Source organism: Mycobacterium sp. RTGN6 (assembly GCF_033804605.1).
Classification (GTDB): domain Bacteria; phylum Actinomycetota; class Actinomycetes; order Mycobacteriales; family Mycobacteriaceae; genus Mycobacterium.
Genome location: NZ_JAPZKZ010000004.1, coordinates 282,871 through 398,213 on the forward strand (window position 1 = coordinate 282,871; position 115,343 = coordinate 398,213).

At 66.8% G+C, this 115,343-nt stretch carries 98 protein-coding genes and 1 pseudogene (2 of these 99 only partly in view); 57 read left to right on the plus strand and 42 right to left on the minus strand.

Annotated elements, in window-relative coordinates:
* Window positions 1-462: the 3' end of a GGDEF domain-containing protein gene (locus SLQ33_RS12265; protein WP_319454106.1), read on the plus strand. It extends 600 nt beyond the left edge of the window; only the last 462 of its 1,062 coding nucleotides appear in the window; the start codon falls outside the window, past its left edge; it ends in the stop codon at window positions 460-462.
* 229 nt (window positions 463-691) lie between these two features.
* Window positions 692-958, plus strand: coding sequence for a hypothetical protein (locus SLQ33_RS12270; protein ID WP_319454107.1), 267 nt, complete (start codon window positions 692-694; stop codon window positions 956-958).
* A 177-nt stretch (window positions 959-1,135) separates the two neighbouring features.
* Here SLQ33_RS12270 and SLQ33_RS12275 read toward each other — a convergent pair whose 3' ends face one another.
* The 4 genes from SLQ33_RS12275 to SLQ33_RS12290 all read right to left on the minus strand — a co-directional run bounded on the left by SLQ33_RS12275 (window position 1,136) and on the right by SLQ33_RS12290 (window position 4,446).
* Window positions 1,136-1,606 carry a cupin domain-containing protein gene (locus tag SLQ33_RS12275; RefSeq protein ID WP_319454108.1) on the minus strand — a complete coding sequence of 157 codons (471 nt, stop codon included), beginning with the start codon at window positions 1,604-1,606 and terminating at the stop codon, window positions 1,136-1,138.
* A 20-nt stretch (window positions 1,607-1,626) separates the two neighbouring features.
* Complete coding sequence (locus SLQ33_RS12280; RefSeq protein ID WP_319454109.1) at window positions 1,627-2,490, minus strand: DUF2182 domain-containing protein; 864 nt, start codon at window positions 2,488-2,490, stop codon at window positions 1,627-1,629.
* Window positions 2,478-3,059 (minus strand): DUF1326 domain-containing protein, encoded by a 582-nt coding sequence (locus SLQ33_RS12285; RefSeq protein ID WP_319454110.1) that lies wholly within the window; start codon window positions 3,057-3,059, stop codon window positions 2,478-2,480. Before SLQ33_RS12285 ends, SLQ33_RS12280 begins: the two co-directional genes overlap by 13 nt.
* A gap of 223 nt (window positions 3,060-3,282) precedes the next feature.
* A complete protein-coding gene (locus tag SLQ33_RS12290; protein WP_319454362.1) occupies window positions 3,283-4,446 on the minus strand; it encodes an alpha/beta hydrolase family protein in 1,164 nt (387 codons plus the stop codon).
* A gap of 181 nt (window positions 4,447-4,627) precedes the next feature.
* Here SLQ33_RS12290 and ppc point away from each other — a divergent pair, with 181 nt between their 5' ends.
* From ppc to SLQ33_RS12315, 5 genes are all read left to right on the plus strand, one after another.
* Entirely contained in the window at window positions 4,628-7,423 is a 2,796-nt protein-coding gene (ppc, locus tag SLQ33_RS12295) for a phosphoenolpyruvate carboxylase (protein WP_319454111.1), read from the plus strand.
* Window positions 7,424-7,519: 96 nt separating this feature from the next.
* On the plus strand, window positions 7,520-8,743 hold the full coding sequence (locus tag SLQ33_RS12300) for a DUF1214 domain-containing protein (RefSeq protein WP_319454112.1): 1,224 nt from the start codon (window positions 7,520-7,522) through the stop codon (window positions 8,741-8,743).
* The gene (locus SLQ33_RS12305) at window positions 8,740-9,885 is read left to right on the plus strand and encodes a sulfotransferase (RefSeq protein ID WP_319454113.1); all 1,146 of its coding nucleotides are present in this window, start codon (window positions 8,740-8,742) and stop codon (window positions 9,883-9,885) included. Before SLQ33_RS12300 ends, SLQ33_RS12305 begins: the two co-directional genes overlap by 4 nt.
* The gene (locus SLQ33_RS12310) at window positions 9,885-10,562 is read left to right on the plus strand and encodes a TetR/AcrR family transcriptional regulator (protein WP_319454114.1); all 678 of its coding nucleotides are present in this window, start codon (window positions 9,885-9,887) and stop codon (window positions 10,560-10,562) included. The genes SLQ33_RS12305 and SLQ33_RS12310 overlap by 1 nt, the downstream gene beginning before the upstream one ends.
* Before the next feature lie 7 nt (window positions 10,563-10,569).
* Window positions 10,570-11,373, plus strand: coding sequence for an SDR family NAD(P)-dependent oxidoreductase (locus SLQ33_RS12315; protein WP_319454115.1), 804 nt, complete (start codon window positions 10,570-10,572; stop codon window positions 11,371-11,373).
* Window positions 11,374-11,391: 18 nt separating this feature from the next.
* On the opposite strand, the gene SLQ33_RS12320 is transcribed toward SLQ33_RS12315, so the two are convergent.
* The 9 genes from SLQ33_RS12320 to tkt form a co-directional block, all read right to left on the minus strand.
* Window positions 11,392-11,922 (minus strand): ester cyclase, encoded by a 531-nt coding sequence (locus SLQ33_RS12320; protein ID WP_319454116.1) that lies wholly within the window; start codon window positions 11,920-11,922, stop codon window positions 11,392-11,394.
* A gap of 82 nt (window positions 11,923-12,004) precedes the next feature.
* Window positions 12,005-12,682: an isochorismatase family cysteine hydrolase gene (locus SLQ33_RS12325; RefSeq protein ID WP_319454117.1), complete on the minus strand. Its 678-nt coding sequence runs from the start codon at window positions 12,680-12,682 to the stop codon at window positions 12,005-12,007.
* A gap of 20 nt (window positions 12,683-12,702) precedes the next feature.
* Window positions 12,703-13,983 (minus strand): cytochrome, encoded by a 1,281-nt coding sequence (locus tag SLQ33_RS12330; protein WP_319454118.1) that lies wholly within the window; start codon window positions 13,981-13,983, stop codon window positions 12,703-12,705.
* Entirely contained in the window at window positions 13,983-14,360 is a 378-nt protein-coding gene (locus tag SLQ33_RS12335) for an ATPase (RefSeq protein WP_319454119.1), read from the minus strand. The genes SLQ33_RS12330 and SLQ33_RS12335 overlap by 1 nt, the downstream gene beginning before the upstream one ends.
* A complete protein-coding gene (gene pgl / locus SLQ33_RS12340) occupies window positions 14,353-15,120 on the minus strand; it encodes a 6-phosphogluconolactonase (RefSeq protein WP_319454120.1) in 768 nt (255 codons plus the stop codon). The genes SLQ33_RS12335 and pgl overlap by 8 nt, the downstream gene beginning before the upstream one ends.
* Window positions 15,113-16,024, minus strand: a complete 912-nt coding sequence (opcA, locus tag SLQ33_RS12345; protein WP_319454121.1) for a glucose-6-phosphate dehydrogenase assembly protein OpcA — start codon at window positions 16,022-16,024, stop codon at window positions 15,113-15,115. The genes pgl and opcA overlap by 8 nt, the downstream gene beginning before the upstream one ends.
* Entirely contained in the window at window positions 16,021-17,568 is a 1,548-nt protein-coding gene (zwf, locus tag SLQ33_RS12350; RefSeq protein WP_319454122.1) for a glucose-6-phosphate dehydrogenase, read from the minus strand. Before zwf ends, opcA begins: the two co-directional genes overlap by 4 nt.
* A complete protein-coding gene (tal, locus tag SLQ33_RS12355) occupies window positions 17,565-18,686 on the minus strand; it encodes a transaldolase (RefSeq protein ID WP_319454123.1) in 1,122 nt (373 codons plus the stop codon). The genes zwf and tal overlap by 4 nt, the downstream gene beginning before the upstream one ends.
* Before the next feature lie 22 nt (window positions 18,687-18,708).
* On the minus strand, window positions 18,709-20,802 hold the full coding sequence (gene tkt / locus SLQ33_RS12360) for a transketolase (protein WP_319454124.1): 2,094 nt from the start codon (window positions 20,800-20,802) through the stop codon (window positions 18,709-18,711).
* A 204-nt stretch (window positions 20,803-21,006) separates the two neighbouring features.
* Between tkt and SLQ33_RS12365 the strand changes: the two genes are divergently transcribed.
* Window positions 21,007-21,924, plus strand: a complete 918-nt coding sequence (locus SLQ33_RS12365; RefSeq protein WP_319454125.1) for a heme o synthase — start codon at window positions 21,007-21,009, stop codon at window positions 21,922-21,924.
* Here SLQ33_RS12365 and arfB read toward each other — a convergent pair.
* Window positions 21,921-22,346 (minus strand): alternative ribosome rescue aminoacyl-tRNA hydrolase ArfB, encoded by a 426-nt coding sequence (arfB, locus tag SLQ33_RS12370; protein WP_319454126.1) that lies wholly within the window; start codon window positions 22,344-22,346, stop codon window positions 21,921-21,923. The genes SLQ33_RS12365 and arfB overlap by 4 nt on opposite strands.
* A gap of 6 nt (window positions 22,347-22,352) precedes the next feature.
* Window positions 22,353-23,327, minus strand: coding sequence for a quinone oxidoreductase (locus SLQ33_RS12375; protein ID WP_319454127.1), 975 nt, complete (start codon window positions 23,325-23,327; stop codon window positions 22,353-22,355).
* Window positions 23,328-23,345: 18 nt separating this feature from the next.
* Between SLQ33_RS12375 and SLQ33_RS12380 the strand changes: the two genes are divergently transcribed.
* Window positions 23,346-24,284: a hypothetical protein gene (locus SLQ33_RS12380; protein WP_319454128.1), complete on the plus strand. Its 939-nt coding sequence runs from the start codon at window positions 23,346-23,348 to the stop codon at window positions 24,282-24,284.
* On the opposite strand, the gene SLQ33_RS12385 is transcribed toward SLQ33_RS12380, so the two are convergent.
* From SLQ33_RS12385 to mptB, 4 genes are all read right to left on the minus strand, one after another.
* Complete coding sequence (locus SLQ33_RS12385) at window positions 24,234-25,190, minus strand: heme A synthase (protein ID WP_319454129.1); 957 nt, start codon at window positions 25,188-25,190, stop codon at window positions 24,234-24,236. The genes SLQ33_RS12380 and SLQ33_RS12385 overlap by 51 nt on opposite strands.
* A 65-nt stretch (window positions 25,191-25,255) precedes the next feature.
* Complete coding sequence (locus tag SLQ33_RS12390; RefSeq protein WP_319454130.1) at window positions 25,256-26,032, minus strand: ABC transporter permease; 777 nt, start codon at window positions 26,030-26,032, stop codon at window positions 25,256-25,258.
* Window positions 26,029-26,961, minus strand: a complete 933-nt coding sequence (locus SLQ33_RS12395) for an ABC transporter ATP-binding protein (RefSeq protein ID WP_319454131.1) — start codon at window positions 26,959-26,961, stop codon at window positions 26,029-26,031. The genes SLQ33_RS12390 and SLQ33_RS12395 overlap by 4 nt, the downstream gene beginning before the upstream one ends.
* On the minus strand, window positions 26,958-28,679 hold the full coding sequence (mptB, locus tag SLQ33_RS12400) for a polyprenol phosphomannose-dependent alpha 1,6 mannosyltransferase MptB (RefSeq protein WP_319454132.1): 1,722 nt from the start codon (window positions 28,677-28,679) through the stop codon (window positions 26,958-26,960). The genes SLQ33_RS12395 and mptB overlap by 4 nt, the downstream gene beginning before the upstream one ends.
* 40 nt (window positions 28,680-28,719) lie before the next feature.
* On the opposite strand from mptB, the gene SLQ33_RS12405 reads away from it, so the two are divergent.
* The 12 genes and pseudogenes from SLQ33_RS12405 (at window position 28,720) to SLQ33_RS12460 (ending at window position 40,308) form a co-directional block, all read left to right on the plus strand.
* Entirely contained in the window at window positions 28,720-29,544 is an 825-nt protein-coding gene (locus tag SLQ33_RS12405; RefSeq protein WP_319454363.1) for a metalloregulator ArsR/SmtB family transcription factor, read from the plus strand.
* Entirely contained in the window at window positions 29,541-30,971 is a 1,431-nt protein-coding gene (gene sufB / locus SLQ33_RS12410; RefSeq protein ID WP_319454133.1) for a Fe-S cluster assembly protein SufB, read from the plus strand. Before SLQ33_RS12405 ends, sufB begins: the two co-directional genes overlap by 4 nt.
* The gene (sufD, locus tag SLQ33_RS12415; protein WP_319454134.1) at window positions 30,968-32,149 is read left to right on the plus strand and encodes a Fe-S cluster assembly protein SufD; all 1,182 of its coding nucleotides are present in this window, start codon (window positions 30,968-30,970) and stop codon (window positions 32,147-32,149) included. The genes sufB and sufD overlap by 4 nt, the downstream gene beginning before the upstream one ends.
* Window position 32,150: 1 nt before the next feature.
* On the plus strand, window positions 32,151-32,924 hold the full coding sequence (gene sufC / locus SLQ33_RS12420; protein WP_319454135.1) for a Fe-S cluster assembly ATPase SufC: 774 nt from the start codon (window positions 32,151-32,153) through the stop codon (window positions 32,922-32,924).
* Window position 32,925: 1 nt separating this feature from the next.
* On the plus strand, window positions 32,926-34,188 hold the full coding sequence (locus tag SLQ33_RS12425) for a cysteine desulfurase (RefSeq protein ID WP_319454136.1): 1,263 nt from the start codon (window positions 32,926-32,928) through the stop codon (window positions 34,186-34,188).
* Window positions 34,189-34,202: 14 nt separating this feature from the next.
* Window positions 34,203-34,661, plus strand: coding sequence for a Fe-S cluster assembly sulfur transfer protein SufU (gene sufU / locus SLQ33_RS12430; protein WP_319454364.1), 459 nt, complete (start codon window positions 34,203-34,205; stop codon window positions 34,659-34,661).
* A complete protein-coding gene (locus SLQ33_RS12435; RefSeq protein ID WP_319454137.1) occupies window positions 34,636-34,983 on the plus strand; it encodes a metal-sulfur cluster assembly factor in 348 nt (115 codons plus the stop codon). The genes sufU and SLQ33_RS12435 overlap by 26 nt, the downstream gene beginning before the upstream one ends.
* A gap of 1,711 nt (window positions 34,984-36,694) precedes the next feature.
* Window positions 36,695-37,041 (plus strand): annotated as a pseudogene (locus SLQ33_RS12440) (12-oxophytodienoate reductase); the annotation flags it as partial.
* A 45-nt stretch (window positions 37,042-37,086) separates the two neighbouring features.
* Window positions 37,087-37,452: a thioredoxin gene (trxA, locus tag SLQ33_RS12445; protein ID WP_319454138.1), complete on the plus strand. Its 366-nt coding sequence runs from the start codon at window positions 37,087-37,089 to the stop codon at window positions 37,450-37,452.
* A gap of 38 nt (window positions 37,453-37,490) precedes the next feature.
* On the plus strand, window positions 37,491-38,312 hold the full coding sequence (locus tag SLQ33_RS12450; protein ID WP_319454139.1) for an enoyl-CoA hydratase: 822 nt from the start codon (window positions 37,491-37,493) through the stop codon (window positions 38,310-38,312).
* Between the two features lie 60 nt (window positions 38,313-38,372).
* Window positions 38,373-40,001: an ABC-F family ATP-binding cassette domain-containing protein gene (locus SLQ33_RS12455; protein WP_319454140.1), complete on the plus strand. Its 1,629-nt coding sequence runs from the start codon at window positions 38,373-38,375 to the stop codon at window positions 39,999-40,001.
* Between the two features lie 112 nt (window positions 40,002-40,113).
* Window positions 40,114-40,308 (plus strand): helix-turn-helix domain-containing protein, encoded by a 195-nt coding sequence (locus SLQ33_RS12460; protein WP_319454141.1) that lies wholly within the window; start codon window positions 40,114-40,116, stop codon window positions 40,306-40,308.
* Between the two features lie 42 nt (window positions 40,309-40,350).
* Here SLQ33_RS12460 and SLQ33_RS12465 read toward each other — a convergent pair whose 3' ends face one another.
* Together SLQ33_RS12465 and acnA are read right to left on the minus strand one after the other, a co-directional pair.
* Window positions 40,351-40,917 carry a helix-turn-helix domain-containing protein gene (locus tag SLQ33_RS12465; RefSeq protein ID WP_319454142.1) on the minus strand — a complete coding sequence of 189 codons (567 nt, stop codon included), beginning with the start codon at window positions 40,915-40,917 and terminating at the stop codon, window positions 40,351-40,353.
* 37 nt (window positions 40,918-40,954) lie between these two features.
* Entirely contained in the window at window positions 40,955-43,759 is a 2,805-nt protein-coding gene (gene acnA / locus SLQ33_RS12470; RefSeq protein ID WP_319454143.1) for an aconitate hydratase AcnA, read from the minus strand.
* Window positions 43,760-43,919: 160 nt separating this feature from the next.
* Between acnA and SLQ33_RS12475 the strand changes: the two genes are divergently transcribed.
* From SLQ33_RS12475 to SLQ33_RS12515, 9 genes are all read left to right on the plus strand, one after another.
* Entirely contained in the window at window positions 43,920-44,489 is a 570-nt protein-coding gene (locus SLQ33_RS12475) for a DUF6676 family protein (protein ID WP_319454144.1), read from the plus strand.
* A gap of 225 nt (window positions 44,490-44,714) precedes the next feature.
* Window positions 44,715-46,139 (plus strand): NlpC/P60 family peptidoglycan endopeptidase RipA, encoded by a 1,425-nt coding sequence (gene ripA, locus SLQ33_RS12480; protein WP_319454145.1) that lies wholly within the window; start codon window positions 44,715-44,717, stop codon window positions 46,137-46,139.
* Window positions 46,139-46,852 carry an NlpC/P60 family peptidoglycan endopeptidase RipB gene (ripB, locus tag SLQ33_RS12485; RefSeq protein ID WP_413467637.1) on the plus strand — a complete coding sequence of 238 codons (714 nt, stop codon included), beginning with the start codon at window positions 46,139-46,141 and terminating at the stop codon, window positions 46,850-46,852. Before ripA ends, ripB begins: the two co-directional genes overlap by 1 nt.
* A 146-nt stretch (window positions 46,853-46,998) precedes the next feature.
* Entirely contained in the window at window positions 46,999-48,138 is a 1,140-nt protein-coding gene (locus SLQ33_RS12490) for a MoxR family ATPase (protein ID WP_319454146.1), read from the plus strand.
* Complete coding sequence (locus SLQ33_RS12495) at window positions 48,135-49,076, plus strand: DUF58 domain-containing protein (RefSeq protein WP_319454147.1); 942 nt, start codon at window positions 48,135-48,137, stop codon at window positions 49,074-49,076. Before SLQ33_RS12490 ends, SLQ33_RS12495 begins: the two co-directional genes overlap by 4 nt.
* A 47-nt stretch (window positions 49,077-49,123) precedes the next feature.
* Window positions 49,124-50,131 (plus strand): VWA domain-containing protein, encoded by a 1,008-nt coding sequence (locus SLQ33_RS12500; protein ID WP_319454148.1) that lies wholly within the window; start codon window positions 49,124-49,126, stop codon window positions 50,129-50,131.
* An 83-nt stretch (window positions 50,132-50,214) separates the two neighbouring features.
* Window positions 50,215-50,931, plus strand: a complete 717-nt coding sequence (gene fabG1, locus SLQ33_RS12505; RefSeq protein ID WP_319454149.1) for a 3-oxoacyl-ACP reductase FabG1 — start codon at window positions 50,215-50,217, stop codon at window positions 50,929-50,931.
* 12 nt (window positions 50,932-50,943) lie between these two features.
* Window positions 50,944-51,753, plus strand: coding sequence for an NADH-dependent enoyl-ACP reductase InhA (inhA, locus tag SLQ33_RS12510; protein ID WP_319454150.1), 810 nt, complete (start codon window positions 50,944-50,946; stop codon window positions 51,751-51,753).
* Window positions 51,754-51,756: 3 nt separating this feature from the next.
* The gene (locus tag SLQ33_RS12515) at window positions 51,757-52,818 is read left to right on the plus strand and encodes a ferrochelatase (RefSeq protein ID WP_319454151.1); all 1,062 of its coding nucleotides are present in this window, start codon (window positions 51,757-51,759) and stop codon (window positions 52,816-52,818) included.
* Here the strand turns inward: SLQ33_RS12515 and SLQ33_RS12520 are convergent.
* Window positions 52,784-53,632, minus strand: a complete 849-nt coding sequence (locus SLQ33_RS12520; RefSeq protein ID WP_319454152.1) for a hypothetical protein — start codon at window positions 53,630-53,632, stop codon at window positions 52,784-52,786. The two genes, SLQ33_RS12515 and SLQ33_RS12520, sit on opposite strands and share 35 nt — an antisense overlap.
* Before the next feature lie 59 nt (window positions 53,633-53,691).
* On the opposite strand from SLQ33_RS12520, the gene SLQ33_RS12525 reads away from it, so the two are divergent.
* Genes SLQ33_RS12525 through SLQ33_RS12535 form a run of 3 tightly spaced genes read left to right on the plus strand, consistent with a single transcriptional unit; the run spans window position 53,692 to window position 55,763 of the window.
* Window positions 53,692-54,126, plus strand: a complete 435-nt coding sequence (locus SLQ33_RS12525; RefSeq protein WP_319454153.1) for an NfeD family protein — start codon at window positions 53,692-53,694, stop codon at window positions 54,124-54,126.
* A 36-nt stretch (window positions 54,127-54,162) separates the two neighbouring features.
* Complete coding sequence (locus SLQ33_RS12530) at window positions 54,163-55,386, plus strand: SPFH domain-containing protein (RefSeq protein WP_319454154.1); 1,224 nt, start codon at window positions 54,163-54,165, stop codon at window positions 55,384-55,386.
* The gene (locus tag SLQ33_RS12535) at window positions 55,383-55,763 is read left to right on the plus strand and encodes a DoxX family protein (RefSeq protein WP_319454155.1); all 381 of its coding nucleotides are present in this window, start codon (window positions 55,383-55,385) and stop codon (window positions 55,761-55,763) included. The genes SLQ33_RS12530 and SLQ33_RS12535 overlap by 4 nt, the downstream gene beginning before the upstream one ends.
* On the opposite strand, the gene SLQ33_RS12540 is transcribed toward SLQ33_RS12535, so the two are convergent.
* A complete protein-coding gene (locus SLQ33_RS12540) occupies window positions 55,700-56,464 on the minus strand; it encodes a TVP38/TMEM64 family protein (RefSeq protein WP_319454156.1) in 765 nt (254 codons plus the stop codon). The two genes, SLQ33_RS12535 and SLQ33_RS12540, sit on opposite strands and share 64 nt — an antisense overlap.
* A 138-nt stretch (window positions 56,465-56,602) precedes the next feature.
* Here SLQ33_RS12540 and mutA point away from each other — a divergent pair, with 138 nt between their 5' ends.
* The 9 genes from mutA (at window position 56,603) to SLQ33_RS12585 (ending at window position 74,469) form a co-directional block, all read left to right on the plus strand.
* Entirely contained in the window at window positions 56,603-58,471 is a 1,869-nt protein-coding gene (gene mutA, locus SLQ33_RS12545) for a methylmalonyl-CoA mutase small subunit (RefSeq protein WP_319454157.1), read from the plus strand.
* A 1-nt stretch (window position 58,472) separates the two neighbouring features.
* Complete coding sequence (scpA, locus tag SLQ33_RS12550; RefSeq protein WP_319454158.1) at window positions 58,473-60,722, plus strand: methylmalonyl-CoA mutase; 2,250 nt, start codon at window positions 58,473-58,475, stop codon at window positions 60,720-60,722.
* Between the two features lie 57 nt (window positions 60,723-60,779).
* A complete protein-coding gene (meaB, locus tag SLQ33_RS12555; protein WP_319454159.1) occupies window positions 60,780-61,760 on the plus strand; it encodes a methylmalonyl Co-A mutase-associated GTPase MeaB in 981 nt (326 codons plus the stop codon).
* 59 nt (window positions 61,761-61,819) lie between these two features.
* Window positions 61,820-63,088 (plus strand): serine hydrolase domain-containing protein, encoded by a 1,269-nt coding sequence (locus SLQ33_RS12560; protein WP_319454160.1) that lies wholly within the window; start codon window positions 61,820-61,822, stop codon window positions 63,086-63,088.
* A gap of 292 nt (window positions 63,089-63,380) precedes the next feature.
* Window positions 63,381-63,644, plus strand: coding sequence for a hypothetical protein (locus tag SLQ33_RS12565; protein WP_319454161.1), 264 nt, complete (start codon window positions 63,381-63,383; stop codon window positions 63,642-63,644).
* Between the two features lie 228 nt (window positions 63,645-63,872).
* A complete protein-coding gene (gene pks2 / locus SLQ33_RS12570) occupies window positions 63,873-70,166 on the plus strand; it encodes a sulfolipid-1 biosynthesis phthioceranic/hydroxyphthioceranic acid synthase (RefSeq protein WP_319454162.1) in 6,294 nt (2,097 codons plus the stop codon).
* A 59-nt stretch (window positions 70,167-70,225) separates the two neighbouring features.
* On the plus strand, window positions 70,226-71,743 hold the full coding sequence (locus tag SLQ33_RS12575; protein WP_319454163.1) for a condensation domain-containing protein: 1,518 nt from the start codon (window positions 70,226-70,228) through the stop codon (window positions 71,741-71,743).
* A 3-nt stretch (window positions 71,744-71,746) separates the two neighbouring features.
* Entirely contained in the window at window positions 71,747-73,144 is a 1,398-nt protein-coding gene (locus SLQ33_RS12580) for a hypothetical protein (protein WP_319454164.1), read from the plus strand.
* Window positions 73,141-74,469, plus strand: coding sequence for a hypothetical protein (locus SLQ33_RS12585; RefSeq protein ID WP_319454165.1), 1,329 nt, complete (start codon window positions 73,141-73,143; stop codon window positions 74,467-74,469). The genes SLQ33_RS12580 and SLQ33_RS12585 overlap by 4 nt, the downstream gene beginning before the upstream one ends.
* Here the strand turns inward: SLQ33_RS12585 and SLQ33_RS12590 are convergent.
* Complete coding sequence (locus SLQ33_RS12590) at window positions 74,462-75,724, minus strand: glycosyltransferase (RefSeq protein WP_319454166.1); 1,263 nt, start codon at window positions 75,722-75,724, stop codon at window positions 74,462-74,464. The two genes, SLQ33_RS12585 and SLQ33_RS12590, sit on opposite strands and share 8 nt — an antisense overlap.
* 198 nt (window positions 75,725-75,922) lie before the next feature.
* Between SLQ33_RS12590 and SLQ33_RS12595 the strand changes: the two genes are divergently transcribed.
* Window positions 75,923-79,105, plus strand: a complete 3,183-nt coding sequence (locus tag SLQ33_RS12595) for an RND family transporter (RefSeq protein WP_413467638.1) — start codon at window positions 75,923-75,925, stop codon at window positions 79,103-79,105.
* Here SLQ33_RS12595 and SLQ33_RS12600 read toward each other — a convergent pair.
* The 4 genes from SLQ33_RS12600 to SLQ33_RS12615 all read right to left on the minus strand — a co-directional run bounded on the left by SLQ33_RS12600 (window position 79,102) and on the right by SLQ33_RS12615 (window position 82,446).
* Window positions 79,102-79,878 (minus strand): glycosyltransferase family 2 protein, encoded by a 777-nt coding sequence (locus SLQ33_RS12600; protein WP_319454168.1) that lies wholly within the window; start codon window positions 79,876-79,878, stop codon window positions 79,102-79,104. The two genes, SLQ33_RS12595 and SLQ33_RS12600, sit on opposite strands and share 4 nt — an antisense overlap.
* Window positions 79,879-79,995: 117 nt before the next feature.
* Window positions 79,996-80,781, minus strand: coding sequence for an ABC transporter permease (locus SLQ33_RS12605; RefSeq protein WP_319454169.1), 786 nt, complete (start codon window positions 80,779-80,781; stop codon window positions 79,996-79,998).
* Window positions 80,771-81,520, minus strand: a complete 750-nt coding sequence (locus tag SLQ33_RS12610; RefSeq protein WP_319454170.1) for an ABC transporter permease — start codon at window positions 81,518-81,520, stop codon at window positions 80,771-80,773. The genes SLQ33_RS12605 and SLQ33_RS12610 overlap by 11 nt, the downstream gene beginning before the upstream one ends.
* Window positions 81,517-82,446, minus strand: a complete 930-nt coding sequence (locus SLQ33_RS12615) for an ATP-binding cassette domain-containing protein (protein ID WP_319454171.1) — start codon at window positions 82,444-82,446, stop codon at window positions 81,517-81,519. The genes SLQ33_RS12610 and SLQ33_RS12615 overlap by 4 nt, the downstream gene beginning before the upstream one ends.
* 128 nt (window positions 82,447-82,574) lie before the next feature.
* Between SLQ33_RS12615 and SLQ33_RS12620 the strand changes: the two genes are divergently transcribed.
* The gene (locus SLQ33_RS12620) at window positions 82,575-83,294 is read left to right on the plus strand and encodes a glycosyltransferase (protein WP_319454172.1); all 720 of its coding nucleotides are present in this window, start codon (window positions 82,575-82,577) and stop codon (window positions 83,292-83,294) included.
* A gap of 21 nt (window positions 83,295-83,315) precedes the next feature.
* Here SLQ33_RS12620 and SLQ33_RS12625 read toward each other — a convergent pair whose 3' ends face one another.
* Window positions 83,316-85,052, minus strand: a complete 1,737-nt coding sequence (locus tag SLQ33_RS12625) for an AMP-binding protein (RefSeq protein WP_319454173.1) — start codon at window positions 85,050-85,052, stop codon at window positions 83,316-83,318.
* Window positions 85,053-85,448: 396 nt separating this feature from the next.
* Here SLQ33_RS12625 and SLQ33_RS12630 point away from each other — a divergent pair, with 396 nt between their 5' ends.
* A complete protein-coding gene (locus tag SLQ33_RS12630; RefSeq protein ID WP_319454174.1) occupies window positions 85,449-86,477 on the plus strand; it encodes an acyl-CoA dehydrogenase family protein in 1,029 nt (342 codons plus the stop codon).
* 6 nt (window positions 86,478-86,483) lie between these two features.
* Here the strand turns inward: SLQ33_RS12630 and SLQ33_RS12635 are convergent, their stop codons facing one another.
* Both SLQ33_RS12635 and SLQ33_RS12640 read right to left on the minus strand, forming a co-directional pair.
* Window positions 86,484-87,218 carry a hypothetical protein gene (locus tag SLQ33_RS12635; protein ID WP_319454175.1) on the minus strand — a complete coding sequence of 245 codons (735 nt, stop codon included), beginning with the start codon at window positions 87,216-87,218 and terminating at the stop codon, window positions 86,484-86,486.
* 43 nt (window positions 87,219-87,261) lie between these two features.
* Complete coding sequence (locus tag SLQ33_RS12640; RefSeq protein ID WP_319454176.1) at window positions 87,262-87,627, minus strand: XRE family transcriptional regulator; 366 nt, start codon at window positions 87,625-87,627, stop codon at window positions 87,262-87,264.
* A 136-nt stretch (window positions 87,628-87,763) separates the two neighbouring features.
* Here SLQ33_RS12640 and SLQ33_RS12645 point away from each other — a divergent pair, with 136 nt between their 5' ends.
* A complete protein-coding gene (locus tag SLQ33_RS12645) occupies window positions 87,764-88,387 on the plus strand; it encodes a hypothetical protein (RefSeq protein ID WP_319454177.1) in 624 nt (207 codons plus the stop codon).
* Window positions 88,388-88,629: 242 nt separating this feature from the next.
* Window positions 88,630-91,773 (plus strand): isoleucine--tRNA ligase, encoded by a 3,144-nt coding sequence (ileS, locus tag SLQ33_RS12650; protein WP_319454178.1) that lies wholly within the window; start codon window positions 88,630-88,632, stop codon window positions 91,771-91,773.
* Between the two features lie 16 nt (window positions 91,774-91,789).
* On the opposite strand, the gene SLQ33_RS12655 is transcribed toward ileS, so the two are convergent.
* The gene (locus tag SLQ33_RS12655) at window positions 91,790-92,014 is read right to left on the minus strand and encodes an RNA-binding S4 domain-containing protein (protein ID WP_319454179.1); all 225 of its coding nucleotides are present in this window, start codon (window positions 92,012-92,014) and stop codon (window positions 91,790-91,792) included.
* Window positions 92,015-92,109: 95 nt separating this feature from the next.
* On the opposite strand from SLQ33_RS12655, the gene SLQ33_RS12660 reads away from it, so the two are divergent.
* Window positions 92,110-93,462 (plus strand): DNA polymerase IV, encoded by a 1,353-nt coding sequence (locus SLQ33_RS12660; protein ID WP_413467645.1) that lies wholly within the window; start codon window positions 92,110-92,112, stop codon window positions 93,460-93,462.
* Here SLQ33_RS12660 and SLQ33_RS12665 read toward each other — a convergent pair.
* Entirely contained in the window at window positions 93,427-94,356 is a 930-nt protein-coding gene (locus tag SLQ33_RS12665; RefSeq protein WP_319454181.1) for an asparaginase, read from the minus strand. The genes SLQ33_RS12660 and SLQ33_RS12665 overlap by 36 nt on opposite strands.
* A 79-nt stretch (window positions 94,357-94,435) precedes the next feature.
* Between SLQ33_RS12665 and lspA the strand changes: the two genes are divergently transcribed.
* From lspA to dnaE, 5 genes are all read left to right on the plus strand, one after another.
* Window positions 94,436-95,059 (plus strand): signal peptidase II, encoded by a 624-nt coding sequence (gene lspA / locus SLQ33_RS12670; protein ID WP_319454182.1) that lies wholly within the window; start codon window positions 94,436-94,438, stop codon window positions 95,057-95,059.
* A complete protein-coding gene (locus SLQ33_RS12675) occupies window positions 95,056-95,985 on the plus strand; it encodes an RluA family pseudouridine synthase (RefSeq protein ID WP_319454183.1) in 930 nt (309 codons plus the stop codon). The genes lspA and SLQ33_RS12675 overlap by 4 nt, the downstream gene beginning before the upstream one ends.
* Window positions 95,986-96,017: 32 nt before the next feature.
* The gene (rarD, locus tag SLQ33_RS12680) at window positions 96,018-96,911 is read left to right on the plus strand and encodes an EamA family transporter RarD (protein ID WP_319454366.1); all 894 of its coding nucleotides are present in this window, start codon (window positions 96,018-96,020) and stop codon (window positions 96,909-96,911) included.
* A 96-nt stretch (window positions 96,912-97,007) separates the two neighbouring features.
* Complete coding sequence (locus tag SLQ33_RS12685) at window positions 97,008-97,652, plus strand: TetR/AcrR family transcriptional regulator (protein WP_319454184.1); 645 nt, start codon at window positions 97,008-97,010, stop codon at window positions 97,650-97,652.
* A 67-nt stretch (window positions 97,653-97,719) separates the two neighbouring features.
* Window positions 97,720-101,250, plus strand: a complete 3,531-nt coding sequence (gene dnaE, locus SLQ33_RS12690; RefSeq protein WP_319454185.1) for a DNA polymerase III subunit alpha — start codon at window positions 97,720-97,722, stop codon at window positions 101,248-101,250.
* A 10-nt stretch (window positions 101,251-101,260) separates the two neighbouring features.
* Here dnaE and SLQ33_RS12695 read toward each other — a convergent pair whose 3' ends face one another.
* The 3 genes from SLQ33_RS12695 to SLQ33_RS12705 form a co-directional block, all read right to left on the minus strand.
* Entirely contained in the window at window positions 101,261-102,094 is an 834-nt protein-coding gene (locus SLQ33_RS12695; RefSeq protein WP_319454186.1) for a class I SAM-dependent methyltransferase, read from the minus strand.
* 71 nt (window positions 102,095-102,165) lie between these two features.
* Entirely contained in the window at window positions 102,166-102,945 is a 780-nt protein-coding gene (locus tag SLQ33_RS12700) for a DUF6498-containing protein (RefSeq protein WP_319454187.1), read from the minus strand.
* A gap of 48 nt (window positions 102,946-102,993) precedes the next feature.
* Window positions 102,994-103,734, minus strand: a complete 741-nt coding sequence (locus SLQ33_RS12705; protein ID WP_319454188.1) for a hypothetical protein — start codon at window positions 103,732-103,734, stop codon at window positions 102,994-102,996.
* Window positions 103,735-103,763: 29 nt separating this feature from the next.
* Between SLQ33_RS12705 and SLQ33_RS12710 the strand changes: the two genes are divergently transcribed.
* A complete protein-coding gene (locus SLQ33_RS12710) occupies window positions 103,764-104,153 on the plus strand; it encodes an SRPBCC family protein (protein WP_319454189.1) in 390 nt (129 codons plus the stop codon).
* Here the strand turns inward: SLQ33_RS12710 and SLQ33_RS12715 are convergent.
* The gene (locus SLQ33_RS12715) at window positions 104,150-104,347 is read right to left on the minus strand and encodes a hypothetical protein (RefSeq protein ID WP_319454190.1); all 198 of its coding nucleotides are present in this window, start codon (window positions 104,345-104,347) and stop codon (window positions 104,150-104,152) included. The genes SLQ33_RS12710 and SLQ33_RS12715 overlap by 4 nt on opposite strands.
* Before the next feature lie 87 nt (window positions 104,348-104,434).
* Between SLQ33_RS12715 and SLQ33_RS12720 the strand changes: the two genes are divergently transcribed.
* Together SLQ33_RS12720 and ilvA are read left to right on the plus strand one after the other, a co-directional pair.
* Entirely contained in the window at window positions 104,435-104,872 is a 438-nt protein-coding gene (locus tag SLQ33_RS12720) for a nitroreductase family deazaflavin-dependent oxidoreductase (protein ID WP_319454191.1), read from the plus strand.
* A 42-nt stretch (window positions 104,873-104,914) separates the two neighbouring features.
* Window positions 104,915-106,204: a threonine ammonia-lyase IlvA gene (gene ilvA, locus SLQ33_RS12725; protein WP_319454192.1), complete on the plus strand. Its 1,290-nt coding sequence runs from the start codon at window positions 104,915-104,917 to the stop codon at window positions 106,202-106,204.
* 1 nt (window position 106,205) lies between these two features.
* On the opposite strand, the gene SLQ33_RS12730 is transcribed toward ilvA, so the two are convergent.
* From SLQ33_RS12730 to SLQ33_RS12750, 5 genes are all read right to left on the minus strand, one after another.
* The gene (locus SLQ33_RS12730) at window positions 106,206-106,652 is read right to left on the minus strand and encodes a hypothetical protein (RefSeq protein ID WP_319454193.1); all 447 of its coding nucleotides are present in this window, start codon (window positions 106,650-106,652) and stop codon (window positions 106,206-106,208) included.
* Between the two features lie 77 nt (window positions 106,653-106,729).
* Complete coding sequence (gene treZ / locus SLQ33_RS12735; RefSeq protein WP_319454194.1) at window positions 106,730-108,451, minus strand: malto-oligosyltrehalose trehalohydrolase; 1,722 nt, start codon at window positions 108,449-108,451, stop codon at window positions 106,730-106,732.
* Window positions 108,444-110,732 carry a malto-oligosyltrehalose synthase gene (gene treY, locus SLQ33_RS12740; RefSeq protein ID WP_319454195.1) on the minus strand — a complete coding sequence of 763 codons (2,289 nt, stop codon included), beginning with the start codon at window positions 110,730-110,732 and terminating at the stop codon, window positions 108,444-108,446. Before treY ends, treZ begins: the two co-directional genes overlap by 8 nt.
* A gap of 3 nt (window positions 110,733-110,735) precedes the next feature.
* Window positions 110,736-112,865: a glycogen debranching protein GlgX gene (gene glgX, locus SLQ33_RS12745; RefSeq protein WP_319454196.1), complete on the minus strand. Its 2,130-nt coding sequence runs from the start codon at window positions 112,863-112,865 to the stop codon at window positions 110,736-110,738.
* A gap of 30 nt (window positions 112,866-112,895) precedes the next feature.
* Window positions 112,896-115,037 carry an acyltransferase family protein gene (locus SLQ33_RS12750; RefSeq protein ID WP_319454197.1) on the minus strand — a complete coding sequence of 714 codons (2,142 nt, stop codon included), beginning with the start codon at window positions 115,035-115,037 and terminating at the stop codon, window positions 112,896-112,898.
* 69 nt (window positions 115,038-115,106) lie between these two features.
* On the opposite strand from SLQ33_RS12750, the gene SLQ33_RS12755 reads away from it, so the two are divergent.
* Window positions 115,107-115,343, plus strand: the start of a protein-coding gene (locus SLQ33_RS12755; RefSeq protein ID WP_319454198.1) for an adenosylmethionine--8-amino-7-oxononanoate transaminase. It continues 1,056 nt past the right edge of the window; the window shows 237 of its 1,293 coding nt (coding positions 1-237); its start codon is at window positions 115,107-115,109; its stop codon lies off the right edge, out of view.

A 115,343-nucleotide genomic window follows, 5' to 3' on the forward strand; every position in this document is an offset into this window, starting at 1 on the left:
ACGGTCGTGATGGCGGTATGCGATGTCGACCGATTCAAACAACTCAACGACCAGCTGGGTCACGCAGCCGGTGACGCCGCGCTGATCGCGATGGCACAGCAACTGAAATCCATCGCTAAGCACGACGAGATCACCGCGCGGATCGGTGGTGACGAACTCGTCCTTGTCGCGTTCCCTGACGAGTCCGGCGCGGTGGACGACCTGCTGCAGCGGTTCGTCTTGTTGACCCGCGTCGACGTCGAGGGGGCCGCTCCGACGGCGAGTGTCGGCATCGCATCGAACACCACCGACGACCCGCACTTCTCCGTTGATGACGTGCTCCGCCATGCCGACGCCGCTATGTACGAGGCCAAGCGGGCTGGCGGCGGCAGCTGCGTCGTCTACCGGGGGCCGGCGATGGCGTCCACCACGGCCGCAGTGGCAGATAGCCGAAACGACCCCGTTGAGCTAGCTCGACCGTGAAACCTGGTGCAGTCTTAACGAAATTGGACTCAAAGCCCCACGCGACCCAGACCGTGTACAGGCCCCACACCTCTGAATCCTTCGTCGAGACGAAATCACCAAGAAGCAACAGCGGGGCGCGGACCTAGCATTTCCCGCAGCGCACAATGACGCGACGCGAGTCGTCGACCCGTACCGGCGCAGGGGTCTCCCTCGAACCTGGCCAGCCACCTCAGACAGGAGCCCCAGAGTGGACAAGGCACGACTCAGGGAGAACGCACGAATCGTCCGCACACTGCGCGAGGAAGTCGGAGCGGCGGCGAAGAAGGTACACGAACGCACCTTCAAGGAGGTGCTGGAGAAGATCGAGGACGCTCGCGCCAAAGGGGAGAAGCCGGACTTCGAGGTCGACGACCAGGTTTCACTCGATGAAGCCAGACAGGTTCTGCTGTGGAATCTCGCGCAAGCCTTTCTGGACCTCACCGAGGAAATCGCCGGCGACATCGACCAGGATTAAGCCAAATCGGCGTCCCAGATCGCGGCCAATGCGCTGACCTGATCGAGGGAACTGGCCGAAAGGGTTCTCCGCGAAGTGCGGCGGACGGGTGACTCGAACTGGCAAGGACAGGCGTAGTCGCAGTTGCAATTGCTGAACTCGACTCCTTCGATGTACCAATCAATCTGTGCGACGGCCCTATACCTTCATGTCTAGCCCGTAGCGCGCGCCCACCGTCGCCATCCGTTCGAGGAATTCGGGCGACGGCGGACCGTCAGGTGTCGGTGGCAGGCCCGCTTCGGGCGCGGGTTCGCCGACCTCGAGGAAGTATTTATCGATGCCTCCCGGGGTGTAGGCGATGATCACCCGTGCCTTGGATGTCGGTTCGAAGTTCTCGACGGTGCCTGCGGGGATGTGGATGACATCGCCCGCGCTGGCATCAAATGTCTGATCGGCGATGTGGTAGCGCACGGTGCCCTCCGCGATGTAGACCGTTTCGCCGCCGAGGTGGGTGTGCGGTGGCGGGCCCGAGCCGACCGGCAACTCCATCTCCATTACGGTCAGCTCGCCGCCGCTGTCCTCGCCGGAGACCCGCACCGTGTACCGACCGCCCAACATCCAAATCGCTTGACCAGTACCCGTTTTCGTCACAACTGCGTTCGCAACCATTTCATTCCTCCTTCGTGAGTTCACATGTCGACCATCACCGAGTGATCGTCCCTAGGTGTGGGGATTGTCAGGCCGGGAACCTTGTCGGGTACGAGTGCAACCGAAATGCCAAGGACCAGTAGCAGAATGGCAATGCCCCGGTTCGCGACCACTCTCCACGGCAGCAGCTTCTCGATCGCGATCAGCGCGGCGATGAATGCCATCCACCCGACACTCATCACTCCCAACGCGAACAGCGCGGCCATCAACGCCCAGCAGCAGCCGACACACCAGAACCCATGCTCGATGCCCATCCGAAGTGCACCCGTGCGGCCGCTTCGCCACGACGTCAGCAGGAACAGGAACGGATCGCGGCACTTGGTGAGACATGTCTGCTTCACCGGGGTGAACTGATACACGCCGGCCGCGATGATGACCCCGCCGGCAAGGTATCGACCCGTCTGGTCCCATGTGATGCCGCCGAGGTCGGCGGCGCGGGCAGCGGCAAGCACGGCGTAGAAGCCGAGCCCGGTCGCCGTCCAGGTAGCCAGGTAGCCGGCGACGAACACGATCGTCGCCCCGACCGCGACGGGCAGGCCGCGCTCGCGCTTGCCCCGCTGAATTCGCTCGTAGGTCAATACCATCGGCGCGATCGACGGGAACATCATCGCGGCCATCATCACGACCCAGGTGGCGAGGTAGAACCCCAACACTCCGGGGTCGGTACCCGGGCCCGCGTCCATCCCCGCCATGCGCCGGTCGGTGACCGCCCAGCCCACGATCGCAAGCCCGAGCAGCAGTGCGATCAGGACGAGCCTGGCGAGCTGCGGCAGCGGGGGAAACCGGACTGCCTGATCAACAGCGCTGCTTGCCGGCGTGGGCGCGTCTTCTGCTAGCTCGCCCACTCGAACTGCGCTGCCTCGCCGTAGCTGGCTTCGAACGACTCACCGAGCACGCCCGATCGGCCAGATGACTTGCCCAGGGTGAATTCCGGGGCGAAAGCGAAGGAGGCGTTGCGCACAGTGGTGACGTTGCCGTCCTCGCCGCGATAGGCGGTGAAATTGACCTCGGTCTCGCCGATGGTGGCCGACGGCTCCTGCCCGTCGGAGAATCTGATCGCAGCGCGCTCGGCACCGAGCCACTTCTCTGTTAGTCCGGCGAACGCCTCGAACATGCCGCCCGCTTGGCCGCTGAAGATCCGTTCCAGGGCCGCGGCCTGATCGTCTGAGGCGGCGTTGTCGATGACGAGCCCGAGCCGCAGTCGGCCGTCACTGATCTTGCCGGGCGCGGAGTAGCTAAGTACGACCTTGGTACCTGAGAGATCGGTGGCCTCTAGCGAGCCGCTGGCGATGGTCATGACGATCAGCCCGTGGCATTGGCCGTCACGACCGGTTGGTTTCTCGTCGACCGCGCACGGACAGATCTGCGTGCAATCGCAATGCCCGACGTATGTTCCTGCTAGTTGGAAGCCCATTTCGTCCTCCTCGATAGGCGTTGTTCCCCGCCATCGGGCAAATCGATCTGCGCCGACTCGATGCGGGCCAACGTCCGAGGTCTGGAGCCCGGCCGAGACCGATGAGCACCCGATTGACAACGAACCAACAAGTCGATGCTAGAAGCATTGCGACGAGATCGGAAGGGGTTGCGCAAAGCTTGGCGGGTTTGCGGTTCTTCCAGCGGCGCCGTTCACCCGCGCACTAGTCGTCGGCGAACGCTTCGCGCAGAAAGGGCGTGGAGTCGACCAGCGATGCGAGCACTGTGCCGCTGTGGTCTTCTTCGGGATAGACGTGCAGGGTTACGTTCTGGTTGTTGGCGACCAGCTGGTGATAGAACGACAGTGTCGACTCCGGTGGCACGTCCCGGTCGAGGAGACCGACACCGAGGAAAATGGGTCGGTCGAAACCGGTGGACGGGGTTCCCATGAAGGCGTAGAGCGCGTCGGCCATGCCGGGAATCGAGTTGAGGGGCGCGGTGAAGAATGCCGCTGGCGTCAGGGCGGCGAGTTCATCGGCAAGGGCCAGGGTACAAACGGTTTCGGCACGGTCGGCCGCATTCAGTCCGGCGGGACTGAGCACGCCGTTGATGTCGAGGTCGGGTCGTGCCTCGCGCAGCGCGGCCAGGATGTAGGCGGTGTAGGCGTTGGCGATCGGCCCAAGCTCGGGCAGCTTGAAGTCTGGGCCGGTCTGGTTGACGAGCTTGTCGATGTTGGCGGGGGTGCCGGTCGCAACCACTCCTCGGTAGTCCAGACCGGAGCCCTGGCTGAATTCGGTGGCCCAGCGAGCGCTACCGATGGCGGCGCCGCCGCCCTGGGACTGACCGACGATCGCCCATCTGGGTGACAACGGCAGCCCCATGTCGTGCGCGGCGATCACGGAGTCGATGACGCCGTGGGCGGTGGTCACGCTGTTGAGGTAGCTCATCAGGCCGGGTGTTCCGAGGCCGGCGTAGTCGCTGGCGACGACGGCGTAGCCTTCGCCCAGCCAGTGCGACAGGTACTCATCATCGCGCGGGGTACGAGGCAGCGCGGACGGGGTGCAGTCGTCGCCGAGGCCGACGGTGCCGTGCGCCCACGCGATGACCGGGAACCCGCCTTCAGGTGCCGGGCCGGGTGGCAGGAACACCGCGCCGGTGCTGACCGCCGGCTGGTCGTGCTGGTTGACCGTGGAGTAGAGCACGCGGTACGCGGGGCCGGCGCCGGTAAGCGACAACGCGGGATCCAACGGCACCGACGAGACGGTGGTTCCCTGCGGAGGTATCGGGCCGGCGAACAGGCGCGCATCGAGCCCCGACCAGTCCGGCACGTCGGCACCAGCCTTGGCCATCGGAAGAACCGAAAATGCCAACACGAACAGCACCGACATCCACGCCGTCGGTCGCCGCAATCGCACGGCCAAGTGAACCAGACGACCAGGCGTTCGTCTATGCGTTGGTTTGTGAGAGGAACACGGCCACGCGGTTGTGGCTGGTCGGATGCCGACCACGACGGCGCAGGGCTGACGTCCTCGTTCTGCGCCCATGACGGCGGACGCCGATAATCGACCCATGGCAGACGGTCCGGACGTAGCGCTGGCGCCCATCGGTTCGGTTCGCCGCACTCAGGTGGGACGCGAGGCGACCGAACCGATGCGCGAGGACATTCGGCTGCTGGGCGCCATCCTCGGCGACACGGTGCGGGAGCAGAACGGGGAGGCGGTGTTCGACCTCGTCGAGCGGGCCCGCGTCGAGTCGTTCCGGGTGCGCCGTTCGGAGATCGACCGGGCCGAGTTGGCCAACCTGTTCGACGGAATCGACGTGCACGAGGCGATTCCGGTCATCCGCGCGTTCACGCACTTCGCCCTGCTGGCCAACGTCGCCGAGGACATTCATCGGGAGCGCCGCCGTGCTGTCCACGTCGCCTCGGGGGAGCCGCCGCAGCGCAGCAGCCTGGCCGCGACGTACCTGAAACTCGATACCGCGGAGCTGGATCCCGGCACCGTCGCCGACGCGCTGGTGGGCGCCCTGGTTTCGCCCGTCATCACCGCCCATCCGACGGAGACCCGCCGCCGCACGGTGTTCGACACCCAGCACCGCATCACGGAGTTGATGCGGATGCGCCTGTACGGCCACACGGAGACCGACGACGGTCGCAGCATCGAGCTCGAGCTCCGCCGCCACATCCTGGTGCTGTGGCAGACCGCACTGATCCGCTTGTCCCGGTTGAAGATTCAGGACGAGATCGAAACCGGCCTGCGGTACTACCCGGCGGCCTTCTTCGAGGTGATCCCTGCGGTCAACGCCGACGTCCGCTCGGCGTTGCAGGCCCGTTGGCCCGACGCCCACGTGCTCGAACAGCCCATCCTGCGGCCAGGCTCTTGGATCGGCGGCGACCGCGACGGCAACCCGAACGTCACGGCCGAGGTCGTCCGGCTGGCCACCGGTAGGGCGGCCTTCACCGCGCTGGCCCACTACTTCGGTGAACTGACCGCACTGGAGCAGGAACTGTCGATGTCGGTGCGGCTGGTGAAGATCAGCGACGACCTGTCGGCGCTGGCCGACACGTGCACGGAACCCGCCCGCGCCGACGAGCCCTACCGTCGCGCCCTGCGCGTCGTTCACGGTCGGCTCACGGCGACCGCCGCCGAGATCCTCGACCGCCAGCCCGAGCACGAGCTCGACCTCGGCATGCCGGCCTATCGGACGCCCACCGAACTGCTCGTCGACCTCGACATCATCGACGCGTCGCTGCGCGCCAACGGCAGCGCGGTACTGGCCGACGACCGGCTGGCTCGGCTGCGGGAAGCGGTGCGCGTCTTCGGGTTCCACCTCTCCGGGCTGGACATGAGGCAGAACTCCGAGGTTCACGAAGAGGTGATCGCCGAGCTGCTGGCTTGGGCGGGCGTGCATCCCGGCTACCGGTCGCTGTCCGAAGCTGACCGCGTCGAGGTGCTCGTCGCGGAGCTGGCCACCCGGCGCCCGCTCGTCGGCCCAGGCGCCGAACTGTCCGAACTCGCCGAGAAGGAACTCGCCATCGTGCACGCCGCAGCGAGAGCGGTGGAGGTCTTCGGTCCGCAGGCGGTGCCCAACTACATCATCTCGATGTGTCAGTCGGTGTCCGACATGCTCGAGGCGGCGATCCTGCTGAAGGAGGCGGGACTGCTCGACGCGTCCGGAGAGCATCCGTACAGCCCGGTGGGCATCGTGCCGTTGTTCGAGACCATCGACGATCTGCAGCGTGGGTCGGCGATTCTCGAAGCGGTGCTGGACCTTCCGCTGTATCGCGGGTTGGTGCACGCGCGTGGCGAGCATCAGGAGATCATGCTCGGGTACTCCGACTCCAACAAGGACGGCGGTTACCTCGCGGCGAACTGGGCGCTGTACCGCGCCGAGCTCGACCTGGTCGACTCTGCGCTCAAGACGGGAATCCGGTTGCGGCTCTTCCACGGTCGCGGGGGCACCGTGGGCCGCGGCGGCGGCCCCAGCTACGACGCGATCCTTGCCCAGCCGCCCGGCGCGGTGAAGGGCTCGCTGCGCATCACCGAACAGGGTGAGGTCATCGCAGCCAAGTACGCCGAGCCGCGCGTCGCACACCGCAACCTGGAGACACTCGTCGCCGCCACTTTGGAGTCGACGCTCTTGGACGTCGAAGGGCTCGGCGACACAGCGGAACCGGCGTACGAAGTGCTCGACGAGCTCGCCGCGAAGGCCCAGCGGGTGTATTCCGAATTGGTCCACGAGACACCCGGTTTCGTCGACTACTTCAAGTCGTCCACGCCGGTGAGCGAGATCGGCGCGTTGAACATCGGCAGCAGGCCCGCATCCCGCAAGCCCACCACCGCGATATCGGATCTGCGCGCCATCCCGTGGGTGTTGGCCTGGAGTCAGTCGCGGGTCATGTTGCCCGGCTGGTACGGCACCGGCACGGCCTTCGAAGAGTGGGTCGCCGAGGGTGACGGCCGGCTGGAGGTGCTGCGCGACCTCTACGTGCGGTGGCCGTTCTTCTCGACCGTGCTGTCCAACATGGCGCAGGTGCTGGCCAAGGCCGACATGGGGCTAGCGGCGCGGTATTCCGAGCTGGTTTCCGACGAGGCCCTGCGGCACCGGGTGTTCGACAAGATCGTCGCCGAGCACGACAAGACCATCGCGATGCTGAAGCTCATCACCGGTCAGGACGACCTGCTTGCCGACAATCCGGCACTTGCGCGTTCGGTGTTCAACCGGTTCCCGTATCTCGAACCGCTCAACCACCTGCAGGTGGAGTTGTTGCGCCGCTACCGTTCTGGCGACGACGACGAACTGGTTCAGCGTGGCATCCTGCTGACGATGAGCGGGCTGGCCACCGCGCTGCGCAACAGCGGCTAGGTCGAACTCATTGACACGACCCTCGGTCGGTGTCACAGTGCTTATAACTGAAAACGGTGTTTTCACTTTGGCGACGTCGACGAAGACGGGGTTCGCATGACCGACGGGCACAACCCCACGGCGTGGCTGCCATTCTCGATCGCAGAGGCGGCGATGCAGGGCGGTGGTGACGACGCGGACCTGGCCGGGGGGTGGGCTCGTCTTCTTGATCGGTTGAAGGCGGCCGAACTGCTCGTCGCCTCTGACCCCGTGAATCGCAATCGCGTCGACTACGCGGCCGGGATGCGCCACCTGATGGTGTTGCTCGCGGTGGGCCTCGACGAGGCGTTGAGGGTGGACCCCGATCCCATTCTCGCGGTGGAGCGGACCAGCACCGACGACGTCCTGACCTGGGGCATGGAATGTCCGGATGGCATCTACCTGCGGGCCACGTTGCGCGGTGGCGAAACGTACCGGTTGTTCGGAAGTCGCGGCACCGCACGGTACGTCGGTCTGCAGACGATGGACGGCATCGCCTCGACGACCAACGTCCTCGTCGACGACCTCGACGTAGCCGGGGATGGCACCTTCGAGGCCATCATCTCCACCGACGCGCACGAGCGGAACTGGCTGAGGGTCGACGGCGGTCATCCGACGCTGATCGTGCGGCACTTCTTCTACGACTGGGACAACGAGGTGCCATCCTCGCTCCGACTCGAACGCGTCGGCGACGAAGTCGCGCCAGCGGACCGCTCGGTCGAGCTGGACGTGGCGGTGTCGCGCCAGCTGTATGCGTTGGGTGAGTTCGTCCACGACAACCTGAAGTTCTTCCTGGACTTCAACGCAGGCCCCCCGGTCAATGGGTTCATGCCGCCTATCGATCGCACCGCCATGGGTGCGGCGGCCGAGAACCGACCGGTCATCGGCCGTTGGGAGTTGGAACCCGACGAGGCGCTCATCCTCGAAGTCGAGCCACCCGAGGGCGTCTATTGGAGCTACTCGCTGGGCAATCAGTGGTGGGAGACAATCCATTACGGGCGCCGGCAGTCGAGCCTCAACGGTCATCAAGCGAACGTCGATGCCGACGGGGTGGTACGCGTGGTCATCTGCTCGCGAGATCCGGGGATCGCGAACTGGCTAGACACGGCGGGACACAGCAACGGGTCGATGATCCTGCGCTGCGTGCGCACCGAGAGCGCTCCCGTTCCACGTTCGCGGCTGGTGAAGTTCGACGACATCGCCGCCGCACTGCCCGCGGACACCAAGACGGTCACCGCCGCCGAGCGAGCCGCGGTGATCGAGGCGCGCCGCCGCGCCGTGCACGAGAGGTTCGCCAAATGAGTTTCTCTCCAGATGAATTGGAGGACGGGGCGCGAGCGGCGACGGGCCTTGATGACTTTGGCAGCGCCTACTACCGCGAGGGTCTCGAGCGCACCGCGGATGCGCTGAACACCGAAGCCGGACTCAACGACCTGGGCAACGTCATTCAGCACGCCACCATCAGCAACGCGCTCATCCAGCGGTTGCGGATCGAGGACACGTACAGGCAGCATCCCGAGATCGATGGCGAGGTGATCGGGGGACCGGTATTCGTCATCGGACTACCGCGCACCGGGACCACCGCATTGAGCCAACTCGTGGCGGCCGATCCGCAGTTCCGGTCGCTTCGGACCTGGGAATCGCAGGCCTGCACGCCGCCACCCGAGGCCGCTACCCAGCACTCCGATCCCAGGATCGCCGCAGCGGCCGAAGGTATGGCGATGATGGACGAGATGTTTCCGCGCATGCGGTCGATGTACAGCTCGGAACCGGAGGCGGCGACCGAGTGTCAGGATCTGATGGGAATGAGCTTTCGCACGTTCCACTTCGACGGCGTGGTCCGCGTGCCGGGGTACCTGTCTTGGTTGATGCAGTGCGACATGCGGGAGACGTACACCTATCACCGGCGGGTGCTCAAACTCCTGCAGTGGCACTGCCCGCCGAACCTGTGGCATCTGAAGACCCCGGTCCACATGTTCTCCCTGGACGCGCTCGTCGAGGCTTACCCCAACGCGAGATTCCTCTGGAGTCACCGCGATCCGGCGAAGGTGCTGGCATCGGTGTGCAGCCTGATCCACTATGTCCGCAGCTGGAGTAGCGATCGTGACGACGCCGTGGAACTCGGTGCCGAACAACTGACTTCGTGGGCGGAGGCCGTGCGACGTGCGATGGACTTCCGCAAGCGCTTGGGTGACGACCGGTTCGTCGATGTGTCGTTCGCCGACCTGCAGACCGACTCCGTCGCCACGATCGAGCGCAGCTATGACCAACTCGGACTGACCTTCGGCGACGACGCCCGCATGCGCGTCGCCGAATGGGCACGCGGTCACGCGCCCGGCTCGCGCGGTGAACACGCCTACGACCTCGCCGACTACGGCCTGACGCCACAGAGCGTGCGGGAGCGCTTCACCGAGTACCTCGCGACGTACGACGCGAGCGCCTGATGAAGAAGCAATCCACGCGGCCGGGCCGGAAGCTCGACCCCGACCCCCGGGTGCGCAAGGCGATCGTCGCGGCTGCCACCCAACTGATCCGCGACGACGGTGTGCGCAGCCTTGGCGTCGCCCAGGTGCTCGACCGCGCAGGCCTCGGTACGCGCGCCTTCTACCGGCACTTCCAGTCGAAGGACGAACTCGTCGCCGCCGTGTTCCTCGACATGGCTCGGGTGGAGGCGCGCAGGTTGAGGAAGCGGATGGTCGCCAACTCCGATCCGGTGGATGCGGTGGTCGCATGGATCGACGCGCGGCTCGACCTCGCATTCAGTGCGGAGGTGACGTCCGAGCTACGGAAGCTGTCTCTGGAGGCGCAGTCGCAGATGTTCGCGGCACCCGAGCTCGTCGGCGCGGCGTACGGCGAGATCCTGACCCCGCTCGTCGAGCAGCTCGAACGAGGCGGCCAGCTGGGCTCCTTTACCGACATCGATGCCACCGCGCACGCGATGGCCATTCAGGGCGCGGTGTGGGCCAGTACCGAAAGGCAGTGGGCCACCGGCGATCACGATCGACGAGACGTTCGACGGCACGTGCTGCGATTCTGCCTGCGAGGGCTGGGCGTCGCTCCGGAGTCGATCGCCAAGATCGTCGCCGCCGACGACCGGCCCGCCGTGCAGCACCACCGATAGGAGCGACATGGATCTGGGCCTGGCGGGATCAGCGGTCGTCGTCACCGGCGGAAGCAAGGGGATGGGCCTGGCGATCGCCGAAACCCTTGCGGCCGAAGGGGCCCGCGTCGCGGTAATGGCAAGAGGGCAGGCCGCGTTGGACTCGGCCGTGGAGTCGCTGTCGTCCGCCGGCGCTCCAGATGCGGTTGGAATAAGCGTCGACATGAACGATGGTGCCTCGATCGCCTCGGGGTTTGCCGTCGTGTCCGAGCGGTGGGGCGAATTGAACGGCCTGGTCCACACCATCGGCCCCGGCGACGGTCACTTCGAGGAGCTCGACGACGCTCAGTGGGAGGCGACGTTCGCACTGGGCACCATGTCGGCAGTACGGTCCATTCGCGCGGCACTACCGTTGCTGCGTGCGGCCGAGTGGGCCCGCATCGTGACACTGTCGGCACACTCCATCCAACGCCAGAACCCTCGGATCGTCGCCTACACCGCCTCGAAGGCGGCGCTGAGCAGCGTCACCAAAAACCTGTCGAAAAGCCTTGCCATGGAAGGCATTCTGGTGAACTGCGTATGCCCTGGCACGATCGTGACGGCGAGCTTCACCGAGAATCTGAAGGACGTCCTGGCCGCCGACGGACTCGACGCGACCAATCCCGTCGACGTGATGACGTGGATCGACGACAACTTCCATCAACCATGCGACCTCGGCAGGGCGGGGCTTCCGGAGGAGATCGCGTCGATCACCGCTTATCTGGCGTCGCGGCGCAACGGCTACGTCACCGGGGCCACCGTGAACGTCGACGGGGGCTCGGACTTCATCTGAGCCGCCGGCTCAGGCTCATCACGACCGTTGTGAGCGGGCCCGACGCCGCGCCAACAACATTCGCACCAGGTACACCGGAGAAGGCGGTGTCCAGCCGAGCTGCTGTCCCATCCCGAGGTCGTCCCGATTGGCCCAGTGCTCGATCACCTTGCCCTCGGCCATGCGAAACCAATGGGTCTGGGTGACGGCAAAGCTGCGTCCCCGGGGCGGGAACGCCATCACCGGCCTGGCATCGGGTCCGTAACTGACGAACGGACCGGTCTGTCGCCCGCGCATCGTGGCGTGAACCACGACGAGGTTGCCGTCCTGGACGGCCTCGTGAACGTCCCAGGTGAGCTCGGAGAAGGCGGAACGCAGCCAAAGGGCGGTCGCATGGAACGCGGCGGGACCGGCGCCGCGTGCCGCCGTCGGTTCCGCGGCGGACTCCCGATTGACCGCCTCGGGATGCACGACGTCGCCGAAGTCGGCCAACTCGGCGGTTTCCATGAGGTGAATCGACCGGACGCAGACATCCTTTGCGTCGGTGATGGGGCTCGATTGCGCGAACATGTCGAAAGCATGGCCTGCGGGTTCTTCGGTGACATGGAGAAGACGTGGAGATCGCGTGGAGATCGGTGGAACGAAAGGGCCGTCACCTCAACAGGTCGACCACCATGTCGGTCGGCATGACGTCCCCGAATGTCGAGTAGACGGCACACAGGGCGGCGTTGTGGTCGGCGTCGGTGTCGGCCGCGTTTGCGTCGGTCACCATCACCACCCGGTAGTTGAGCATCATTCCGTCGCGGGCCGTCGACTCGCAGCAGACGTCGGTGAGGCAACCTGTGATGAGCAAGGTGTCGATGCCGCGTTCCCGAAGGTATGCGTCGAGTCCGCTCGAGCCCTGGACGAGTGCCGAGAACTTCGTCTTCTCGATAACGGGTTCGTCGTCGAGCACGTCGAGGTCGGCCCAGATCTGGTGTCCCTCAGTGCCCTTCACCAGCGCATTGCTGCGACGGTCGCCGTTCTCGGGCGTCGAGAGCCGGTAGTAGGTCGACCAGTCGGCCGATACCTCGTCGGTGTAGGTGGTGACGATCCACACCACCGCCCCGCGGGCGGCTCGCATTGCGGCGGCAAGTCGGTTGATGTTCGGCACGATCTGCGGCGCGGTCTTGATCTCGACGAACGCCACCCCGGGCAGCATGAACGCGTTTTGCATGTCGATGACGATCAACGCCGTCCTGGCCGGATCGAGGTCGGTGAAGACGTGCTCGGCGCCTCGTCGCTTGATCACCCGGTCCACGACCCACTGCGGTATCTCGACGTCGTGCATGTGCGCCTCCTGGCTAGGGTTCAGCGACGTTCGTAGTGGATCGGACAGGCGTCCGCGGCCCGGGCGACGCCGCCGATCTGGGCAGGCACGGGCAGCGGGTGTGCCGTCCAGCCTGGCGTCAGTTCGTAGCGGCCGAGCAACCGCGTCGTCGCGGCGGTCATGGCGGCCAGCGAGAACGGCTGCGCGGGGCAGGAATGCTTCCCGTGGCCGAACGCCGTGACCAGCATCGGCGATGCCAAGGCGTCGGCCTCGGTCAGCCGGTGGCGATGCCAGCGAGTGGGATCCCAATGGTCGAGCCCCGGCGCGACCGTCGTGTTGAGCAGCGGAAGCAGCGTCGCGATCGTCCATCCGACGGGGACCTCGACCACCACGTCGCCGGCGTCGAACGAGACCGGCGTCAACACCGCGCGCGACATGATCGAGCGCTGCGCCATCCGAGTGCTCTCGAGTGCGCACCGCTGCGCGAGGTCGCGGTCGCCCGCGGCCACCGTCCTGGCCTCTTCGGGGTGCTCGACGAGGTCCACCAACGCCCAGCCGAGTGCGGCCATCAGATTCGACATCGACGCGATGTGGATCAGTGCGACGTCCAATGCGATCCCGCGGTCTCTGGTGTCCTCGGGTTCCGCTGCCCAGGCGGCGACTATGCGGCCGAACAGCGAGTCGTAGGGCTGCGAATCACGTTGTTGCAGCATGTCTTCGACGACGGCTACCACGTCGTCGAGCGCCGCGCGCTCGGCGCGCTTGTCCGAGGCGGCGATCGCGGCCATGGCGTCGGGGTGAACGAAGGCATCGGAGCCGTCCAGCGTGTCGAACGCAGACACCAGGCGCTCGAACGTCGCGCCGTCCGCGGCGCCGGTGCCGGCCCACGAAGCCAGCCCCATCCGGTGTCCGAGGCGGCGCGTCAGGTCGAACACGTCGACGGATCCCGCGTCGCCGAGCTCGGTCTCGGTGGCGTCGAGTGCACGTTCCAGGTTGGTGAGATAGGACGCCACGTCGTCGCGGCGGAACAAGGAATCCGGCAGCGTGCGACGGTCGATGAAGATCTCGTCGGGCAGCTTTCGTCGCAGCATCAGATAGTCGGCGACGCCCTTGCTCGCAGTTTCCTCGGGCAGCGCGTAGAACGATTCCACACCGGTGGGGGAGAACGTGAACAGGTAGTGGGTGGTGCCGCTTTCGACCACGAACGTATCGCCGTACCGGTCGCGCGCCTCGCCGATGGCTGCGACCGCGTCGTCAGCCGCTACGTCCCACGGCAGTCCGACGCCAACGGCCACCGGCAACGAGGTGACGGCAACCGGCACTACAGGCCGGTGGTCTTGCGGACGGCGTTGACCGCTCCGCGCACCGCGTTTTCAGTCGCGGACCACGGCGCCATCACCGATTCGCCAAGCCCCACTATGCGCTCGACGCGGTCCACGATCGCCTCGAGTCGCTCCACGACGCCGATCAGCCGTGGCGCCAGTTCGTCGATGCGCGTGATGGTGTCGTTGAACCGGACGAGGGTGGCATCGAGGCCGCTCGTCGAGTTGTTGAGGTCGGACAGCGTATCGCTGAGGTCGCCGAGCACGGCCTCGACCTGCTCCACCGTGACGTCGGCGTTGAGCGCGGCCTGCGTGAGCGTCTTGATCCGCTCGCGCCCCGTGCGAGGACGTGGCGAACGGTCGGACTTGTCAACCATGGTCGTCAGTATGCGACGACGACAGCTTGGCCGCGGCGGCTTCGTCGAGTAGCCACACCGTGGCGTCGCGTCCGATGGCTCCCGCCGCGGGCACGTCGTCGGAGGCGGCACCGCCAACGGCGGCCGCCACTGCATCTGCCTTCTCTGCCCCGCCGACCACCAACCAGACCTCGCGCGAGCGCCGTACTGCGGGCAGTGTCAGGGTGATGCGGCGCGGCGGCGGTTTGGGGGAGTCGGTGACTCCGACGACCATTCGCGTCTGCTCCCGCACCGCGGCGGTGTGCGGGAACAGCGAGTTGACGTGCCCCTCGCCGCCCATGCCGAGGAGGTGTACGTCGAAGTCGGGTGTCGGCGCGCCGTCCTGGGCGTTGCCCGCCAGCACCTGCTCGTAGGCGAGTGCCGCGGCCGCGATGTCGTCGCCGAATTCGCCGTCGCTGGCCGGCATGGCATGGACGTTGGCGGCCGGGATGTCGACGTGATCCAAAAGCGCCTCACGGGCCTGCTTGTCGTTTCGGTCGTCGTCGGCGGAGGGGACGTAGCGGTCGTCACCCCAGAACAGGTGCACCTTGGCCCAGTCGATGGCGTCGCCGTGGTCACCGACGTGCTTGAGCAGCTTGACGCCGGTGCCGCCGCCGGTCAGCACGACGTAGGCCACCCCACGCGCGTCGATCGCACCCGTGATGGCCCCGACCAACCGATCGCCCGCCGCGGTGACCAACGCACCCGGATCGGCGTACCGCCTGATCTCGGTCTTACGCATAGGTCACCTTGTCGATGCCTTGAAGAGCCGCGTAGAAGATCTCGTCCGCGTCGAGCCGGCGCATGTCCTCGGCCAGGCACTCGCGAGTTTCCCTGCGCGCCAGGGGAACCAGTGCGTCGGGTTTGCCGGTCCGGGTCAACGATGCGGTGACGCCCTCCTGCGGCCGGCTGAGCGTGATGGTCTCGCCCGTGCGGACCAGCTGCACCTTCAACTCGCCGACCTGACGGGTCACCGGGCCGTCGATGCGACTGGCCAGCCAGCCGGCCAGAATGTCCAGCGCGGGTTCGGTCTTCAGTCCCGACACCACCGCGGACTGGATCGGCTCGAACGGCCCCTGATCCAGGGTCGAGGTGAGCAGTGCGCGCCAGTAGGTGATCCGGCTCCACGCCAGGTCGGTGTCTCCCGGGGTGTAACCCTGCAGCCTGCTCTTGATCGACGCCAACGGGTCTTCGCCGTTGGTGGCATCGGTGATCCGACGAATCGCCAACTGGCCCAACGGATCCTGAGCGGGTACCTCAGGCGCGACGTCAGGCCACCAGGTCACCACTGGGGTGTCGGGAAGCAGGAACGGCGTCACCACGCTGCTGGCGTGGTTGGCCAGCGGCCCGGATAGCCGGAGCACCACCACCTCGTTGGCGCCGGCATCGCGGCCGACGCGCAGTTGCGCGTCCAGCTGGGCCTCGGTGGCGAGCCGGTCGCCCGGGACGACGACGATGACCCGGCAAGGGTGCTCGCGACTGGCGGCATTCGCCGCGTCGATCGAATCCTCCAGCAGCGCTTCGGTATCGGGGGCGATGACGAGGGTAAGCACGCGGCCGAGCGTGATCGCGCCGCCCTCCTCGCGGAGTTCGACGATCTTTTTGTTGATGACGTCGGTCGACGTGTCAGGAAGGTCGACGATCATGGCCTTCTCCACTCTCGGCCGGACCGGCGCAGCATCTCGAACGCCGACGCGGGTCCCCAGGTGCCGGACTCGTACTCGTCGGGTTTGCCATGAGAGGCCCAGTAGTCCAGCGCCGGATCCAGTATCTTCCAGGACAATTCGACCTCTTCGTTGACCGGGAAGAGTGATGGCTCGCCAAGGAGCACGTCGAGGATCAGCCGTTCGTAGGCCTCTGGCGACTCCTCGGCGAACGCGGAGCCGTAGGAGAAGTCCATGCTGACGTCGCGGACCTCCATGGCGTTGCCCGGCACCTTCGATCCGAACCGCAGCGTGATGCCCTCGTCCGGCTGCACGCGTATCACCAGTGCGTTCTTGCCAAGTTCCTCGGTCATGGTGGCGTCGAACGGCAGGTGCGGCGCCCGCTTGAACACCAGCGCGATCTCGGTCACCCTGCGGCCCAAGCGCTTTCCGGTGCGCAGGTAGAACGGCACCCCGGCCCACCGGCGAGTGTCCACGTCCAGGGTTATCGCGGCGAACGTCTCGGTTGTGGACGTCTTCGAGAAGCCCTCCTCATCGAGCAGTCCCACGACCTTCTGGCCGCCCTGCCAGCCGGGCCCGTACTGACCGCGGGAGCTGGTTTCGGCAAGTGGCTCGGCCAGCCTGGTGGCCGACAGCACCTTGACCTTCTCGGCCTGCAACTCGGCCGGAAGAAAGCTGACGGGCTCCTCCATCGCGGTGAGCGCAAGCAGCTGGATGAGGTGGTTCTGGATGACGTCGCGGGCGGCGCCCACCCCGTCGTAATAGCCGCCACGACCGCCCAATCCGATGTCCTCGGCCATCGTGATCTGGACGTGGTCGACGTAGTGGGCGTTCCAAATGGGCTCGAACATCTGGTTGGCGAACCGCAGCGCCAACATGTTCTGCACGGTTTCCTTGCCCAGGTAGTGGTCGATGCGGAACACCGACGACTCGGGAAAGACGCTGTTCACCAGGTGGTTGAGGTCCTCGGCGCTGGACAGGTCGTGACCGAACGGCTTCTCGATCACCACGCGGCTCCAGCAGCCGTCCGGTTTGTTGGCCAGTCCCGTCTTGGACAGTTGCTCGAGCACCTGCGGGAACGCCTTCGGCGGGATCGACAGGTAGAACGCGTGGTTGCCGCCGGTGCCACGTTCGGCGTCCAGCTTGGACAGCGTCTCGGCGAGCCGCGCAAATGCCTGATCGTCGTCGAAAGTGCCTGGGACGAAGCGGATTCCCTCGGCCAGCCGGTCCCAGACCTCCTGACGGAAGGGCGTGCGGGCGTGCTGTTTGACCGCGTCGTAGACGACCTTGCCGAAGTCCTCGTCAGCCCAATCTCGCCGCGCGAACCCGATCAGGGCGAACGTCGGCGGAAGCAGGCCACGATTGGCCAGGTCGTAGATGGCGGGCATCAGCTTCTTGCGCGCCAGATCGCCCGTCACGCCGAAGATCACCACCGCACACGGACCCGCGATGCGCGGCATCCGCTTGTCGCGCTTGTCCCGCAGCGGGTTGACCCAGCCTGACGGCTTGGTGTCGCAGTCGGTCATTTCGCAGCGGCGTCGAGCTGGCCTTGGGTGGCTTCGAGCAACTCGTTCCAGGCGTTCTCGAACTTCTCCACGCCCTCGTCCTCGAGCACCTTGAACACGTCGACGAGGTCGATGCCGATGGCGCCCAGCGCGTCGAACACCTCCTGTGCCGCCACGGCGGTGCCGCTCACGGTGTCCCCGGTGACGTCGCCGTGATCGGCGAACGCTTCCATCGTCTTCTCCGGCATCGTGTTCACGGTGTCCGGGGCGACCAGATCGGTGACGTAGAGGGTGTCCGGGTAGTCCGGGTTCTTCACTCCGGTGGAGGCCCACAGCACCCGCTGTACCCGCGCGCCGCCGTCCGCCTTGAGCGCGCCGAACCGGCGGCCCTGCTCGAACACCTGCTGGTAGGCGGCGTAGGCGAGCCGGGAGTTGGCTATGCCAGCCTTGCCGCGCAGTGCCAGCGCGTCATCCGAACCGAGCTTGTCCAGCCGGGCGTCGATCTCGGTGTCGACGCGGGATACGAAGAAGGACGCCACGGAATGGATCCGGGCCAGGTCGTGGCCGGCTTCCTTTGCCTTCTCCAACCCGGACAGGTAGGCGTCGATGACGGCCTCGTGCCGTTCCACCGAGAAGATCAGGGTGACGTTCACCGAGATGCCCTCGGCGATCACCGCGGTGATGGCGGGCAGGCCAGCCAGCGTCGCCGGGATCTTGATGAGCAGGTTCGGGCGGTCGACGATCTTCCACAGTTCGATGGCCTGCAGGATCGTCTTGTCCGTGTCGTGGGCGAGCCGCGGATCCACCTCGATGGAGACCCGGCCGTCGAACCCGTCGGAGGCTTCGTACGCCTTCGCGAGCACGTCGCACGCGTTGCGGACGTCATCGGTGGTGACGGTGCGGATGGTGGCGTCGACGTCTGCGCCACGTTCGGCCAGTTCGCTCACCTGCGCGTCGTATGCCGTGCCCTTCGAGAGCGCGGCCTGGAAGATCGACGGATTGGTGGTGACGCCCACGACGCTGCGGGTGTCGATGAGGTTCTGAAGGTTGCCCGTCTGCAGCCGTTCGCGGGACAGATCGTCGAGCCACACGGATACGCCCGCCGCGCTCAGTGCAGCGAGCTGAGGGTTCTGAGTCATAGCTGCTCCTTTTGGGGGATTGTCAGTTGTCCATCGATCGCTCCGCGGCGGCCACCACTGCCTCTGGGGTGAAACCGAACTCACGGAACAACGTCTTGTCGTCGGCCGAGGCGCCGTAGTGCTCGATCGACACGATCTCGCCGGTGTCGCCGACGAGCTTGTGCCAGCTTTGGGCGATGCCGGCCTCGACGGCCACCCGCGCCGACACGTCGGGCGGCAGCACCTGGTCGCGGTACTCCTTGGGCTGGCTCTCGAACCACTCCACACACGGCATCGACACCACGTAGGCGACGATATCCTTGTCCGCCAGCTGCTTTCGGGCCTCGACCGCCAGCTGCAATTCGGAGCCGGTGGCGATGATGATGACGTCGGCGTCGTCGGCTGGGTTGCCGCCGCCCAGCACGTAGCCACCCTTCGCGACGCCTTCGGAGCTAGTGCCCTCCAGGACCGGGATGCCCTGACGGGTAAGGATGAAGCCCACCGGGCCGCTGCCGTTGTTGCGCGCAATGATGCTGCGCCACGCGTAGGCGGTCTCGTTCGGATCGCCGGGCCGCACCACGGACAAGTTGGGGATTGCGCGCAGTGCCGCCAGGTGCTCGACCGGCTGGTGGGTGGGACCGTCCTCACCGAGGCCGATCGAATCGTGCGTCCAGATGTAGATGGTGTCGATGTCCATCAGCGAGGCCAATCGCACCGCGGGCCGCATGTAGTCCGAGAACTGCATGAAGGTGCCGCCGAAGGCCCGGGTCGGCCCGTGCAGCACGATGCCGGACAGGATGGATCCCATCGCGTGTTCGCGGATGCCGAAGTGCAGCACGCGGCCGTACCAATCGGCCGTGTAGTCAGAGGTCGAGATCGACGGCGGGCCGAAGGACTTGGCGCCCTTGATCGTGGTGTTGTTGCTGCCGGCCAGATCTGCTGAGCCACCCCACAACTCGGGAAGCTTGGGTGCGACGTCGTTGAGTACCTGGCCGAACGCGGCGCGGGTGGCCACCGCCTTGCTTCCGGGCTCGTAGTTCGTCAGGTCGGCGTCCCAGCCCTCTGGAAGTTCCTGGGCGAGCAACCGGTCCAGCAGCGCCTTGCGCTCGGGTTCGCGAGCCGCCCATTCGTCGAAGCCCGGCTGCCAGGCGTCGCGCGCCTGCTTGCCGCGGGCCACCAACTCGCGCGTGTGGGCGATGACCTCGTCGCGGACCTCGAAGTTCTTGTCGGGGTCGAAGCCGAGCACCCTCTTGGTGGCGGCCACCTCGTCGGCGCCGAGTGCGGACCCGTGCACGCCGCCCGTGTTCATCTTGGTGGGGGCGGGGTAGCCGATGATCGTGCGGACCGAGATGAACGACGGCTTGTCGGTGACGGCCTTCGCGGCGTCGATGGCTTCTTCGATTCCAACGACGTTCTCGCCGCCCTCGACCTCCTGCACGTGCCAGCCGTAGGCCCGGTATCGCGCGGGCACGTCCTCGCTCAACGCGATGTCGGTGTCGTGCTCGATCGAGATCTTGTTGTGGTCGTAGAACACGATGAGGTTGCCGAGCTGCTGGGTGCCTGCCAGCGAGGACGCTTCGCTGGTCACGCCCTCCTCGATGTCACCGTCGGAGGCGATCACGTAGATGTAGTGGTCGAACGGGCTGGTGCCCGGGGCGGCGTCCGGATCGAACAGCCCGCGTTCGTAGCGCGCGGCCATCGCCATGCCAACGGCCGAGGCAAGCCCCTGGCCGAGCGGACCCGTCGTGATCTCCACGCCCTTGGTGTGGCGGAACTCGGGATGGCCCGGTGTCTTGGAGCCCCACGTGCGCAGCGCCTCGATGTCGGGGAGCTCGAGCCCGAACCCACCGAGGTACAGCTGGATGTAGAGCGTCAGGCTCGAGTGCCCGCAGGACAGCACGAACCGGTCACGGCCTAGCCAGTGCTCGTCGGTGGGATCGTGGCGCATCTGCCGCTGAAAGAGGGTGTACGCCAGGGGCGCCAGGCTCATCGCCGTCCCTGGATGGCCGTTGCCGACCTTCTGCACCGCGTCGGCCGCCAGCACGCGCACGGTGTCGACCGCGACCGAATCGAGTTCGGTCCAGTCGTCGGGGTGGTTGGGCTGGGTGAGCGCGGAGATCTCTTCCACAATGGTCACGAACTCACTCCTCGAGTAGGCAAGCCGGTCATCATCACCCTAATGGGGAACTCTCCCCGTCCGCAGGCTGCATCCCTCGAGTTGTCGAGTAGGCAATACGGCCGTTACCGGCGAATCGACCCTGAGATGTTCGGTTCACAGGGCCGCGGTCTACCATCGTCTGTAGTAGAAGCTGCGCGCTGCCGCGACCTGAGGAGTAATTGCGTGAGCATTCGCGAGCGCGTCGCGCCCAGTCGAATCCGCACTACGCTGCTGGCTTACCTGGCATTGACCAAGCCGCGCGTAATCGAGTTGCTGCTTGTCACGACCATCCCGGCGATGCTCCTGGCTGAGCGCGGCACGGTGAATCCGCTGCTCATCCTCAACACGCTGGCCGGTGGAATTCTGGCCGCCGCGGGCGCCAACACGCTGAACTGTGTCGCCGACGCGGACATCGACAAGTTGATGAAGCGCACCGCGCTGCGGCCGCTGGCGCGCGCGACGGTACCCACCCGGCACGCACTGATCTTCGGTGTCGCGCTGTCGGTCGGATCGTTCTTCTGGCTGTGGTGGACCACCAACCTGCTCTCGGGCATCCTCGCGGTCGTCACCATCGCGTTCTACGTGTTCGTCTACACCCTCCTGCTCAAGCGGCGGACGTCGCAGAACGTCGTGTGGGGCGGGGCGGCCGGCTGCATGCCGGTGATGATCGGCTGGTCGGCGGTCACCGGCACCATCGGTTGGCCGGCCGTGGTGATGTTCGCCATCATCTTCTTCTGGACGCCGCCGCACACCTGGGCACTGGCGATGCGCTACAAGGACGACTACAAGGCGGCCGGGGTGCCCATGCTGCCCACGGTGCGCACCGAGCGGCAGGTCACCCTGCAGATCTTGATCTACACGTGGCTGACGGTGTTCGCGACGCTGGGCCTGGCATTGGCCACCGGTTGGCTCTACGCCGCCGTCGCACTGCTCGCAGGAGCGTGGTTCCTGACGATGGCCCACCAGCTGTACAGCGGCGTCAAGCGCGGCGAACCGGTCAAGCCGTTGCGCCTCTTCCTGCAGTCGAACAACTACCTGGCCGTCGTCTTCTGCGCGCTGGCCGTCGACTCCGCGCTGGCGCTGCCCAGGGTGCTCGGCTAGTCCCAGCTGCCGCGGCGGCCCTGCTTGACGTCACCCCGGCGCTTCTTGTTTGCGATCCGGCGCTCCTTGGAACCCCTGGTCGGCTTGGTCGGCCGTCGTATCGGCGGTGGGGCGGCGGCCGCCTCTCGAAGGATGAGGGCCATCCGTTCGCGGGCGGCCGCGCGGTTCTGCAGTTGTGCACGATGTTCGCTCGCGACGACCGTCAGCACTCCGTCGGTGAGCCGACTGCGCAGCCGCTGCAACACTCGTTGGCGCAACCACGCCGGTACCGACGGCGAGCGGGCGACGTCGAAGGACAGCTCGACCCGGCTGTCCGTCGTGTTGACACCCTGCCCGCCGGGACCGGACGACCTGGAGAAGCGCTCGCTCAGCTCGGCGGCGCGCACCACGAACGTGCGCGTCACGATCAGGTCATCGGCCATGTCGGCTCAGGGCACCAGCACCACTGAACCGACGGTCTTGCGGCCCTGCAGATCGCGATGCGCATCGCTGGCCTCCGCCAACGCGTAGCGACGGCTGACGGTGATGTCGAGGACCCCCGTGGCGATCGCCTCGAGCAGTTCTCCTGCACGCCAGCCGAATTCGTCGGGAGTATGCGCGTAATGGGCCAACGTGGGACGGGTGAGGAACAGCGACCCCGCGCTATTGAGCCGCTGCGGATCGAACGGGGGCACCGGGCCGCTCGCCGCACCGAAGAGCGCCAGCGTGCCCCGCAGCTTGAGACTGGCCAGGCTCGCCTCGAACGTCGAGGCGCCGACGCCGTCGTACACGGCGGCCACGCCGTTGCCGCCGGTGAGCTCACGGATCGTCGCGCCGAACTTGGCCGGGTCCTCGGGATAGTCGAGTACCTCGACGGCGCCGGCCTTGCGGGACAGCTCGGCCTTCTCGCTGGTGGACACCGTGGTGATGACCTTCACCGCCATGCTGGTCGCCCATTGCGTGAGGATCAGCCCGACACCACCCGCGCCGGCGTGCACCAGCACGGTGTCGCCCTGCTGGACGGGATAGACGGACTTGATGAGGTAGTGCGCCGTCATGCCCTTCAGCAGGGCCGAGGCGGCGACTTCCGCGGGCACGCCGTCCGGGACGTAGGCCACCAGATCGGCTGGGGCCAAGCAGAATTCGGCGTACGCGCCGTCCGCCTGTGCGGTGACGACGCGATCGCCGATCCCGAGCGCGGCGACGTCGTCGCCGACGGCGGCGATGGTTCCGCACACCTCGGTGCCGACGACGAAGGGCACCTCACGCGGGTACTGACCCGATCGGAAGTAGGTGTCGATGAAGTTGACGCCGATCGCCTCGGCCTTGATGAGCACCTGGCCGGGGCCAGGCTTCGGCTGTAGCTTCTCGACGTAGGTCAGGACTTCCGGTCCGCCGGTCTCGGCGACTTCGATGGCGTGCATGCCACCTATCATTCCAACGTGAAACTCGCACGGCCCAACGTTCGCCATCCCCGCATCGTCTTCGCAGGTTGCCGCGCTCTCGTCGACGGCGACGGCGACGACGCGGGCCTGATCCCCGCACTTCGGGCCCGTGGGCTGCATGCGCGCTGGCTGGCCTGGGACGATCCCGAGATCGACGGCGCCGACCTGGTGATCCTGCGGGCCACGTGGGACTACATCGACCGGCTCGACGAGTTCCTGGCGTGGACGACCCGGGTGCCCAACCTGCTAAACGCGCCGGACGTCATCGCGTGGAACACAGACAAGCGCTACCTCGTCGAGCTCGAGGACGCCGGGGTTCCGACGGTGCCGAGCCGCTTCTTCGCGCCGGGGGAGCAGCTCAAGCTGCCCAAGGGCGAGCTGGTGGTCAAGCCTGCCGTCGGTGCGGGATCGGTTGGCGCACTGCGGTTCACCGACCGCGACGCGGCGCTCGAGCACGCGGCGGCGCTGCAGTCCGACGGGCGCACGGTGCTGGTGCAGCCGTACGACGCGCGCATCGCCGACGGCGAGACGGCGCTGGTGTTCCTCGCGGGCAAGCAATCGCACGCGTTCACCAAGGAACCGCTGCTTCCTCCGCCGGGAGCCAAGCCGGAGTTCGACGAGTCCGGGACGTACGCCGAGGAGACGTTGCGCCCGGCCGAGCCGGACTTCGAGCTGTGGGACGTCGGATACGCAGCGCTCGCCGCCGCCGCCGACCGCCTCCAGATTGCGCCCGAGGAGTTCCTGTACGCGCGGGTCGACGTGATCGGAGGAGCGGACGATCCGCGCCTGCTCGAGTTGGAACTCGTCGAGCCGTCGCTCGGCTGGCGCCAACTCGACCAAGACGCACGCGCCACCCAGCAGCGCGAGTTCGCCCTTGGGGTGGAGTCAGCGCTCGAGCGGCTCGGGCTGGGCCCGCTGTCGCATCGAGGCCCATAGCGCTGCGGTCGCGGCCGTACACGCGGCGGCGCCCGCGACGTGCACGGCGACCAGTGCCGCGGGCACGCCGCTGAAGAACTGGACGGTGCCGACGAGGCCTTGGACGCAGACCAGTGCGAGCAGCACCCCGAGTCGCAGGATCACCGGCCGGGGCGCGCGGACCGCCAGCAGCGCGAACCCGAGGCCCACCACCAGCGACAGGTAGGCCACCAGCAGCGACGAGTGCAGGTGAACCAGGGTGGTGATCTCGACCTGAAGCCGTGGCACCGGTTGCTCGACGCTCTTGTCGCCCGCGTGCGGCCCGGCGCCGGTGACCAGGGTTCCGGCGACGAGTACGGCCGCCAGCGTCATCGCGGTCAGCACGGTCAACCACCGCAACGGTTTTGGCACCAGTGCCGTCGGCACACCATCGTCGGGTTCGCCGATCTTGACGTAAAGCAGCACTGCCAGCCAGACCATGGTCATCGAGACCAGGAGGTGGATGGCGACCGTCCACCACAGCAGCCCGGTCAGCACGGTGATGCCGCCAATGACGGCCTGCGCCACCGTCGAGATGGGCATCAGCCATGCGTAGCCGAGTACTTCGCGTCTGCGTCGCGCGCGCGTCACGGCGAGCACCGCGAGTGCGGCAGTCAGCACCACCAGGAACGTGATCATCCGGTTGCCGAACTCGACGGCCTGGTGAATGACGGGCACTTCGGCGACCGGGACGGGGGTGAAGCTGCCTGGGAAGCACTGCGGCCAGGTAGGGCACCCGAGCCCGGATGCGGTGACACGCACGATCGCGCCGGTCACCGCGATGCCGCCCTGGGTCAGGATGACGGCGGCGGCGATGATGCGCTGGACCCGCAGGCTGGGCTCCGGCAGCACGTCGACGAGTCGCAGGAGGAGTCGTCCGACGGGCATCGCCCGATCGTAGAGCAGCAAGAACTACACGCCGTAGTAGGGCCTCTATTTCGACGGCCCGGCCGTCAGGTGAAGCGGAACCACCGCAGCGCGGCGATGGATCCGAATGCGCCCCAAGCGATCAGCACCGCGATGCCGAACCAGTCGACCGACAGCGTCATGGCGTGCGACAGCGCCTCGGTCAACGCGCCCGACGGCGTCAACCTGGCCGCCCACTCGGCGCCGGGCGGGACCATGCCTCCGCCGAGCGTCAGTGCCCCGAGTCCGGCGAAGACGAACCACAACAGGTTGGCGATCGCGAGCACCAGTTCGGCCTTCAACGTTCCGCCGAGCAGCAGTCCCAGGGCGGCGAACACGGCCGTTCCGAGTGCGATGATGACGGCGCCCAGAAGTAGGCCCGCAGCGCTTGGGCGCCAGCCCAATGCAAAGCCGATGGCGCCCAACAGAATCGACTGAAGGAACACCACTGTCACGACGGCGAGTGACTTCCCGGTGATGATGCCCCAGACGGGCAGCGCGGTGGCGCCCAACCGCTTGAGCGCGCCGTACCGCCGGTCGAACGCCACCGCGATGGCCTGGCCGGTGAATGCGGTCGAGATCACCGCGAGCGCCATGATCGCCGGGACGAACGTGGCGACGCGGTTGGTGCCGAACGACGACCCGATCGGCAGCAACACCAGACCAATCAACAGCGTGATCGGAATGAACATCGTCAGGAGCAGCTGTTCGCCGTTGCGCAGCAGCAGCTTGAGTTCCAGCCCGAACTGCGCGGCCAGCATGCGAGGCACCGTCGCGGGGCGCGGATCGGGCGAAAACGTGCCGGGGGCAAAGCGATTCGTCACGGTCGCAACTCCCGACCCGTCAAGTCGAGGAACACGTCCTCGAGGCTCCGCCTATCGACGCGCATGTCGGTGGCCAGCACGTCGAGCCGGGCGCACCACGCGGTCACCGTCGCGAGCACCTGCGGGTCGATCTGGCCCTCGACGAGGTATTCGCCCGGCGCCCGCTCGGTGGCCTGGTAACTCTCGGGAAGCGCCGAGATGAGCAGCGTCAGGTCCAGCTGCGGCGGCGCGGAGAAGCGCAACTGATTCTCGGAGCCCTGATTCATCAGCTCGGCGGGGGTCCCCCTTGCCACCGCGACGCCGTGATCGATGATGACCAACTGGTCGGCGAGTTGCTCCGCCTCGGTCAGCTGGTGGGTCGTCAGCACCACGGTGACCCCGTCGCGGCGCAGCCCGTCGATCAACTCCCACACCACGATTCGGGCATGAGCGTCCATGCCTGCCGTCGGCTCGTCGAGGAACACCAACTCCGGTCGCCCAACGACGGCGCACGCCAGCGCCAGCCGTTGCTGCTGGCCTCCCGACAGTCGGCGGTACGTGGTCCGACCCGCCTCGGTCAGCCCCAGCGTGTCCATCAACCACGCGGGATCCAGGGGGTTGGCCGAATACGCGGCAACGAGATTCAGCATCTCGGCAGCCCGGGCCGCCGGATAGCCCCCACCGCCCTGGAGCATCACCCCGATGCGTTCACGCAGGGAGGCGTTGTCGGCCGTCGGGTCGAGCCCGAGGATCTCGATGGTGCCCTCGTCGGGCCGCAGGAATCCCTCGCACATCTCCACAGTCGTCGTCTTGCCCGCCCCGTTGGGGCCTAGCAGCGCGAGCACCTGGGCCCGGCCGACCTCGAGGTCCAGCGCGTTGACCGCCGTCGTCGACCCGAACCGCTTGCTGACCCCGCGCAGCAGCACGGGGATGTCGGAACGGGACGTCACGGAGACTCAGCGTAGGCGTCCGGCTTGATGGGCGTCGGCCCCGCCTGCGCGGTGGTGGACGTGCCCGGCCCAGCCGTCGACGCGGACCCCGCGGTCCCGTTCGTGTCGGGAAGCGGACGCCAGGGAAGTCGGCGATACGTCACGGCGATCAGGATGAACACGATCAACAGGCTCGCCACCGTCGCGTCGAGGATTTGGAAGATCGTGAAGCGGTCCCCGTTGGCCGTCGGACCGAAGATGCCGACCATCAGCGTCAGCGCGATCGCGGTGCCGCGGAACCCTGGCCGCGTCGCCCAGGTCGCCAGCGGCACGATTGCCCACAGCAGGTACCAGGGCTGGACCACCGGGAAGAACAGTATGGTCACGCCGAGCGCCACGCCCAGCCCGCCGACGGGGTGCAGTCTGCCGCGCAGCACGGCCAACAGCAGCCAGGTCACCAGGATGGCGATGGCGACGACGCCGATCGCGCGGGTGAGGCCCAGCACGGACGTGGTGTGGTCCCCGAGTCCGAGCAGGATGCCGATCTGGCCGGTGGCCAGCGCGACCAGGGTGGGTGGCGACATCCACGACCGCACGACGTTCGCCGTGCCGAGGGTGAAGAGCCAGCCGAAGCCCAGCCCGCTGACCCACCCGATGAGCGCAATCACCGCCAGAGAGATGGCGGCAAGTGCTCCCGTCGCGGCGAAGAACGCCCTCACGGTGCCGCCCCACCGGCGCGCCAGGGCCATCGCGACGAAGCCGACCGCCAGCAGCGACGGCAGCTTCACCTGGGAGGACATCGCGATCAGCACGGTGCCCGCCACGAGCATGGCCAGCGGATACCACTGTGCCCAGTCGTCGCGGCCACGTGGCCAGTGCGGCGGCCGGGGGCACATCCGTTTCGTACAGTCGGTGCCCCGCAAGGCCAACTCGGTGCCGGCCAGCATCAGCCCCAGCATGAGGGCCTCGTTGTGGATGCCCGCAACCAGATGCATGAACAACAGCGGGTTGCATGGGCCTAGCCAGAGTGCGCTGACCTCGGCAACCCCGCAGCGTCGCGCCAAACGTGGGGTGGCCCAGAGGATCAGCGCGACGCCGCCGAGCACGATCAGTCGGTGACAGAGCACTGCTGCGACGATGTTGTCGCCCGTCAGCGTGGAGACGCCGCTGCCGAGCCACAGGAACAGCGGTCCGTACGGGGCGGGTGTCTCCCGCCACATACTCGGAACGGTCAGCGTGAAGACGTGGTCGAGCCCAAGCCCGGAGGCCGGTCCGACCTTGTACGGGTCCAGTCCGAGTCGGGCGATCTGGCTCTGCGCGAGATAGGAGTAGACGTCCCTGCTGTACATCGGCGGGGCGACCAGCAGCGGCAGTGCCCACAGCAGCAAGGTGCGGTCCAGCTGGCTGCGGGACATGCGGCGGCTGCCGAGTGCGAACCGGCCCAGCATCAGCCAGGCCAGCGCCATCATCACCGCACCCGTGGTGGTCATCGTCAGGGACACCGTCTGAATGCGGGACGGCAGGTTGAGCAGCCGCACCCCGAACGTCGGGTCCTGGACGACGGGTCGGGCGCCCGCGCCGAGCGCTCCGATCGCCATCAGCACCGTGCCCGTCGCGCCGAATACACGCGTGCGACGCAGCGATGCGACCTCGGCGGCGTTGAGTGGGGACCCGACCGTGGTCTCGTCGGCGTGCCAGCGGGCGACGGCCGAGCTCAGAGACTGTCGGCGGGCTGCCATCCCAGCAGCGTAGCCAGCCGACGATCGGTGGCCGACCGGGATTGCGGTAAGGGTGGCCTTGCTAGACCGCCTCGTCGAATTCCGTCACAATGGTGTTGTGGAATTCGGTTCGGAGGGGTCGAGCACGGCTGTCGCCGCTCCGCACGCGTCCGCGGGCGGTGCCACATCCGACGGCCATACCCGCCGCGCAATCGTGCAACTCCTGCTTGAAGGTCCCATCACCGCTGGTCAGATCGGTGAGCGGCTGGGCATCTCCGCCGCAGGCGTGCGTCGGCACCTCGACGCCCTCATCGATGCGGGCGACGCCGAGTCCCACGCCGCGGCGGCATGGCAGCACAACGGCAGGGGTCGCCCCGCCAAGCGGTACCGCATCACGGCCGCGGGCCGGGCCAAGCTCGATCACACCTACGACGACCTCGCAGTGGCGGCCATGCGGCAGTTGCGCGAGCTCGGCGGCGACGAAGCCATCCGAACGTTCGCGCGGCGCCGCATCGACACCATCCTGGCGGGAGTAACCGACGGCCCCGACGATGTTGAATCGACTGCCGATAGGGTTGCGGCGGCGCTGACCAAGGCCGGCTACGCCACCACCACGACACCGGTGAGCGGGCCGATCCACGGCATCCAGCTGTGCCAGCACCACTGCCCGGTGTCACACGTCGCCGAGGAGTTCCCGGAGTTGTGCGAAACCGAGCGTGAGGCGTTCGCGGAGCTCCTGGGCACCCACGTGCAACGCCTGGCCACCATCGTCAACGGCGACTGTGCGTGCACCACCCACGTCCCCGTCATCCCCGAGAAGCAACTTTCCATTCGGCTCACAGCCCGAGCCGAAACCATCACGACCCACCAAGGAGCGTCGACATGACGACAACACCGGAGGCCCAGCTGACGCAGGACGAGGCCATCGCCTCGCTCGGCAACTATGGCTATGGCTGGTCGGACTCGGACGTCGCGGGTGCGAGCGCGCAGCGTGGGCTGTCGGAGGCCGTCGTGCGCGACATTTCGGCGAAGAAGAGCGAGCCCCAGTGGATGCTCGACGTCCGCCTGAAGGCGCTACGGACGTTCGACAAGAAGCCGATGCCGAATTGGGGCTCCAACCTCGAGGGCATCCACTTCGACAACATCAAGTACTTCGTGCGGTCCAGCGAGAAGCAGGCCGCCACCTGGGACGACCTGCCCGCGGACATCAAGAACACCTACGACCGGCTGGGCATCCCCGAGGCGGAGAAGCAGCGGCTGGTCTCCGGTGTCGCGGCTCAGTACGAGTCCGAGGTGGTCTACCACTCGATCCGCGAGGATCTCGAGGCGCTCGGCGTCATCTTCCTCGACACCGATACCGCTTTGAAGGAACACCCGGAGCTGTTCAGGCAGTACTTCGGCACCGTGATCCCGGCCGGTGACAACAAGTTCTCCGCGCTGAACACCGCGGTGTGGTCGGGTGGTTCGTTCATCTACGTGCCAAAGGGCGTGCACGTCGACATCCCGCTGCAGGCCTACTTCCGGATCAACACCGAGAACATGGGTCAGTTCGAGCGGACGCTGATCATCGTCGACGAGGACGCCTACGTGCACTACGTCGAGGGCTGTACCGCGCCGATCTACAAGAGCGACTCGCTGCACTCCGCGGTCGTCGAGATCATCGTGAAGCCCGGCGGCCGGTGCCGGTACACGACGATCCAGAACTGGTCGAACAACGTCTACAACCTGGTCACCAAGCGGGCGCGCGCGGAGGCGGGCGCCACCATGGAGTGGGTCGACGGCAACATCGGCTCCAAGGTCACCATGAAGTACCCGGCGGTCTGGATGACGGGCGAGCACGCCAAGGGCGAGGTGCTCTCGGTGGCGTTCGCCGGCGAGGGCCAGCACCAGGACACCGGCGCCAAGATGCTGCACCTGGCGCCCAACACGTCGAGCAACATCGTCTCCAAGTCGGTGGCCCGCGGTGGTGGCCGCACGTCCTACCGTGGCCTCGTCCAGATCAACAAGGGTGCCCACGGCTCGCGTGCCAGCGTGAAATGCGATGCGCTGCTTGTCGATACGATCAGCCGCAGCGACACCTACCCGTACGTCGACATCCGCGAGGACGACGTCACGATGGGTCACGAGGCCACGGTGTCCAAGGTCAGCGCGGACCAGCTGTTCTACCTGATGAGCCGCGGGCTGACCGAGGACGAGGCCATGGCGATGGTGGTGCGCGGGTTCGTCGAGCCCATCGCCAAGGAACTCCCGATGGAGTACGCCCTTGAGCTCAACCGGCTGATCGAGCTGCAGATGGAGGGCGCGGTCGGATGACGCGTTCGAATCTGACGGATACGGTCGAAGGGATCGTCAAGAACAAGGGCGAACTGTTCGCCTCGTTCGACGTCGACGCCTTCGAGGTGCCCGGCGGCCGCGACGAGTTGTGGCGGTTCACGCCGCTGAAGCGGCTGCGCGGGTTGCACGACGGAACTGCGCCAGCGACGGGTAGCGCGCTCATCGAGGTCGGCGAACGCCCCGGCGTGACGATCGAGACGGTGCGCCGCGGCGACGAACGGCTCGGCCAGGGCGGGGTACCGACCGACCGAGTTGCGGCGCAGGCGTTCTCGTCGTTCAACTCGGCGACCGTGGTGACCGTGGCCCGCGACACCGAGGTGGCCGAACCCATCGAGATCGTCGTCACCGGCCCCGGCGAAGGCGCGGTGGCCTACGGACATCTGCAGGTCCGCGTCGAGGAACTCTCCAGAGCCATCGTGGTCATCGACCTGCGCGGCAGCGGAACCTACGCCGACAACGTCGAGTTCATCGTCGGTGACTCGGCGGGGCTTGGTGTCATCTGGATCGCCGACTGGGCCGACGACATGGTGCACGTCAGCGCCCATCACGCTCGGCTGGGCAAGGACGCGGTACTCGGGCACGTCAACGTCACGCTGGGTGGCGACGTCGTCCGCACGACGGCGACGGTGCGCTTCGACGGTCCCGGCGGCGACGCCAAGCTGCTCGGCACGTACTTCGCCGACGATGGTCAGTTCTTCGAGTCGCGGTTGCTGGTCGACCACGCACAACCGAACTGCAAGTCCGACGTGCTGTACAAGGGTGCGCTGCAAGGCGATCCGGATTCCAAGCGGCCCGACGCACACACGGTGTGGATCGGCGACGTGTTGATCCGCGCCGAGGCGACTGGCACCGATACCTTCGAAGTCAACCGAAACCTGGTGCTCACCGACGGCGCCCGCGCCGACTCGGTGCCCAACCTGGAGATCGAGACGGGCGAGATCATCGGCGCCGGGCACGCAAGTGCCACGGGACGTTTCGACGACGAGCAGTTGTTCTACCTGCGTGCCCGCGGAATCCCCGAAGCCCAGGCCCGTCGCCTGGTGGTGCGCGGCTTCTTCGGCGAGATCATCGCCAAGATCGCCGTCCCCGCCGTGCGTGAGCGCCTCACCGAAGCCATCGAACGAGAACTAGCCATCACCGAATCGAGAAATAGCTGATATGACCACATTGGAAGTCAAGGACCTGCACGTCTCCGTCGTCTCCGCTGAGGACGGGACGGACATCCCGATCCTCAAGGGCGTCAACCTGACCGTGAAGTCGGGGGAGACCCACGCGGTGATGGGCCCCAACGGTTCTGGCAAGTCGACGCTGTCCTACGCCATCGCCGGGCATCCCAAGTACACGGTCACCTCTGGGTCCATCACGTTGGACGGTGCGGACGTGCTGGAGATGAGCATCGACGAACGGGCCCGCGCCGGGCTGTTCCTCGCGATGCAGTACCCCATCGAGGTCCCCGGCGTGTCGATGTCGAACTTCCTGCGTACCGCGGCCACCGCCGTTCGCGGCGAAGCCCCGAAGCTGCGGCATTGGGTCAAGGAAGTCAAGACCGCGATGACCGAGCTCGACATCGACCCGTCGTTCGGTGAGCGCAGCGTGAACGAGGGCTTCTCCGGCGGCGAGAAGAAGCGCCATGAGATCCTGCAACTCGGTCTGCTCAAGCCCAAGATCGCGATCCTCGACGAAACCGACTCGGGGCTCGACGTCGACGCGCTGCGCGTCGTCAGCGAGGGCGTCAACCGGTACGCCGAGTCCGAGCACGGCGGCGTGCTGTTGATTACCCACTACACCCGCATCCTGCGCTACATCCAGCCGCAGTTCGTCCATGTGTTCGTCGATGGCCGGATCATCGAGTCCGGTGGCCCCGAGCTTGCCGACGAGCTCGAGGAGCACGGCTACGAGCGCTTCACGCAGGCCGCTGCCGCAGGAGCCTGACATGACGACCTCGGTACGGACATTGGATCCCACTGAGGTGGACAGGATTCGGGCGGACTTCCCGATCCTGGGCCGGGTGATGCGCGGCGGAAAGCAGTTGGCGTACCTGGATTCCGGTGCGACGTCGCAGAAGCCGCTGGCCGTGCTCGACGCCGAGCGGAGCTTCTTGACCCATTCGAACGGTGCCGTGCACCGTGGGGCGCACCAGCTCATGGAGGAGTCCACGGACGCCTACGAGCAGGGCCGCGAGGACCTCGCGGCGTTCGTCGGCGCCGACGTGGACGAATTGGTGTTCACCAAGAACGCCACCGAGTCGATCAACCTGGTCTCCTACGCATTGGGGGACAGGCGGTTCGAACGCGCCGTGGGTCCCGGCGACGTCATCGTCACCACCGAACTCGAACACCACGCCAACCTCATCCCGTGGCAGGAGTTGGCCCAGCGCACCGGTGCCACGTTGCGCTGGTACGGCGTGACTGACGACGGTCGCATCGACCTGGATTCGCTAGAACTCGATGAGCGCGTGAAAGTGGTTGCCTTCAGCCACCATTCGAACGTGACGGGGGCCGTGGCGCCGGTCGCCGAACTGGTGGCGCGGGCCCGTGCCGTTGGAGCGTTGACGGTGCTCGACGCGTGCCAGTCGGTGCCGCACCAACCCGTCGACTTCCACGCCCTCGACGTCGACTTCGCCGTGTTCTCGGGCCACAAGATGCTCGGCCCGACGGGCATCGGCGCGCTCTACGGGCGGCGCGAGGTGCTGCACGCGCTGCCTCCGTTCCTCACCGGCGGGTCGATGATCGAGACCGTGACGATGGAGGCCACCACCTACGCGCCCGCCCCGCAGCGGTTCGAGGCCGGCACGCCCATGACGTCGCAGGTGGTCGGACTGGCCGCCGCCGCAAGGTATTTGAGCGCCATCGGGATGGGGGCGGTGGAACAGCACGAGCAGGAGCTGGTGGCCACCGCGCTGACCGGATTGGCCTCGGTCGAAGGCGTCCGGATCGTCGGGCCCCTGTCCACCGAGCGGCGCGGTTCACCCGTGTCGTTCGTCGTCGACGGCGTCCACGCGCACGACGTCGGCCAAGTGCTCGACGACGAGGGTGTCGCCGTGCGCGTGGGACATCACTGTGCGTGGCCGCTGCACCGCCGGTTCGGCATCGCCGCGACCGCGCGGGCGTCGTTCGCGGTTTACAACACGCTCGACGAGGTCGACCGCTTGGTCGCCGGAGTCCACCGGGCCGTCGAGTTCTTTGGGCGGGACTAGTGCGGCTGGAGCAGATGTACCAGGAAGTGATCCTGGACCACTACAAGCACCCGCACCATCGTGGACTGCGGGAGCCCTTCGGTGCCGAGGTGCAGCACGTCAACCCGACGTGCGGCGACGAGGTGACGCTGCGGGTGGCGCTGTCCGAGGACGGCGACACGGTGACCGACGTCTCCTACGACGGGCAGGGCTGTTCGATCAGTCAGGCCTCGACGTCGGTGCTCACCGATCAGGTCATCGGCCAGCCGGTGGGCGACGCGCTCAAGACCGTGGCGGCGTTCACCGAGATGATCGCGTCACGCGGCAACGTCGAGGGGGACGAGGACGTGATTGGCGACGGCATCGCCTTCGCCGGCGTCGCCAAGTACCCGGCGCGCGTAAAGTGCGCCCTATTGGGCTGGATGGCTTTCAAGGACGCTTTGGCGCAAGCCAGTGAGGAGACGCTCGATGAGCGAAACAGCCGCGCAGGGTGACGAGCTGATCGCCGACCTCGAGGAGGCGATGCGCGACGTCGTCGATCCCGAACTCGGAATCAACGTCGTCGATCTGGGCCTTGTCTACGGGCTGAACGTCGAGAAGGGGGAGTCGGGAGACGTTGCGCTCATCGACATGACCCTGACGTCGGCGGCGTGCCCGCTCACCGACGTCATCGAGGACCAGTCGCGCAACGCGCTCGTCGGCGCCGGACTCGTCACCGAGATCAAGATCAATTGGGTGTGGAATCCGCCATGGGGGCCGGACAAGATCACCGAGGACGGCCGCGAGCAACTGCGGGCGCTCGGCTTCACCGTCTAGCGCTGACCGAGTCGCGCGGCCTGGAGTTGTCGGTGGCGGCTGCCAGGATGTGGGAATGGGTAGGCAGCTGCGCCGCATCGGTGATCCGGTGGTGGCTGCGCCGCCGGCGGGGGTGCGGATCCGGACCCGAGTTCGCCTCAGTGAGGCTGAGGCCGCCGCGCTCGCGGAGATCGGATCGTTTCTGGGATCGGTGTACCGGACGGAACTGGCGGCCCGGGTGCAACTGGGTCGGTTGGACCACGAGGGGCACGCTGCGTGGCGCGCTCGGCGCAAACAGGCGCTCACCGCAGTGTCGTCGTCGCGGTGGGCTGGGGCGATCACACGGGCCGTGGAGGACCAGTACCAGCTGGGCATGCGAGGGCTCGGTGTTCACGTCGCTGATCTGCACGCCGCGGTCGAGGTGCTCGAGCAGCGGTGTGCGCTGCGGCCCGGTGAGCAGGAAGCCATCCCCACTGGTGCGCACCGGTCTGCGCGGCGGCGTGGTTACCGGACCGCGGGTGAACGGTTCGCGAAGACCCGGCGCCTGGCGATACTGCGTGAGCGACTCGCCGTCGCCCGGGCGGCGTTGGATGCGGGTCGGCCCTCGGTCACGATGGGCGGGAAACGGTTGTGGCGCACCCGCACCCACCTCGACGAGGCAGCCATGACCGAACAGCAGTGGCGGGGCCGCTGGGATGGGTCCCGGATGTTCTTGACCGCCGATGGGGAGTCGGGCAAGGCCGGCGGCAACGAAACCCTGCGCGTCGACGAGGCCGGCCGGTTGCGCATCAAAGTCCCCGCCGCACTGGTATCGCAGTACGGGACGCATCTCGACATCGACGCATCGGTGAGCTTCGCCCACCGTGGCACCGAGTGGGCGCAGCGGGTCGCGGGTCGGCGCGCGGTGCGTTACGACATCACCCATGACCCGGTCAAGGATCGCTGGTATCTGGACGCCTCCTGGAAACAGGATGTGACCGCTCCGCCGTCGATCGACGATCTACGGGCCGGCCCGGTGTTGGGTGTCGATCTGAATGCCGATCACCTCGCCTGCTGCGTGCTCGACGGGTCCGGGAGCCCGGTCGGGGACCCGATATCGATCCCCGTGGATACCGCGGGACTGCCGGCATCGCGGCGTGATGGGCGGGTTCGTGCGGCGATCACCGCGCTGCTCGACACCGCGGCCCACGCTCGGTGCGTTGCCGTGGTGATCGAAAACCTCGACTTCGCCGATGCCCGCGCCACCGGCCGCGAGACCATGGGCCGCGGTCAGCGCGGGAAGCGGTTCCGCCGCACCGTCACCGGCATCCCGACAGCCAAGTTTCGCAACCGGCTGACCGCGATGGCGGCTCGTCGTGGCATCGCGCTCATCGGGGTGGATCCGGCTTACACCAGTAAGTGGGGTGCCCAACACTGGGTCAAACCCTTGCAGCAGCAGACTTCCGAACCGGTCACCGGCCATCACGGTGCGGCGGCCGCGATCGGCAGACGTGGTCTCGGACTCACGATCAGGCGACGGCCGGCAGGACCCCGCAACGGACAGAGGACCGTTGTGGGCACGCCACCGGCCAGGCCCGATCGCCAACCGAACCGCGTTGGCAGGCACGGCAGTTCCGGTCCGCCGTCACGCACACGATGCGTAACGGCCCGCCGGAGAATACCCGCCACCAGCGGCCAACACCGTTCGGGCCGCAACCGAGCAGCACTCACTCCTGCTCACTCATACGGAACGGTGGACGTGTTTCATCCCTCGACGCGCGGCACTACGTCCCTGCGTTCCCCGATTCAGATCCGGTGCTGAGCCTGGCGGGCTGGACGAAGAAGGTCACCGGCGCCCCAGTGATCGCCGTCGGGTCGGTCGGACTGGCCACCGAGCATCGTGGCGGCAAGATTGGCGAAGTCATCGCACCCGCATCGCCCGACGAGGTGCTGGATCGCTTCGGGGCGGGCGAGTTCGACGTCGTGGCGATCGGACGTGCGCTGCTGGCGGATCCGACGTGGGTGAACAGACTGCGCGACGACGCACTCGACGGGTTCAATGGCTTTGACGCCGCGGTCGCACTTGCTGGGTTGCGCTAACCGTACCCAGGGAACAACCAGGCATTTGGCAACGTTGGGAGAGACGTGAGTACACAAGACATCACCGCCGAAGTGTTCAACGACACCATCAACGACAACGAGATCGTGTTGGTGGACTTCTGGGCGGAGTGGTGCGGGCCGTGTAAGGCATTCGCACCGACCTTCAAGGCGTCGGCCGAGAAGCATCCCGACGTGGTCCACGCCAAGGTCGACACCGAGGCTGAGCAGGCCCTCGCGTCGGCCGCTCAGATTCAGGCGATCCCCACGCTGATGGGATTCAAGAAGGGCCATATGGTCTTTCGACACTCGGGGATGTTGCCCGCCGCGGAGCTCGACGGCATCATCGCCCAACTCAAGGACTTGGACGTCGACGCCGCGCTCGCAGCCCAGAACGACGCCGAAGGGCAGTAGCGGCGGGGCCGCGCTCGGCCGCGCGATAACGTGCAGTCGTGAGCGAGCAAAGCCCCTTCGTCCTGGTCGACCGCCCGCAGCCCCACGTGGCGCTGGTGACGTTGAATCGCCCCGAGCGGATGAACTCGATGGCGTTCGACGTGATGGTCCCGTTGAAGAAGGCGCTCGACGAGCTCACTCACGACAACGACACCAGGGTGGTCGTGCTGACCGGAGCCGGCCGGGGCTTCTCGTCGGGTGCCGATCACAAGTCGGCGGGTTCGGTGCCCCACATCGACGGACTGACCCGGCCCACCTTCGCGTTGCGGTCGATGGAAGTGCTCGACGACGTGATTCTCGCCATACGCAAACTGCATCAGCCGGTGATCGCGGCGGTCAACGGGGCGGCCATCGGTGGGGGATTGTGCCTCGCGTTGGCATGCGACATCCGCGTCGCCGCCGAAGGCGCCTATTTCCGTGCGGCGGGCATCAACAACGGCTTGACCGCCAGCGAGCTCGGGCTGTCCTACCTGCTGCCCAGGGCAATTGGCACCTCACGGGCGTTCGAAGCGATGCTGACAGGCCGCGACATCGACGCCGCCGAGGCCGAGCGGATCGGCCTGGTGTCCCGTGCTGTGCCCGACGAGCGGTTACTGGACACCTGCTACGAGCTGGCTGGGCGCATCGCGGCGTTCTCGCGACCGGGCACCGAGTTGACCAAGCGCACGCTCTGGAGTGGACTGGACGCCGGTAGCCTGGAAGGTCACATGCAGGCCGAGGGCCTGGGGCAACTGTTCGTGCGTCTACTCACCGCCAACTTCGAGGAAGCGGTCGCTGCGCGCGCACAGAACCGCCCCGCAGTCTTCACCGACGACAAATGACGAAGCAAGAGGGGTAGCGCTCCGGAGGGCAGGAGCGCAGCGACCGGGGATAGGAGCGCAGTGATCACCGCAACGGACCTCGAGGTCCGCGCCGGAGCGCGCACGCTGCTGTCCATCGACGGACCGGCGTTGCGCATCCAGCCTGGTGACCGCATCGGTCTGGTCGGCCGCAACGGCGCCGGGAAGACCACCACGATGCGCATCCTCGCCGGCGAGGGTGAGCCGTACGCGGGCACCGTCGAGCGCACCGGCGAGATCGGTTATCTGCCACAGGATCCCAGAGAGGGCGACCTCGACATGCTGGCCCGCGACCGGGTGCTCTCGGCGCGCGGGCTGGACACGCTGCTGTCTGACCTGGAGAAGCAGCAGGCGATCATGGCGGAAGTCGCCGACGACGCCGCGCGTGACAAGGCGGTGCGTCGCTACGGTGAACTCGAGGAGCGGTTCTCCGCACTCGGCGGGTACGCCGCCGAGAGCGAAGCGGGCCGCATCTGCGCCAGCCTCGGCCTTCCCGAACGCGTGCTCACGCAACCGCTGCGCACCCTGTCCGGCGGCCAGCGTCGCCGCGTCGAGCTCAGCCGCATCCTCTTCGCCGCGTCCGACACGGGCTCGGGTTCGGACACCACGCTGCTGCTCGACGAGCCGACCAACCACCTCGACGCCGACTCGATCGGATGGTTGCGCGCCTTCCTGCAAAACCACTCCGGCGGCCTCGTCGTCATCAGCCACAACGTCGAACTGCTCGCAGACGTCGTCAACCGGGTGTGGTTCCTCGACGCCGTGCGCGGCGAGGCGGACGTCTACAACATGAGCTGGCAGAAGTATCTCGACGCCCGCGCCACCGATGAGCAACGCCGCAGGCGCGAGCGGGCCAACGCCGAGCGCAAGGCGGGCGCACTACGGACCCAGGCTGCCAAGATGGGCGCGAAAGCGACCAAAGCCGTTGCCGCACAGAACATGCTGCGCAGAGCAGACCGGATGATGTCCTCCCTGGACGAGGAACGCGTGGCCGACAAGGTGGCCAAGATCAGGTTCCCCACCCCGGCGGTGTGCGGGCGCACCCCGCTGGTGGGCAAGGGTTTGACCAAGACCTTCGGCTCGCTGGAGGTGTTCACCGGCGTCGACCTCGCCATCGACAAGGGGTCCCGCGTTGTCATCCTCGGGTTGAACGGCGCGGGCAAGACCACCCTGCTGCGCATCCTCGCGGGAGCCGAGGCGCCGGACGCGGGTCGGATCGAGCCCGGCCACGGACTCAAGCTCGGGTACTTCGCGCAGGAACACGACACCCTCGACGACAGGGCAACCGTGTGGGAGAACATCCGGCACGCCGCGCCCGATACCGGCGAGCAGGACCTGCGCAGCCTGCTCGGTGCCTTCATGTTCACCGGACCCCAACTCGATCAACATGCAGGCACGCTGTCGGGTGGCGAGAAGACGCGGCTCGCACTGGCCGGCCTCGTCGCGTCCACAGCCAACGTGCTGCTGCTCGACGAGCCCACCAACAACCTGGATCCCGCGTCGCGAGAGCAGGTACTCGACGCGCTTCGCAGCTACCAGGGCGCTGTGATCTTGGTCACCCACGACCCCGGCGCTGCGGAAGCGTTGGAGCCCCAGCGGGTGGTTCTGCTGCCCGACGGGACCGAAGACTACTGGTCCGACGAGTATCGAGACCTCATCGAATTGGCCTGAGCCTTCGGGTCGTGGGAGTGGCGGTCGTCCGAACGGAGATTTGCCCGAAGTGTGATTAGCGCTTCTTTAGGTTGGGTAATCGGCCGTGAACCGACGAGTGGGGAGATGTCGTATGACGGATACGCAAACGAACGAATCGCGTGAGCAGTTGCTCAACGAGCTGCGAAGCGCATACGAAAACGGTGCCAGCATCAGGGCTTTGGTGGCGTCCACCGGTAGGTCCTACGGTTCGATACACGGCATGCTGCGCGAGGCGGGCGCCACCATGCGCAGCCGGGGTGGGCCCAACCACCGTGCCCGACGCTAACGTTTCGGCTGGTGCCCTGCGGCGCGCTAATTTGCCTGGACGTCAATTGTCGTGACGCACGGAAGCCTCGACCAGATCGAGCACCGCGCTGAGCTTCTCCGGATCATCGCCGGAGGCCAACCGCGACACCAAGCCGTCGAGCACCAAGTCGAGGTAGGTCTGCAGGACGGCCGACGGCACGTCGTCGCGCAGGCGGCCGGCCTGCTTCTGCCGCTGCAGGCGTTCCGTGGTGGCCGTGTAAAGCTCAGCGGAGCGCTCCGCCCACCCTTGGTGAAAGACCGGGTCGTTGCGCAGCTTGCGTGCGATCTCGAGCCTGGTGGTCAGCCAGTCGAACTGGTCGGGCGCGGCGAGCAGGTCCCGCATCACCTGGATGAGCCCCTCCCGAGACGCCACTTCGGCCATCCGGCCCGCATCCTCGCGGGCGAGCTCGAAGAACAAGGTGTCCTTGTCGCGGAAGTGATGGAAGATGGCGCCGCGCGACAGCCCGATGGTCTGCTCGAGCCGCCGCACGGTCGCCTTGTCGTATCCATACTCCGCGAAGCACCGGCGCGCGCCGTCGAGAATCTGACGGCGGCGGGCCGCCAGATGGTCGTCGGTCACCCGAGGCAACGCGCTGCGCTCTCTGCTCGCTGGTGAATCGTCGCCGTCAGTTCGACTTCAGCATGTTGCGCAGCACGTACTGCAGAATGCCGCCGTTGCGGTAGTAGTCGGCCTCGCCTGGGGTGTCGATCCGGACCACCGCGTCGAACTCGACCTTGGAACCGTCCTGCTTGGTCGCCGTGACGTGCATGGTCTTCGGCGTCTTGCCCTCGTTGAGGGCTTCGACCCCCGTGATGTCGAACGTCTCGGTCCCGTCCAGCTTGAGCGACGACGCCGACTCACCCGCGGGGAACTGCAGCGGGACCACGCCCATGCCGATCAGGTTGGACCGGTGGATGCGCTCGAACGATTCGGTGATGACCGCGCGCACGCCAAGCAGGCTGGTGCCCTTGGCTGCCCAGTCTCGCGACGACCCCGACCCGTATTCCTTGCCGCCCAGCACCACCAGCGGAATGCCTTGCGCCGCATAGTTTTGCGCGGCATCGTAGATGAAGGCCTGCGGCCCGCCGTCCTGGGTGAAGTCGCGGGTGTAGCCGCCCGAGACGTCGTCGAGTAGCTGGTTCTTGAGCCGGATGTTGGCGAACGTGCCGCGGATCATCACCTCGTGGTTGCCGCGTCGCGAACCGTAGGAGTTGTAGTCCTTCTTGTCGACGCCGTTCTCCTCGAGGTACTGCGCCGCGGGCGTGCCGGCCTTGATGTTGCCTGCCGGCGAGATGTGGTCCGTGGTCACCGAGTCGCCAAGTAGCGCAAGCACTCTGGCGCCCGAGATGTCGGTGACGGGTGCGGGCTCGGCGGGCATGCCGTCGAAGTACGGAGGCTTGCGGACGTAGGTCGACTTCGGGTCCCAGTCGAACGTCTTGCCCTCCGGGGTGGGCAGGTTCCGCCAGCGCTCGTCGCCCTTGAAGACGTCGGCGTAGCTGTCGGTGAACATCTTCTGGTTGATCGACGACGCGATGACGTCGGAGATCTCCTTCGACGACGGCCAGATGTCCTTCAGGAACACGTCTTTGCCGTCATTGTCCTGGCCGAGCGGCTCGGTCTCGAAGTCGAAGTCCATGGTGCCCGCGAGTGCGTAGGCGATGACCAGCGGCGGGGAGGCCAGGTAGTTCATCTTGACGTCGGGGGAGATGCGGCCTTCGAAGTTCCGGTTGCCCGAGAGCACCGCCGTGACGGTGAGGTCTTCTTCGTTGATGGCCTTCGAGATGGCCTCGGGTAGCGGGCCGGTGTTGCCGATGCAGGTGGTGCAGCCGTAACCCACCAGGAAGAAGCCCAGCTTCTCCAGGTAGGGCCACACCCCGGCCTTCTCGTAGTAATCGCTGACCACCTGGGAGCCCGGTGCCATCGACGTCTTCACCCACGGCTTGGACGTCAGTCCCTTCTCGACTGCATTGCGGGCCAGCAGTGCCGCGCCGAGCATCACCGACGGATTGGAGGTGTTGGTGCAGGACGTGATCGCGGCGACCACGACGGCACCGTGGTCCAGCACGAACTCACCTTGTTCGTCGGACTTGACCCTGACCGGCTTGGACGGCCGGCCGTGGGAACCGTTGGCCGCCGACTGCACCTCGACGGCGTCGTCGTCGGCGAAGGACAGCGACACCGAATCGCTGGCCGGGAAGGACTCGTCGACGGCCTCGTCGAGCTTGGTCTCGGGCGTCGGGTGTTGTTCTTCGACGTAGTTGTGAATGTCCTTGCGGAACGCGATCTTCGATTCCGACAGCAGGATTCGGTCCTGCGGGCGCTTGGGCCCCGCGATGGACGGCACGACGTCGCCGAGGTCGAGTTCGAGGTACTCGGAGAACTTCGGCTCCCGGCTGGCGTCGTGCCACATGCCCTGCACCTTGGCGTAGGCCTCGACGAGCGCCAGTTGCTCCTCGGTGCGACCGGTCAGGCGCAGGTAGTCGACGGTCACCTCGTCGATCGGGAAGATGGCTGCGGTGGAGCCGAATTCGGGGCTCATGTTGCCGAGCGTGGCGCGGTTGGCCAGCGGCACCTCGGCGACGCCCGCGCCGTAGAACTCGACGAACTTGCCGACCACGCCGTGCTTGCGCAGCATCTCGGTGACGGTCAGCACGACGTCGGTGGCGGTCACGCCAGGCTTGATCTCGCCAGTCAGCTTGAACCCGACGACGCGAGGGATGAGCATCGAGACGGGCTGGCCGAGCATGGCGGCCTCGGCCTCGATGCCGCCGACGCCCCAGCCCAGCACGCCGAGGCCGTTGACCATCGTGGTGTGGCTGTCGGTGCCGACGCAGGTGTCGGGGTAGGCCACGCCGTCGCGGACCATCACGGTGCGGGCGAGGTACTCGATGTTGACCTGGTGCACGATGCCCGTGCCGGGCGGCACCACCTTGAAGTCGTCGAAGGCGCCCTGGCCCCAGCGCAAGAATTGGTAGCGCTCGCCGTTGCGGGAGTACTCGATGTCGACGTTGCGTTCGAACGCGCCTGCGTTGCCGAAGACGTCGACGATCACGGAGTGGTCGATCACCATCTCGGCGGGCGCGAGCGGGTTGACCTTGTTGGGATCGCCGCCGAGGGCGCCGACGGCCTCGCGCATGGTGGCCAGGTCGACGATGCACGGCACGCCGGTGAAGTCCTGCATGATCACCCGGGCTGGGGTGAACTGGATCTCGACGCTCGGGTCGGCCTCGGGATCCCAGTTCGCGATGGCCTCGATGTGCTCCTTGGTGATGTTGGCGCCGTCCTCGGTGCGCAGCAGGTTCTCGGCAAGCACCTTGAGGCTGTAGGGCAGGTTCTCGGTACCCGGCACTGCGTCCAGTCGGTAGATCTCGTAACTCTGGTCGCCGACCTTCAAGTCGTCGCGCGCGGAGAATGAATTAACGCTGCTCACATCAACTCCCGATTTGGTTGTCGCCGCGACGGGCTGTGTCGGCGGCGGTGCTGATTCTAACAGTACGCTTGTCCTGTTAACGACCAGGCTCCGGTCCAGTCTTGTCCTCATCCGCGAGTGCTGCCAGTCCTGATACGGGCGCTCGCGTACCGTCTGACGGGTGACGACTCCGGGCCTTCCGTTGTTCATCCCCAACCAGGTCTGCGACACCGTGGGGCTTCCTCCCACGACCACTCCGGTGGACGTGTGCATGGCGAAGGTCATCACGGACGTACGCGAGGGCGGGGTCAGCGCGCCTGCCGGCGAAGCCACCAAGGGGCTGCCTCAGGTGGTCGCCGAGGCCCGGCAGAAGGGCATCGACCTCAAGGTCGTCGTGCTAGCCGAGAACCCGCCCATCGACACTCCGTTGCGCGACGTCGCCACCGCGGTCGGGGACGCCTATCCGGAGTCCACGGTGCTCGTCATCAGTCCGACGTTCGCGGGCACCTACAGTTCGACGTACGACCGCGTCACCCTCGAGGCCGGCCAGGACATGGCCAAGGTCCCTGGAAATCCGGTGCTCGCGTCGCAGAATTTCGTCACCGAGTTGACCACGCCGCACTTTCCGTGGACGCCATTCACGATCGTGGTGGTGCTCGGGGTCGCATTGGCCGCCGTCGCCACCCGAATGCTGCAGGTACGGGCCAAGCGGGCCCCGGTTTCTGAATCGCTTGTGCCGCCTCCAAACTAAGGCGAAAGCGCAGTCGCGCGAATTCAACATCACCATTCGATAACACTCGATTCAATTACAGCTTTGTAATTCGTTACGAACGTTTCATTGCCGCTTGATGTGACGTACGGTGCAGAAGGTGCCTGCTGTTGCAGTTGGGGCTTTTGGGACTCATGTGACTCCAGCGGCAGGCCACAACGAATGTGCCGGCCACGTTCGCGTCGAGCCCTAGGAGACCTCAGTCCAATGAGACGCACCTTTCGCGCCTCGGCCTTCCGGCTGTGTGGCCGCGTCGGCGTAGGTTCGCTCGCGTTTGGCGTACTCCTCGCCTCGGTCTTCGTTGGCCCTGGGAACGCCGTCGCCGAACCGGGCGGGGCCGACGGCATCGCGGGGCTCGTCGCTGAGGTTGCCAACGTCAATCAGGAGCTACAGGACCTCGGCGCTGCGATCCAGGCTCAACAGGAGAGCGTCAACAAGTCACTCGTCGACGTCCAGAACGCGCGTGACGCCGCCGCCGCGGCGCAGCAGGCCGTCGACACCATCCAGGCCGAGCTCAAGGGCGCCAACGCCGCCATCTCGGCCTCGCAGCAGCGCTTCGACCAGTTCGCCTCGTCGGCCTACGTCAACGGGCCGTCGGCGTCCTATGTCACCGCAAGCGATCCCGCCGACGTCATCAAAACCGCGTCGGCGGGCCAGGCGTTGGCGATCAGCATGCAGCAGTCGATCACCGACTTGCAGCGGGCCCGAACGGAATTGGTGAACAAGGAGTCCGCCGCGCGGCTGGCCAAGCAGAACGCAGACCAGGCGCTCGTCGCAGCGCAGTCGAGTCAGGACGCCGCCGTCTCGGCGCTCACCCAGGCGCAGCAGACGTTCGGTGCCCAGCAGGCCGAGCTGAGCCGACTCACCGCCGAACGGACCTCCGCGCAGGCCAAGCTCGAGGCGGCCCGCCAGTGGTCGGCGCCGGCGGGTGGCGCTCCGGTTGCGGCTCCGTCCGGCACCCCGGCAGCACCGGCGGCCGACTGGGATCGCGAACCGGCTGCATCCGCGCCTCGGGGAGCCAACTGGGACACAGCGTGGGATCCCACGCTGCCCGCGATCCCCAGTGCGCTCGTCAGCGGCGACCCGGTGGCGATCATCAATACGCTCCTTGGCATCGCGACGAGCTCGGCGCAGGCCACCCAGCAGATGGGTCAGAGCTTCCTGCAGAAGCTCGGACTAGCGCCCACCCCAACCGGTTACACCAACGGGGCGATCCCGCGCGTCTACGGCAGGCAGGCCTCGGAGTACGTCATCCAGCGGGCAGGCTCGCAGATGGGTGTGCCGTACTCGTGGGGTGGTGGAAACGCCGTCGGCCCCAGCAGGGGCATCGACTCCGGCGCGGGCACAACGGGTTTCGACTGCTCGGGGCTCATCCTCTACGCATTCGCCGGCGTCGGCATCAAGCTGCCGCACTACTCCGGGTCGCAGTACGACATGGGCCGCAAGATCCCGACATCGCAGGCGCGCCGCGGTGACGTCATCTTCTACGGCCCCGGCGGCAGCCAGCACGTCGCGCTCTACCTCGGCAACGGGCAGATGCTCGAGGCGCCGTACACCGGTTCGACCGTCAAGGTCTCCCCGGTCCGCACGAGCGGCATGACGCCGTACGTGGTCCGCTACATCGAATACTAATGGTGGTTTCCTTGCCCTCGGTCCTCCGTCGCTGCGTCAAAGTCTTTGCGCCGCTGCTGGTCACGCTCGCACTCGCGATGGGAGTCGCGGCGACGGCGGCGGCCGACCCCGACGACGGTCAGTGGGATCCGTCGCTGCCCAAGATCGTCAGTTCGGGCGCACCCGGTGATCCCGTCGCCATCGCGAACGCGTCGTTCCAAGTCAGCCAGCTCGCGCTGCAGACCACACAGAGTCTCGGTCAGCAATTCCTGTCCAGCATCGGGCTTGGCGGCAGCGCGCCGTCGGCGCTGCCGGGCGGACGAGTGCGCGGCCCTGCGGCCATCGAGTACGTGATCCGTCGGGGTGGCTCACAGATGGGCGTGCCGTACTCGTGGGGCGGCGGCGCACTGAACGGGCCAAGCGAGGGCGTCGACTCCGACGCGGGCAAGATCGGCTATGACTGCTCGGGCTTCACCCGCTACGCGTTCGCGGGGGTCGGAGTCCAGATCCCGAAGTTCTCCGGCGATCAATACAACACCGGCCGCAAGGTGCCGCAGTCGCAAGCCAAGCGGGGCGATCTCTTGTTCTGGGGTCCCGGCGGCAGCCAGCACGTCGCGATCTACCTTGGCGGCGGAAAGATGCTCGAAGCGTCGGGAAGCGCAGGCAAAGTGACGGTCAGTCCGGTGCGGATGTCCGGGCTGCAGCCCTACCTAGCGCGCATCATCGAATCCTGAGGGGAATCTGATAGCTCGCAGGCGACGTCGACGGATTCCGAACTGCCTGGAATAGTTGACGAAGGGTGTCGAGCCGCAGGCTCGGCCGCCCGTTTGACCAGCAGTGGAGAAGTGATCCGCTGAAAACCAGTGTGGGAGGAAACTGAATGACGTCACCGAGTGGGCCGCCGCAGGGCACCGGAGGCTATCCCGGCCCGGGCCCGGCGCAGGGTTTTCCTCCCGGCCCCCCGCAGTCCGCGCCGACCGGCGGGGGCCTGCAGAGCGAGGTGCACACTCTGGAGCGCGCGATCTTCGAGGTCAAGCGCATCATCGTCGGCCAGGACCTGCTCGTCGAGCGGATGCTCGTTGGCCTGCTGGCCAAGGGACACGTGCTGCTTGAAGGCGTCCCCGGCGTCGCCAAGACGCTGGCAGTGGAGACCTTCGCCAAGGTCGTCGGTGGCACGTTCGCCCGCATCCAGTTCACGCCCGACCTGGTGCCTACTGACATCGTCGGTACCCGCATCTACCGGGTCGGCAAGGAGGAGTTCGACACCGAGATCGGCCCCGTGATGGTCAACTTCCTGCTCGCCGACGAGATCAACCGCGCGCCCGCCAAGGTGCAGTCCGCGCTGCTCGAGGTCATGGCCGAGCGCAAGGTGTCGATCGGCGGCAAGACGTTCCCGCTGCCTAGCCCGTTCCTGGTCATGGCCACCCAGAACCCGATCGAGCAGGAGGGCGTCTACCAGCTGCCAGAAGCGCAACGCGACCGCTTCCTGTTCAAGCTCAACGTCGACTACCCCACGCCCGAGGAAGAGCGCGAGATCATCTACCGGATGGGTGTCACCCCGCCCACCCCGAAGCAGATCCTCGCCACCGCCGATCTGCTTCGTCTGCAGGACGTCGCGTCGAACATCTTCGTGCACCATGCGTTGGTCGACTACGTCGTTCGCGTCGTGACCGCGACGCGTGAGCCCGAGAAGTTCGGCATGCCCGACGCCAAGTCGTGGATCGCGTACGGCGCCTCGCCGCGCGCCTCGCTGGGCATCATCGCCGCCTCGCGTGCGCTGGCGCTCATTCGCGGGCGCGACTACGTGATCCCGCAGGACGTGGTCGAGGTCATCCCCGACGTGCTCCGCCACCGTCTGGTGCTCACCTACGATGCGTTGGCCGACGAGATCACCGCGGAGACGGTGGTCAGCCGGATTCTGCAGACCGTTGCCCTGCCGCAGGTGAATGCCATTGCGCAGCAAGGCCATTCGGTCCCGCCTGCGATGCCCGCCGCGGCGGCTGCGGCTAGCGGTCGGTGACCGACTCGCCAAAGCGGACGGTCGATCTGCCGTCCCTGCAGCGCGGGGAGATTCGCGACCCCGCGCTCTCGGCGGCCCTGCGCAAGCTCGAGCTGACGGTGCGCCGCAAGCTCGACGGCGTCTTGCACGGTGATCATCAGGGGCTGATTCCCGGGCCGGGCTCCGAGCCGGGGGAGTCACGCGTCTACCAGCCCGGCGACGACGTGCGTCGCATGGACTGGTCGGTGACCGCCCGCACCACGCATCCGCACGTGCGGCAGATGATCGCCGACCGGGAGCTAGAGACCTGGCTGGTGGTCGACATGTCGGCCAGCCTCGACTTCGGCACCACTGGCTGCGAGAAGCGTGACCTGGCCGTGGCGGCCGTCGCGGCGATCACGTTCCTCAACAGCGGGGGCGGCAACCGGATCGGCGCCATCATTGCCAACGGTGACTCCGTGCGGCGCGTCCCGGCGCTGTCGGGCCGCATGCACGAGCAGGAGATGCTGCGCACGATCGCCACGATGCCCAAGGCGCCGATAGGCGTACGTGGCGACCTGGCCGCCGCCATCGATGCGTTGCGTAGGCCCGAGCGGCGGCGCGGCATGGCGGTGATCATCAGCGACTTCCTCGGCCCGATCAACTGGATGCGCCCACTTCGGGCGATCGCCGGGCGGCACGAGGTGCTCGGCATCGAGATCATCGATCCCCGTGACGTCGAACTGCCCGACGTCGGCGACGTCATCCTGCAGGACACCGAGACGGGGAAGACGCGCGAGTTCACCGTCGACGCTCAGCTGCAATCCGACTTCGCCAGGGCCGCTGCAGGCCACCGCGCCGAAGTGGCGCGCACGCTGCGCCGTTGTGACGCACCCCTGCTGACCCTGCGCACCGACAGGGACTGGATCGCCGACGTGGTGAAGTTCGTGGCCAGCCGCCGTCGCGGGGCCTTGCGATGAGCGCCGGACCGAACTGAAACCGACGAGACTGAAATGACAAGCTGCACATGACTTTACCGCTGTTGGGGCCGATGTCCCTGTCGGGTTTCAAGTATCCGTGGTTCCTGCTGTTCCTGTTCGTGGTGCTCGCACTGGTCGGCCTGTACGTCATCGTGCAGACGGCCCGCCACAAGCGCATCCTGCGCTTCGCCAACATGGAGCTGCTGGAGAGCGTTGCGCCGAAGCGGCCCAACCGCTGGCGTCATCTGCCGGCCATCCTGCTGGTGTCGGCACTGACGTTGTTCACCGTGGCCATGGCGGGGCCCACGCACGACGTGCGCATTCCGCGAAACCGCGCGGTGGTGATGCTCGTGATCGACGTTTCGCAGTCGATGCGAGCCACCGACGTGTCGCCGAGCCGGCTGGTCGCGGCGCAGGAGGCAGCCAAGCAGTTCGCCGAGCAGTTGACTCCCGGAATCAACCTCGGTCTCATCGCCTATGCGGGCACGGCCACCGTGCTGGTGCAGCCGACCACCAACCGGGACGCCAGCAAGGCGGCCATCGACAAGCTGCAACTGGCCGACCGCACCGCGACCGGTGAGGGCATCTTCACAGCGCTGCAGGCGATCGCCACCGTGGGGGCCGTCATCGGGGGCGGCGACGAGCCACCTCCGGCGCGCATCGTGCTGATGTCGGACGGCAAGGAAACGGTGCCGTCGAACCCGGACAACCCGAAGGGCGCCTACACCGCCGCGCGCACGGCAAAGGATCAGGGTGTCCCGATCTCCACCGTCTCGTTCGGCACGCCGTACGGAACCGTCGACATCAACGACCAGAAGCAGCCCGTCCCCGTCGACGACGAAATGCTGAAGCAGATCGCCAAACTGTCGGGCGGTGACGCCTACACGGCGTCGAGCCTCGAACAGCTCAAAGAGGTCTTCACCTCGCTGCAGGAACAGATCGGCTACGAGACGATCCCCGGTGATGCGAGCGTCGGCTGGTTGCGGCTCGGCTCGCTCGTGCTGGCGTTGGCCGCGCTGGCGGCCCTGCTGATCAACCGGCGCCTGCCCGGCTAGCTGACACATACCCGGGTCGCTGCGCTCCTGCCCACCGAATGCCGATTTCGGCCCGGCGCGGCCGAGACGATAGGTTGGCGGGCATGCCTGAGTTCGTTTCGCGCTCCGTCCTCGTCACGGGCGGCAACCGTGGCATCGGCCTCGCGATCGCCCAGCGGCTCGCGGCCGACGGGCACAAGGTCGCCGTCACGCACCGCGGATCGGGCGCGCCAGAGGGGCTTTTCGGCGTCGAGTGCGACGTCACCGACAACGAGGCCGTCGATCGCGCGTTCACGGAGGTCGAGGAGCACCAGGGTGCGGTGGAAGTGCTGGTGTCCAATGCCGGCATCTCCGCGGACGCGTTCCTGATCCGGATGACCGAGGAGAGGTTCGAGAAGGTCATCGACGCCAACCTCACCGGGGCGTTCCGGGTGGCCCAGCGGGCGTCGCGCAGCATGCAGCGCAGGCGGTTCGGCCGGATCATCTTCGTGGGTTCGGTCTCCGGCAGTTGGGGCATCGGCAACCAGGCCAACTACGCGGCCTCCAAGGCCGGCCTGATTGGCATGGCCCGCTCGATCTCCCGAGAGCTGTCCAAGGCCGGGGTCACCGCGAACGTGGTGGCGCCCGGCTACATCGACACCGAGATGACCCGCGCACTGGACGATCGGATTCAGGCGGGGGCGCTTGAGTTCATCCCGGCGAAGCGGGTCGGCACCGCCGAGGAGGTCGCCGGCGCGGTCAGCTTCCTGGCGTCCGAGGATGCGAGCTACATCGCGGGTGCGGTGATCCCTGTCGATGGCGGCATGGGCATGGGCCACTAGAAAGGACAACACATGGCAGGGCTTCTCGAGGGCAAGCGGATTCTCGTCACGGGCATCATCACCGACGCCTCGATTGCATTTCACATCGCCAAGGTGGCGCAGGAGTCGGGTGCTGAGCTGGTGCTGACCGGCTTCGACCGGCTGCGGCTGATCCAGCGCATCGCCGACCGGTTGCCGAAGCCGGCACCGCTGCTCGAACTCGACGTGCAGAACTCCGAGCACCTCGACACGCTCGCCGACCGAATCACCGACGTCATCGGCGAGGGCAACAAGATCGACGGCGTCGTGCACTCCATCGGCTTCATGCCGCAGACCGGCATGGGCATCAACCCGTTCTTCGACGCGCCGTACGAAGACGTCTCCAAGGGCATCCACATCTCGGCCTACTCCTACGCGTCGTTGGCGAAGGCTGCGCTGCCGGTGATGAATTCCGGCGGCTCGATCGTCGGAATGGACTTCGACCCCACGCGCGCGATGCCGGCCTACAACTGGATGACGGTCGCCAAGAGCGCACTCGAGTCGGTGAACCGGTTCGTCGCGCGTGAGGCCGGCCAGTTCGGTGTGCGGTCGAATCTCGTTGCCGCAGGCCCGATCCGCACGCTGGCGATGAGCGCCATCGTCGGTGGTGCGCTCGGTGCAGAGGCAGGCGACCAGATGCGTCTGCTCGAGGAGGGCTGGGATCAGCGCGCACCCGTCGGCTGGAACATGAAGGACCCGACACCGGTTGCGAAGACGGTGTGCGCCTTGCTTTCCGACTGGTTGCCCGCGACCACCGGCACCATCGTCTACGCCGACGGCGGCGCGCACACGCAGCTGCTCTAGCAAATGGACTTCGATGCCGTCCTGCTGCTGTCCTTCGGTGGCCCGGAGGGCCCGGAGCAGGTGCGGCCGTTCCTGGAGAACGTCACCAGGGGGCGCAACGTTCCGCCGGAGCGGCTCGACGACGTGGCGCAGCACTACCTGCACTTCGGCGGGGTCTCACCGATCAACGGCCTCAACCGCGCCCTGATCGAACAGATCCGACTCGAACTCGATCGACGCGGTCGCCCACTCCCGATCTACTTCGGCAACCGCAACTGGGCTCCCTACGTCGGTGACACGGTGGCCCAGATGCGCGATGACGGCATCCGGCGCGCCGCGGTGTTCGCGACCTCGGCATGGGGCGGCTACTCGAGCTGCGGCCAGTACCTCGAAGACATCGCGGGGGCGCGGGCGGCGGTCGGGGCGAACGCACCGGAACTCGTCAAACTCCGCCAGTTCTTCGACCATCCGCTGTTCGTGGAGATGTTCGCCGACGGCATCGCCGCTGCCGCCGCGACGCTGCCGGAGGACCAACGCGGCGACGCCCGATTGGTGTTCACCGCACACTCGATCCCGCTGGCCGCCGACGAACGATGCGGTCCGCGGCTCTACAGCAGACAAGTGGCGTACGCGTCCCGGCTCGTCGCGGCGGCCGCCGGCTACCAGACCTACGACCAGGTGTGGCAGTCGCGCTCCGGGCCGCCCCACGTTCCGTGGCTGGAACCAGATGTGGGCGAGCATCTTTCGGCACTAGCGAAGGCGGGGGCCAAGGCGGTGATCGTCTGTCCCATCGGGTTCGTCGCCGACCACATCGAGGTGGTGTGGGACCTGGACAACGAACTGAAGGAGCAGGCCGACGCCGAGGGTGTCGTGCTGGCCCGCGCGGCCACCCCCAATGCGGACCCACGCTTCGCCGAGTTGGTCGCCGGGCTCATCGACGAGCTCAGCGACGGAACGCCCGCCGCCCGAGTCGTCGGATCAGACCCGGTGCCCGGCTACGGGCTCAGCGTGAACGGGGCGCCGTGCTCGCCCGACTGCTGCGGTGTGGAGCTCAACCCCGCCACGCCGAATGCAGGATTGCGCTGACGGCGGCCAGCCGTGCTGAACGCACCACGCCCGCCAGCGGCCGCAATGCGTCGTTGGCCATCTGTAGCTCCGAGGACGACTGCAATCCGATCGGCATCAGGCCGGCACTGACGGTGATGATCGCGTCGACGTGCGCGGCGTTCTCCAACACGCGCATGGCCCGCTCGGGCGCGTGGTCGGGTGCGCGGTGCAGCCGGGTGGTCTCGAGGATTTGCTCGACCATGCCGCGGGGATCGGCGACGTCGGCGCCACCTGCCCCGGCGCGCAGCGTGCCCAGCGCGTCGGCGGCCGACCGGACGGCCGCGCGCAGGTCGTACTCCGCCTGCCCGAGGTCGAGGTGCTGCTCGACGGGCGCTTGGCTCAGGGAGTAGACCGTCCACGACAGCGCGCGGGGTTCGGGGTCGTAGTCGGGGTCGTCGTCATCGTCGTAGACGAAGTCGGGAACGAGGCCGACTCCGTCCGCCCCGTCGCGCGCCACGATGATCGCCTCACCCGCCGTCACCGCGTCGGCCTGAAACTGGGTACCCGCTGCGAGGCCGCGGATGTCCCCGGGAATCGGCAGCGCCACCGCGATGACGGGCCCGCCGGACGACGGCCCGGCCGCCGTGCGCATCGTCTGCAGCAGCGAGACCGCGCCTGCGTCGGTCAGGTCGGGCCACGGCAGCCCGGTGCCCAGCGCGGCCACGGAATCGTAGGCCGTGACGGAATGCCTTGGCGCCCAGAGTGATAGCGCGTCAAGGACGTCATCCGGCGCAGCTGCGCCTGCGAGCCAAGCGTTGGCCCACACCGATAGCGAAACACTCGAGCACCACATGATGCTCGCAGTGTAGTTGTTGAGGGCTGGGCTGGCCCGCTTCGCGCTAAGGTGTGCTCATGACGTGGGTCCCACTGATCTGGCTCGTCGTGGCGCTCGCCCTTGCGGGCGCCGAAGTGCTGACCGGCGACCTGTTCTTGCTGATGATCAGTGGCGGCGCGTTGGCAGCCGCCGGGTCCAGCCTGGTGTTCGACGAACTCTGGATCGACGGTGTCGTGTTTGCCGTCGTATCGATGCTCCTTCTGGTGCTGGTGCGACCCGCCCTGCGACGCAGGTTCGCCGCGGGTACCGGGCTGTTGGAGCGCGCCAAGGAGCTCGAAGGGAAGAGCGCTCTGGTGCTGGACACGGTGTCGCGGCACGAGGGCCAGGTGAAACTTGACGGTGAGGTATGGACGGCGCGCCCCCTCAACGACAACGATGTGTTCGAATCGGGCGATCACGTCACCGTCATGCGGATCGACGGCGCGACAGCGATCGTCTTCAGGGGTGTCTGACCGAGTTTTATTGGTGTCTTAGTGGGAGGACCGTCAATGGATGCAGGTACCGTCGTCGTCTTGATCTTCGTGGCAGCGCTAGTGCTGTTCGCGATCATCGTGGTGGCCAAGTCGGTGGCGCTGATACCGCAGGCTGAGGCCGCGGTCATCGAACGTCTGGGCCGCTACAGCAAGACCGTCTCCGGGCAGTTGACCCTACTGTTGCCCTTCATCGACAAGATCCGCGCCAGGGTCGACCTGCGCGAGCGGGTCGTGTCGTTCCCGCCGCAGCCCGTGATCACCGAGGACAACCTGACGGTCAACATCGACACGGTCGTCTACTTCCAGGTGACCAATCCGCAGGCGGCCGTCTACCAGATCAGCAACTACATCGTTGGTGTCGAGCAGCTCACCACCACGACGCTGCGCAACGTCGTCGGCGGCATGACGCTGGAGCAGACCCTGACGTCGCGCGACCAGATCAATGGGCAGCTGCGCGGCGTGCTCGACGAAGCGACCGGACGCTGGGGCCTGCGCGTCGCCCGCGTCGAACTCCGCAGCATCGACCCGCCGCCGTCCATCCAGGAGTCGATGGAAAAGCAGATGAAGGCAGAGCGCGAGAAGCGCGCCATGATCCTGACCGCCGAGGGCACCCGGGAAGCGTCGATCAAACAGGCCGAGGGCCAGAAGCAGTCGCAGATTCTGGCCGCCGAGGGCGCCAAGCAGGCGGCGGTGCTGGCCGCCGAGGCCGACCGGCAGTCCCGCATGCTGCGCGCCCAGGGTGAGCGGGCGGCCCAATACCTGGTCGCCCAAGGCCAGGCCAAGGCCATCGAGAAGACGTTCGCGGCCATCAAGGCCGGACGTCCGACCCCGGAGATGCTGGCGTACCAGTACCTGCAGACGTTGCCGCTGATGGCCAAGGGCGAGGCCAACAAGGTGTGGCTGGTGCCAAGCGACTTCGGCGCCGCGCTGCAAGGCTTCACCAAGATGCTTGGCGCGCCCGGCGACGACGGCGTGTTCCGGTACACCCCGTCGCCGATCGATACCGAACTGCCGAAGCCCGAGGACGACACCGCCGAGGTGGCCGCCTGGTTCGACACTCAGACCGACCCCGAGATCGCCCGGGCAGTCGCCAAGGCCGAGGCCGAGGCACGCAGTTCCGTGTCGGGGACGCCCATCGATCCGCCGCCTCAGTACCCGCCGCTGTCCCAGCAGACGCAGCCGGTTGGTGAATACGGTCAGCAGCCCCCACCGCCCAGGCACGGTGCCCCGGGTCAGTGAGCGCGCTGACGTCGACGCGGACCTACGCGCTGCTCGCAGCGGGGCAGGCCAGTGACGCTGTCATCACGGCCATTCCGGTGCGGACGGTCGCCAGGTGTCTCGACGACGTCGGATACCCGAAGCAGAAGCGATGGATCCTGGCAGCGGTCAAGGCCGCGTCGGTGGCTGGACTGCTATCCGCGTCGCGGTCACCTGCCCTTGCCCGGCTGACGACTCTCATGCTCACCGTGTACTTCGCGCTCGCCGTGGGCGCTCACGTCCGGGCGCGGGACTTCGGGCGCAATGCCGCGGCGGCCGCCACCTTGTTGGCCGTCTACGGCGCGATGACGGTGAAGGGCCCGTCGGTTAGGTCGTCGGACGGCTCGTCGTCGATCTGACGCTGCCGGTGGTGGCGCCGATGCGTCCGAATCTCGTAGGCCAGCCCGGCGATGCCGACGGACGCGGTACACACCGACACCAGGAACAGCAACGGGTTGACGTTGCCGGTGAGCGCGTCTCCGAGAATGACGATGGCAGCGGTGCCTGGCAGCAAGCCGGCGAAGGTGGCCAGCGTGTACGGCACCACCCGGACGGCCGATGAGCCGGCCGCGTAGTTGAGCACCGAGAACGGGACGGCGGGGATCATCCGCATCGATAGCACCGTCGGCCAGCCGCGTTCGGCGAGCCGGACATTGAGCGAGTCGACCCGCGGATGCTTGACCAGTCGGTCCAGGTGCCACCCCGCCGCACGCACCAGCAGCAGTGCGACGACCGCGCTGATCGTGCTGGCGACGACGGCCAGCGACACCCCGAGCAGCGGGCCGAAGAGCAGCCCGGCCGCAAGCGTGAACGCGGTTCGCGGGAACGGGAAGATCGTCACCACCACGTGGGCGACGAAGAAGGCCAGCGGAAACCACGGCCCGACCGACGTGGCCCAGTCCCGGAGCTGCACCGCGGTGGGCAAAGGCACCAGCAACGCAACTGCGACGAGAATCACAATCGCCACGGCGATGGCCGCGATCTTGCGGCGCGGCACCTGGGCTGCCGTCGTGACGACGGCCGCACGTAGTGCGCGCAACGTGCTGACGACGGGCTTCACGTCTACCAAGGGTACGTGTGACGCTTCGATACCTCCTGTCATTGCGGTCGTGCGTCGCCCGCCCACCGGCTCAGGCGGTGACGGCAATCATTTAGCCTGATGGCCGGGTGGTTGTGTCACAAGCTGCGACAACAGGAGATGCCGGTGTCTGAACAGGGGTCCAGTTCCAGGCTCAGCGTCGCTGAGTCTGATCGCGAGCAGTGGCGCGCCGCCGTCGCAGGCGTGCTGGCCAAGAGCAGCCGCAAGGACCCCGCGGACCTCGGCGCCCAACCGGAGCAACTGCTCGACTCGGCGACGTATGAGGGCTTTCCGATCCGCCCGCTGTACACGATCCTGGACAGCCAACCAGAACCTCCGCTGCCCGGCCGCTGGCCGTTCGTCCGCGGTGGGGACGCGTTGCGCGACGTCAAGTCGGGCTGGAAGGTCGCGGAGTCCTTTCCCGTGCCCGGGCAGGAGTCGGCAGGCGACGGCAACGGCACCGTCCTGGCCGCGCTCACCGAGGGGACGAGCGCGCTGGTACTGCGCGTCGGCGCCGACGGCGTCGACGCGGCTGACCTCGACCGGCTCTTGGAAGGCGTGTTCCTCGAACTCGTTCCGGTCGTCCTCGACGCGGGCGCAGACTACGTCGCGGCCGCCGAGGGGGTCTTGGCCCTGGTCACCGACTTCGACGACGAACGGCGTGCCCGGCTGTCCGTGGACTTGGGCGCCGACCCGTTGACGGCGGCCCTTGTCGGACGGTCGGCTCCGTCGATCGACGACGTGGTCGATGTCGTCGGCAAGGCGGTTGGATACGACGGCGGAGTACGGGCCATCACCGTCGACGGTCCCACCTTTCACGGGCTGGGCGCGAGCGCGTCGTGGGAGCTGGCGAGCGCCGTCGCCGTGGGAGTGAGCTACCTGCGTCTGCTCGTGGAGCGCGGAGTTTCGGCGTCGGATGCACTGAGCCAGCTCAGTTTCCGCTTCGCCGCCGACGACGACCAGTTCATGGCGATCGCGAAGTTCAGGGCGGCGCGACAGCTGTGGGCGAGGGTCGCCGAGGTGGCCGGTGCACCCGACTCGGGCGCGGCCACCATCCATGCCGTCACCTCGCTGCCCATGATGGCGCAGCGTGATCCGTGGGTGAACATGCTGCGCACCACGCTTGCGGCGTTCGCCGCAGGGGTTGGCGGCGCCGACACGGTGCTGGTGCAGACCTTCGACGCCGCCATTGCTGGTGGATTGCCCGGTACCGCACCGAGTTTCACCCGCCGAATGGCCCGCAACACCCAGCTGCTGCTGTTGGAGGAATCCCACATCGGCCGGGTGCTCGATCCCGGCGGAGGTTCGTGGTTCGTCGAGGAACTCACCCGCGCTCTTGCCGAACAGGCGTGGGAGCACTTCCGCGACATCGAGTCCAAGGGCGGCTTCGTCGACGCAGCCGACTACGTCGTCTCGCAGATCGCCGAGGTGCGAACGCGGCGGACCGACGACATCGCTCACCGGCGTACCGCCCTTACCGGCGTCAACGAATATCCGAACCTGTCCGAAGCCCCACTACCGCAGCCTGATTCGTCCGAAGCCGGGTACCGGTACGCCGCCGCGTTCGAGGCGCTGCGGGACCGGTCGGATGCCTACCTTGCGGCCAACGGAGCCCGGCCCAAGGCCCTGCTGTTACCGCTGGGGCCGCTCGCAGAACACAACGTGCGGACCACCTTCGCCGCCAACCTGCTCGCATCCGGTGGCATAGAGACGGTCAATCCCGGCACGCTCGACGCGGCCGGGGTGGCCGACGCGGTGACCGCGGCCGGTGACCCCGTCGTCGCGGTGATCTGCGGAACCGACGCCCGATACGGAACCGACGTCGCGGATGTGGTGGAAGCCGCTCGCGCAGGTGGAGTTTCACACGTCTACCTGGCTGGGCCGGAGAAGGCCGTCGCCGACGCGGCAACCAAACCGGACGATTACCTGACCGCCAAGATCGATGCGATCGACGCGTTGTCGAACCTGCTCACCCGATTGGGGGCCTGAGATGACTGCCACTACCGGGATCGGAAGCTTCGCCGACGTACCGCTTCACGGTGAGCGCACTGGCGAACTGTCCACCGATGCAGCCGTGGGGGAATACGTCGCCGCCGCGGCCGCCGCCCACGGATACACCGCCGAACAACTGGATTGGGCGACCCCCGAGGGGATCGACGTCAAGCCGGTGTACATCGCCGCCGACCGGGACGCCGCGGTCGACGCGGGCTATCCGTTGGACAGCTTTCCCGGCGCCCCACCATTCGTCCGCGGGCCCTACCCGACGATGTATGTGAACCAGCCGTGGACGATCCGTCAGTACGCGGGCTTCTCGACGGCCGCCGAGTCCAACGCGTTCTACCGACGAAATCTGGCCGCGGGTCAGAAGGGCCTCTCGGTGGCGTTCGACCTCGCCACGCACCGCGGTTACGACTCCGATCATCCGCGCGTGGCAGGCGACGTCGGCATGGCAGGCGTGGCCATTGACTCGATCCTCGACATGCGCCAATTGTTCGACGGCATCGACCTTTCCAGCGTCTCGGTGTCGATGACGATGAACGGCGCGGTGCTGCCGATCCTTGCGCTGTACGTGGTGGCCGCAGAGGAGCAGGGGGTGCCGCCGGAGAAGCTCGCGGGGACCATCCAGAACGACATCCTCAAGGAGTTCATGGTCCGCAACACCTACATCTATCCGCCGAAGCCGTCGATGCGGATCATCTCCGACATCTTCGGCTACACCAGCACGAAGATGCCGAAGTTCAACTCCATCTCGATCTCCGGCTATCACATCCAAGAGGCCGGAGCCACTGCGGATCTCGAACTCGCCTACACGCTGGCCGACGGCGTCGAGTACATCAAGGCGGGGCTGGCCGCGGGCCTGGACATCGACAAGTTCGCGCCACGGTTGTCGTTCTTCTGGGGCATCGGCATGAACTTCTTCATGGAGGTCGCCAAACTGCGGGCTGGCCGGCTGTTGTGGAGTGAGCTGGTCGCGCGGTTCGACCCCAAGACCGACAAGTCGCTGTCATTGCGCACGCATTCGCAGACGTCGGGTTGGTCGCTGACCGCGCAGGACCCGTTCAACAACGTCGCACGCACGTGTATCGAGGCGATGGCTGCCACTCAGGGCCACACGCAGTCGTTGCATACGAACGCCCTCGACGAGGCGCTGGCGCTGCCCACCGACTTCTCGGCGCGCATCGCCCGCAACACGCAGCTGGTGCTGCAGCAGGAGTCCGGCACCACCCGGCCGATAGACCCTTGGGGCGGTTCGTATTACGTCGAGTGGCTGACCCACCAGCTCGCCGAGAAGGTGCGCGCCCACTTCCGCGAGGTCGACGAGCATGGCGGTATGGCGCAGGCGATCGACGATGGCATCCCGAAGTTGCGCATCGAGGAGGCCGCCGCACGGACCCAGGCGCGCATCGACTCCGGGCAGCAGACCGTGATCGGCGTCAACAAGTATCAGGTCGACGAGGACCAGGAGATCGAGGTCCTCAAGGTCGAGAACAGCCGCGTACGCGCCGAACAGCTCGACAAGCTCGCTCGGCTGCGCGCCGACCGCGACGAGGCCGCGACACAGGCGGCGCTGGCCGAACTATCCCGAGCGGCAGCGGAATCGGGCCCGGCAGGCCAGGACGGCCTTGGGAACAACCTGATGGCGCTGGCCATCGCCGCTGCCCGTGCGAAGGCCACCGTCGGCGAGATCTCCGATGCCCTGGAGAAGGTCTACGGACGCCACCAGGCCGAGATTCGCACGATCGCGGGCGTCTACCGGGATGAGGTGGGGATGGTCAGCAACGTAAGCGCTGCAACGGAACTGGTTGGTAAGTTCGCCGAGGCGGATGGCCGCAGGCCGCGCATCCTGGTGGCCAAGATGGGCCAGGACGGTCACGATCGTGGCCAGAAGGTCATCGCGACGGCATTCGCCGACATCGGGTTCGACGTCGACGTCGGGTCGCTGTTCTCCACCCCGGACGAGGTCGCTCGCCAAGCCGCCGACAACGACGTCCACGTGGTGGGAGTGTCGTCGCTCGCCGCGGGCCACCTGACCCTGGTGCCTGCGCTGCGCGACGCGCTCGCCGAGGTGGGCAGGGCCGACATCATGATCGTCGTCGGTGGGGTGATTCCGCCGGGTGACTTCGACGAGCTCTACGAAGCAGGCGCCACGGCCATCTTCCCGCCAGGCACCGTCATCGCCGATGCAGCCATCGGCCTGCTGGAGAAGCTGGCCGAGCGGTTGGGTTATGACCTCCCGTAGATGGTTTCGGCGCTGGGGGTCCCCCCGCTTGCGGGGGAGAGCGGAGCGACCGGGGATATGACTCGCGACGCCGAGGACCTCGCACGGACCGTCCGAAGCGGCGACCGTTCCGCGCTCGCGCGCGCGATAACGCTTGTCGAGTCCACTCGCCCGGACCATCGCGAAGAGGCGCAGCGGCTGCTGCTGGAACTGATGCCAGACGCAGGGAAGGCGCTGCACGTCGGCATCACCGGCGTTCCCGGCGTCGGCAAGTCCACGACGATCGAAGCGCTCGGCATGTACCTCATCGATCAAGGTCACCGGGTCGCGGTGCTCGCCGTCGATCCCTCGTCGACGCGCACCGGCGGTTCGATACTCGGCGACAAGACCAGGATGGCGCGGCTTGCGGTTCACCCCGACGCCTACATCCGACCGTCGCCCACCTCGGGCACGCTGGGCGGAGTCGCGAAGGCCACCCGCGAGACCATTGTTTTGCTGGAAGCCGCGGGTTTCGACCTCATCCTGGTCGAAACGGTGGGTGTCGGACAGTCCGAGGTGACGGTTGCCAACATGGTCGACACGTTCGTCTTCTTGACCCTGGCGCGCACCGGTGACCAGCTCCAAGGCATCAAGAAGGGTGTGCTCGAACTCGCCGATATCGTGGTGGTCAACAAGGCGGATGGCGCACACGCGGTCGAGGCCAAGGCGGCGGCGCGCGAGCTGGCGGGTGCCATCCGGCTCATCTATCCGCGTGAAACACTCTGGCGTCCACCGGTACTCACGATGAGTGCGCTCCACGGCGACGGGCTCGCCGAGCTCTGGCAGACCGTGTGCAAGCACCGCGACGTACTCGTCGATGCGGGTGAGTTCGACGCGAGACGTCGAGCGCAACAGGTCGATTGGACGTGGACGATGGTGCGCGACACGGTGCTCGACCGCGTGCTCACTCACCCCGAGGTCCGGCGGATCCGCGCCGACGTGGAGCGTCGCGTGCTCGAGGGTGAGTTGACTCCCGCGCTTGCTGCGCAGGAGCTGCTCGATGCCGCGGCCGTGTCGTGACCTAACAGATCGGTAACTGCCGTCAATATTTGCCGGGGGAACGGGTAGATTGTCTAACTGTGAGCCCTGCAAAAGGCCGGGAGCGCAGCGTCGCGCTCCCGCACGGTGTCAACGGCGATGCCGACCCGAACTTCTCCTGCGCCGTGCGCGCATTCTCCGAACTCTTTCCCTGGCGCCGATTCGGCGGGGGAGCACTCGCGGTCTATCTGGACGGCAGGCCCGTCGTCGACGTGTGGACGGGGTGGGCCGACCGCCGCGGCACGAAGCAGTGGACCGCGGACACCGGAACCGTGGTGTTCTCCGCCACGAAGGGCATGGCGTCCACCGTCATCCACCGACTCGCCGACCGCGGCGAGCTCGACTACGACGCGCCGGTCGCCGAGTACTGGCGTGCCTTCGCTGCCAACGGGAAGGCGTCGGTCACCGTTCGTGAACTCATGCAGCACCGGGCTGGCCTCGCGCACCTGAACGGCACCACCAAGGCCGATCTGATGGACCACCTCCTGATGGAGGAGCGCATGGCCGCCGCGCCGATGGGGCTGTTCAAGGGGCTGCCCGCCTACCACGCGCTGACCTATGGATGGCTGATGTCCGGTCTGGCCCGCGCCGTCACTGGGCGCGGCATGCGCGAGCTGTTCCGAACCGAGTTGGCCGCGCCGCTGAACACCGACGGCTTCCACCTCGGCAGGCCGCCGACGGCCGCGCCGACCCAACCCGCACAGATCATCGGGCCCCAGTCGCGGCTCCAGAACCCGATCTTCAACCTGGTCGCACCGCGGCTCGCCGGCCTGCCGTACTCGGGCGGCTTCGGGTCGTTGTACTTCCCAGGCATGAAGTCCACGGTCCAGGGCGACCTCCCGCTGCTCGACACCGAACTCCCTGCGGCCAACGGCGTCGCCACCGCGCGGGCGCTGGCCCGGATGTACGGCGCCATCGCCAACGGCGGCACCATCGACGGCACACGCTTCCTGTCCCCGGAACTGGTCGTCCAACTCACCGGTCGGCGCAGCCTTCACCCGGACGGCAGCATCCTGATGCCGATGTCGTTCAACCTCGGCTACCACTCGCTGCCGCTCGGCGGCGTCCTGCCGGGGTTCGGCCACGTCGGCCTGGGAGGCTCGCTCGGGTGGGCGGATCCGGCCAGCGGGCTGGCGTTCGGTTTCGTGCACAACCGCCTGCTGACACCGTTCGTGGTGGCCGATCAGGCCGGGTTCGTGGCGACGGCCGCGCTCATCCGTCGGGGAGCGGCGCTGGCTCGCAAGCACGGATTCGCGGCGGTCACCGAACACGGTGCGCCGTACGCGGACGCGACCTCCGAGGCCGTGTGACGCCGTTGTGGCGGGTGTCCGACGAATTGGCAGAATCTGTGGACAACATTGGTTGTCTGTTTAATCCCTTGTGGCACAGATGATTTCGGCGCTGCGGCGCATTTGGCCCGGCGGTGACGCCGGCGTAGCGCCGCGATGGCGTGTGTGTTGCCAGCACCACGAGATTTGACGCCATCGTTATCGGGACCACGATTGCCGTGACTGGCCGACCCCCCGTCGATTTGACAGCCGATGGCGGGCGACACTCTGGGGTCGGGAGCAATCGAACGGCTAATACATACCATTACCCTAATTGACGCTACCTGTAGCTTCCCGTGAATTGCACGTTTTCCGGCAAACCATCGATGCGCCGATATTGAGTGTTGACACGTCGATTGTCGAGCAATTTTCGATCGAGATCGACGCGCTCGACAATTTGCTGAGTTCTCATGCGGCGAAAACATGGCGTTGCAATCTTAGCGTCGCTACAAATGAATCGACGCGGATGAAAGTAAAATATTACCAGGTCAGCCACATTTTTGACGTAGGGAAGACGCGTCAACCATTCCCGGTGTAATCTTCCGCCGGAGAATCATCGGGATGAATGAGCAAGATTTCATTTGCTCACTCATCGACGGCTAACGAAGATGCTCCGCTTGCGGTAATGGGCTTCTACTGATAAGGGCGAATTTCTCAGGGAAAGGAGGCGCAGGGCCGATATGCGGCAAATGCGAATTTGACGCTTTCTGCACTCCTACCCGGGTCGGAACTCCTGAGTACGCATGTGGAAGAAGGTTGGATTTACGTGGCAGAGACAGCGGTCCCCCCAGTCGCCGTGATCGGCATCGGATGCCGGCTGCCCGGCGGCATCGACTCGCCGGCGGGCGTTTGGGAGGCGTTGATGCGCGGCCAGAACACCGTCACCAAGGTGCCGCTGGACCGTTGGGACGCCGAGGAGTACTTCGACCCGGAGCCGGGGGTGCCGGGACGTTCGGTCTCCAAGTGGGGCGCGTTCCTGGAAGACATCGCCGGTTTCGACGCCGAGTTCTTCGGCATCAGCGAGCGCGAGGCGACGGCGATCGACCCGCAACACCGCCTCCTACTGGAAACATCTTGGGAAGCAATCGAACACGCCGGGATCGACCCCTCAATCATCGCCAAGTCCCTGACCGGCGTCTTCATGGGCATGACCCACGCCGACTACCAGCTGCTGGCCGCGGATGCCAACGCAATCGAGGGTCCCTACGGCTTCACGGGCAACAACTTCAGCCTGGCTTCCGGCCGCATCGCCTACCACCTCGGCATACATGGCCCGGCCTTCACCGTCGACTCAGCCTGCTCGTCAAGCCTTCTCGCCGTGCACATGGCCTGCCGCAGCCTCTACGACGGCGAGAGTGACCTCGCACTGGCCGGCGGCGTCTCGATCATGCTGGAACCTCGAAAGATGTCCTCGGGTTCGGCGCAGGGGATGCTCTCGCCGACCGGGGCATGCCACGCATTCGACGTGAACGCCGACGGCTTCGCAGGCGGAGAAGGCTCGGCCGTCCTGCTTCTGAAGCGTTTGAGCGACGCCAAGGCGGACGGCGACCGCGTGCTGGCGGTCATCCGAGGAACGGCCGCCAACCAGGACGGTCACACCGTGAACATCGCCGTGCCGTCGCGTACCGCGCAGGTCAGCGTGTACCGGGCGGCATTGGCGTCGGCAGGCGTCGACCCCACCACCGTCGGCATGGTCGAGGCCCACGGCACCGGAACACCCGTCGGCGATCCGATCGAATTCGCCAGCCTGGCCGAGGTCTACGGGACGGCTGGACCGTGCGCGTTGGGCTCGGCGAAGACCAACTTCGGGCACGGTCAGTCGGCGTCAGGGGCGATCGGACTGGTGAAGGCCATCCTTGCGCTGCATCACGCGACCGTGCCGCGGAATCTGCACTTCACCGCGCTGCCGGAGGAGTTGGCGCGCATCGAGTCGCAGCTGTTCGTGCCGGAACAAACCACCGCGTGGCCCACCAACGGTCGCCATCCGCGGCGCGCCGCGGTCTCCTCCTACGGGCTCTCGGGCACCAACGTGCACGCCATCCTCGAGGCGGCACCGGTGGATCCACCGCTAGGCAGGCACGCTCGCTCCGAGCAGGCCGGGACGGCCGATGGGCCAAAGCTGTTCCCGCTGTCCGCCACGTCCGTTACGGAGTTGCGCCGCGCCGCCGGTCGGCTGGCCGACTGGGTGGACAGCCGTCCGGAGGTCGACGACCCCGCCACGGAAATGACGGATCTCGCCTACACACTCGCGCGTCGCCGGGCGCATCGACCCGTACGCCACGTCGTACTGGCGCACGGTCGCGACGACCTCGTCACCGCATTGCGCGAGTTCGCCTCCGACGATGGCCCGTGGGAGCCTGCCGTCGCCGACGGCGAGCGTGGCCCGGTCTGGGTGTTCTCCGGGCAGGGCTCGCAGTGGGCCGCCATGGGCGCGGGCCTGTTGGAGACCGAAACCGTATTCGCCAGGACGGTCGCGGAGCTCGAACCGCTGATCCTCGCGGAATCCGGATTCTCCGTGACCGAGGCGATGTCAAGCGAGCAGGTGGTAACCGGAATCGACCGGGTGCAACCCACGATCTTCGCCGTTCAGGTCGCATTGGCCGCCACGATGACGGCCAAGGGTGTCGCGCCGGGCGCGGTCATCGGTCATTCGATGGGCGAGGTGGCGGCAGCGGTCGTCGCCGAGGCGCTTTCGCTTGCCGACGGCGTCAAGGTGATCTGCCGGCGCTCGAGACTGATGGCGACCGTCGCCGGTTCCGGGGCGATGGCCTCGGTCGAACTACCTGCACAGCAGGTGCTTTCGGAGTTGGCGGCGCTCGGGGTGAACGACGTCGTGCTCTCGGTCGTGGCCTCGCCGCAGTCCGCGGTCGTGGGTGGGGCCAAGGAGTCGGTCCGGGCGCTGGTCGCCGAGTGGGAAGCGCGCGGTGTGATGGCGCGCGAGGTGGCAGTGGACGTCGCGTCCCATTCGCCACAGGTCGATCCGATCCTCGACGAGCTGGTGGATGTGCTCGAGGACATCTCACCGATGGAACCAACGGTGCCGTACTACTCGGCAACTCTGTACGACCCGCGCGATCCTGCGGACTTCGACGCGTACTACTGGGCGGACAACCTGCGCCACGCGGTCCGGTTCGCCGCTGCCGTCCAGGCAGCCCTGGAAGACGGCTTCCGGGTGTTCGGAGAACTCGCGCCGCATCCCTTGCTCACCCATGCGGTCGACCAGAACGCGCGCAGCGTCGACATCCGGTTGGCGGCCCTGGCCAGCACGAGGCGGGAGCAGCAGCTGCCGCACGGGCTTAGCGAGTTCCTGGCCGGGTTGCATGAGGCAGGTGCGTCGATCGATCGTGCCGTGCTTTGGCCGGCCGGCGCACTCGTGGATGCGCCCTTGCCCTCGTTCACCCATGCGCAGCTGATGCTCACCCGTGACGAGCAGTCGCACAACGCGTCGACGGTGGCCGTCCATCCGCTGTTGGGTGCGCACGTGCGGCTGCCCGAAACGCCCGAACGTCACGTCTGGCAATCGGATGTCGGGGTCGCGGTGCAGCCGTGGCTCGACGACCACCGGGTACACGACGTGGCCGCGTTACCGGGTGCCGCCTTCTGCGAGATCGCACTGGCTGCCGCGCGGGAGGTCATCGGCGAGGCGTCGGCGGTGCGGGACGTCACGTTCGAGCAGATGCTCCTACTCGAAGACCACACGCCGTTGAGCGCCGTCGCATCGGTTTCTCCTTCGGGCGTCGTCGACTTCGTCGTCAGTACCTACCTCGAAGAGCAGGAGGTCAGGCGGGCCACTGCGGTGCTGCAGAGTGTCGAAGACGGCGTGGAGCCGGCGAAGTACGACGTCGCCGCGCTGCTCGAATCGCACCCGACCCTGGTCGACGGGCAGGAACTGCGCGCCTTCTACTCGGCTCGCGGCATCGGATACGGCGCTGCCTTTGGCGGTCTGACGGCTGCCCACACTGGTTCGGGCGGCTCCGTCCTCGCCGAGGTGGCGCTGCCGGGGTCGATCCGGTCGCAGCAGGGCGCCTTCAGCGCGCATCCGGCGCTTCTCGACGCATGCTTCCAGGCGGTCGGTGCACACCCCGACCTGTACTCCGACGACAGCGGCGCGTTGATGCTGCCGCTCGGGGTTCGCGAACTGCGCGCCTATGCGTCCACCCGCAATGCGCACTACGCCTTCGCCCGGTTGACCAGTGCACATCACGGCGCGGTCGAGGCTGACATCGACGTGCTCGACGACCAGGGCGCCGTGCTGCTATCGGTGGCGGGGCTGCGGCTGGGCACCGGCGTATCGGAGCAGGGCGAGCGGGACCGGCGCCTCAACGATCGATTGCTCACCATCGACTGGCGCAGGCAGAACTCGCCCGTGGCCACCATCGCGCCGGGCAACTGGTTGGTGATCGCCGCCGGCGACGCCCCCGACATGCTCGCCACGAAGCTGACCGACGCGCTCAAGGCGGGAGAGTCCGACGTCACCGCGATGACGTGGGCCGGGGACGACCTTGGGGCCAGCGCCGCGCTACTTCGCGAGACGCTCACCGCTCACCCCTTCGCGGGTGTTGTGGTGGTCGGGGAACCGCGGCACCCGGACGGCGATCCCGTCGGCCGGGGTGCCGACCACGTCCGCCAGCTGGTCCGCATCGCCCGGGTGCTGCCCGAGATTCCCGGACAGCCACCGCGGTTGTACGTGCTCACCAGGGATGCGCAGACTGTGCTCTCGGGTGAGGTGCCCAACCTGGCTCAGGGTGGCTTACGCGGGCTGATGCGGGTCGTCGGCATGGAGTGCCCGTCGCTGCGGCCCACGCAGGTCGACGTGGACGACGCGACGGACGTGGAACTGGTTGCCGCCCAGCTGCTCTCGAACTCGAACGAAGACGAGACCGCCTGGCGGGACGGTCAACACTACGTGGCCCGGCTCAACGTCAGCCCGCTGCAGGCCGAGGAACGCCACACGACGGTGGTGCACCCGGAGCGGGACGGGATGCGTCTGCAGATCCGCACGCCAGGAGACCTGCAGTCCGCAGAACTCGTTGCGTACGAGCGCATCCCACCCGGACCAGGTCAGATCGAGGTCGCCGTGTCGGCGTCGAACCTCAACTTCGCCGACGTGTTGATCGCCTACGGACGCTATCCCTCCTTCGAGGGCAGGCTGCCCGAGCTCGGGGCCGACTTCGCGGGCGTGGTGACGGCGGTGGGTGCCGGAGTGACCGATCACCTGATCGGTGACCGTGTCGCGGGGATCTCGGCGACGGGAGCCTGGTGCAGCTACGTCACCTGTGATGTGAACCTCGCGGTGCCCATCCCGACCGAGTTGCCGGACGCGGTCGCCGCAGCGGTTCCGAGCGCTCACGCCACCGCGTGGTACTCGCTGCATCACCTGGCCAGGATCCGCGCGGGTGACAAGGTGCTCATTCACTCCGCCACCGGCGGTGTTGGTCAGGCCGCGCTCGCGATCGCGCGTGCCGCCGGGGCCGAGATCTACGCCACGGCGGGAAGTCCCGAGCGCCGGAACATGTTGCTGGACATGGGCGTCAAGGGTGTCTACGACTCGCGCACAATCGACTTCGCCGACCAGATCAGGGCGGACACCGACGGCTACGGCGTCGACGTGGTGCTCAACTCGCTGCCGGGAGCGGCGCAACGCGCCGGTGTCGAGCTGTTGACGTTCGGCGGGCGATTCATCGAAATCGGCAAGCGCGACATCTACGGCGACACCAAGATGGGCCTCTTCCCGTTCCGGCGGAACCTGTCCTTCCACGCCGTCGACCTTGCGCTGCTCGCGTTGGTCGAACCCGACACCCTGCGGGCCATGCTCGAGGTCATCTATCAGCAGATCGCGGATGGCGTGTTGCCCGCACCGCAGACAACCCGCTACCCGCTGGCCAATGGCGCCAACGCGATCCGGGCGATGGCCGCCGCCGAACACACCGGCAAGTTGGTGCTCGACGTACCGCGTGCGGGTCAGTACGCCGCCGTGGTGCCTGCCGACCGGGCACTGGTGTTCCGCGCCGACGGCGCGTACGTGGTCACCGGGGGACTGGGCGGTCTCGGGCTGTTCCTGGCGGAGAAGATGGCCGCGTCCGGGTGCGGGCGCATCGTGCTGAACGGCCGCTCGGCGCCGAGCCGCGAGACGTTGCGCGTCATCGAGCGCATCCGGCGGGCCGGTACCGAGGTGGAAGTCGAGCTCGGGGACGTATCGCAAGCGGCGACGGCCGGCCGGCTGGTCGCGGCGGCGAATGCAACGGGCAAGCCGTTGCGCGGTGTGCTTCACGCGGCCGCGGTCATCGAAGACGCGACCCTTGCGAACATCACCGACGAGCTCCTCGAACGCGACTGGGCACCGAAGGTGTTGGGGGCGTGGCACCTTCACGAAGCCACGGCCACGGCGCCACTGGACTGGTTCTGTGCCTTCTCGTCGGCTGCTGCGATGGTCGGGTCGCCAGGGCAGGGTGCGTACGCGGCAGCCAATAGCTGGCTGGACTCGTTCGCGCGCTGGAGGCGGGCCAACGGGTTGCCGGGCCAGGTGGTGGCGTGGGGTGCGTGGGCGCAGATCGGCGCGGGCCAGGCGATGGCCGCGGACAATGGGATGGCCATCGACCCGGAGGACGGCGCTCACGCGTTCGACACCTTGATCCGACACACCCGGGTCTACAGCGGTTACGCCCCGCTCGCGGGCAACGCATGGCTCACCGCGTTCGCCCAGAGCAGTCCGTTCGCGGAAGCGTTCGCATCGCTCGGCCAAGACCGCTCCGGGTCGAGTGAGTTCCTCGACGAGCTGAGCCAGATGTCCCGCGAGGAGTGGCCTGCACGCTTGCGGCGCTTGATCTCCGAGGAGATGAGCCTGATCCTGCGGAGGTCGGTCGACGCGGACAAGCCGCTGTCGGAATACGGCCTCGACTCACTGGGGACGCTGGAGCTCCGGACGCGGCTCGAGTCCGCGACCGGAGTGCGGATCGGTTCGACGGACGTCACCACGGTGCGCGCTCTGGCCGAACACCTCAGCGAGACGATCGCGGGCGAGCTCAACGATGACAGTGCCGTTGCGGCGGTGGCGTCGTGACGAATCAACCAGCGCCGATGGCGTCGCTCGACCAGCTACTGCGAGTGAGGGAGCGCTAGATGGTTGCGATCAAGGCGATTCACGACTGGACGGGCGCTTCGGGTGAGCTGGTGTCGTGGCACCCCTCGCCCAAGAGTCGCGCGAAGGTGGGCACTGCCCCCGTCAGCGACGTTCCCGCCAGTTACCAACAGGCCCAGCATATTCGGGGCTATTTGTCGCATCAGTCGGAGGGCACCGACATGGCGCGGCTCAACATCCCCGCATGGGACATGCCTGGTCGGTGTGACGTTCGCGCGATGACGTACGTCGTCAACGCGTACTTGCGCAGGCATGACACCTACCACAGCTGGTTCGAGTTGACGGACACGGACGACATCGTGCGGCATACCGTCTCCGATCCAAGGGACATCGCCTTCGTGCCAACGCGTCACGGAGAAGTGTCGGCGACGCAGTGGCGCGAGCACGTGCTGGCCACGCCGAATCCACTGACGTGGGACTGCTTCTCGTTCGGCATCATCCAGCGTGCGGATCACTTCACGTTCTACATCAGCATCGATCACGTGCACACCGACGCCATGTTCATGGGCTTGGTGTTGGTGGAGATCCACATGATGTACGCAGCGCTTGCGAGCGGAGCGGCGCCGATTCCGTTGCCGAGTGCGGGCAGCTACGACGCCTTCTGCACACAGCAGCAGCAGTTTCTGAGCGCACTGACGTTGGATTCGCCGGAGGTACGGGAGTGGATCCGCTTCGCGGAGCGAAACGACGGCACGATGCCGCGCTTCGCCCTGCCGCTCGGCGATCCGTCGATACCGTGCTCAGGGGATTTGATCACGGTGCGGCTGATGGACAAGCAGCAATCGGAACGATTCGAGGCGGCGTGCACGGCAGCAGGCGCCCGGTTCATCGGCGGGGTATTCGCGTGCGCGGCACTGGCCGAGCACGCGTTCACGGGCAGTACGGCGTCACACTTCATCACCCCGACGACCACCCGTCGCACGTCGGAGGAGTTCCAGACGACGGGCTGGTTCACCGGGACGGTCCCGATCACGGTGCCCGTCGGCGCGGAATCGTTCGAGGAGTCCGCTCGGGCCGCCCAGGCTTCGTTCGACGACGGGTTGCACCTCGCACACGTTCCGTTCGACCGCGTGCTCGAGCTGGCGGCAGTCGACGAGGGGAGCAGCTGCGCCCGAGGCGGCCTTGGGCTGCGGACGCCGGACCCTGGGGTGCCGATGGTGTCCTACCTCGACGCGGGCCTGCCGCCGCTGTCCGCGAATGTCGTCGCGGAGTGGGAACGCATGAACGGCAAGGTCTACAGCGACGCGCGGCTGGCCCGTCAGATCGGGCTCTGGGTCAACCGCGGCGAGCGCGAGACCACGGTCACGGTGGGCTTCCCCGACAACCCCATCGCCCGTGAGTCGGTGGAGCGCTACGTCTCCGCGATGGCGGCGGTGTACGTGGGCGTCGCCGACGGGGCCGTTCCGGTGTCTGCCCGCGGCCACGTCTGGCACGGAGAGGCGCTGCACCGCAACACCGTCCGTGAACAGGCGCCGTTGGTGCCGGCCGCCAAGGGTTGAGCAATGGTGTCGATCGAGGCCCGTCCGTCGGCGGACCACCGGCTCGACTTCGTCGACCAGGCCATGTTTCTCGGATTGCGCGCAACCGGTCAGGCCGCGGTCACTCAGATCGCGTGGGTGTACGACCATCCCGTTGACATGGAGGAGGTCAGGCGCTTCCACCGTGACTTTGGCTACGGATTGGCTGGCCGGCTGATCGAGCCGTCCGCGTTGCCGTTCGGGCGGCATCGTTGGGTTGCGTCGCCGGGACCGGCGGCACCGCTCGCGATCGAGTCGAGTCCCCGTCCGCGCTCCGAACTCAGCGACTGGATCGACGAGCGCGCGCAACTCCCGATCGACCCGGAGTTCGGTCCGGGCTGGCACGCGGGCGTGCTCCCGATGACGGACGGCTCGACGGCGGTGACGCTGGTGATGTCGCACTTACTGTTCGACGGAGGTGCCGCACTGTCGACGATTCACGACGCGATCCGGGGGCACCGTCGCGACTTCGGCTATCCGCCGCCGCGTACGCGTACACGCAGGCAGGCGATGGCCGCCGACGCCCGACAGACACTTCGTGACGCACCCGAGCTGGGACGGACGCTGGTGGCTGCGGCCAAGTTCCTCATGAGTCATCGCAAGGACGGTTCGGCGCGCGATACCAAGGACCGCTCGAGCGCATCCCCGGCGCAGCCGACTGGACGGAGTGGCCGCCGGGCCGCCGACGACGAGGCAGTCGTCGTACCCGCCGTGTCCGCATTCATCGCTCTCGACGAGTGGGACGCGCGGGCCGAAGCGCTTGGGGGCAACAGTTATTCGCTGCTGGCCGGATTCGCGGCCAAACTCGCCGTGGACCAGGGCCGTGAACTCGTCGCCGACGGAACCGTCGGCCTGATCGTCCCGATCAACGACCGCGCCCCCGACGACACCCGGGCCAATGCCGTCGCGCTGGCTCAGGTCCGCGTCGACCCGAGGCTCATCACGACGGATCTGTCGTCGACCCGAGCGGTGGTCCGCGATGCGCTAAAGGCGGTGAAGGACGAGCCCGACGAGGCGATGCGCCTGCTGCCGCTGACGCCGTTCATCCCGAAGTTCGCGGTGCGGCGCGTCGCCGACCTGGCGATCGGTTTCGCCGAGCAGCCGGTGTCGTGCTCGAATTTGGGGGATCTGCCCATCGGAATCGCCTGCCTCGACGGCACTCCGGCCGAGCAGGTGTTTCTGCGCGGGGTGGACCGGCACATCACGCGCAGGGTGCTCGAGGAACGTCACGGCCTGCTGACGATCGTCTCCGGTCGGCTCGACGGAAAGGTCTCCATCGCGGTGATCGGCTATCAGCCGGGCGTTGAGAACACCAAGGAAGGCCTGCGAGCGCGCGTGGCAAGGGTGTTGGGCGAGTTCGACCTTCGCGGAGTAATCGTATGATCGACGATCTGCTGGAGTACATCGACCAAGCGACCTACCTGTCATGGAGGGCCACGGGTCGTGCCCAAGTGATGCAATGCATCTGGGTCTACCGAAATCCGGTGGACATGGAGGACCTGCACCGGTTTCACCGTGACTTCGGCTACGGCTTGGCCGGCCGGTTGATCGAGCCGTCGGTGCTGCCGTTCGGTCGGCATCGTTGGGTTGCGGCGAAGGGGCCGGCAGCGCCACTGGACGTCGACGAGGTCCGACCGCCGAGCGAACTCGGCGCGTGGATCGAAGCGCGTTCGCAACGTCCGGTCGACCCGGTGCACGGACCCGGGTGGCATCTGGGGGTGCTGCCGATGAGCGATGGGTCGAGCGCCATCACGCTCGTCATATCCCACTGCCTGGTCGATGGCGGCGGCGCGGCGCTCAGAGTGTTCGAGGCCGTGCACGGTGTGAAACCCGAGTTCGGCTACCGGCCTCCCGGATCACGGAAACGGTTGACCGCGTTGAGCGCCGACGCCAGGCAGGTGGCACGAGACCTCCCGGAGTTCGGCCGGACGGTGGCCAAGGCGGTGCGGTTCGCCGCACGCAGGCGCGCGGCGATCTCATCGTCACGAAGGGCACGGTCCCGCGCGGTTGAGGTGGCGGACGACCCGGTGACGATCCCGGCCGTATCGGCTGTCGTGGACGTCGAGGATTGGGACGCGCGAGCCGAAAGCCTTGGCGGTACTGGCTATTCGCTTTTCGCTGCGTTTTCGGCCAAGCTGGGCGAGCGCCTGGGACGTGTGTCCCAGTCCGACGGCACCGTGACCTTGTTGATCGCAGTGAGCGATCGCGGGCTGGACGATCGCCGCGCCAACGCAATGAAGATGGCAAACGCGACCATCGACCCCGCAACGGTTACCAGCGATCTCTCGGCCACCAGAACCGCGGTCAGAGCGGCGTTGTCGGCCGTGCGGGGCGTGCCCGACGAGACGCACGCGCTGCTTCCGATCACTCCGTTCGTCCCAAGGCGCGCCGTTCGAGGCACGGTCGACGTGGTCTTCGGAGAGCTGCCGGTGTCTTGCTCGAACCTCGGTGACGTGCCAATCGAGATCGCGCGCCTAGACGGCACGGACGCCGAGTACGTCGTATGCCGAGCGCTCGACCAGAACGTGACCCGCACCGCCGTCGAACGAGCCGGTGGCCAACTGGTGGTGGCAGCCGGTCGCGTCGTCGGCACGATGTCGATTGGCGTCGTCGGGTACCAGGTGGGCGCCGAGAATTCGCGGGAATGGCTGTCCGATCAGGTAATTCAGACCTTGGCGTACTTCGACCTCAAGGGAGTGATCATCTAGGCAGTGACTTCGACGTGCTACCGCGCCGGGCCGCCAATTCGAGCAGGTCGGCGGTTTGCGCTGTGCTCTTGGCGGGCGCCGTGATCCGCGCGGCCGCCTCCCGCGCCCGATTCCGATAGTCGGGTGTCAGGACCGTTCGCAGCGCCTTCGCCAGTGATTCCGGAGTGGACTTCGAGAATCGCTCCGCGGTACCGACTTTCAGGCGCTTGATTTGTGTGGCCCACACCGGCTGGTCGGCGCCGACCCACAGCACCACGGTCGGCACGCCGGCCCGCACACCCGCAGCGGTGGTGCCTGCCCCGCCATGGTGAACGACGGCCTCGCAGGCGGGAAACACCTTGGCGTGGTTGACCGTACCGACGAGTTTGACGTGATCGGCGTGGGGTACCGCGTCGACGTCCCAGACGCCCGCGCTGATCAAGGCCCGCTCACCGAGTTCGGCGCATACGGAGGTGATCATCGCGATGGCCTCGGCTGGCGACTCGACGGGCATGCTGCCGAAACCGAAGTAAATGGGCGGGGTTCCGGCGGCGATCCAGTCGTCGAGGTCGTCGTCGTCGGGGGTCGGAAGCTCCAGTGAGATCGAGCCGACCAGCGGCCGGGCTCCGTTCCACTCCTCGGCCAGGCCTGGAAAGAACAGTTCGTCATACGCCTGGATCTCGAGCGCACCACTTTCGACGATGCGACGTACCGATCGGACCCTGGCTTGCGGTAGTCCGAGCGCACGGCGCTGAGCGTCCTCGGGCTTCTTCAGGATCCGCCAGTGTACCCATTCCACCATCGACCAACCCCTGTGGAGCACGAGCCGGGGGAGCGGCACCGGCACCATGTGGCTGTTCGCGCGAAAGGGAAAGTAATGTAGCGCTGCAAGCGGAACGCGTTGCTGCTCAGCTACGTTGGCGGCGACCTCCTGGTACGTGGTACCAGTAAGGATCAAGTCGGCACCGATCGCCAGCGACGCCAACGTCTCGCTCATCTCGGCCCAACCCTGAGTCATGTACTCACGGCCGCGGCGCATTGCGGTCATCGGATTCTGCAGCTTCCAGAAGTCACGAAAGATGTCCGCATCCAACTGCTTCTGGGAATCCACGCCATAGTCCAGTGGACGCGCCAGGCCCGCTGACTCGACGAACTGGATGAGGTTGGGCGGCACCGCCATGAGCACATGATGTCCGCGGCGCACCAGTTCGAGCGCGACGGCCGTGCACGGTTCGACATCGCCCCTGGTGCCGTGCACGGCGACGGCGAACGTCATCGGCGCGGACCCGGAACCAGGCGCGTCGGCAACGTCGTCGAAATTCGCCGATTGGACTGAAACATCGTTGTTTCGAGGCGTTTTCCCGGCTTTTGTATCGACCACACCCGATTACAACACGTTCGCCAATCGCGTGCGTCGACGAGTAGCGGGTCCGTCGTCGCGGGGCCGCGCACGGGTTTGCGGGTGTAGCCTCGGATGGTGTTCAGACGCGCCGAAATCCGTGGTGCATCTGTTCACCACGTGTTCGAGTCGCTGGGCCGGCTGGTGGTTCGGCACCCCATCGCGGTCATCGCGGCCTGGTTGGCACTGACCGCGGTACTGTTCCTGACGATTGCTCCGCTGGCGGTCGTCGCGCAGCGCAATCCGCCCGACTTCCTGCCGTCCGACTCGCCGGTACTGGTTGCGGGCCAACACATGAAGGAAGCGTTCAAGGAGGCCGACGGGGGCAATCTCGCAGTCGTCGTGTTGACGAACGAGAACGGCTTGACTCCGGCCGACGAGGACACCTACCGACACCTGGTGAGCCAGCTGCGGGCTGACCCCACCAACGTCATCTCCACGCAGGACTTCGTGTCCATCCCCGAGCTCCGCCAGGTCATGCAGAGCAAGGACGGCAAGGCCTGGACGCTTCCCGTCAACATGGCCGGGACGATGGGCACCGCTTCCGGACAGGAGGCATACCGAAACGCACTCGAGACGGTTCACGCGGCGACCAAGGGGTCTGCGCTGAGCGTCGACGTGGTTGGCGCCGCGGCGACGTTCGACGACTTGAACGACATCGGCGTCCGGGATCAGCACGTCATCGAGACGGCCACGGTCGTCACGGTATTCGTCATCCTGGTGATCGTCTATCGCAGTCTGGTCGCGATGTTGCTTCCGTTGCTCACCATCGGCGTGTCGATGGGCGTGGCACAGCAGGTGGTCGCGGGCCTCGGTGAGTTGGGAATCTCTCTGGGACCCCAGACCATGATGCTGATGACCGGCATGCTCATGGGTGCGGGCACCGATTACGCCGTATTCCTATTCAGTCGTTATCAGGAATGTCTACGCAGCGGGATGAGCTCCGACGACGCCGTGATCAAGTCACTGACGACCATTGGCGAGGTCATCACGGGATCGGCGGCGACAGTGGCGCTGACGTTCCTCGGCCTGTCGTTCGCGACACTGGGGGCGTTCCTGACGGTCGGTCCGTCGCTGGCGGTTACCATCGCCATCGCGCTCTTCGGAGCGCTGACGTTTTTGCCGTCGCTCATGGTGCTCACCGGGCGGCGCGGGTGGATCAAACCTCGCAAGGACCTCACCGGCAGATTCTGGCGACGGTCGGCCACGCACATCGTGCGCAGACCGGTCAGCCACCTTGCCGCCAGTCTGGTGATCCTGCTGGCGTTGGCCGGCTGCGCGGGCCTGGCGAAGTACAGCTACGACGATCGGCAGAACCTGCCGGCGGACGCCCCGAGCAACCTCGGGTACAACGCGATGGTGCGGCACTTTCCGATCAGCAGCACGATGCAGCAGTTCGTCCAGGTGTACGTGCCCGACACGGACCTGCGGTCGCCGAAGGCGTTGGCGGACCTTGAGCAGATGGCGCAGCGCATCAGTCAGGTGCGGGGCATCGACATGGTGCGCGGCATCACACGACCGACCGGCGCGATGTTGCAGGAGGCGAAGTCCACGTATCAGGCCGGCGAGGTCGGCTCCAAACTGGCCGACGCATCGGGCCAGATCGCCAACAACGAAGGCAACCTGAACCTGCTCAGTGGCGGGGCGCATCAGATGGCCGATGTGCTAGGCCAGATCAGGACGCAGGTCATCGACTCCATCGGATCCGTTCGCGGTCTGATGAGTGCGCTCACGGACATGCAGGCCAAGTTCGGCGGCCAGGCCACGTTGGACGAGATCGACAAGACCGCGAACCTGGTCGCCAACATGAACTCGGTTGGCGATGCACTCGGTGACAACCTCGACCAGGTCACCGAGGTCTACCGGTCATCATCATCGCTGCTGTCTGCGCTCAATGGCAGTCCGGTATGCAACCTCGACCCCGCCTGCGTGACGTCGCGCAACGAATTGCAGCGCACGGTCAACCAGTACAACCCGACGACCATGAACTACTTCATTGCGCTCGCTGCGGCGTTGCGGGAGACGAAGGGCACCGCGACGCTCGATCAAACCTTGCGCAGCGTCGGAAAGAGTCTGGACACGGCGGTCGACGCCGCTCGAGAGCTTGGCGTCGACGATCCGAAAGCGATGGATCAGCGCATCGACGAAGTCCGCACCGGAGTGAACACGTTGGCGGACTCGAGCCAACAGCTGGCCGACGGCGTCCAGATACTGGTGGATCAGACCAGGAACATGGGCAGTGGCCTCGACCAGGCGTCGGGTTTCCTGCTGGCGATGAGGCGTGACGCCTCCGACCCGCCGATGTCCGGCTTCTACATCCCGCCGCAGATCCTTACCCAGCAGGAGTTCAAGAAGGCCGCGAAGCTGTTCGTCTCCGACGACGGCCACACCGTCCGGTACCTCGTCCAGACCGCACTCAACCCGTTCGGCGTCGATGCGATGGATCAGGTCGACGACATCATCGCCGCCGCCGACAGCGCAAGGCCCAACACCACGCTGGCCAATGCGCAGATCTCGATGGTCGGCTTCTCGCCAGTGCAAAGCGACATCCGCAACTACTACAACGCCGACCTCCGCTACATCATCCTGATGACGCTCGTTGTCGTGTTCCTGATCCTGGCGGTCATTCTGCGCGCGGTGGTGGCGCCGATCTATCTCATGCTGTCGGTGGTGCTTTCGTTCGTGTCCGCGTTGGGCATCGGCGTGGTGTTCTTCCAATTCGTGCTCGGCCAGGAATTGTCGTGGAGCGTGCCGGGCATGGCGTTCCTCGTGCTGGTCGCAGTCGGTGCGGACTACAACCTGCTGCTGATCTCGCGAATACGCGACGAGGCGAAGCTGGGGGTGCGGTCGGCGGTGATCAAGACGGTCGGTGCCACCGGCGGGGTGATCACCTCTGCCGGCTTGATCTTCGCGGCGTCGATGCTCGCGCTGACGGTGAGCAGCCTGGCCACCGCCGTGCAGATGGGTTTCGTGATCGGCGTTGGCCTGCTGCTGGACACGTTCATCGTGCGCACCATCACGGTGCCCGCGACCGCCGCTCTGCTGGGTGACGCGAACTGGTGGCCGTCGAAGACGCCGCGCCAAGTGCTCGAAACGGCACGCCGGAGCCGCGCCGCAGCGGCGGCAGACGCGGAGTTCGCGGAATGCAAGCTGGACGAGGATCCCGAGGACGCCGACATGACGTGCCCATACGAAGTTGCCGTGCACAAGGCCAGCCTGGTGGCCACGATCTGGCGCGGTGGATCAGGTGATCGCTAGTTGCCGTTCGCGTCTGGTAGCGGTCGACGCACGGGGATGGTCTTCTTCAAGGCGCGGAAGGTGTTTCGGCCGTGGATTCGCTTCATCGCCTTGGTGCAGTCTCGGTTCGCCCTGATGACGTAGCGATGTTTACCGAAGGCCGCGCTCGCGCTTGACTTGCTCCGATGGTTGAGGAACGAACGTTCGGTGACGTAGACGCCGAAGCCCGCTTCGCTCACCCGGAACGCCAGATCGATGTCCGCCCCCCACGCGAACCTGCCGAACGAACGCTCGTCGAGCCCACCGACGCGCTCCCAGGCCGCCGACGAAAGCAACATCGCGGTGCCGTCCACCATCGGCACCTCCCGGAAGCAATCCGCCGGCCGGTACTCACTTGCGGCACCCTCGAAGTCCGAAACTTGTGTGGGCCACCAACTGTCGTCATATGTCGGTCCGATGATCCCCGCATCGTCCGGCAGTCTCGGGTCGAGCAGTCCAGCGAAGAAGCCGGGGGACAGCCGGGTGTCATTGTTCAAGGTCAAGCCATACCGGTATCCGCGAGTGAACGCAATCCGAAAACCCATGTTGGAGGCCGCCGCCCAACCGATGTTGGAGCCCGGCTTGATCACCCATTCGTCACCGATCTTCTTGTAGCTTCCGCCGTTGTCGATGATCAACAGGTCGACGAGGTCATTCTCCGCCGCGACGTCCGGTAGCACTCCATGAGTCAGGGAGTCGGATCCGAATGCCGGAATGGTGACTAAACACTGCTTCGTCGTCGAAATCTCAAACACCCCCACGATAATTCGAATCCGTATTTCTCACTAGCAAACTACCCTGTATTCAGTGTCACCACAGCATCTTTGGGCAATTCACGCGCATTGAATAATTCACGTTTGGGTAAATCGCGTTCAGGATTGGGCCGCACTTCGATAACTCCGTATCGCTGCGCTGCCCACTACGGCACCGAGCACCGCGATCCACGCGAACGTCGCAAGCAGAGGTCCGACGGCGAAGCCGCCGCGGGCCAGCGTCCGCATCGCTTCGACGGTGGGCGACATCGGCTGAATGCGAATGACCAACTGCAGCCAGGACGGAATCAGATTCATCGGAACCACTGCAGAACTGCAGAACACCGCACCGAGCGACACCGTGCTCAACCACGTCAACAGCGTGCGGTTCTGGTATCGCAACGCCACGAACACGACGATCGTCGCGTAGACGACCACCCAGAGCACCGGCAGCACGACGAAGAGGATGGCGGCCGCCACACCGCCGTGAAAGCGCAAGCCGAGGAGCAACCCCACGGCGATGATCAGCAGTGTGGCGCCCAGCGTTCGCGCTGCCTCTGCCAGCAGAATTCCGGTCAGGGCACTGGCCCGATGTATTGGCTGAACCCAGAAGCGGCTGATGAGGCCGCTGTCACGTTCGGCGGGGATGGACAACCCGGCCGCCAGCGCACCGGAGAACCCTCCAGCAAGGGCACACATCGAGACGACGACGTCGAGACTGTCGCCTCCCGTGAGCCGGGTCAAGGACTTGCCGACGAGTAGGTCGTAGACGATCAGCAGAATGGTTGGGAACAGCAAGGATTGGAGCGGAACCGTCGGACTGCGGCGCCACTGTTTGAGCAGCCTGCCCGCGAGGACGGTGCTTTCCGCCGCTAGCGAGGTGCGCGGCGGTGGATTAATGCTCATCAGACCTCTGTTGGCTCCTGACTGCCATCGCCCCGAGCACGACCAGAAGGCCTAGACACCAGGCCAGGCTGACGGCGAGGTTCGGGCCGGACACGTGCCCGACGGCGAATCCTCGCAATGTCTCGGTGATCTGCGAGATGGGTTGGTACTGAACGAAGGGATGCAGCCAGCCGGGAAAGGAGTCGACGGGGGCCATCCCGGTCGACAACAGCACGAGGAGAAGTTGGGGGATGAGCAATAGTTGGCTTGACGTGTCGACGCGCTTGGCGCGCGCACCCGTAGCTTCCGCGCCCAAGGACAAGGCCAGCGTCAACGTCAGCGACATTGCGGCGAAGGCCAATCCGTAGCCGAATCCGCCGTCCATGCGAAACCCGAAGAAGTGTGCCACTCCGATCGCTGCAACCAGGGCGAGCACCCCGCGCAGCAGGCAGTAAAGAATTCGCGCCAGCAGTGGCGCGTACACCGAAATCGGAAGGGTGCGCAGGCGTGTTCCGAAGGCAGAGGAGTGTTCGGTGGCGGCGCGGTCTGTGGTGTTGAGCGCACCGAACAGCATCGCCTGCACCACCACGGCAGGAAGCACGTACTGCGGGTAACTCATGCCCCCCGTATCGATGACGCTCCGCAGCGCGACGGTGAAGCCCACGAAGGTGAGCATCGGCGCCAGCACGGCGAAAGCGATGTCCTGGTCGCGGTATCCGCTGCGGACGACTCGCTCGGTGAGCGCGAGAACGGCGGTCATACCGTGAGGGTGGGACCGGTGAGGTGCAGGAACACCTCGTCGAGGGATGGCTTCCGCAACGAGATGTCGATGAGTTCAACCCCGGCTTCGTCCAGCCGGCGGAGCACTTCGCTGAGCGTCGCCGCCCCGTGTGGAGCAGGCACCGACACCGTGTTCCCATCGGCGTCGACCTCTACTTCGGCGTAGTCGCCGACCACCGCCACGACGCGCGAAAGGTCTTCGGGGTGAAGCGGTGTCACTTGGCAATAGCTAAACCCCATCCGTCGTTTGAGGTCTTCGGACGTACCCGTGGCGATGACTCGGCCTGCGTCGAGAATCACGATCGAGTCACTGAGCACGTCGGCTTCTTCGAGGTACTGCGTGGTGAGCAGGACCGTGACGTCCTGGGCGGCCAGCTCCGCCACCAGCGCCCACACGTCGCGCCGGCTTCGCGGGTCCAGTCCGGTCGTTGGCTCGTCGAGGAATAGCACCTTGGGCGGGACGACGAGTGACACGGCGATGTCGATGCGGCGCCGCATGCCGCCGGAATAGGTACTCACCTGGCGGTCGGCGGCGTACTCGAGGTCGAAGTGCGCGATGAGTTCGGCTGCGCGCAAACGCGCTTGCCTGCGCCCCATGCCGCGCAGTCGCGCGAACAGCACCAGATTCTCCCGACCGGTCATGGTGGAGTCCAGCGCGGCATCCTGTCCGGTCACGCCGATACTCGCCCGGACGTGGTCGGGTTGTTCGACGACGTCGAATCCGGCGACCTGCGCCCGGCCGGCGGTGGGCACGAGCAAGGTGGAGAGGATCTTGACGACTGTGGTCTTGCCCGCGCCGTTGTGGCCAAGCAGCCCGCAGACCGAGCCGGTCGGAACGGAAAAACTGACGTCCCGCAATGCGGGCATGGGCCCGAACGACTTCGCGATGCCGTCGACTTCGATCACGCTGCACACCTTGCCGTTCGTAGCGCGCTAGGATCAATTCTGGTCGCGCCGTTGTTGTTTCGGCCACGCGCGTCAATTACGGGAATGCCGCCAACGATGACCGCGAAGGCGAAAGGCTTGGTACGAGGATGATTTCGTTCGTCATTCCGACGCTGAACGAGGCGAAGACCATCGAACAGACGCTGAAGACCTTGGCGGAGTACTCCGGTGAACACGAAGTGATCGTCTCCGACGGGAACAGCCACGATGGGACCATCGAGCTGTGCCGCCAGTACGCCGATCACGTCCTCGTCTACGACGAGCCCGCCAGGCAGACCATCGCCATGGCGCGGAACATGGGAGCGGCCGCGGCGAAGGGCGACTACCTGGTCTTCGTCGACGCCGACGTGGTGATTCCAGACATCGACGCGTTCTTCGCTACCGCGCGCGAGGTATTCCGCAAACGCCCCGGTCTCGTTGCCATCACCGTCAACTATCGCGTGTTCCCGGAGTTGGCCACACTCGCCGACCGCTACGTCTTCACCATGCTGGGTCTGCAGTTCTTCCTGCAGAACAACGTGTTTCGGATCGGGGCGGCCGGAGGCGAGTTCCAGATGATCACCGGGGAGGCCTTTTGGAAGGTGGGTGGCTTCGACGAACGACTGGCCGCCGCCGAGGACATGGACCTCTTCCGACGGCTGTCCAAGATCGGTCGTACGCGATTCGTCAACGACATCACGGTGTTCCATACCGGACGTCGAGCACATGAGGTGGGCTGGCCGCGGTTGCTGTGGAGTTGGTTCGCCAACTCGGCGACGGTGTTCCTGTTCAGGAGGTCCGTCAGCAAGGTGTGGAAGGAGATCCGCTGAGGGGGGTGGCGTCATCTGGGGTCAGGCATCCAATCGGATGAACTCGCCCTGTCGGTACCGCTCCGCGCACGCTTGTCGTCGGATCTTGCCGCTGGTTGTGATCGGGATCGCGCCCTGTGCCACCAGTACCAGGTCTGCGGCGCTGATGCCGTGCGCCTGCGAGATCGCCGACGTGACAGCACTCTTGACGTCGTTGAGCTTCGCCCGCGTCGCTTCCTCGGTCGCACGGGGCTTCACCTCGACGATCGCAACCAGCTGTTCGGTGGTGTCGTCCTCGACCGAGATGGCGGCGACGCGGCCACCTGACACCGCCCCTACGGTGGCTTCGATGTCGTCGGGGTAGTGGTTGCGCCCGCGAACGATGAGGAGATCCTTGATGCGGCCGATGATGAACAGCTCACCGTCGTCGGTGAATCCGAGATCACCTGTGCGCAGCCAATTGTCGTTCGACGTCCCGTCGGTCGGATGGGCGATCACGCCGCGGAAGGTGTGCTCGGTCTCGTCGGGTTTGTTCCAGTAGCCGCGGCACACGTTGTCACCCTGCACCCATATCTCACCGATGGTCCCCGCAGGCGTCTCGAGTCGGGTGTCCGGGTCGACGATGCGGACTCGCGGTGAGTCAGGCGTGCCATAGCTGATCAGTGACGTTCCGACAGTGGTGCGTTTCGCCACGCCTGCGGTCAACTTCTCAGGGTCGAAGGTCACGACCGACGGCGCTTCGCCTGGTTCGTGCGTCGCGACGTAGAGCGTGGCCTCGGCGAGGCCGAAGGAAGGGCGAATGACCTTGGGTTGGAAACCGACGTCGGTGAACCGCTGAGTGAATCGTCGCACCGAAACGGGTTGGACGCGTTCGGCACCGCAGACGATTGCCACGACGTCGCCGAGGTCGAGGCCGGCGAGGTCGTCGTCGGTCGTTCGCGACGCGGCGAGGTCGAGCGCGAAGTTCGGTGCCGCGGTCAGCGCGTGGGGCCTGCGGGCCAGCTGTTGGATCCAACGGGCCGGCCGCGCAAGGAAGGCGAGGGGGGTCATCACGACCGAGTGCCACCCGCCCAGGATCGGCGCGCAGATGCCAAGAATCAGACCCATGTCGTGGTAGAAGGGCAGCCAAGACACCAGCGTCGTCCCGGGCGGCCCAACCCGTCCGTACTCGCTGAGCAATGCCGAAACCTGCTGCTCGAAGTTCGCGAGCAGGTTGCGCTGCGACACCATGACCCCGGCCGGCGTACGGGTCGACCCGGAGGTGTATTGCAGATAGGCAGTCTCGGGTGGTGTTTCGCGCCGCGACCGCGAAGAGCGGCCGACGCGGACGGTGAGATCGAGTTGGTCGATCTCGAGCACTGTCGGGGCGGACGCACCGTCCGCGGCCTTGGCGTAGCGGAGCACCTCGCCCGCCATCGCCGACGTCGTGAGGATGACGGTGGGAGTGCAATCCTTCAGCACCGCCGCGGCGCGCTCGTCGTGGGCACCCGGGGTGGGGGTGGACAGTGGCACGGCGATGAGGTTCGCCTGGAACGCGGCGAGGAATCCGAGGATGTACCACATACTCTGGGGCGCCATGATGACGACGCGATCGCCGATCTCCGCGTGCTGCCGAAGCTCGGCCGCCAGGGTGGTTACCCGCTGGTTGAGTTGACCCCAGGTCAGCGTCTCCTCGACGCCGTCGGGGTCGACGTCGTAGTCGATGAAGGTGAACGCGGAATCGTTCGGTTGCAGGCTCGCCCGCTCACGAAGGATCGCGGGAATTGGCGAGTCCAGCATGGACAACCCTTTCTGCAAGCGAGTGAAGCGACGTGTGGGTCAGCTTAGGGAATTGGACCACGCGATGCGCACCTTACCGAAATGGACTACGGCGCAGCCTGTTACGTACGTGTCACATCGGTCGCCGACTGGACGCGAGTTGGTGGATGCTGCAAATCAATTGCTGTTCACCAGAATTCGATACCTTTGCCCCGATACCGTGGGTTGGATCTGAAAATACCAGCCGCGAGCAGCAGTTCGACGGGACTGGCGCCGAAGCCGACGTTCCGGCGAGGAGCTCCGTCCGCAGTAGCCGGAGCTGGTCGTGGTACATCGCTGCATGATCGGACGGACGACTCGCCCGCCGCCGAATCGGGAGTCCACACGGCAGTCGCGCCGACCGCTAGTGTCGTCGCCGTGACCGAGTCGCTGGTTGACCGCGCACGTGAGATTGCGGAATCGGTGCTGTTTCCTGCAGCACTCGACGTCGACGAGACCGGTGAGATCCCCGACACACACTGGCGCTCCCTTGCCGAAGTGGGGCTCTACGGAATCGCCGTCCCCGCACACCTCGGCGGGCCCGACCTCGGTTTCGGAGACCTCATCGAGATCCTCGAACTGATGGCCGCCGGCTGCCTGGCGACGGCGTTCACCTGGGTGCAGCACCACGGAATGCTCGCCGCGCTGTCGGCAACGACGAACACCGCGCTGCGCGACGAATTGCTACCCGACTTGGCCGCGGGGCGGACACGTGGCGGGGTGGCGTTCGCCGGCGCGGTGCCGGTGCCGCCCCGGATGCGCGCCGATCGCATCGATGGCGGGTGGCGCCTTGTCGGCCACGCTCCGTTCGTCAGCGGCTGGGGCGTCATCGACGTCATCCAGTTCTCGGCGGGGGACAACGCCTCCGGCGACATCGTGTCCGGCGTGCTGGCCGCAGAGGTGCAACCGGGCATCACGTCTGTGCAGGCGCAGTCGCTGTTCGTCGCGGACGCAACCAAGACGGTGTCGATCGACGTCGACGGACTCGTCATTCCGGACGACCGCGTGGTCAGCCGCGTGACGCGGGCTGACTTCATGGCCAATCAGAACTTCGGCTCCCGGCTCAACGGCACTCTTCCAATCGGAGTCGTGCGCCGTTGCATCGAGCTGCTCGACGATGGGGGTCGGCCCGATGCGGCGGAGCGTCTGCGCGCCGACGCGACCGCCGTGCGGGCCCGGCTGGATGCTGGGCTGGCCGATTCGGCGGCCCTGCTCGAGGCCCGCGCCGAGGCGGCTGAGTTGGCGGTGCGTGCCGCGGCCGCGGTGGTTGCGAACAGCGGGGGTCCGGCGCTGCTGAGGACGTCGCCAGCGCAACTAGTGGCCCGCGACGCGACCTTCACGCTGGTCGCGGCCAGTCGTCCGGAGTTGAAGCAGTCGTTGGTGCGGCGGTTCTCGACGTCCAGCTGAGCCAGATCAGTGGTTGGCTTTACTGAACCACTTGGTCTTGATGCGCCAAGAGTGCGCCGACGCCAGCGCGAAACCTGCGCCGCAGCCGCAGGCGAGGATCCAGACCAGGGTGCCGTTCTCGATGGGCTGCAGGGACGGTACGAACGACGTGGTGATGCGGACGACGCATGCGGCGATGCCGCTGACCGAGGCGACGAGGTAGACGTTGGCGATCTTGCGCGACCGCGGATCCTTGCGCAGCACCAGAAGGGCTCGTGAGCCATAGCCGAGCAAATAGATGAGCGTGCCGCACAGCAGCACCCAGTAGGCGGCCAGCCAGAAGTCGGTGGGCACCTCGAAGAAGTCGGCGCGGTAGACGTGGGCTCCGGCGCCGAAGGAGAAGGTAGCCAACAGAAGTGGAATGCACAGCGTGGCGGGCCGTTCCACGTACTGCTTGAAGGTCTGCTGCATCGCATGGTCGTCCTGCAGCCGGCCGAGTGCGTTGTAGACGATTGCCGAGGCGGCCACGATGTAGGCGTCGTGGCCGAGGTAGTCCTCGAGGTTCCACATGCCGGTGAGGCGATGCAGCCCATGTCCGATGGTCTCGGACGCCCAGGGTGACATCAGCAGTAGGGCGAGGCCCTGAAGGGCGATGTTGAGGGTGGCGGCAACCTCCCAGCGGCACGACCAGGTGACGCGACGAATCCACAGACTCCACGCGATGCACAAGAGCGTGATCGCGATGAGCACGGTGATCGTCATGGGTTGCCTTTGATCCGAGAGTCCAGCCGCAAGAATTCTACTGCTAAAGCGGCGGTGCGTCGGGGCGCGGAGCTAACTGGGACAGCTTGGGTCGCGAGACCTTCCTGACCTCGGTGCGTGGCTCGGTCGCGGTGGCTACGGAGAGGGGAGCGGACTCGAGGTAGCTCCACACTTCCTCGCGACTCATCAGACCGAACCTGACCTGCAGATCGGGGTAGCTGAGCGCGAACCTGTCGGCCACCTGCCGAAGCTCCTCGGCATTGGGGTAGTCAGGTTCCTTGATGCGGCGGTAGTACGTGCTACTCGACGTGCCAAGTGCGTCGTAGATCGCCTTGGCGTCGATGTCGCCATCGAGCAGGTAGTCGAGCAGCGCCTTTAGCTGTCTGCCGTTCTCATCGGTACGTGGCACCGCTACACAATAGCGGTGTTTTCCCGTCATTGGGCAGTAGCAACCGCAAAAGGGTGTGCGGACCCTTTATTGACACCGGCGTCACAGTTTTGGCAGATGTGTCCCATTTTTGGGACATCGGTGTAGCTTGGTCACCATGATGCGCGCAAACTTGCATTTGACTGACTACGACGCCACCGGGCTACCCGGCGCCGACGACTTGGGCAGGCACTCGGCCACGCTGTCGAGTGTGCTCACCCAGGAACTCGAGGGTGCGGCCACCGCAACGGGCTTGACCTGCGAAGAGATCCTGCTGGCCGCGCTCGGCCGCGCAATCCAACGGACCATCGGCGACGGATTCGTCGCCGTCGACGTGGCCCGCGAGGCCAACGCCAGCTACCCAGTGGCACTTGCCTGCGTTGGACCCGACCGGATGCCTGCCACCGACATGCTGGCCAGCGTTCACCACTCGCTGGCCGCTCTGTCCGCCCAGCGCATGTTGCGTCCGGTCCCCGAGGATCCGGGCACGGACCCGATGTCGGACGTGCTGTTCGCCTACGGCGTCCCGATGGCTCGGCCGGCACGGTTCGGCCACTTCCTCGAAGTCCACGCGCACGTAGCCGGAACCGAGTTGGCGCTGGAGTGGTGGTACGACACCCGCAGCTTCGAGCCGTACACCGTGCAGGAGCTCGCCGAACAGTTCCCGTACGCCATGATCGAGCTGACGTCCGAGGCCGCACCGCCGATCCTGGCCACCGCCGAACTGGCGGCCGCGTACTGACCGAAGGCCGACACCTCTAGAATCGTCGGCAACGGCGTCGATCCGGCCATCACCGGGGAGCCTTCGGAAGAACGGTCGTGGCATCCGCCCGGCCCACTAGAACCGAACGGTCGGGCCCGTCACCGCCCGCAGTCGAGCGGCGCACCGTCGGTGCGCAAGCGGGGTGGTACCGCGGCACTCGCGCAACCTGCGCGTCGTCGTCCCCGTGCCTGAACGAACCTGGGCACAGGAGACCACGAGCGATGAGCGCCTACCCCAAGCCGGCGAGCGGAGCCCCCAGCTTCCCGGAACTGGAAACCGAAGTGCTCGACTACTGGGAGCGCGACGGGACCTTCCGCGCCAGCATCGACCGCCGCGACGGCGCGAAGGAATTCGTCTTCTACGACGGTCCGCCCTTTGCGAACGGCCTGCCGCACTACGGTCACCTGCTCACCGGCTATGTCAAGGACATCGTGCCGCGCTACCAAACCATGCGCGGCTACAAGGTGGAGCGCCGATTCGGCTGGGACACCCATGGGTTGCCCGCCGAACTCGAGGTGCAGCGCCAGCTCGGCATCACCGAGAAGAGCCAGATCGAAGCGCTCGGCATCGACAAGTTCAACGAGGCGTGTCGTGCGTCGGTGCTGAAGTACACCCAGGAGTGGCGGGCGTACGTGACCCGTCAGGCGCGGTGGGTCGACTTCGACAATGACTACAAGACGCTGGATCCCAGCTTCATGGAGTCGGTGCTCTGGGCGTTCAAGCAGTTGTGGGACAAGGGGTTGGCCTACGAGGGCTACCGAGTATTGCCGTACTGCTGGAACGACGAGACCCCGCTGTCCAGCCACGAGCTGCGCATGGACGATGACGTCTACCAGTCGCGTCAGGACCCCGCGCTGACCGTCGGGTTCCAAGTTGCCGCTGGAGAACTGGCCGGCGCGTACCTGCTCGTCTGGACCACGACCCCGTGGACGCTGCCGTCCAACCAGGCGGTCGCGGTCAACCCCGACGTCGACTACGTGGTGGTGGAGGTCGACGGCAAGCGGTTCATCCTGGCGGCGGCGCGGTTGGCCGCCTACGCCCGCGAACTCGGTGAGGAGCCGACAGTGGTCGGCTCCTATTCCGGCCGACAGCTGCTCGGCACCGGCTATCTGCCGCCATTCCCGTACTTCATGGACTCGCCCAACGCCTTTCGCGTGTTGCCCGCCGAGTTCGTCAGCACCGAGGACGGCACCGGCATCGTGCACCTCGCGCCCGCCTACGGCGAGGACGACAAGACGACCGCCGATGCCGCCGACATCGTCGCCGTCACCCCGGTCGACTCCAAGGGCCGCTTCGATGCGACCGTGCCGGACTACGCGGGCCAGCACGTGTTCGACGCCAACCCCCAGATCATCCGGGACCTCAAGAACGGCACCGGCCCGGCGGCCACCAACGCGCCGGTGCTGCTGCGGCACGAGACCTACGACCACTCCTATCCGCACTGTTGGCGGTGCCGGAATCCGCTCATCTACCGGGCGGTGTCGTCGTGGTTCATCAAGGTCACCGAGTTCCGGGACCGCATGGTCGAGCTCAACCAGCAGATCACCTGGTACCCGGAGCACGTCAAGGACGGCCAGTTCGGCAAGTGGCTGCAGGGTGCGCGAGACTGGTCGGTCTCGCGAAACCGGTACTGGGGCAGCCCCATTCCGGTGTGGAAGTCCGACGACCCGACGTATCCGCGCCTCGACGTGTACGGCAGCCTCGACGAACTGGAGCGGGACTTCGGCGTGCGCCCGGTTGATCTGCACCGGCCCTACATCGACGAGCTGACCCGGCCGAATCCCGACGATCCCACCGGCCAGTCGACGATGCGCCGCATCGAGGACGTGTTCGACGTCTGGTTCGACTCCGGCTCGATGCCGTACGCGCAGGTGCATTATCCATTCGAGAACCAGAAGTGGTTCGACGGCGTCAGCGGTGATGGGAACGCATCCGGGGTGGATGCCCACAATCCCGCCGACTTCATCGTCGAATACATCGGCCAGACCCGCGGCTGGTTCTATCTGCTGCACGTCCTTGCCACCGCCCTGTTCGACCGGCCCGCGTTCAAGACGTGCGTGTCCCACGGCATCGTGCTGGGTAGCGACGGGCAGAAGATGAGCAAGTCGCTGCGCAACTATCCCGACGTGAACGAGGTCTTCGACCGCGACGGCTCGGACGCGATGCGCTGGTTCCTGATGGCGTCGCCCATCCTGCGCGGGGGGAACCTGGTGGTCACCGAGCCGGGCATTCGCGACGGCGCGCGCCAGGTGCTGCTGCCGTTCTGGAACGCCTACACCTTCCTGACGCTGTACGCGCCCAAGAAGGGGACGTGGCGCACCGACTCGGCCAACGTGCTGGACCGTTACATCCTCGCGAAGCTCGCCGCGCTGCGCGACGACCTCACCGAGTCGCTGGACGTGTGCGACATCTCGCGAGCCTGCGACGAACTTCGGCAGTTCACCGAGGCACTCACCAATTGGTATGTGCGACGGTCGCGTTCGAGGTTCTGGGAAGAGGACGCCGACGCCGTCGACACCCTGCACACGGTGTTGGAGGTGACGGGCCGGCTGGCCGCGCCACTGCTGCCGCTCATCGCCGAGGTGATCTGGCGTGGCGTCACGGGCGAACGGTCCGTGCACCTGACGGACTGGCCCGAGCCAGGCGAGGTACCGGCCGACCCGGACCTGGTGGCCGCCATGGACCAGGTTCGCGACGTGTGTTCTGCGGCGTCGTCACTGCGCAAGGCCAACAAGTTGAGGGTGCGCCTTCCGCTGCCGAAACTCACTGTTGCAGTGGAGGATCCGGATGCATTGCGGCCGTTCGTTGAGCTCATCACCGACGAGCTCAACGTGAAGCGCGTCGAGTTGTCCAACGACATCGACGCCTACGGTCGCTTCGAGTTGACGGTCAACGCCCGCACGGCTGGGCCACGGTTGGGCAAGGACGTTCAGGCGGCGATCAAGGCGGTCAAGGCCGGAGCTGGTGTGGTGAATCCGGACGGCACGCTCACTGCGGGTCCAGCGACGCTTCTGCCAGAGGAATACTCCTCGAAACTGGTTGCGGCGGAACCTGAGTGGACCGCGTCGTTGCCAGACGGGGCCGGATTGGTGGTGCTCGACGGAACGGTGACGCCCGAGCTCGAAGCCGAAGGCTGGGCCAAGGACCGCATCCGCGAGCTTCAGGAGCTGCGCAAGTCCACCGGCCTCGACGTGTCCGACCGGATCCGCGTCGTCATCGCGGTACCCGCCGAGCGGGAGGCGTGGGCACGCACGCACGCCGACCTGATCGCCGGCGAGATCCTGGCGACCAGCTTCGAGTTCGGTGAGCCCGCCGACGCGGTGGAACTCGGCGACGGCGTGAAGGTCGCGATCGTCAAGGCGTGACGGCTGACCGCCGCGCTCACTCCTCGGTGACGCGCGCGGTCTGCTCGCCGATCGACACGGTGTCTCCGCTGCGCAACTGTCGCCCTCTTCGGAGTTCGACCTCGCCGTTGACCGTGACCTCGCCGTCGGCGATCACGCCCTTGGCTTCCGAGCCGCTTTCGATCAGATCCGCGAGCTTCAGGAACTGGCCGAGACGAATCGATCCGCCTCGGATCGGCACCTCACGGCCCTGCTGCGTCATGAACGTCAGGCTAGCGGCTTAGCATCACGGTGGTGACCTCCGTCGACGCTCGAGCCGGTGCGCAACCGGCGGGCCGGTGGGTGCTGCACTTCGACATGGACGCCTTCTTCGCGTCCGTCGAGCAACTCACCCGCCCGACGCTGCGGGGCAGGCCCGTCCTGGTCGGCGGGCTCGGTGGACGTGGCGTCGTCGCGGGTGCCAGCTACGAATCGCGCGTGTTCGGCGCCCGCTCGGCGATGCCGATGCACCAGGCCCGCAAGCTGGTTGGTGCGCCCGCGGTCGTGCTGCCCCCACGCGGTGCCGTCTACGGGGCGGCCAGCGGGCGCGTGCTGGACACCGTGCGGGCAGTCGTTCCGGTACTCGAGCAGTTGTCGTTCGACGAGGCATTTGGGGAGCCCGCCGAACTCGTCGGGGCAGACGCGCAGGACGTCGAGCGGTTCTGCGAACACCTGCGCGCCAGGGTGCGCGCCGAGACCGGCTTGGTGGCCTCGGTCGGGGCGGGCTCGGGCAAGCAGCTCGCCAAGATCGCGTCCGGGCTGGCCAAACCGGACGGCATTCGCGTCGTGCGCCGTGACGAGGAAGCGACGCTGCTCGCCGCGCTCCCGGTGCGTCGGCTGTGGGGGATCGGACCGGTGGCCGAGGAGCGGCTTCACCGCCTCGGCATCGACACCGTCGGGGCACTCGCGGCGCTAGCGGAGTCCGAGGTGGCCGACGTGCTCGGGACGGCGGTCGGGCTGGCACTTCACAAGCTGGCCAAGGGAATCGACGACCGACCGGTCGCCGAGCGGTCCAGCTCGAAGCAGATCAGCGCGGAGTCCACGTTCGCCGAGGATCTGACCACACTCGACCAGCTTCGCGACGCTATCGGCCCGATCGGTGAGCACGCGCACCGCCGACTGGAACACGATGGCCGCGGCGCGCGCACGGTGACCGTCAAGTTGAAGAAGTCCGACATGAGCACCCTGACCCGCTCGGCCACCCTGCCGTACGCAACGGCCGAGCCGGCGACCTTGATCGCGACCGCCCGCCGGTTGTTGCTCGACCCCATCGAGATCGGTCCGATCCGCCTCGTCGGCGTCGGGTTCTCCGGGTTGTCCGACGTCAGGCAGGAATCGCTGTTTCCCGACCTCGACCAGGTCTTCGAGGCCTCCGACAGCCACCACACGGGTCCCGCGGTCGCGGCGCCACCGGTGGCCTCGGGGTGGCGCATCGGCGACGACGTCACGCACGCGCAGTTCGGGCACGGCTGGGTGCAGGGTGCGGGTCACGGCGTGATGAGCGTGCGGTTCGAGACGCGCGCTAGCGGCCCCGGGGTGATGCGCACGTTCGCCGACGACATCGCCGACGTGCAGCGGGCCGACCCCCTCGACAGCCTCGACTGGCCGGAGTACGTCGCAGCGTGGATCGCGCGGTCAGCCCCAGCTGGCGAAGACGTCGGCGACGGGTGAACCAACCGCCAGCGCGGCCATCATCAACACTCGGGCTTGAGCGGGCCGCAGGCTCGGCACCACCACCGCACCCGCGTCGACCAGTGCCCGCCCTGGCCCGTACCTGGCGGTGACCGTCGCGCCGGGTACCCGAGTCGAGATCGCGACCGCCACCCCGTTGCGTTGGCAGCGCTTCACGCCGTCGACCACGGCGTCGGGCGCGTTGCCCGAACCCAGGGCCTCCAGCACGATGCCGCGCGCACCGGCCGCCACGCACGCGTCCATGGCCACGGCGTCACTGCCCGCGAACACCGCGACCACGTCCACCCGGGGCGCGTCCCCGGCGGCCGCACTTCCGAGGAAGGGCCGCCGCTTCGCCGCATTGATCGTCACGTGACCCCCCTCGACCCTGCCGAGCGCGGACCCGCTGAACTGCGCGCCCGTCTTCGTCAATCCGAGCGGTTGCCACACGGTGCCTGCGAAGCCGACCAGCACGCCGAGGTCACGGACGGCTGGGCTCGCGGCCACCGCCAGCGCGTCGACGAGATTGCCCGGGCCGTCGGGATCGGGCTCGTCGCTGGTACGCATTGCACCGGTCAGGACGACGGGCGTCGACCCGGCGTAGGTCGCGTCGAGCCAGAGGGCGGTCTCCTCCATGGTGTCGGTGCCGTGGGTGATCACCACGCCGTCCGCACCAGCGCTCACCGCCGCCCGTGCCGCGGCGCTGATCCGATCCCAGTCGCTGGGCGTCAGCCTGCTGCTATCCACGGCCGCGAGGTCGACGACGTCGACGTCGAAGTGAGCGTCGAGGCCCGTGACGAGATCGGCTCCCGTTTGCGTCGGACGTGCGACGCCGTCGGTGCCGGTGCTCGTCGCGATGGTGCCTCCGGTGGTGATGACGACGACGCGGCTCATGCGGCGATTGTTCACCATGGGGATGAGCTACCGCGGGCGGGAGCGGAGCCGCCCAGGCAGTGTTTGGGATGATGGACCAGTGACTGACGAAACGACCGACTCGACCGAGGCGACGACCACGGACGAGACAGCCGAACCGCAGCCGCGGCGTCGGCTGAGGTTGTTGATCTCGGTCGCTGCCGTCGTGCTGGCGCTCGACGTCGTGACCAAGGTGCTTGCCGTCGCGCTGCTGACGCCCAATCAGCCCGTGTCGATCATCGGTGACACCGTGACCTGGACGCTGGTGCGAAATCCGGGAGCGGCGTTCTCCATGGCCACCGGGTACACCTGGGCGCTGACGCTGATCGCCACGGGTGTGGTGTTCGGGATCGTATGGATGGGCCGCAGGTTGGTGTCCCCGTGGTGGGCGCTCGGGCTCGGCATGATTCTCGGCGGCGCGCTCGGAAACCTGGTGGACCGATTCTTCCGCTGGCCCGGGCCGCTGCAAGGGCACGTGATCGACTTCCTGTCCATCGGCTGGTGGCCGGTGTTCAACGTGGCCGACCCCGCGGTGGTCGGCGGGGCGATCCTGCTGGTCGGTTTGTCGTTGTTCGGATACGACTTCGACGTGGCGGGACGGCGCCGGCCCGGCGCCGAGGAGGCGGCTGAACCAGCCGCGGCCCAGAAGGCGGCGAAACTCGAGCCCGACGCCGAGCCGGAGTGACGACCCGCTCGATGCCGGTTCCCGAGGGGCTGGCCGGCATGCGCATCGATGCGGGGCTCTCCCGGCTGCTCGGGCTGTCGCGGACGGCTGCGGCGACGATCGCCGAACAGGGCGGCGTTGAGCTGGATGGCGTCGCCGTCGGCAAGTCGGACCGATTGACTGCTGGGGCGTGGCTCGAAGTCCAGTTGCCCGAAGAGCCTGCGCCACTTGAGAATCCCGTGGTGGACGTCGAGGGCATGACGATTCTCTACTCGGACGCCGACATCGTCGCGGTGGACAAGCCGGCCGGCGTGGCCGCCCATGCGTCGCAGGGCTGGACGGGCCCCACTGTGCTCGGTGGATTGGCGGCGGCCGGCTTCCGGATCTCCACGTCGGGTGTCCACGAGCGGCAGGGCATCGTGCACCGGCTCGACGCCGGAACCTCGGGCGTCATGGTGGTGGCGATTTCCGAACGCGCGTACACGCTGCTCAAGCGTGCGTTCAAGGCACGCACTGTGGACAAGCGCTATCACGCGTTGGTGCAAGGTCATCCGGACCCGTCCAGCGGAACCATCGACGCACCGATCGGTCGGCATCGTGGGCACGACTGGAAGTTCGCCGTGACGGAGCAGGGCCGCCACAGCATCACGCACTACGACACCCTCGAGGCACACCAGGCGGCCAGCCTGCTCGACGTGCATCTCGAAACGGGTCGCACCCACCAGATCCGGGTTCACTTCGCGGCGTTGCACCACCCCTGCTGCGGCGACCTGACCTACGGCGCGGACCCGACCTTGGCGAAAAGGCTTGGGCTGGAACGTCAATGGCTCCATGCGCGGTCGCTTGCCTTCGCCCATCCCGCCGACGGTCGGCGCGTCGAGTTCACCAGCCCCTACCCGGCCGACCTCCAGCACGCGCTCGACCTGTTGCGCAGCCACGAACTGTGAAGATGGCAGCAGCACCCACCCAGCGGTCGGGCATGCTGTTCGGCGTCGGGGCGTTCACCTGCTGGGGGTTGTTTCCCGGCTTCTTCCCGCTGTTGCTTCCCGCGGGCTCCCTCGAGGTGCTCGCGCACCGCATCGTCTGGAGCGCCGTCAGCCTGGCGCTGGTGCTGGTGGTGACCCGCCGGTTCGGGGACCTGCGCAGGCTGACCGGCCGCACCTGGCTGCTGCTGACGGCGGCGTCGGCGCTGATCGCGCTGAACTGGGGCGTCTACATCTACGCGGCGACGCACGGCCACGTCGTCGACGCCGCCCTTGGGTACTTCATCAACCCCCTCGTCACCGTGGCGCTGGGCGTGGTGGTGTTCCGCGAACGCATCGGACGGTGGCAACTCGTCGCACTCGTGATCGCCGTGGCGGCGGTCGTGGTGTTGACCGTCGGGGTGGGGGCGCCGCCCTACATCGCCGTCGCGCTTGCTGTGTCGTTCGCGCTCTACGGACTGGTGAAGAAGGTGGTGGTGGCTGATCCCCGGGTCAGCGTGGCCGTCGAGACCTTTCTGGCGTTGCCGCTGGCAGGCGGCTACCTGATCACCCTCGAGGTGCTGGGACACGGCCACTTCGTCAACTACGGAACGACGCACGCGGTGTTGCTGTTGTTGGCAGGTCCCGTCACGGCCGTCCCGTTGCTGCTCTTCGCTGCGGCCGCGCAACGGTTGCCGTTGGTGACCATCGGGCTGCTGTTCTACCTGAACCCGGCCCTGCAGATGGCGTGGGGCGTGGTGATCGGTCACGAGCCGATGCCCACGGCCCGGTGGATCGGCTTCGGACTGATCTGGGTGGCGCTGGCGGTGATGATGGTCGACGCGGTGCGTAAGAAGCCCGTCGCGGAACCCGTGGGCGATGTCGGGCACCTGCCGTCGCGAAGCATCTGAACGAACGTTTGCGGGCATGCACTAGTTGACCACTTAGTAGCAATGCAATACGGTTTGCCAGGCGGGGTCAGGTCACCTCGCTTGTGAGGTCTGGACATGCCGCAACTAGATGGTCACGCGCTGCCTCGTCGGCGCCGGGGACGCCCCGTCGGCTCGGATTCGGCCGAGACGCGGAATCGCATCCTGCGCGCGGCGCGGCAGGTCATCAACGAACGGGGCTATCAAGCCGCGACGTTCCAGGCCATCGCCATCACCGCGGGGCTGAGCAGGCCCACGCTGCACTACTACTTCGCGACCCGCGAGGAGATCTTCGAGACCCTGGTCGGCGAGGCCAACTACGTCATCGCGGACTGCATTGCCAAGGCGCAGCGATACGGGACGCTCGTCGAACAGTTGTCGGCGCTCGTCGCGGCCATCCACGAAGCCGACTATCGCGACCGGTCCACCTTCGCCTTCCTGGTGAGCGCAAGACTCGAGGCCAGCCGCAACCCCGAACTGTCGTCGCACGGTGACACCGAGATGCGAAACTTTCTCACCACGCTGGTCGCGGAGGCGGTCGCGCGTGGCGAGCTTCGCGCGGACATCGCGCAGGTGGCCGTCGTCGACATGCTGCATTCGATGCTGTGGGGAGTCGGCTTCTATGCCGGGTTCGTCGACGATGCCGCCGACATGTTCGTGATAACCAAGCAACTCAGCAAGGTGTTCTCAGAAGGCTTGCTGGGCACGTTGCGCGTGCCCTGAAACTTCTCCCGACACGTACCGCGACACGCCGAAGAGTGTCAGAGCGCGGCCATAGACTGGCGTCCCTATGAGCAAGTCGTTCGTGCACCTCCACAACCACACCGAATACTCGATGCTGGACGGTGCAGCCAAGGTCAAGCCGATGCTGGCCGAGGCGCAACGGCTGGAGATGCCCGCGATCGGCATGACCGACCACGGCAACATGTTCGGGGCCAGCGAGTTCTACAACGGCGCAACCGAAGTGGGCATCACGCCCATCATCGGTGTGGAGGCCTACATCGCCCCGGCATCGCGGTTCGACACCAAGCGCATCTTGTGGGGCGATCCAAGCCAGAAGGGCGACGACGTCTCGGGTAGTGGCTCGTACACCCACATGACGATGGTCGCGGAGAACGCCACCGGGCTGCGCAACCTCTTCAAGCTTTCGTCGCGCGCATCCTTCGAGGGGCAGTTGGGCAAGTGGTCTCGGATGGACGCCGAGATCATCACCGAACACGCGGCAGGCATCATCGCCACCACCGGCTGCCCGTCGGGCGAGGTGCAGACCCGGCTGCGGCTCGGCCACGAGCGTGAGGCGCTGGAGTCGGCGGCCAAGTGGCGCGAGATCTTCGGGCCCGAGAACTACTTCCTCGAATTGATGGACCACGGCATCGAGATCGAGCGCCGCGTCCGCGAGGGGCTGCTCGACATCGGACGCAAGCTCGGTATCCCGCCGCTGGCCACCAACGACTGCCACTACGTCACCAAGGAGGCCTCGCGCAACCACGAGGCGCTGCTGTGCGTGCAGACGGGCAAGACGCTGTCGGATCCGACCCGGTTCAAGTTCGACGGTGACGGCTACTACCTGAAGTCGGCCGCGGACATGCGCGCGATGTGGGACGACGAGGTTCCCGGAGCGTGCGACTCGACGCTGTTGATCGCCGAACGCGTCCAGTCGTACGCCGAGGTGTGGACGCCTGCCGACCGGATGCCGATCTTCCCGGTGCCCGAGGGGCACGACCAGGCGTCGTGGTTGCAGCACGAGGTGAGCGCCGGGTTGCAGCGCCGTTTCCCGGGTGGCGCCCCAGCCGACTACGTCGAGCGGGCCGAGTACGAGATCGAAGTGATCTGCGACAAGGGCTACCCGTCGTACTTCCTCATCGTCGCGGACCTCATCAACTACGCACGGTCCGTCGACATCCGGGTGGGTCCCGGTCGCGGTTCGGCCGCCGGGTCGCTGGTGGCGTACGCGCTCGGCATCACGAACATCGACCCGATCACGTACGGACTGCTGTTCGAACGGTTCCTCAACCCCGAGCGCGCGTCGATGCCCGACATCGACATCGACTTCGACGATCGCCGCCGCGGCGAGATGCTTCGCTACGCCGCCAACAAGTGGGGTAGCGACCGCGTCGCTCAGGTCATCACCTTCGGCACCATCAAGACCAAGGCGGCACTGAAGGATTCGGCGCGGGTCAATTACGGCCAGCCCGGCTTCGCCATCGCCGACCGAATCACCAAGGCGCTTCCGCCTGCCGTCATGGCCAAGGACATCCCGCTGTCGGGCATCACCGACTCGAGCCACGAGCGCTACAAGGAAGCCGCCGAGGTCCGCGCGCTCATCGAGACCGACCCGGACGTGCGCACCATCTACGAGACGGCGCGCGGGCTCGAGGGGCTGGTCCGCAACGCCGGCGTCCACGCTTGCGCGGTGATCATGAGTTCCGAGCCGCTCGTTGATGCGATCCCGCTGTGGAAGCGTCCGCAGGACGGCGCCATCATCACCGGCTGGGACTACCCGTCGTGCGAGGCCATCGGCCTGCTCAAGATGGACTTCCTCGGGCTGCGAAACCTGACGATCATCGGTGACTGCATCGAGAACATCAAGGCCAACAGGGGAATCGACCTCGATCTCGACGCGGTGCCGCTCGACGACCCGGATGCATACGCGCTGCTGTCGCGCGGTGACACACTCGGCGTGTTCCAGCTCGACGGTGGCCCGATGCGCGATCTGCTTCGGCGCATGCAGCCGACGGGATTCGAGGACGTCGTCGCCGTCATTGCGCTCTACCGGCCAGGGCCGATGGGCATGAACGCCCACAACGACTACGCGGATCGCAAGAACGGCCGTCAGGCGATCAGGCCGATCCACCCCGAACTCGAGGAGCCGCTGCGCGAGATCCTGGCCGAGACGTACGGCCTGATCGTCTACCAAGAGCAGATCATGCGCATCGCGCAGAAGGTGGCGGGTTATTCGCTCGCTCGAGCCGACATTCTCCGCAAGGCCATGGGCAAGAAGAAGCGCGAGGTGCTGGAGAAGGAGTTCGAGGGCTTCTCCGAAGGCATGAAGGCCAACGGCTTCTCCGCGGCGGCCGTAAAGGCGTTGTGGGACACGGTGCTTCCCTTCGCGGACTACGCGTTCAACAAGTCGCACGCCGCGGGGTACGGCCTGGTGTCGTACTGGACTGCATACCTGAAGGCCAACTTTCCCGCCGAGTACATGGCGGGGCTGCTCACGTCGGTGGGCGACGACAAGGACAAGGCGGCCGTCTATCTGTCGGACTGCCGCAGGCTCGGCATCACCGTCTTGCCGCCGGACGTCAACGAGTCCGCGCACAACTTCGCCTCGGTGGGGGCCGACATCCGGTTCGGGTTGGGCGCGGTGCGCAACGTCGGCGCGAACGTCGTTGCCTCCCTGATCAACACGCGCACCGCCAAGAGCAAATACGCCGACTTCTCGGACTACCTCAACAAGATCGACATCACCGCGTGCAACAAGAAGGTGACGGAGTCGCTGATCAAGGCGGGGGCGTTCGACTCGCTCGGGCATCCCCGCAAGGGCCTGTTCCTCATCCACACCGATGCGGTCGAGTCGGTGCTCGGCACCAAGAAGGCCGAGGCGATGGGCCAGTTCGATCTGTTCGGCGGCGCCGACATCGCCACCGACTCGGTGTTCACCATCAAGGTGCCCGACGAGGAGTGGGACGACAAGCACAAACTCGCGATCGAGCGAGAGATGTTGGGACTGTACGTGTCCGGGCATCCGCTCAACGGGGTGGCCCACCTGCTCGCCGCCCAGGTCGACACCCACATCCCGGCCATCCTCGACGGCGACGTGCTAAACGAATCGCAGGTGCGTGTCGGCGGCATTCTGGCCGGGGTCGAGCGCCGCGTGAACAAGAACGGAATGCCCTGGGCCTCAGCGCAGTTGGAGGACCTCACTGGCGGCATCAGGGTCAACATCTTTGCCCACGTGTACTCGCAGTTCGGCGCCGAGATCGCCGACGACGCAATCGTGGTGATGGGTGGCAAGGTTCGCATCGAGGAGGACCGAGTGTCGTTGATGGTCAACGACATCGTGGTGCCCGACTTCTCCAACGCACAGGTGGACCGGCCGGTGGCGGTGAGCTTGCCCACCAGGCAGTGCACGGCTGAGAAGGTGAGCGCGCTCAAGCAGATCCTGGCGAGTCACCCTGGAATGGCCCAGGTTCAGCTTCGGCTGATCAGCGGCGAGCGGATCACCACCCTGGAACTCGACCAGTCACTGCGCGTCACGCCGTCGTCGGCATTGATGGGCGATCTGAAGGCGTTGTTGGGCCCCGGCTGCCTGGGCGCGTAACGCCGGCCGCTCAGAACGCGTAACGCAGGACTCGTCCGTGGCGCGCGCCGGACTTGGACATCCCGGCGACCCTGGTGGCGATCCGCAGCCACGCCGGGAACAGCTCGACCTCCGGCGCATGTGCCAAGCTGGCCTCCTCGATCAGCTTCATCCGCGGATTCCAGGTTTCGGGATGGTGGGCGTCCTTGAATCCTTGGTAGCCCCACTGACTTCCGACGTCCTTGAACATCTTCTGCGGGTAGAGCTTGATCACGGTTCTACTGACCCACCCGATGCCGCCGTAGTCGTTGAACGTCAGCTCGCCAGTGCCGAAGTGGTCGGTGATGCGGCGGAAGATCGCGGCGATCGCCGGCTCGGTGAGAAAGGCGAACAGCCCGTCGGCGACGAGGATCGTCGGCCGGTCGTCGGCGATGGTGTCGGGCCAGTGGTCGTCGGCCAGCGACGCCGGCACCGAATGCGAGCGCGGGTCAGGTGGCAGTACTTCGTCGCGCAGCGCGGTGATGCCGGGCAGGTCGACGCTGTACCAATCCACCGTCGGCGGCGGTGCGACGCGATAGTAGCCGCTGTCGAGGCCCGCCCCGAGGTCGACGACGACGGCGTCGGGGTGGCGGGTGATGAAGTCGAGCACCCGGTCGTCGAGCATCTTGGCGCGCAACGCCGTCTGGCACACGACGCTCGTCTGTACACCGAGGCCGGCGAAGTCGTAGTCGATCTTGCCGACCACCTCGTTGGCAAGTGAATCGCCGAGGATCGGCCGCTGCCATTGGCTGTCCAATGCCCTCGCGTATTCGGTGAGAAACGCAGTCTGCTCGATTGGTGTCAGTTGTGCGGTGGCAAGCCCCATGAATGCCAACGTACTCCTTCTTCAAGGCTGAACATTTGGCCCAAAACGTTCAGCGCCCTGGCGATTTCGAGTCACGCGGCGGGGCGGCGTCCGGTCCACGGCTGTTCGTTTTTGACGCGCCGGTCGGCTTCTTCGGCGCGGTCCTTGGCCCAGGCGTCCTCGAAGTTCTCGCCGGTTCGCACGTTCGGCAGGCGCGTCATCATCCGGTTGAGCCAACGTGGCGGGGTGGCCGGTTCCCACTGTGGCAGCGCCAAGGAAAGGGCGTAGAGGGTCTTGAGGACGACGAAGACACCGAATAGGGCATCGGGCGCTCCGCTGATGGCTACGGCTAGCAGACCGAATATCAACGTGAGGTGGACGACGACGACGCGTCCGAGACCGCGGTGAGCGGTCTGCTCGAGCTGCAGGAAGGACCAGTTGCGCAGACTGAGTAGGTCCACGACGAACTCGAGGATCAGGATGGCGAGCACGATTGCGCACCCGCGACCAACGCTGCGCCAGTCGACGTCCGCGATGCCTCGCTCGCCTTGGTGGTTGAGCAGGAACAGAATTACTCCGAGGAAGATGGCGTGTGCCGCGCAGAAGACGAGACTGGCGACGAGGAATCCTTTGACGAAGTAACTGTCAGAGCCGCGGCGGTCTCCGGCCGGTGGCTGGTAGTCGAAGTGTCCGCGCCGCGGACTCAGGCGTGCGTGGCCGACTACCCGGGCGGCAACGAACAGGCATGCCGCGACGTTCTCGAACCAATAGACCGCCAGTGTCGTGCCCGCAGACCAGTCCTCGGCGAACCAACCCACGACCGGGACGGCGTTGACCGCCAACAGCGCAAGGCGATGGACGATCGGGGTCACGACGCGGTGGCAGGACGAGTTTGACGCATGGGCCACATCGTCGCACGCTCAGCCCAAAACGTTCACCGCCCTTGCGATTACGAGCGCCAGCGTGGTGAACGAGACCATGGACTGGACGGTCATCATCGCTTTGGCCCAACGCGCCATCGGCATCGTGTCGGTGGGGGAGAACGCCACCACGTTGGTGAAGCTGACGTAGAGGTAGTCGAGGAACTCGGGGCGCCAATTCGGTGGCGCGAGTGTGCGGTCCGTCATCTGGGGGAACATGAAGTCCGGGTAGGGCCGCTCGCCTTCTCGGCGGACGAAGGGTCCACCGCGGTCCAACTCCCAGTACCAGATGCCGAAGACGATGACGTTGGTGATGTAGATGGCCGCTCCGCTGCCCAACAGCACTGCGGCCTGATTGCTGACCTCGCCCGACAGGATGCGGATGTCCAACACCACCGCCGACAACGTGTTGTCCACGGTGATGGCCGCCAGAAGCGTGTAGCTGGCCCATCTTCCGAACGTGGTCTGCCGCGACAGGCGTAACGGGTTGAGCACGACCAGCACCACGACGAGGAGGAGCTCCAAGGCGATCAGCGGCCAACGCGGCACGACGGTGTAGCTCTTCGGGATGGCGAGTTGGAGCACGATCGCGACGATCAGGGCGGTGAGTACCGGCAGCCTGCTCTCCGGGTCACCGGGGCGCAGCCACGACGGGATGTGGTGCTCGGCACCGGACGCCAGGCTTTCGGCGCGTTTGACGAACTGCTCGACCGGAGTCGGGCGATCAGGAATCTCGGCCATGAGCCCAGTGTGTGCGCCACCATGAAGGAATGGATGACGACACGACTGTGGATCGCCAGACGTCACGACACGTCAGCGTCTGGATCGATGCGGCGTCCGACGTGGTGTACGCATTTGTCTCGGACCCGGCTCAGCTTCCGCGCTGGGCGGCCGGGCTCGCGGATCCAGCGCTGGCCGATGCCGAAGTCGAGTTCGCGCCATCGAACGAGTTCGGCGTGCTCGATCACGTCGTTCGGCTGCCGTCCGGCGAGGCGGTCTACAACCCGATGCGGGTGATACCGGCGGGCGGCGACGAGGCACGGTGCGAGGTGGTCTTCACGGTACGGCGACGGGCGGGTGTGTCCGACGCGGAGTTCGAGGCCGATGCCGCTGCGGTGGCGGCCGACCTCGAGACGTTGCGGGGGCTGCTCGCCGGTTAAGGCTGCGACGAGCGGAGCAGGCGCAGCGTCAGCCCGACGACGGTGCCGACGGTGGCGGCGGCCACGACCGCGGGGCCGGGGGTCATGGTGACGAGGCCGACGACGATGAGCACGACCAGGCCTGCGGCCAGTGCGGCCAGCTTGTAGACGGGCCACGGGACGCCCGCGATCCGTACCTCGGTGGGTGTCGTCACGGGTTTGACGATAGCTCGTATCTGAAGTTTCGGGCAACCGAAACGCTAAATCAGGGTCGGGTTTCTGCCGCGGCATAAGGTGGTGGGATGCCGCTCACCGGAGAATACGAACCAAGCACGTCGGACTGGGCCCGCGAGAACGCCGAGCAGTACATGGCATCGGGCGGAACCGAGGGGACCGAGCTCAAGGGCAGGCCGGTCATCCTGCTGACCACCATCGGCGCCAAGACCGGAAAGGTCCGCAAGACCCCGCTCATGAGGGTCGAGCACGACGGTGAGTATGCCGTGGTCGCCTCGCTCGGCGGCGCCCCCAAGCACCCGGTTTGGTACCACAACATCGTCGCCCACCCTCGCGTCGAACTGCAGGACGGCACGGCCACCAAGGAGTACGACTCCCGCGAGGTGTTCGGCGACGAGAAGGCCGTGTGGTGGGAGCGGGCCGTCGCGACCTGGCCCGACTACGCGGAGTACCAGACGAAGACGGACCGCCAGATCCCCGTGTTCCTGCTCACCCCGGCGAGCTAAACCCGTTTTCGCAGACGAGGCCTTTGGTGGCACCATTGACCGGTGTCCGCTGACCTGAGCCAGAGTCCTCGAACCAGTCCCGCCGCGCCCCTTCGCGCCGCGGACATCGACGACGCCGCTCAGCGAATTTCCGGCGTGGTTGCCGCGAGCCCCCTTCAGCTCAGTGATCGGTTGTCGGCGATCACGGGTGCCCAGGTCTACCTGAAGCGCGAAGACCTTCAAGCGGTGCGCTCCTACAAGCTGCGCGGGGCCTACAACCTGCTGATGCAGCTGACCCCGCAGGAGCTTGCGGCCGGGGTGGTGTGCTCCTCGGCGGGCAACCACGCCCAGGGCTTCGCACTGGCCTGTCGCTCGATGGGCATCCACGGCCGCGTCTACGTGCCCGCCAAGACGCCGAAGCAGAAGCGGGACCGGATTCTCTACCACGGCGGTGAGTTCATCGAGCTGATCGTGGGCGGCAAGACCTACGACGTCGCCGCGGCGGCCGCGCTCGACGACGTGGCCCGCACCGGGGCGACGCTGGTGCCGCCGTACGACGACGTCCGGACGATGGCCGGCCAGGGCACCATCGCCGTCGAGCTGCTCGATCAACTCGACCGCGAACCCGACCTGGTGATCGTGCCCGTCGGCGGTGGCGGCTGCATCAGCGGCATCACGACCTACCTCGCGGAGCGGACGAACAACACGTCGGTGCTCGGCGTGGAGCCGGCCGGCGCCGCCGCGATGGTGGCCGCACTGGCCACCGGTGAGCCCGTCACGCTGGAGCACGTCGACCAGTTCGTCGACGGCGCCGCAGTGGCCCGCGCGGGTGCGCTGCCCTACGCCGCCCTGGCCGCTGCCGGTGACATGGTGGCGATGACAACGGTCGACGAAGGTGCCGTCTGCACGGCGATGCTCGACCTGTACCAGAACGAGGGCATCATCGCCGAGCCCGCGGGCGCGCTGTCGGTCGCGGCCCTGCTCGAAGCCGACGTCACGCCGGGGTCCACCGTGGTGTGTCTGATCTCGGGCGGCAACAACGACGTGTCGCGCTACAACGAGGTGCTCGAGCGTTCGCTGGTGCATCTCGGCCTCAAGCACTACTTCCTCGTCGACTTCCCCCAGGAGCCGGGGGCGCTACGCCGGTTCCTCGACGAGGTGCTCGGGCCGAACGACGACATCACGCTGTTCGAGTACGTCAAGCGCAACAACCGCGAAACGGGTGAGGCGTTGGTCGGCGTCGAGTTGGGCTCGGCCGCCGACTTCGACGGTCTGATGGCCCGGATGCGCGAATCGGAGATGCACGTCGAGGCGTTGGAGCCGGGTTCGCCCGCGTATCGCTATCTGACGTGACCTAGCCGGTCGCCTCGAGGTGGTCCGTCATCGGTACCAGCGCCTCGTCGTTGGCGCGGAAGATGGGTTCGAGGGGAACGTCGAAACGTTCCGCCGAGGCGATCAGCGCGCTGTACCAGGCGCGGTCCGAGTGCGACAGTCCGCCGCGGCCCGGCCGCGTCAGCAGCAGCGCGACCGTGGTTCCGTCGCCGAACCTACCGATCAACGTGCTCAAGGCGGACATGAGCTCGTCCACCTGCGCGGGCACTGGCCTTGGCCCGATCTCGACGTCGGTCAGTACCTTGATCAGGCAACGATCTGGCCCGACGAACGCGAATCTCAAGAGGCGCTCGCCGAATCCGAGTTCCTGCATCAACGCGCGCCAGCGTTGCTTCAGGTCGGCGGGTGAGTAGATGGGATCGGTCGCCGAGTCGATGGGCGGAATCGGAAGGAAGTCGCGGTGGCTCACACCAGGATGATGCGCGTTTTCCGTCGACGCATGCGTGATCCATCCACAAGTGCTCCGGTTGTGGACGAAGGCTTGACTCAGCGCAGAATCGCGAACGAGTGGCCCGGCAGCTCGGTCGTCTCGCCGACCGTCGGTGCGGCCGACGCCAGCACCACCTCGCCCGACACGGGAACCCTGGCGGGATTCGTGCCGAGATTGCACGCGATCGCGAATGCACCGCGGCGCAACACGATCCAGCGCTGTTCCTCGTCGTACTCGACCGCGAGATGATCCAACCAGGGATCGGCGAAGTCGGGTTCGTCGTGGCGCAGCCTGATCAGTCCGCGGTAGAGCTCACGGAGTCTGGCATGCTCGCCGGCGGTCACCTCGGTCCAGTCCAGCTTGGACCGTCGGAACGTCTCGGGATCCTGCGGGTCGGGTACCTCGTCGGCCTCCCAACCGTGCTCGGCGAACTCGGCCTTGCGGCCTTCGGCCGTAGCCCGGGCCAACTCGGGCTCGGGGTGCGAGCTGAAGAACTGGAACGGACTCGTCGAGCCCCACTCCTCACCCATGAACATCATTGCGGTGTAGGGCGATCCAAGCGCCAACGCCGCCTTGACCGCAAGTTGCCCGGCGTCCAGGTTCTGCGACGGGCGGTCGCCCACTGCCCGGTTGCCGACCTGGTCGTGGGTCAGCGTGTACGCGAGCAGTCGGGTGGCTGGGATGCTCGCGGTGTCGAACGGGCGGCCGTGTCGGCGGCGGCGGAACGACGAGTACGTGCCCGCGTGAAAGTAGCCGTGGCGCAACGTGGTCGCGAGCGTCTCGAGTGACCCGAAGTCGGCGTAGTAACCCTGACGCTCGCCGGACACGGCGGTGTGGATGGCGTGGTGGATGTCGTCGTCCCATTGGGCCGTGATGCCGTAACCGCCGCGGTCCCGCGGGGTGATCAGTCGGGGGTCGTTGCGATCACTCTCGGCGATCAGCGACAGCGGCCGACCCAATTGCGCTGCCAATGCGTCGGTTTCGGTGGAGAGCTCCTCGAGGATGTGCACGGCCGTGGTGTCGACGAGGGCGTGCACGGCGTCGAGGCGCAGTCCGTCGGCGTGGAAGTCGCGCATCCACCGCAGGGCGCAGTCGACGATGTAGGTGCGCACTTCGTCGGCGTCGGCGTCGGCGATGTTGATGGACTCACCCCACGGATTTGTCCCCGAGGACAGATACGGGCCGAAACGCGGCAGGTAGTTGCCCGAGGGGCCGAGGTGGTTGAACACAGTGTCGATCACGACGCCGAGGCCACGTCCGTGGCAGGCATCGACCAACCGGACCAGTCCGTCGGGACCGCCGTACGGTTCGTGCACCGCGTACCAGAGCACACCGTCGTAACCCCATCCGTGGGTCCCGCTGAACGCGTTGACGGGCATGAGTTCGACGAAGTCGACCCCGAGTTCGACGAGATAGTCGAGCTTCTCGATGGCCGAGTCGAACGTGCCCGGCTGCGTGAAGGTGCCGACGTGGAGTTCGTAGATCACCGCACCTTCGATGGACCGCCCCGCCCAGTCCTGGTCGGTCCACGTCGCGGCCGACGCGTCCCACAGTTGTGAGCGTTCGTGGACGCCGTCGGGTTGGCGGGGGGACCGCGGGTCCGGCAGCACCTTCTCGTCATCGTCCAGGAGGAAGCCGTACCGGGCATCGGGTGGCACGTCGGCGTGGGCCCGCCACCAGCCGCCGTCGGACCGCGTCATATCCCGCCGCGTGCCGTCGACGTCGAGCCGCACGCGACGCGGCCGTGGTGCCCAGACCGAGAATTCGTGGTCAGCCACGCGCCAACTCCAGCAATGCCACCGGTAGTTCGTCGAACAGGTCGGCGACGGTGGCCACCTCGGAGTGCGGCCGTCCGGTGAGCCGGTCGGTCCATTGGCCGTCGGGGAGCGCTAGTGACGTGTCACCCCAGCCGGTTTCGGAGAGTTGCACGGTCCAGCGACTGACCGCCACCAACACGTCGTTTCCACGCAGGAATGCGATCACGTGTTCGCGCGCCTGTCCATCGGCGAGCACGGGTCGGTACTCACCCGAGGTGAAGGTGTCCGGCCGCTCGCGGCGCAACCGCAAAGCCGCGGCGGTGACCCGCATCTTGGGGTGTTCCATCGACCGCAGCGCCTTGCGCCGCGCCTCGTAGTCGACCGCCCTGCGGTTGTCGGGGTCGACGAGGCTGTCGTCCCACAGCTCGGTGCCCTGGTAGACGTCGGGTACGCCGGGTGAGGTGAGTTGGATCAGTTTCTGCCCCAACGCATCTGTCCGACCGTACTCGTCCATGCGGGCGACCAGTGACGTCAGTTCGCCGGCGACCGGTCCGTCGATCACCGCGTCCAGCCATGAGTGGACGGCCGACTCGAACTCGGCGTCGGGGTCGTTCCAACTGGTGTGCGTGGCGGCCTCGCGGATGGCCTTCTCGGCGTACGCATGCAGGCGCTGCTGCAGCTGCTCGGAGACGGCGCCGTCGGCCGGCCACACCCCGAAGATGTTCTGCCACAAGAATAGTGCCGTCGCGGCATCGGGGGGTGCCGTCTGCAACGTCCACCTCCCGACCAGTTCGGCCCACAGCGAGGGCACTTGGGACAGCACCCCGATGCGAGCGCGCACGTCCTCTCCGCGCTTGGTGTCGTGCGTCGACAGCGTGGTCATCGCCGACGGCCACAGCCGGCCACGAACGGTCGCCCGGTCGTGGAACTCGGCTGCGCCGACGCCGAACCACTCGGGCTCACCGCCGACCTCGTTGAGCGACACCAGTCGCGCATCCCGGTAGAAGAGGCAGTCCTCCATGGACTTGGCGGTCGAAGCGCCGCACAGCTGCTGCAGCCGGGTCGCCGCCTCGACGTCGATACCAACGGCGGTGGAAATGATCGCCAGCGGCTCGCCGAATTGCGGCTCCTTGGAGAGGGTTTCGGCGATTGCCACCGGTAGTACCGAGGCCAGGGACACGTAGTCGCAGCGGTACACGCCGATTTGGCTGAGCAGCGCCGCGACCGCCGGGGCAAGGTCGGGGTGCGTTGCCCCCGTCGCGGCGACGATGCGTCGGCACAGCCGGCCAAGTTCGCTGTGAAGCGTCTCGGTGGCGGCCTCGGCCTTCAGGGCCCTGGCGATCAATGGCGTCTCGGCGTAGGCGCCGCCGGGGGAGTCGACCAACGCGGTCAGTGCCTGCCTGCCCGTGGGATCGATGAACAGGCCACCGATCTCGCGCAGGGCGTCGTAGCCGGTGGTGCCCGCGACGGGCAGCGTGCGGTCCAGCGCTTCGTCGACGGCCAGGATCTTCTCGATCACGATCCAGGCGTCGGGTCCGGTGAGGTCGCGCAGCCAGGCGAGATAACCGGTCGGATCGGACAACCCGTCCGGGTGATCGATGCGCAAGCCATCGACGAGCCCTTCGTCGAACCAGCGCTTGACCTCGATATGCGTGGTGTCGAAGACCGCACGGTCCTCCTGGCGAAGCCCGGCCAGTGACGTGATGGAGAAGAACCGTCGATATCCGCACACGTTGTGGCGCCAGCCGATCAGGCGGTAGTGCTGGCGGGCGTGGACCTCGGGACCGCTACCCGCGCCGGTGCCCGCCGCGATGGGCCACGTCCGTCCGTCGAGGCGCAGCACGTCGCCGTCGACGGTGAGGTGCTGGGCGTCGTCGTCGGAACCGAGCACCGGCAAGATGATTCGGCCGTCGGGATCCAGCGTCCAGTCGATGTCGAAGTACGGGGCGTACGGTGACTCGCGGCCTTTGGCGAGCACGTCCCACCACCACGCGTTCTGCGTCGGGTCCTCGACGCCGACGTGGTTGGGCACGATGTCAACGATCAGGCCCAACCCTCGCGCGCGCGCCGCCTTCGACAGCCGAGCCAGGCCGTCGGCCCCACCGAGCGCGGGGGACACCTCGGTCGGATCGACGACGTCGTACCCGTGCGTGGAGCCCGCGGCGGCGGTCAGGATCGGCGAGAGGTAGACGTGGCTGACCCCGAGCTCGTCGAGATAGTCGAGCAGGCGCTCCGCATCGGCGAAGGTGAACTGATCGCCCCGCATCTGGAGCCGATAGGTCGCGAGTACGCGAGAGGCCATGCCTCAGGCCGTCTTACGCAGAATGACCACCGACCTGCCCTCGAGGGACAGTTGCTCACCGGCCTTGAGCACGACGTCGCTGTCGCCTCTCGGATGCGCGGTGTCGAACGTTCCGGTCCACTCGGTGGCGTAGCTGGCGTCGGGGGTGACGAACTCGACCGAGTCCGCTTGCGCGTTGAAGCACAACAGGAAGGTGTCGTCGACGACACGTTCGCCGCGCGCATTGGGAGCGGGGATGGCGTCGCCGTTGAGGAACATTCCGACGCACTTGAAACCCGAATTCCAGTCCTCGGGTGTCATCGGTATGCCCGCGGTGGTCAGCCAGGCGATGTCGCGGACCTCTTCGTCACCGCTGCGAATCAGCTTGCCGTCGAAGAACCGTCGGCGCCGAAACACCGGATGGTCCTTGCGCAATGCGGTCACCCGTTGCGCGAACTCCATCAGGTCCGCGTTGGTCTCGCACAGCGACCAGTCCATCCATGCGAGCTGGGAGTCCTGGCAGTAGACGTTGTTGTTGCCCAGTTGGGTGCGGCCGATCTCGTCGCCGTGGCTGATCATCGGCGTGCCTTGGCTGACCATCAGCGTCGCCAGGACGTTGCGCATCTGCCTGGCGCGCAACGCGAGAATGTCGGGATCGTTGGTGTGTCCTTCGACACCGCAGTTCCACGACCGGTTGTGGCTCTCGCCGTCGCGGTTGTCCTCGCCGTTGGCCTCGTTGTGCTTGTCGTTGTAGGACACCAGATCAGCGAGCGTGAATCCGTCGTGGGCCGTGACGAAGTTGATGCTGGCACTTGGCCGGCGACCCGTCGCCTCGTACAGGTCCGAAGACCCGGTGAGCCGGGAGGCGAACTCGTTGAGTGTCGCGGGCTCGCCTCGCCAGTAGTCGCGCACGGTGTCGCGGTACTTCCCGTTCCACTCGGTCCACAAACCGGGGAAGTTGCCGACCTGGTAACCGCCCTCACCGATGTCCCACGGCTCGGCGATCAGTTTGACCTGGCTGATCACCGGATCCTGTTGCACCAGATCGAAGAACGCACTCAGCCGGTCCACTTCGTAGAACTCACGGGCCAGCGTGGACGCCAGGTCGAAGCGGAACCCATCGACGTGCATGTCGAGCACCCAGTACCGCAGCGAGTCCATGATGAGCTGCAGGGTGTGCGGATGTCGGGCGTTGAGGCTGTTGCCGGTTCCCGTGAAGTCCTTGTACAGCTTCAGGTCTCCGTCGAGCAGCCGATAGTAGGCGGCGTTGTCGATGCCACGTAGGTTGATCGTGGGTCCCAGGTGGTTGCCTTCGGCGGTGTGGTTGTAGACGACGTCGAGGATGACTTCGATGCCGGCCTCGTGAAACGCGCGCACCATGGTCTTGAACTCGGCGACCGCGCCGCCCGCGCTCTGGTTGGCCGCGTACTGGAAGTGCGGCGCGAAGAAGCCAAACGTGTTGTAGCCCCAGTAGTTTCGTAGCCCGAGATCCAGTAGCCGATGGTCGTGCAGGAACTGGTGCACTGGCATCAACTCGATTGCCGTCACGTTGAGGGACTTGAGGTGGTCGATGATCACCGGGTGACTCAGTCCGGCGTACGTGCCGCGCTGGTGCTCTGGAATACCGGGGTGCGTCTGCGTCATGCCCTTGACGTGAGCCTCGTAGATGACCGTCTCGTGGTACGGCGTGTTCGGCGCGCGGTCGGAGGCCCAGTTGAAGAACGGGTTGATCACCACGCTCGTCATGGTGTGGCCAAGCGAATCGACCATCGGAGGCGTGCCGCCAGCGGCGAGGTCGGCTGCCTTCAGGTCATAGGAGAACAGCGCCTGGGTGAAGTCGAAGTCGCCGTGGAACGACTTGCCGTACGGATCCAGCAGCAGCTTGCTGGCATCGCAGCGATGGCCGGCAGGCGGATCCCACGGGCCGTGGACCCGGAACCCGTAGCGCTGCCCGGGAGTGACGGTCGGTAGGTAGGCATGCCAGACATAGCCGTCGACTTCGTCGAGGTCGACGCGTTCCTCGGTTCCGTCCTTTTCGATCAGGCAGAGCTCGACGCGTTCCGCGACTTCGGAGAACACCGAAAAGTTGGTGCCTGCACCGTCATAGGTGGCGCCAAGGGGGTACGCCGTACCCGGCCAGATGGCGGAGACCATGCTTATCAACGCTCCTCAAGTGCGCGGGCCTCACCACCAGCCGGTGGCTGCGGCGATCTGACGTCCCAATTCGTTGGTCATGGTGCGCATGTAGGTCGTGGTGAAGTGATGAGAATCGTGATAGATCAACACATTTCCCTCCACGGCGCGACAGTAGTCCTCACGGCACACCGCATCACTCATGTCGAGCGGCTTCAGCAGTGGGAACTGCGCGACGAAGTCCAGTGTGGGGTTGTGGTCGGACAGTACCGTGGAGCGTTCGATGCCGCAGGAGATGGCGTTGCCGCCGCTGGCGAGGCAGTCGGAGGGGAAGAACGGTTCGCCGTCACGGACCAGCCACGGGGTGTCACGCATTGCCAGCACGGGGATTCCGGCGTCGGCGAACCGCTGCCAGATGCCGATGTAGAAGCCGGGCATGACGTCGCCGTCCTTGATGTTCCACGGCCTGGTCGACGTCGTGAACACGTAGTCGGGATGGGCGGCGAGCAGTTCGGGCATGACTCGCTGGTTCCATTGGCGGCACTTCGGGTACGGCCGGTTGTCGCCCATCACCAAGGGTTTCTCCTCGGTCGTCAGCGGGCAGCCCATCTTGAGGTAGGTGACCACCTTGAAGTGGTGGCTGCGGCCGAGCGTGTCCAGCGCGGTGACCCAATGCTCGGCGTGCGACCCGCCTGCCAGGGCGATGGTGCGCGTGGCCGCTTGGTCGCCGTAGGTGCACTTGATGACGTCGGTCTGGTCGAAGTCGCTGATGCACCCGTCGGTGGTGGACTCCGGGATGTCGTCCTTGGCCTCCAGCACGGTGGGCCGCATGGGCAGTGTGGGGACCCGCGCGTGGTTGAGCAGTGCCCGGGCACCGGGATAGTCGCGCATCGAAAGGCTAGATAGTTCCTTGCCGTTCTCCCGCTGGACGGTCACGTGCTCGCGCCACGTGAACGACGTCGCGGTCAGCGCCACGCCCAGCAGCGTCACGATGGAGCCAAGCACGATCGTCGGGCGGCGCAACCGCGCCCACAGCGGGACGACGACCACGGCGGGACCCGCAGCAGGCGCGCGGTAGCGCAGTGGTTCCTCGACGAACTTCGTGGTGAGCCAGGCGAGCACGACGGAGCCGACCAGCACCCCAGCGCCGGTGCGGAAGTCCGCCTTGGTCTCGCCGGTGTACGCCAGCCAGAAGATCAGCAGGGGCCAGTGCCACAGGTACAGCGAGTAGGCCATCGAGCCAAGCGCTACGAACGGCTTGGTGGCCAGCAGCCGGTTCGGTACAGGCATTCGACCGGCAGTTCCCAACAGGTGTGGGTCGGCTCCGCGGTTGGCGGCGCTGAGGATGAACAGCATCGTCGCGCCGACGGGCACCAGTGCCCATGGGCCGGGGAACTCCTTGACGCCGTCGATGAAGGCGCCGCACGACAGGATCGCGGCCAACGCCACCACCGCGACGGTGGTCCGCAGCCACATCGGCCACCGCACGAACGGCACAAGCGCTCCGACCAACGCGCCAAGCAGCAGTTCCCAGCCGCGCGCGAAGCTGTTGTAGTACGCGGTGGACTGGTCGGCGTTGTGCGCGACTATCGCGTACCAGAACGACGCGATGGTGAGCGCGCTCAGCAGCACGATGAGTGACGTACGCACGTGGCTACCCAGCCGCTTGCGGAACAGGTACGCCCAGCCGAAGACCAGCGCCAGGAACGCGATGTAGAACTGGCCCTGCACCGACATCGACCAGATGTGCTGCAGCGGGCTGACCGCCTCGCCGGCGCGCAGATAGTTCGACGCGGTGTTGGCCAACTCCCAGTTCTGGTAGTACCCGAGGCTGGCCAGGCTCTGGTCGGCGAAGGTCTCCCAACGGGTTTCGGGCTGAACCAGGATGGTGAGCACCGCCGACGCGGCGAGCACCACCACGAGCGCCGGGAGCAGGCGCCGAACCAACCGCTTGAGCTCCGGGCCCGGGGCCAGTGAACCGCTCGGGTTGATCGCCGCACGCAGCAGGCGGCCGCCGAAGAAGAAGCCCGATAGCGCCAGGAACACGTCTACGCCACCGGACACCCGCCCGAACCAGATGTGAAAGATGGCGACGAGCGCAATCGCGACGCCGCGGAGGCCGTCGAGGTCGTGTCGATAGAAACCCGATTTGCGCGTACCCATGGCAGGTCGGGGCGGGGCGAGGGTGTTCATGGTCGACGGCCAATCTACCTAACCTCGGCGGTTCCGCTCATTCTGAGAGTGCGCTTAGGCTCGGTGGTTGTGCCCGCGTTGACCCCCGAAGAGATCAGTGCGATCGACGCCGCCCACGTGTGGCATCCATACAGCACGATCGGCGCCGAGGCGATGCCGCCCGTCGTCGCGGTCGGCGCCAAGGGCGCATGGCTGACCGTGATCGACCGGGGCCACCCCGTCGAGGTGATCGACGCGATGAGCTCGTGGTGGACCGCGATCCACGGGCACGGCCATCCCGTGCTCGACGCCGCGGTCACCAAGCAG

Coding starts and splice junctions, on each gene's coding strand:
- SLQ33_RS12275 (WP_319454108.1), bottom strand. CDS start 1,606: ATGGTTGCGAACGCAGTTGTGACGAAAACGGGTACTGGTCAAGCGATT.
- SLQ33_RS12285 (WP_319454110.1), bottom strand. CDS start 3,059: ATGGGCTTCCAACTAGCAGGAACATACGTCGGGCATTGCGATTGCACG.
- SLQ33_RS12290 (WP_319454362.1), bottom strand. CDS start 4,446: ATGTCGGTGCTGTTCGTGTTGGCATTTTCGGTTCTTCCGATGGCCAAG.
- ppc (WP_319454111.1), top strand. CDS start 4,628: ATGGCAGACGGTCCGGACGTAGCGCTGGCGCCCATCGGTTCGGTTCGC.
- SLQ33_RS12300 (WP_319454112.1), top strand. CDS start 7,520: ATGACCGACGGGCACAACCCCACGGCGTGGCTGCCATTCTCGATCGCA.
- SLQ33_RS12305 (WP_319454113.1), top strand. CDS start 8,740: ATGAGTTTCTCTCCAGATGAATTGGAGGACGGGGCGCGAGCGGCGACG.
- SLQ33_RS12310 (WP_319454114.1), top strand. CDS start 9,885: ATGAAGAAGCAATCCACGCGGCCGGGCCGGAAGCTCGACCCCGACCCC.
- SLQ33_RS12315 (WP_319454115.1), top strand. CDS start 10,570: ATGGATCTGGGCCTGGCGGGATCAGCGGTCGTCGTCACCGGCGGAAGC.
- SLQ33_RS12320 (WP_319454116.1), bottom strand. CDS start 11,922: ATGTTCGCGCAATCGAGCCCCATCACCGACGCAAAGGATGTCTGCGTC.
- SLQ33_RS12325 (WP_319454117.1), bottom strand. CDS start 12,682: ATGCACGACGTCGAGATACCGCAGTGGGTCGTGGACCGGGTGATCAAG.
- SLQ33_RS12335 (WP_319454119.1), bottom strand. CDS start 14,360: ATGGTTGACAAGTCCGACCGTTCGCCACGTCCTCGCACGGGGCGCGAG.
- pgl (WP_319454120.1), bottom strand. CDS start 15,120: ATGCGTAAGACCGAGATCAGGCGGTACGCCGATCCGGGTGCGTTGGTC.
- opcA (WP_319454121.1), bottom strand. CDS start 16,024: ATGATCGTCGACCTTCCTGACACGTCGACCGACGTCATCAACAAAAAG.
- zwf (WP_319454122.1), bottom strand. CDS start 17,568: ATGACCGACTGCGACACCAAGCCGTCAGGCTGGGTCAACCCGCTGCGG.
- tal (WP_319454123.1), bottom strand. CDS start 18,686: ATGACTCAGAACCCTCAGCTCGCTGCACTGAGCGCGGCGGGCGTATCC.
- arfB (WP_319454126.1), bottom strand. CDS start 22,346: ATGGCCGATGACCTGATCGTGACGCGCACGTTCGTGGTGCGCGCCGCC.
- SLQ33_RS12375 (WP_319454127.1), bottom strand. CDS start 23,327: ATGCACGCCATCGAAGTCGCCGAGACCGGCGGACCGGAAGTCCTGACC.
- SLQ33_RS12385 (WP_319454129.1), bottom strand. CDS start 25,190: ATGCCCGTCGGACGACTCCTCCTGCGACTCGTCGACGTGCTGCCGGAG.
- mptB (WP_319454132.1), bottom strand. CDS start 28,679: ATGGCAGCCCGCCGACAGTCTCTGAGCTCGGCCGTCGCCCGCTGGCAC.
- sufB (WP_319454133.1), top strand. CDS start 29,541: ATGACGACAACACCGGAGGCCCAGCTGACGCAGGACGAGGCCATCGCC.
- sufD (WP_319454134.1), top strand. CDS start 30,968: ATGACGCGTTCGAATCTGACGGATACGGTCGAAGGGATCGTCAAGAAC.
- sufC (WP_319454135.1), top strand. CDS start 32,151: ATGACCACATTGGAAGTCAAGGACCTGCACGTCTCCGTCGTCTCCGCT.
- SLQ33_RS12425 (WP_319454136.1), top strand. CDS start 32,926: ATGACGACCTCGGTACGGACATTGGATCCCACTGAGGTGGACAGGATT.
- sufU (WP_319454364.1), top strand. CDS start 34,203: ATGTACCAGGAAGTGATCCTGGACCACTACAAGCACCCGCACCATCGT.
- SLQ33_RS12435 (WP_319454137.1), top strand. CDS start 34,636: ATGAGCGAAACAGCCGCGCAGGGTGACGAGCTGATCGCCGACCTCGAG.
- SLQ33_RS12460 (WP_319454141.1), top strand. CDS start 40,114: ATGACGGATACGCAAACGAACGAATCGCGTGAGCAGTTGCTCAACGAG.
- ripA (WP_319454145.1), top strand. CDS start 44,715: ATGAGACGCACCTTTCGCGCCTCGGCCTTCCGGCTGTGTGGCCGCGTC.
- ripB (WP_413467637.1), top strand. CDS start 46,139: ATGGTGGTTTCCTTGCCCTCGGTCCTCCGTCGCTGCGTCAAAGTCTTT.
- SLQ33_RS12490 (WP_319454146.1), top strand. CDS start 46,999: ATGACGTCACCGAGTGGGCCGCCGCAGGGCACCGGAGGCTATCCCGGC.
- SLQ33_RS12500 (WP_319454148.1), top strand. CDS start 49,124: ATGACTTTACCGCTGTTGGGGCCGATGTCCCTGTCGGGTTTCAAGTAT.
- fabG1 (WP_319454149.1), top strand. CDS start 50,215: ATGCCTGAGTTCGTTTCGCGCTCCGTCCTCGTCACGGGCGGCAACCGT.
- inhA (WP_319454150.1), top strand. CDS start 50,944: ATGGCAGGGCTTCTCGAGGGCAAGCGGATTCTCGTCACGGGCATCATC.
- SLQ33_RS12515 (WP_319454151.1), top strand. CDS start 51,757: ATGGACTTCGATGCCGTCCTGCTGCTGTCCTTCGGTGGCCCGGAGGGC.
- SLQ33_RS12520 (WP_319454152.1), bottom strand. CDS start 53,632: ATGTGGTGCTCGAGTGTTTCGCTATCGGTGTGGGCCAACGCTTGGCTC.
- SLQ33_RS12525 (WP_319454153.1), top strand. CDS start 53,692: ATGACGTGGGTCCCACTGATCTGGCTCGTCGTGGCGCTCGCCCTTGCG.
- SLQ33_RS12530 (WP_319454154.1), top strand. CDS start 54,163: ATGGATGCAGGTACCGTCGTCGTCTTGATCTTCGTGGCAGCGCTAGTG.
- mutA (WP_319454157.1), top strand. CDS start 56,603: ATGCCGGTGTCTGAACAGGGGTCCAGTTCCAGGCTCAGCGTCGCTGAG.
- scpA (WP_319454158.1), top strand. CDS start 58,473: ATGACTGCCACTACCGGGATCGGAAGCTTCGCCGACGTACCGCTTCAC.
- meaB (WP_319454159.1), top strand. CDS start 60,780: ATGACTCGCGACGCCGAGGACCTCGCACGGACCGTCCGAAGCGGCGAC.
- SLQ33_RS12575 (WP_319454163.1), top strand. CDS start 70,226: ATGGTTGCGATCAAGGCGATTCACGACTGGACGGGCGCTTCGGGTGAG.
- SLQ33_RS12580 (WP_319454164.1), top strand. CDS start 71,747: ATGGTGTCGATCGAGGCCCGTCCGTCGGCGGACCACCGGCTCGACTTC.
- SLQ33_RS12585 (WP_319454165.1), top strand. CDS start 73,141: ATGATCGACGATCTGCTGGAGTACATCGACCAAGCGACCTACCTGTCA.
- SLQ33_RS12590 (WP_319454166.1), bottom strand. CDS start 75,724: ATGACGTTCGCCGTCGCCGTGCACGGCACCAGGGGCGATGTCGAACCG.
- SLQ33_RS12595 (WP_413467638.1), top strand. CDS start 75,923: ATGGTGTTCAGACGCGCCGAAATCCGTGGTGCATCTGTTCACCACGTG.
- SLQ33_RS12605 (WP_319454169.1), bottom strand. CDS start 80,781: ATGAGCATTAATCCACCGCCGCGCACCTCGCTAGCGGCGGAAAGCACC.
- SLQ33_RS12610 (WP_319454170.1), bottom strand. CDS start 81,520: ATGACCGCCGTTCTCGCGCTCACCGAGCGAGTCGTCCGCAGCGGATAC.
- SLQ33_RS12620 (WP_319454172.1), top strand. CDS start 82,575: ATGATTTCGTTCGTCATTCCGACGCTGAACGAGGCGAAGACCATCGAA.
- SLQ33_RS12625 (WP_319454173.1), bottom strand. CDS start 85,052: ATGCTGGACTCGCCAATTCCCGCGATCCTTCGTGAGCGGGCGAGCCTG.
- SLQ33_RS12635 (WP_319454175.1), bottom strand. CDS start 87,218: ATGACGATCACCGTGCTCATCGCGATCACGCTCTTGTGCATCGCGTGG.
- SLQ33_RS12645 (WP_319454177.1), top strand. CDS start 87,764: ATGATGCGCGCAAACTTGCATTTGACTGACTACGACGCCACCGGGCTA.
- ileS (WP_319454178.1), top strand. CDS start 88,630: ATGAGCGCCTACCCCAAGCCGGCGAGCGGAGCCCCCAGCTTCCCGGAA.
- SLQ33_RS12655 (WP_319454179.1), bottom strand. CDS start 92,014: ATGACGCAGCAGGGCCGTGAGGTGCCGATCCGAGGCGGATCGATTCGT.
- SLQ33_RS12660 (WP_413467645.1), top strand. CDS start 92,110: ATGGACGCCTTCTTCGCGTCCGTCGAGCAACTCACCCGCCCGACGCTG.
- SLQ33_RS12665 (WP_319454181.1), bottom strand. CDS start 94,356: ATGAGCCGCGTCGTCGTCATCACCACCGGAGGCACCATCGCGACGAGC.
- rarD (WP_319454366.1), top strand. CDS start 96,018: ATGCTGTTCGGCGTCGGGGCGTTCACCTGCTGGGGGTTGTTTCCCGGC.
- SLQ33_RS12685 (WP_319454184.1), top strand. CDS start 97,008: ATGCCGCAACTAGATGGTCACGCGCTGCCTCGTCGGCGCCGGGGACGC.
- dnaE (WP_319454185.1), top strand. CDS start 97,720: ATGAGCAAGTCGTTCGTGCACCTCCACAACCACACCGAATACTCGATG.
- SLQ33_RS12695 (WP_319454186.1), bottom strand. CDS start 102,094: ATGGGGCTTGCCACCGCACAACTGACACCAATCGAGCAGACTGCGTTT.
- SLQ33_RS12705 (WP_319454188.1), bottom strand. CDS start 103,734: ATGGCCGAGATTCCTGATCGCCCGACTCCGGTCGAGCAGTTCGTCAAA.
- SLQ33_RS12710 (WP_319454189.1), top strand. CDS start 103,764: ATGGATGACGACACGACTGTGGATCGCCAGACGTCACGACACGTCAGC.
- SLQ33_RS12720 (WP_319454191.1), top strand. CDS start 104,435: ATGCCGCTCACCGGAGAATACGAACCAAGCACGTCGGACTGGGCCCGC.
- treY (WP_319454195.1), bottom strand. CDS start 110,732: ATGGCCTCTCGCGTACTCGCGACCTATCGGCTCCAGATGCGGGGCGAT.
- glgX (WP_319454196.1), bottom strand. CDS start 112,865: ATGGTCTCCGCCATCTGGCCGGGTACGGCGTACCCCCTTGGCGCCACC.
- SLQ33_RS12750 (WP_319454197.1), bottom strand. CDS start 115,037: ATGAACACCCTCGCCCCGCCCCGACCTGCCATGGGTACGCGCAAATCG.